The sequence below is a fragment of the Bacteroidota bacterium genome (assembly GCA_016715945.1).
In the GTDB taxonomy this organism is placed as follows: domain Bacteria; phylum Bacteroidota; class Bacteroidia; order Bacteroidales; family F082; genus JALNZU01.
Genome location: JADJXJ010000001.1, coordinates 1 through 115,343 on the forward strand (window position 1 = coordinate 1; position 115,343 = coordinate 115,343).

Genomic DNA, 115,343 nt, shown 5'->3' on the forward strand with positions numbered 1-115,343 from the left:
GTGGCCATTGCAGGTTGGCAAAGGTGATCTCCGGATCAGGCGGGGTGGTGGTGACCGTCAGCACACCCGAAGGACTGCTGTTGGCATCCCACGGCCCGTTGAGTCCGCCATAGACAAAGGGCTGGTCAAGGTATTGGTAACGTGTGGCGTAATAGTACGTGCCCTCAGGTAATTAGCGAACCAATCTCCGCCACAAAGCGGTCGTTGTTGCCCACGGCACCGTCGTAGGTAGCCGGAACCCAGTTGGTCCAGGTGTTGGGGTTGGTATTTTCGGAAGCATAGCCCACCCAGGCTTGCAGTCCGGGGGTCAGGTTGCCTGAGCCGGTGGTATTTTCTATCCACACCTGGCCAAAGACGGAGAAGTTCTGACCCGGGGTGATGGTACCTGAGGCCGGTCCCTGCAGGTTGGCCCATCCGATGGAAGGCACCGGGAGGCGTACCGCTAACGGTGAGTACCCCGGAGACATTGGTGCTGCCATCCCAGAAGCCACCACCATCGTTGGAGAAACCACCATAGACGAAGCTGCGGCCACCGATGAGGAAGCGTGAGGCGTAGTCATAGAGGCCTTCGGGCAGGTCATTGCCGATGGAGGCAGTATATTCCGGCCTGCCGGTAAAGCCCGAGATGCCGTTGTACGAAGCCGGTATCCAGTTGGTCCAGGTGGAAGGCGCCGTACCCGGAGCGCCATAGCCGATCCAGGCCGAGAGTCCCTCATAACCCGAAGTGCCCAGGTTTACGCCCGTGGCTTGCACCTGGGCATACACCGTCACACTGCCGCCAACAGGGATGGAGGCGCTGGGCGGCCATTGCAGGTTGGCAAAGGTGATCTCCGGATCAGGCGGGGTGGTGGTGACCGTCAGCACACCCGAAGGACTGCTGCCGGCATCCCACGGCCCGTTGAGTCCGCCATAGACAAATGGCTGGTCAAGGTATTGGTAACGTGTGGCATAATAATAGGTTCCAACCTCAGTATTGAGCGAACCAATCTCCGCCACAAAGCGGTCGTTGTTGCCCACGGCACCGTCGTAGGTAGCCGGAACCCAGTTGGTCCAGGTGTTGGGGTTGGTATTTTCGGAAGCATAGCCCACCCAGGCTTGCAGTCCGGGGTCGGGTTGCCTGAGCCGGTGGTGTTTTCTATCCACACCTGGCCAAAGACCGAGAAGTTCTGACCCGGGGTGATGGTTCCCGAGGCCGGTCCCTGCAGGTTGGCCCATCCGATGGAAGGTACCGGAGGCGTACCGTTTACGGTGAGTACCCCGGAGACATTGGTGCTGCCATCCCAGAATCCTCCGCCGGAAGCCGAGAAACCGCCATAGACAAAATTGCGGCCGCCGATGAGGAAGCGCGAGGCGTAGTCATAGAGGCCTTCGGGCAGTTCGCTGCCGATCGAGGCAGTATATTCCGGCCTGCCGGTAAAGCCCGAGATGCCGTTGTACGAGGCTGGTATCCAGTTGGTCCAGGTGGAAGGTGCCGTACCCGGAGCACCATAGCCTATCCAGGCCGAGAGGCCCTCATAGCCTGAGGTGCCCAGGTTGACCCCTGTGGCTTGCACCTGGGCATAAACCGTCACGCTGCCGCCGACCGGGATGGACGCGCTGGGTGGCCATTGCAGGTTGGCAAAGGTGATCTCCGGATCGGGCGGGGTGGTGGTGACGGTCAGCACACCCGAAGGACTGCTGCCGGCATCCCATGGCCCGTTGAGTCCGCCATAGACGAAAGGCTGGTCAAGGTATTGGTAACGTGTGGCATAATAATAGGTTCCAACCGAGGTAATGAGCGAACCAATCTCCGCCACAAAGCGGTCGTTGTTGCCCACGGCACCGTCGTAGGTAGCCGGAACCCAGTTGGTCCAGGTGTTGGGGTTGGTATTTTCGGAAGCATAGCCCACCCAGGCCTGCAGTCCTGGGGTCGGGTTGCCTGAGCCGGTGGTATTTTCTATCCACACCTGGCCAAAGACGGAGAAGTTCTGACCCGGGGTGATGGTACCCGAGGCCGGTCCCTGCAGGTTGGCCCATCCGATGGAAGGTACCGGAGGCGTACCGCTTACGGTGAGTACCCCGGAGACATTGGTGCTGCCATCCCAGAAGCCACCACCATCGTTGGAGAAACCACCATAGACGAAGCTGCGTCCACCGATGAGGAAGCGCGAGGCGTAGTCGTACAGGCCTTCGGGCAGTTCGCTGCCGATGGAGGCAGTATATTCCGGCCTGCCGGTAAAGCCCGAGATGCCGTTGTAGGAAGCTGGTATCCAGTTGGTCCAGGTGGAAGGCGCCGTACCCGGAGCGCCATAGCCAATCCAGGCCGAGAGGCCCTCATAGCCTGAGGTACTAAGGTTTACGCCCGTGGCTTCCAGCTGGGCATAGACCGTCACGCTGCCGCCAACAGGGATGGAGGCGCTGGGCGGCCATTGCAGGTTGGCGAAGGTAATCTCCGGATCGGGCGGGGTGGTGGTGACGGTCAGCACACCCGAAGGACTGCTGCCGGCATCCCACGGCCCGTTGAGTCCGCCATAGACAAAGGGCTGGTCAAGGTATTGGTAACGTGTGGCGTAATAATAAGTTCCAACCGAGGTAATGAGCGAACCAATCTCCGCCACAAAGCGGTCGTTGTTGCCCACGGCACCGTCGTAGGTAGCCGGAACCCAGTTGGTCCAGGTGTTGGGGTTGGTATTTTCGGAAGCATAGCCCACCCAGGCTTGCAGTCCGGGCGTCGGGTTACCAGTGCCGGTTGTGTTTTCTACCCATACCTGGCCAAAGACCGAGAAGTTCTGACCCGGGGTGATGGTACCCGAGGCCGGTCCCTGCAGGTTGGCCCATCCGATGGAAGGCACCGGAGGCGTGCCACCCACGGTGAGTACCCCGGAGACATTGGTGCTGCCATCCCAGAATCCACCGCCGGAAGCCGAGAAACCGCCATAGACAAAATTGCGGCCGCCGATGAGGAAGCGAGAGGCGTAGTCATAGAGGCCTTCGGGCAGGTCGCTGCCGATGGAGGCAGTATATTCCGGCCTGCCGGTAAAGCCCGAGATGCCGTTGTACGAGGCTGGTATCCAGTTGGTCCAGGTGGAAGGCGCCGTACCCGGAGCGCCATAGCCTATCCAGGCCGAGAGGCCCTCATAGCCCGAGGTGCCGAGATTCACCCCTGTGGCTTGTACCTGGGCATAAACCGTCACGCTGCCGCCGACCGGGATGGACGCGCTGGGCGGCCATTGCAGGTTGGCAAAGGTGATCTCCGGATCGGGCGGGGTGGTGGTGACCGTCAGCACACCCGAAGGACTGCTGTTGGCATCCCACGGCCCGTTGAGTCCGCCATAGACAAAGGGCTGGTCAAGGTATTGGTAACGTGTGGCGTAGTAGTACGTGCCCTCATTATTGATTAGCGAACCAATCTCCGCCACAAAGCGGTCGTTGTTGCCCACGGCACCGTCGTAGGTAGCCGGAACCCAGTTGGTCCAGGTGTTGGGGTTGGTATTTTCGGAAGCATAGCCCACCCAGGCTTGCAGTCCGGGGGTCGGGTTGCCTGAGCCGGTGGTATTTTCTATCCACACCTGGCCAAAGACGGAGAAGTTCTGACCCGGGGTGATGGTACCCGAGGCCGGTCCCTGCAGGTTGGCCCATCCGATGGAAGGCACCGGAGGCGTACCGCTAACGGTGAGTACCCCGGAGACATTGGTGGTGCCATCCCAGAAGCCACCACCATCGTTGGAGAAACCACCATAGACGAAGCTGCGTCCACCGATGAGGAAGCGCGAGGCGTAGTCATAGAGGCCTTCGGGCAGGTCATTGCCGATGGAGGCGGTATATTCCGGACGCCCGGTAAAGCCCGAGATGCCGTTGTACGAAGCTGGTATCCAGTTGGTCCAGGTGGAAGGCGCCGTACCCGGAGCGCCATAGCCGATCCAGGCCGAGAGGCCCTCGTAGCCCGAGGTGCCTAAATTCACGCCCGTGGCCTCCACCTGTGCATAGACCGTCACACTGCCGCCAACAGGGATGGAGGCGCTGGGCGGCCATTGCAGGTTGGCGAATGTGATCTCCGGATCGGGCGGGGTGGTGGTGACCGTCAGCACACCCGAAGGACTGCTGCCGGCATCCCAAGGCCCGTTGAGTCCGCCATAGACAAATGGCTGGTCAAGGTATTGGTAACGTGTGGCGTAGTAGTACGTGCCCTCATTATTGATTAGCGAACCAATCTCCGCCACAAAGCGGTCGTTGTTGCCCACGGCACCGTCGTAGGTAGCCGGAACCCAGTTGGTCCAGGTGTTGGGGTTGGTATTTTCGGAAGCATAGCCCACCCAGGCTTGCAGTCCGGGGGTCGGGTTGCCTGAGCCGGTGGTGTTTTCTATCCACACCTGGCCAAAGACCGAGAAGTTCTGACCCGGGGTGATGGTTCCCGAGGCCGGTCCCTGCAGGTTGGCCCATCCGATGGAAGGTACCGGAGGCGTACCGTTTACGGTGAGTACCCCGGAGACATTGGTGCTGCCATCCCAGAATCCTCCGCCGGAAGCCGAGAAACCGCCATAGACAAAATTGCGGCCGCCGATGAGGAAGCGCGAGGCGTAGTCATAGAGGCCTTCGGGCAGTTCGCTGCCGATCGAGGCAGTATATTCCGGCCTGCCGGTAAAGCCCGAGATGCCGTTGTACGAAGCCGGTATCCAGTTGGTCCAGGTGGAAGGTGCCGTACCCGGAGCACCATAGCCTATCCAGGCCGAGAGGCCCTCATAGCCTGAGGTGCCCAGGTTGACCCCTGTGGCTTGCACCTGGGCATAAACCGTCACGCTGCCGCCGACCGGGATGGACGCACTGGGCGGCCATTGCAGGTTGGCAAAGGTGATGCCCGGCGGTGGAGGGGTGCTGATGGTGAGTACACCACTGATGTTGGTAGTGCCATCCCAGAAGCCTCCGCCATCGGCCGACCATCCGCCATAGATAAATGGCTGGTCAGGCAGTTGGAAGCGGCTGGCATAGTAATAAGTTCCGGCAGGCAGGTTGCTGCCAATGGCAGCTGTGTATTCCGGTCGCCCGGTAAAGCTGCTGATGCCATTGTAAGTAGCTGGTATCCAGTTAGTCCATGTGTTTGGATGGGTATTGCTGCTGTGGTATCCTATCCACACCAGCATTTCTTCGTAGCCATCCGGGCCTGGCGTCAGGTCCTGCACCTGCACCTGGGCATAAACGTTTACCGACTCACCTTCGATGAGTTCGGCGCTGGGTGGCCATTGCAGGTTGGCAAAGTTGTTGGCCGGGTCCCAGCCGGGATTGAGCAGGATGGTTATTTCGGTGGGCGAGTTGACGACGAAGCTTTGGTTTCCGGTGAGGTAACCGAATTTCGAGGCTGTGATGCTGTTGTTGCCGGGCAGCGCGAGGAATTGCGCCTGGCCATTGGTTCCGGTGAGGCGCGATCCGGCATTTGCCAGCTGCACGAGGGCGTTGGCAATGGGTTGGTTGTTGGTGGCATCGCGCACGTTCACAATCAGGTTGTGCCAGGGTTTGGGAAGCGGGACGCTGGTAAACACCCGGTAATCGCCCGGCCCAAAGAAGAAGGAGTGGGTGGCCGGATTGCTTACATTGATTACTTCGCCGCTGAAGTAGTCGTACCAGGTGCCGGGTTTGGTGAAATTGGGTATCATATCGAACCCGAATACCCCCATGTTGACGCAGATGACCACATCCATGCTCGGGTGGGTGATCCACATGCGTTTGCCCAATCCGCCCAGGTCATGGGCAAAATTGCCAAAGCGGAAGGCGTCGCTTCTGCGCAGGTCGGCCATACCGCGGATGACCCTGGCCACACGCTCACGTACTGGATTGTCGAGGTAGTCCCAGCGGGGAGGTTTGGGTGCCGTGCGGTCGCCGCCATAAAAGATGCTGTAATCGTAACCCATCTCCTGGAACTGCCAGATCATCTTCGGGCCGGGTATGCCCATGAAGAGCACCAGGGCCTGTTCCTGATGGCGGACGGCAGTGAGGCTGTCGCGCAGGTTGTACCATTGCGACTGGTTGCCGTAGGCCAAAGCCTCATACACCATGCGCTCCTCGTCGTGACTTTCCATGTAGTCGATCAGGTTGGGGAAATTCCAGCCACGTGTGCCATGGTAGGCCCAGGCCACATTGCTGTTGTTCTCCCAACCCATGGCCACCTGCTTGTAGTTGTAATGCATGGCGCTCCAGAGCATCATGCCGGCATTGGCCAGCACAGTTTCCTCGTCGTTGTTGGCAAAGTGCTCCAGAATCACATACGCATTGGGGTTCACCCATTTAATGTGGCCATAGTAATCCATCAGGATGTTGATGCGGCTCTGGTCGTATGCGTTCCATGCGCCCAGGTCGCCCCCGCTGAAATTCTGTGTAAGTCCTTTCGAGAGGTCGATGCGGAAGCCATCGACTTTGAATTCGGTGAGCCAGTATTGCAGAAAATCCTTGAAGAACTGACGGGTATGCGGGCTTTCGTGGTTGAAATCGTATCCCACACTGTAGGGGTGGGGCGACTGCTGGTTGAGCCATGGATTGTTGGCTGCCGGGGCGCCGTAACCGCCATAGTTGGGGTCGAAATACATTTTTACAAACGGATTGAGCCCAAAGGCGTGGTTCATCACCACGTCCAGAATGACAGCCATGCCCCTTTGATGGGCCGCATCGATGAACTGCTTGTACGCATCGCGGGTACCGTAATACTTGTCGGTCGCGAAGAAGAAATTGGTCGAATAGCCCCAGCTGTTGTTGCCATCGAACTCCATGATGGGCATCAGCTGTATGGCATTGACGCCTATACTTTTAAGATAGTCGAGTTTTTCGATGGCCTCGATAATGGAACGGTTATCATTGAAATCGCGCACAAGCAGCTCGTAAATAAGCAGATCCGACTGGGTGTTGTTCAGGGCCGGTGGCACGAAGTTGGGCACCTGCCAGTTGTAAGGCGTACGACCTGGTTGGATGAGGGTCACTATACCTTCCGTTTTCCCAGTGGGATAGGGCTTCAGGTTGGGATATTTATTCGGCGAGATCCAGGGGTCGTTCCATGGGTCGAGGATAAGTTCGGAATAAGGATCGGCCAGTCGCAGGGTGCCATCAATAAGGTACTGAAAACCATATTCTTCGCCTGGTGTCAGTCCGCTGATGGTGATCCAGTAATGTGTGCCGTCGGGGGTACGTTTCATGTATCCCTCATCGCTGATGGTCCAGTTGTTGAAGTCACCGATCACATAGCTAAACTGCTTTTGCGCAATGGGGTCGTGAAGCACCAGGGTTACGGTGCTGTTGTCCACGTAGTTGATGCCTTTCTTTACGCCCGGCGGCAGATGTGCGATGCTGACAGCTCCCCTGACGTACACCTCCACGGAGTCGCGTACCGTGAGGCTGCCATTGCTGGCCACGGCTTTGATCCAGTTGGTGCCGGCGGGCATCTGCTGGTACGAAACCTGGTAGGTCAGGTTGCCGGCAGTGGTCTGGCGAACCAGGGTGCTGTTGATGTAAAAACTCAGCTGGCTGTGGCCGTTGGCTTCGATGCAAACCGGCAAGGTGGCCGAACTGCTAAGTAAGGTCTGCCGGGAAAGCGGATTGTTAAATTTGACGTTAAGTCCTGGTTGATAGAGTTTTACGTAGATATCGCTTCCGTCGCTCTGCTTGTGTACCAGCCAGTTGCCCTGGGCATCGGCAGCTGCTGAACGAAAGACGAAGACCATCTTGAGGATTTGTTCATTAGCTGGCACCCCATAATAGGTGCGGGGGTTGGGGATGGTCAGGCTGTAGAGGTTGTCGCTCAGTCGCGAAAGCAAGGTCGAGGGACTGTTTTCACCCCAGCCGGTTTTGGTGTAGCGCCAGTCGGCATCGCTGCTGCTCAGGTTGGTGATGACAGCGGTATGCGCATACACATCACCGGTATAGTTCAGCAAGGCGCCATTGCCCTTTGTGGCGTCAAAATAAATGGTAACAGTCTGGTTTTGAACAGGGAACGAAGGAAGGGTGTAAACGACTCCCCTGAAGTCATCACAGTTGATGTTCACGCCTACGGTGAGCACCCCGCTGAGGTTGGTGGTGCCGTTCCAGAATCCGCCTCCGCCACTGCTGTAGCCTCCATACACAAAGTCCTGATCCTGATATTTAAAGCGGGTGGCGTAATAATAGGTGCCGTTGGCGGGTATCAGCGAGCCGATGTCGGCCCTGAATTCGCTGTCGTTGCCCGAGGGACCGTTGAATGCCGCCGGAACCCAGTTGGTCCAGGTGTTGGGGTTGGTGTTGGCGCTGCTGTAACCCACCCAGGCCTGCAATCCGGCAGGCGCCACCGGCAGTCCGGTTACGCCGGGGATGAAGACCTTGCCATACACATTCAAGGTTTGCGAAGGCTCGATGGTGGCACTGGGCGGCCACTGCAGGTTGGCCCATGCGATGCTCGACTGCGGAGGTGCAGGTATGTTGTAAGTTGTTGTTCCTGAGATGTTTCCGTCAGCAGCTACATTCACCACCAGGTTAGGTCCCTGAATCAGCCAGACGCCATCGGGACTCCCGTCGTGCTGAATGGCGCCCCATTCGTAGCTTCCGGGGTTCAGGTTGAGGGTCAATGTCCACGTGTGGGCAGGTCCCTGCACCATGGGCACAGGATTCCAGCTGGTCATCTGACCCTTCAGGCGGATGTCGGTGTACGACTGTGTGCCATCCACCACAGTAAAAGTTACCGGATAGGTCAGCGGCGCAGAAGCCACCACAAGCGTGCCACTCACGTTGGTGTTTCCATTCCAGAATCCGCCCCCGCCGCTGCTGTAACCTCCGTACACAAAGGGTTGATTGTTCAGACTAAAGCGGGAAGCGTAGTAGTAAATTCCGTCAGTGTTGATCACCCCGCCAAGGTTGAAGCTGTATTCGTCATTGTTCCCCACATCACCGAGGTAAGCAGCCGGAACCCAGTTGGTCCAGCCGGATGGGTCGGTATTGGTGGAGCTGTAACCTATCCAGGCCTGCATGCCACTTGCCTGACCGGGCTGGTTGGTGATGCCGTCGGCATACACCTGGGCGTAAACGATAAATTCCTGACCGGGCTGGATGTTTCCATTGGGTGGCCATTGCAGGTTGGCCCAGGCGATGGGGGTGGGCGCCGCCACGCTCACGCTCACCGTCCAGTTTTTGGTGGTGGTGCCATCCTGAGCTGTCACAGTATAGACCACCGGACTGCTGAAGTTCTGACTCACCCCGCTGGCCGGGCTGATGGTGGCGCCTGTGGAGACGGTGATGGTGGGCGTGAGGCTGGTCACATTGGTGCCATGGGCCACCTCGATGCTCACGGTGGCCGCGCTGCTGTTGATGGTGGCCGGTGCGGTCTGTTCGGGCAGGCTGAAGCTGAGGATTTCGGCGGCATTGCTCAGCACCACAAAGGTAAACTGTGCACTGAACGGCCCGTTTTCAGTCATGCCCGGAATACCGGTACCGGTGATGGAGAAGAGGATCTTCACGTTGTAGGTACCCGGACTGAGGCCAGCTCCCAGGTCGATGGGGTCGCCGAAGCTGGCCCAGGTCTGGTCGCCGCCTCCGTCGTCGCTGGTCCAGCCCACATTGCGCACGGTATAGCTGGCCGGCTCAGGGTCGGAGGTGCTCCAAACCTTATAGTTGAACTGCGCGCCGGTGACATCGCCTCCGGCAGCTTTCCAGGTCTTGATGCTGGCGCCTTTGAAGAGGAAGGCACTGATTGATCCGAAGTTCTGGCTGTGGAAGGCGCTGCCCTGCTGGGTGATGTCTGAGGTCTGTCCTGAATACCAGTAAGTTAAGGTTGGCAGGTTGACGCCCCCGTCGTCGCGCAGGCCATAGTTGGGCGGAGGAGGGGCCGCCACGCTCACGCTCACCGTCCAGTTTTTGGTGGTGGTGCCGTCCTGAGCTGTCACAGTATAGACCACCGGACTGCTGAAGTTTTGGGTCACACCGCTGGCCGGGCTGATGGTGGCGCCGTTGGAAACGGTGATGATGGGCGTGAGGCTGGTCACATCGGTGCCATGGGCTACTTCGATGCTCACGGTGGCCGCGCTGCTGTTGATGGTGGCCGGTGCGGTTTGTTCGGGCAGGCTGAAGCTGAGGATTTCGGCGGCATTGCTCAGCACCACAAAGGTAAACTGTGCACTGAATGGCCCGTTTTCAGTCATGCCCGGAATACCGGTACCGGTGATGGAAAAGAGGATCTTCACGTTGTAGGTACCCGGACTGAGGCCAGCTCCCAGGTCGATGGGGTCGCCGAAGCTGGCCCAGGTCTGGTCGCCGCCTCCGTCGTCGCTGGTCCAGCCCACGTTGCGCACAGTATAGCTGGCCGGCTCAGGGTCGGAGGTGTTCCAAACCTTATAGTTGAACTGCGCGCCGGTGACATCGCCTCCGGCGGCTTTCCAGGTCTTGATGCTGGCGCCTTTGAAGAGGAAGGCGCTGATTGATCCGAAGTTCTGGCTGTGGAAGGCGTTGCCCTGCTGGGTGATGTCCGAAGCCTGTCCTGAATACCAGTAAGTTAAGGTTGGCAGGTTGACGCCCCCGTCGTCGCGCAGGCCATAGTTGGGTGGAGGAGGGGCCGCCACGCTCACGTTTACGGTCCAGTTTTTGGTGGTGGTGCCATCCTGAGCTGTCACAGTATAGACCACCGGACTGCTGAAGTTCTGACTCACCCCGCTGGCCGGGCTGATGGTGGCGCCTGTGGAGACGGTGATGGTGGGCGTGAGGCTGGTTACATTGGTGCCATGGGCCACCTCGATGCTCACGGTGGCCGCGCTGCTGTTGATGGTGGCCGGTGCGGTCTGTTCGGGCAGACTAAAGCTGAGGATTTCGGCGGCATTGCTCAGCACCACAAAGGTAAACTGTGCACTGAACGGCCCGTTTTCAGTCATGCCCGGAATACCGGTACCGGTGATGGAAAAGAGGATCTTCACGTTGTAGGTACCCGGACTGAGGCCAGCTCCCAGGTCGATGGGGTCGCCAAAGTTGGCCCAGGTCTGGTCGCCGCCACCGTCGTCGCTGGTCCAGCCCACATTGCGCACGGTATAGCTTGCCGGCTCAGGGTCGGAGGTGTTCCATACCTTGTAGTTGAACTGCGCGCCGGTGACATCGCCTCCGGCGGCTTTCCAGGTCTTGATGCTGGCGCCTTTGAAGAGGAAGGCGCTGATTGATCCGAAGTTCTGGCTGTGGAAGGCGCTGCCCTGCTGGGTGATGTCTGAGGTCTGTCCTGAATACCAATATGTTAAGGTGGGCAGGTTGACGCCCCCGTCGTCGCGCAGGCCATAATTGGGTGGAGGAGGCGCCGCCACGCTCACGTTTACGGTCCAGTTTTTGGTGGTGGTGCCGTCCTGAGCTGTCACAGTATAGGCCACCGGACTGCTGAAGTTCTGACTCACCCCGCTGGCCGGGCTGATGGTGGCGCCTGTGGATACGGTGATGGTGGGCGTGAGGCTGGTCACATCGGTGCCATGGGCCACCTCGATGCTCACGGTGGCCGCGCTGCTGTTGATGGTGGCCGGTGCGGTTTGTTCGGGCAGGCTGAAGCTGAGGATTTCGGCTTGCGTACTCAGGCCACTGACTGTGTAAGAATAATTGCTTCCACCATTATTGTTGAGCTTCAACGTCAGCATGTCGTAGTCGGAGGAAATGCCGCTCACGGTCGAGCTGAAAGCGTAATATTCCACCTCAGCGCCCGCACTCTGGCCCGGAATGGTGGCAGTACCGCTCAGACCCGACATGCTGAAAGTGACCACCGATGAACTGTTCCATGCATTGGTGGTATATCGCAGGTAAAAAATTTCCTCAGGCGAAGGGGTGGCATCCACCGTCAGCGTGATGGTGGCCTGCTGACCTGCCAGTATGCCGGTTGGCTCAGAAAGGCTTATCAGGTTCACCGGAGCAGCGCTGGTCTCCATAAAAATGGCCTGCGTGCCGGCATAGCCGTTGTCGCGCCAGTTGACGGTGTAAAACCTGCCGTTGGTTAGGGTGATGCTGTTATCTGCCCCGCTGTTGTAGGTGTAGCTTTGAAGGGTATTCATGCTCACATTTACGCCTGCCCATTTGTTGGCCCAGGGGTTTCCGGCCGGGCCGCTGGTGAACAACCAGGTATGGTTGCCACCCACGAGGTCGGCTCCGCTGGCCGCCACACTGAACCAGGTCTGGTAACGAGGTGTTCCTGTGGTGATTTTTGTCACGCGGCCACCACTGACCTGGGTCGAACTGGCCAGCGCCATATTGTTGGTTGGTGGGTTGGTCCATCCGTTCCAGGTGCCCGGTATGTTGAGCCCCTCAGGTGCAAATATCTGAGCCCGCAAACCATACGGCCGACCCATAAACAAGCCTGCCGTGAGGAACAAAATCAGCAGGAAAATCTTCAGACCAATAGAGGTATAATTCTTCGACTGTGTAAAGAGAGCTCCGTACGTAAAGTGCAACATATCAGAATATTTGTGTTGGTTTGAGTTAAGAAAAACTGACAGTTAACAAATATATATACAGCCATAGATTTCACTGAGCTGAAACCTAAAAATCAACATCTCAAAAATTGCAAACGGTTTCGGCCCCGAAAAGGTTTTTTAATGAATTCTTAAAGTTGGAAGATGTGCCGGACAGCAAAGCGAAATACCTCAAACTTAATAGTTTGCCGGAACTGACTGAGTGCATTCAGCCACTGCCTTCAAACCTTGAAAAATATCCGTTTGCGGTATAAAAAATAAAGGAGAAGCCAACAGGTGAGGATATAACCAACGGATTGCATCACCGGCTGCCACGTTTCGCCAACCCGGGAGACTACGCCACCAAAAAGAAAATCGCTGGTATGCCCAAGCTGGAAAATGCGCTGTCCCATGTAGATGGCGATGGCATTCATGCCGATCACCCGAAAGGGAAAGGCCCACGAGTTCAGGTTTTTTACATCGATGATCCAGAAAAACAGGGCAAACAATGCCATGCTCAACCCTCCGGCTACGAGGACGAAAGAGCTGGTCCATAAATTTTTGTTTACCGGCATCGCCAGGTGCCACAGCCAGCCACCGGCAAAAAGGAAGCTCCCAATGGCGAATAACTTCAGGCTGAGTGTTTGATAGTCAGATCTTTGTGTCTGTCTTACGGCTTCGCCCGTGAGCATGCCCAGCAGGGCGGTGGCTGTGGCCGGAATCAGGCCGGCCAATCCTTCAGGGTCGTGGATGCCCAGGTAAAGTTTTCCTGGAACAAGCGTGCGATCCACCAATCCGACCAGGCTGCCCTCCATACTATAGGAGTCGAGACCGGGCACATGAAAGGCTTCGAGCAGGCCCCAATAGGCAAGCAGAATGGAGGTCAAAGCGGGAATGCGCCACTTTACGGGCAGGTAAACCCATAGCAGGCCGGCAAACATCCATGCCAGGCCAATGCGACCCAACACGCTCGGAAAACGCAGCTCGCCAAAATTGAAACGGATGGCATTGTTGTAGATAAATCCGAGCAAGACGAGCATCAATCCCCTGCGGACAAGGTGGAGCACTACCTTGTTTGAGGTTGCTTTGCGTTGGCTGAGCGAAAACGGAAAGGCAATACCCGCAATGAACAAAAAAAGCGGAAAAACCATGTCGTAAAAATGAAAACCATGCCATTCCGCATGTTCCACCTGTGTGGCCCACCATTTCAGCACTGGCCAGCCCGTGGCAGCCGCCAGGGCTACCGACAAGCCGTCGCCACCCATAATCCAGAACATATCGAATCCGCGCAGGGCGTCCAATGAGGCCAAACGTCGGGTTTTGGTTTCTATTTCCATGTTGCAGGTATTTCTTTCGTCACAAAATTGCAAAAACCAACCCTGGAAAACACTTGATTCCAGACATGAAATTTGGCATTTTTTTCCGGGCCAGATCAATCATCTGTATTTTTCTTATCACGTGGCAATGCCCATCCGGCCGCCCTGGCAGAAAGGTATTTTCTCATATACTTCTTGCATGTCCATTTTAAAATACTGAACTTTGACCTGACCAAAAACCTAATGGACATGAGCAATTCATTATCGAGGCGCGAAATGATCCGCCTGCTCGGATTGGCCGCTGCCGGAGCTATGATTCCTTCGAAGCTGGTGCCCAATCCATTTGGCATCGAACCGCTGATCATGCCGGATGACCCGCCTTTTGTGCCTGATAAACCTGTGACTGCCATTACCCTTGGAGCTGGCGCCAGGGGGAATACCTACGGCAATTATGCCATTCAGTTCCCCGATCAGCTGAAAATCGTCGGCGTGGCCGAACCCAACCCGATCCGCAACGAAAGGTATGCCCGAAAGCACGACATCAGCCCCGGCAATCGTTTCAACTCCTGGGAAGAGGTGTTCGAAAGGTCAAAGTTTGCCGATGCCATTATCATCACCACCCCCGACGACCTGCACTATGGTCCGGCAATGGCTGCGCTGGCCATGGGTTATGACCTGCTGCTCGAAAAACCCATAGCGCCCACCGAAAAAGAGTGCCGCGATATTCTGGCGCAGGCGCAAAAAACCGGACGCATTGTGGCCGTGTGCCATGTGTTGCGTTATGCGCCCTATTTCATCCGTTTGCGCAACCTCATCCAATCGGGCGCCATCGGCAGGCTGGTGAGCATACAACACATGGAACCCATCGAGCACGTGCATATGAGCCATTCCTTTGTGCGTGGCAATTGGCACAATTCCCGCCAGACGGCGCCCATCATTCTAGCCAAATCGTGCCACGACCTCGACATCCTGCGCTGGCTGGTCGATAAATCCTCAAAACGCGTACAGGCATTCGGGCAGCTGAGCTGGTTCAGGGAAGAAAACGCTCCGCAAGGCGCGCCGGCACGCTGCACCGACGGCTGTCCCGCCGAAGCCAACTGCCCCTATTCCGCCCTGCGCATCTATTACCGCAACCGCACCTGGCTGTATGTGTTCGACCTGCCCGACGAAAAGGAAAAACACGGCGAAGCGATACTGAACTACCTGAAAACGACCAACTACGGCCGTTGTGTGTACCGCATGGACAACGACCAGTGCGATCACTATGTGAGCAACATCGAGTTCGAAACAGGCATCACGGCCAGCTTCAGCATGGATGCCTTTACACCCTGGGGTGGCCGGCGAACCCGTGTAATGGGCAGCATGGGATTCATTGAGGGCGATATGGACCAATACACTTTTTATGATTTCCGTACGGGCGAAAAACTGAGCGTCGAAAGCAAAGCTATTGAAATAGAGGAATATAAACATTCCGGCCATGGAGGGGGCGACTGGCGGCTGGTGGCCGACTTTGTGAAGGCGGTTGCAAAACAAGACCCCAACCTGCTCACCAGTACCATTGCGCAAAGCATCGAGAGCCACATCATGGCCTTTGCAGCCGAGAAAAGCCGGCTTGGCGGACAAGTGGAACCCATCACCCTATGAAATAAAAAAACCGGTCCGGGTGACCGGTTTTTATTTATTGATCCTCATTACGTTGGATTCTGACTTTCAGGAGTTTCCCTCTTGTTTTTCATTATTTGGTAGAGTTTCTGTCCGCCCCATGCGGCAGCCAGGCCGAGCAGGAAGCCGATGCCGCCATCGATGGGTGCCCCGCCACCCACGGGCGGGCCGCCGGAGCCGGGGTCGCCGGGCGGGTTAGGCGGTCCCTGGCTGAGGGCACCCTTTCTTTTAAGGTGTACATACGTTTTCTTTATTCCGGTCTTGACATTTTAAATTGGATGCCTTATCGAAAAATTGAAATTCCGACTCGCGAGATGAAATGATCAGTTCTGCAGCATATCCACTCTATTGCAATGATCCAAAAACGTCAGTCCGGGATCGGGGAACGAAATTTCATATGATTTTTTGCTTGCAAACCTTTAAACATTTTGAGGTTGTTGAAAAGAGGGTATGCTGACAGCGCCGGAACTTTTAAAACGTAAAGAGAATCATCGTAACTTTGTTTTGTAGCGCAATCAGACAAACCATCATGCCAACTGTTCTGAAAGTTGCAGGGTATCGTTTTTTCTTTTACGTAAATGACCATCATCCCATGCATATTCACGTTTAGCGGGGAGACGGTACAGCCAAATTTCTGCGTGACCCCGTCATGCTGGTAAGGTCTAAGCGGTTTAAAGTCTCGGAGATCGTTGAAATACGCATGATCATCCACCAAAATATTGACTTATTCAAAATGAAATGGTATGAGTACTTTGGCAATCAATAAATCGAAAAGCCCTCAGGAGCTTTGGTTTGAACAGGATAGGATGTTCCTCCTTTTGGTAGATGGCAGGGAGTTGGCGATTCCGATTGACTGGTTTCCTCAACTTCGCGATGCCACGCAAGAACAGAGAAACAACTGGCGCTTTATCGGCGACGGTGAAGGAATTCACTGGGAAGCCCTCGATCTTGACATACTCGTTGAAGGGTTGCTATGAGTTTTTTAACCGTTTTACGTGGTTGAAAGGGGTTGCCCTACTTTGGATGCGCGAGATTTTCAAAAAATTGTGAGCGCAAGAATTTGCAATCCAATCCCATCCTATAATTATGCTTATGGCCGAAGGGTTACCCTTATTCTGGTTTTGATTGTGTTATAAAAAGCAAAGACCCGGCCGGGAGGCCGGGGTCTTTCGGGCTGTTTAAAGAATAAAGGGTTGTTATGCAGGTTCCTTGTCTTGTTTCTTGATTTTCCTTATTTGGTAGAGTTTCTGTCCGCCCCAAGCGGCAGCCAGGCCGAGCAGGAAGCCGATGCCGCCATCGATGGGTGCCCCGCCGCCCACTGGCGGGCCGCCGGAGCCGGGGTCGCCGGGCGGGTCGGGCGGTCCCTGGCTGAGGGCCACCTGTGCAACAAAGAGGAGAACCAAAGTAAGCAGGAGGGTGATATGCTGTTTTTTCATGGCTTGAAGTTGTTTAGCGGGTGAATACTTTGGACGAATAGACCTTGTTGCCTGTGGTGGCACGGATGATCACCGCAGCTGCCTTTGGGGCAGGGATGCGGATGAGCGGAGCGGCATCGCGGCGATAGCTGCCCAGGTGGCGACCTAAGGCATCGAACAGCTCGAAGGTGACAGGCTGCTGCACATCGGGCAGGGCAATGCAGATGTCGTTGCCATGCATCCAGAAGCGAGCCTGTGCCAAAGCAGGGGCATCAGGTGCGGCAGTGACGGAAGTCAGGTGGAGCACAAAACGCTGGGCATTGTTGGCGGGGTTGTGCACAAAGGCGTAAGTGGGGTTTTCGCGCAGGTTGACCAGGCTGCCGGTGAGCAGGTCTTCGAGCACAAAGTGCAGTTCGTTGCCGAAGGTTTCGAGGCCTTCGAAGCTGAGGTTCACCTGTGCTTCGGCCTGCAGTTTGAAGCCCACGGGCAGCGAGATGGGCGGGGCATCGGGGGGGATGTTGTTGATGGCCAGCTCACGCCCGTCGGGCAGGATGAAGTAGAGCTGAGGTGCGACGGGTGCACCGTAGAGCTTGTCGCCGTCGAATTCGTCTTTGGTGGTCAGGCTGCCCTGGCGCAGGTGCAGGACAATCTCGTCCTGGCGGTTGTTGCCCTGGGCATGGATGCGCAGCAGGTTGGGCAGCTGGCCGGAGTGCTTAAAGAACGGGCTGTTGTTGTGCACGCGCACGCCGTTGTTCATGCCCAGCACGGGCGAGGCAGCATTGCTTTTCACAAAGAAGGCCTGACCCACGGGGATGTATTGCGTGCCTCCGTTGGCGCCCACCCCGCCTATGTAGCTGGCATACTGGTCCATTACAGGATTCCAGATCCAGATGGCATTTTGCAGGTTGGTTTTGGTCCATCCGCTGCTGGCATCCCAGTCGAGGGCCGAGGGGTAGGGGTTGGGCACTAAGGCAAACTGGTCGGCTGCGGTGAGGGGGGTGGAAGCGGTGAAACTGCCGTTGTTGAGCTGCCCGGTGAAAGTATAGGTGGTGCTGGTGTTGGGGTAGAAGATCATATATCCTCTGTCGTTGGGCAGGGGTGTGCTGGTCGAGCTGCCCAGCCCGGCCCAGCTTTGGGTGCTGGTGTTGAACTCGTAGAGGTAGGAGCCGAGGAACTGGGCGGCGGTGACACCCGCATTGAGGGGCACCGACACCAGGTGGTAGTCGTAGGTGCCTGTGAGCATCGTGTTGCCGGTGATATAGCGCTCAATCTTGGCGGGTACATTGTTGGTGTTGTGCAGGAGCGAGCCCGTGCCGGCCGAGGTGGATCTGATGAGCACACCAGCGCTGCCGGCATTGTTGACCAGGTGGTTGGTGGTCAGGCTTTGGGTGGGATTGATCTGCAGGCTGTGACCCGAAGGAATCAGCACATTGCCATAGGTGGTCGGGCTTTCGATAAGCACCTTGCCGCGGATGTCGGCAGTTTTGGTTGCAGGTGTGGACAAGGTGGTGACAATCTTGAAGTTGTTGAAGTAGGGTTCGCGGTTGGCATTGTTATCGTTGAGTCCACTGGCATAGAAGCGGATGGCATCCACGCGCCCGGCAACAGTGAGCGTCTGGTCAAAGGTTTGTACCCCATCACGTCCGGTAGCATACACCCTCAGCTGGGTTGCAGAAATTTGCTCGAAGTTGAAGGTGATTTTGTTGGTGCCATAGGCTGTGAACATGTCGTTGCTGTTGATGGTGATGGTGGCCGAGTTCGACTGGTTGATGTTGATGATCTGGGTGCCCGAGATGCCTCCGGTGTAGAGGTTGAAGCCTTTGTTGCCTGAAGGTGTGTCGGTATCCCAGTTGGTGCCGTAGTCGAAGCTCAGGGTGGCGCCGTCGGGCAGGGGAATGATGAGGCTGCGGTCGGCGTTGACGAAGGCGCCGCTGCCGCCCGGGTTTGCAAAGAGGGCAAAAGAGGGGTTGCTCATGCCGCTGATGCCTGCATTTGCAAAGGGATCACCCAGGAAAGCGCCTGCAGATCCTCCTCCGCCGGTGGTGATGCTCCATGCGCCGAAACCATCGCCCTGGTTGGAGCCGTGGGTCCATGTGCTGTAGTTCGAAGCATTGTCGGCTGCGCCATACACAATCCACTTGCCGGTGTTGCCGTTTTCGAGTTCGTAGGCGCCTATGGAGGGGTTGGTGCTGCTGCGCTCTACCCCATCAATATCGGTGGTGATGCCGGTGATGGGTGTTCCGGCAAAGAGCACCGGCGAGCCGGCCTGAGGCGCCAGATTGGTAGCCGAAGCAAAGAGCGGATCAGTCGAAATGGAATTGGCATCCTGGCTTGTAGCTGTCTGCCAGGCGGAAAGGGTGGTTTGATTTGAGGACAGGTATCCTAATACGTATTGCGACCCTGAACCGTAGTAGTCATTATAGTTAATTGTTGAGATGCTTGTTGGCACAGAATAAATCGAATAAGAAGTATTGGTGTAACTTGTTTTATTTATTGTATTTACAAATATATTATTACGAATATCCAGGTTAGCAACACCGCTGGAAATATACAAAGCTGCATTGAGTGATGTATAGATTCCAACAGTTACCGTTCCGTACATATTGACAGAGTTATAGTACAAATTATATCCACCTCCACTTTGTAGCCATATACCTGCTGGTAGGTAGGTTTCTAATGAATTGTCGCCGTCAGCAAGAATATTGTATATGACATTGTTCACTATCGTATTGTTACTTGATGAATTAGCAGTGGCAAACACCATTCCTCTGGCACCATATCCTCCACTTCCAATATATTGAATTGAATTGATATTATTTCTACTGAATAGTGAATTTATTACTCCAGATCCTACCTGAATACCTACAGGATTACTAGTTGCGCCAATGATGTTGAAAACTGTATTCTGAGATACATCTGCATTAGATACATTACCTAATTCAATTCCATAAAACCCTATTTGATCAGCAGTAACATTTGAGCCAACAGAGTTACCAATAATATTAAGATTGTCAATTAATCCCGGATTGGATGTTGCACTACCTTGTACCCAAATACCAATTCTTGCTTTAGATATGTTATTTTCTCTGATAGTGTTATCATCATTGTCTGCACCGCCAGTTCCTAGAGTATTTGAACCAATGTGAATACCGTATGTTGTAGCTGAGTTACTTCCAGCAATGATATTACAATTCCTTATTGTGTTATTGGTAGCACCCTGCCCAGTGCCTAAGCTCATCAGCATAAATACAGCCGAAGAACTCGTGGAGGTATTCTGGAAAGTCAGCCAGGTGCCACTGCCGCTGAATCGTCCATCAAAGGTTACCCTGTCGGCGCCGTTGAGACGGATAAGCCCACCGGCATAAGAACCGGAGATGGTTTTGGTGCTGGCATCGGCAGGGCGTATGGTCAGCGTCCAGGGGCCGCCTGATTCATTAAACTGATTCAGGGCATTTGTGCCATCTTCCGTCAGATTATCGAGAATTTCGGCGATGATATTTCCTGAAACCACTTTGGCATTTATGTCGGCAAACAATCCTCCAGCTCCGGTGAGCGACGGGTAAGTACCGCCGGTGCCCACAGTGACCGTACCGGAGATGCTGGCCACAATATTGAACGAATTGATGGTTCCCCCAATCGGGAAGTTTCCGGAAACCAGCGCTACAGAGGAGGGGGCAGTGGCAAAAGTACCGGTATTAATCCCCACATTGGGCGTAGGCGCCATATCCTGTGCCACCACAAAGTATTGAATTATGTCACCCACAGAGACCGAACCGCCGTTCAGAATGGTATAATCGATAGTGAAGTTAAAGGGGGAAGAGGTATTGGAGGCTTCTACAAACTTCCAGCCGTTGTCGGATGAGGTGTTGCCCACATAGTCATTGGCATCGGTGCTTTTCTTTGTAATAGAGCCGGGGTCTTAGGCCAGCGGAAGTCTCCACACCACTGGCATCGGTGATGGTGGCAAAGCCGGTCAGCACTTTGGAGGTGGCCACGATGCCATTGCCCAGTGTGGTGTAAGAAATCGAAGGAGCTAACAAATCCAAGAGTGTCATAGCTCCTTCAAAAGCGCCAATATCGGGTGTAGTGGCATTACGGGTGGTGCCGTAGTAGTCATCCGTAATACCTGAAATCGGTGTACCACCGCTTTCAATCTGAGTGGGTGTGGTCAGGTCAATTTTCAAAAAGTCGGATGAGCTGCCCGATGTGCTTTGGAATGTTGGGTTTTCGGTTACTGAAGCCGCATCGCGGAGAGCTATGGTTCCAGCAGTAAATACCCCTGATTTGTATGCACTTATTGTTTGGGCAGTGCTTGTACCATCAGAGTAAATAAGATTTGTTGTACTTGGAGTGCCTGCATAAAACAGGTTGTTGTTCGATGCGCTTGCATAATTGTTCAACATATTAGCTGTACCCGCACTTCTTCTGTACGCTACCGTCCTACCTGTGCCATTCGGTGTGGAGAGGTTCACAATGATATTGTTTCGCAGGTTCAATGCTGCGGTTGTGGCAGTTGTACTGGCTGTATGGAAAATACCTGTGGTACCGAAGTTTGTACCTGTTGAAGTGGCATTGAGGTAAACGGTGTTGTAGGAAGCATTTATTGTTGAGTTTGCAGTAGTTGATGTAATATTGATACCGCGTATTACATCCGTTCCACTCGCACTGGGTGCAGTTAAATTTCCTATCAGGTTGTTGTACACATTAATCTGGAAACCGGAAGAAACTGTGATTCCAAAAACCGACCCCCCTGCGTTTGTATTCTGTAAGTCATAGATTTTGTTTTTGAAAATGTTTCTTGTAGCTGGAGATGTTCCTGATGCACCTACTGCCAAACCTGTAACAGCTCCTGTACCTGAACCTGTCAATCCATAAACAGTATTACCCGATACGTTTGTAGTTCCTGTTCCTGATGTACCAAAGGAAATACCTGTGATCGTACCGCCTCCCGTAATATTACTTACCTGGTTGTTTGAGACAGTAGTCGTACCACCATCATAATTTATATTAATAGCAGTTATGGCAGATGTTCCCCCTGTCCAGTTACTTAGAACATTGTTACTGACACTTTTAGTCGGGAAGCCACCATTTGTGTTGCTGATTCCGGCAATTGTAGTGGAACCTGTTACAGTTATATTAGAGAAATCATTATTATTTGTATTGTTTACTGCACCCGACGGATCACCGCCATTGTCATTGAACAATGTAACCGTACCTCCTGCTCCGGTTTTATTAAAAGCAGTTACAATGGAGTTGTTGTTTACGTTTTTGGTGCCACTTGCGGCTGCGTTGTAGTTGTTGGAAATAAAGTTAACACTCCCTGTTGTATTTACGGTAATATTAGTAAAGGTATTATTAGAGATACTGCAATGTTGATGTGTGCTTGCATTAGTTATGAAAGTTATCGTACCTGAAGCTGTTACAGTATGGCTAAAATTGTAGAAATTATTGTTATTGATATTCATAGTCGAGGTTGTTGATGCAGAACCAATTGGACAGTTAATTCCATTTACTGCGCCAGAAGCTACACCCGACCTGAGAGAAATGCCGTTGTTGTTAATGGAATTTGTAAAAGTACCCGTAGGGACATTACTGAATTGTGGTTGGTGAATTCCGTTCAATATTCCGGATGTTACACCACCAGCAGAGCTTTCAACTGTGTTGCGAGAAACAGAATAATTTATTGAATTTCTCATCAATATGCCATTGACAGTACCGGAAACATTTGCATAGCCTGAAAATGTACGGGTTGTACCAAAGTTTGTTATAGTATTCCCATCCGAAGCCGTTGAGCCGCCAATGGTCACTCCATTATTCATATCGGCAGCAGCCGTTGGTCCTACAACAACAATACCTTGGTTGACGTCAGTTATATTGTTAGATTTTATAACCAGATTGTGATTTCCACCATTCGTACCTGTTGCAGTTGCACTAGTAGTGGGTGCAGTATTTGAATGAGTAGCATTTACATAAATGCCAAAAGTATTTTGGTATGTACGGTTCAAGTCAATTGTATTGTTCGAAATGGTGATATTTTGACAATTATCTGTGGTGGAGACATAAAGAACAGCAACACCCCATTCTGTCATATTATTAGAACTTGCAGTTGTTGTAGTATTGGCAGAATTCTCTTCCATCACAAATCCGGTTATTGTTATCCAGTCAGCGCCGATGATTTTGAAAATCGCGTCATTTAACTGACCTGTCACCAGACTGGAAGTAGCGGTGATGGTGTTTCCATTACCTTGTATAATAACCTGTTTGTCTGAAGCAGTTGTAGTTAATAATGCTGAACCTGTTCCCCCAATGATATAACCACCACCAGTTGTACCAGAACCGGCAGGTGCTGTTTGCGGGTTGCCGGCTAGAAGGTTTAGGGTTACACCACCGGTGCCTACGCCATTGGCGTTAAGGTCAGCAATTGCGGCAGCGAGTGTCGCATAATCCCCCGGGATGTTTTTCGTACCCGTCAGGGGTTGGGCGTTCAGAGCTGCGGTTATCCACAGCCACAACATCAGAAAGAGTAGTGTTTTTTTCATGGTTGGAGGGTTATTTGTTGTTTCACATTTGCCTGCACCAGCGGGGTGTCATCTCCTGCCACGCAGAAAATGATGACGAGCCGGCGCCACAGGCGATATCGGACAGCCTCGTCATTCCGACCCGCCAAGGGGCAGAAACGCTGTTTTTAGCGGCTATTGACCTGTGATTCACCATGATTAAGCTCGTCTCAATTGTTGGCAAAAAAAGCTACACCCACGGTAAAGCCCAAAAATATTTTCCTCGATTCAAATAAGCAAGAAGTTTAGCAGAAAAATTTTTTTGATTTTCGGTTTTGCGCCTGAGCCTGGTGCGGATTTTTAGGCAACATCCAGAAAAACAACAATTTAAACAAATACACAAATTGTTGCGAAACGTTTAGGAGCTTGTTTCCGTGGGGGAAGCACAGGCTTTCAGGCATGGAATCGGATCGGCAGCGCAGTCATGTCGAAACAAATCAGCAGCATGCCTGCACCTGCATGAAATAGTTGTTTTGCCAGGAACAACCGCAGTTTACCAAAGCAGAAGGCTGATTTTTTTTTCAGGAGGTAAGCGCCGCAAGGTCCAGGTGTGCCTTACTTTCTCAAGGAAGGTTGTGTCCAATACCTTTTATGTATTTAAAGAAAGCTTTGCAACCTTCCTTTTAGCTAAATAGCATGAAGGCTGCATGAAACAGCCGTCATGCCCCGATGCCCATGGTTTGTGCTATTCGTTAGCCGAAGAATCTTCGGCTTTTGCCGGTTGCTTCTTGAGCTGGTAGAGTTTCTGTCCGCCCCAAGCGGCAGCCAGGCCGAGCAGGAAGCCGATGCCGCCATCAATGGGTGCCCCGCCGCCCACTGGCGGGCCGCCGGAGCCGGGGTCGCCGGGCGGGTCGGGCGGTCCCTGGCTGAGGGCCACCTGTGCAACAAAGAGGAGAACCAAAGTAAGCAGGAGGGTGATATGCTGTTTTTTCATGGCTTGAAGTTGTTTAGCGGGTGAATACTTTGGACGAATAGACCTTGTTGCCTGTGGTGGCACGGATGATCACCGCAGCTGCCTTTGGGGCAGGGATGCGGATGAGCGGAGCGGCATCGCGGCGATAGCTGCCCAGGTGGCGACCTAAGGCATCGAACAGCTCGAAGTTGACAGGCTGCTGCACATCGGGCAGGGCAATGCAGATGTCGTTGCCATGCATCCAGAAGCGAGCCTGTGCCAAAGCAGGGGCATCAGGTGTGGCGGTGATGGAAGTCAGGTGGAGCACAAAACGCTGGGCATTGTTGGCGGGGTTGTGCACAAAGGCGTAGGTGGGGTTTTCGCGCAGGTTGACCAGGCTGCCGGTGAGCAGGTCTTCGAGCACAAAGTGCAGTTCGTTGCCAAAGGTTTCGAGGCCTTCGAAGCTGAGGTTCACCTGTGCTTCGGCCTGTAGTTTGAAGCCCACGGGCAGCGAGATGGGCGGGGCATCGGGGGGGATGTTGTTGATAGCCAGCTCACGCCCGTCGGGCAGGATGAAGTAGAGCTGAGGTGCGATGGGTGCACCGTAGAGCTTGTCGCCGTCGAATTCGTCTTTGGTAGTCAGGCTGCCCTGGCGCAGGTGCAGGACAATCTCGTCCTGGCGGTTGTTGCCCTGGGCATGGATGCGCAGCAGGTTGGGCAGCTGGCCGGAGTTTTTAAAGAACGGGCTGTTGTTGTGCACGCGCACGTCGTTGTTCATGCCCAGCACGGGCGAGGCAGCATTGCTTTTCACAAAGAAGGCCTGTCCCACGGGGATGTATTGCGTGCCTCCGTTGGCGCCCACCCCGCCTATGTAGCTGGCATACTGGTCGAGCACAGGATTCCAGATCCAGATGGCATTTTGCAGGTTGGTTTTGGTCCATCCGCTGGGGGTATCCCAGTCGATGGCCGAGGGGTAGGGGTTGGGCACTAAGGCAAACTGGTCGGCCGCGGTGAGGGGCGTGGCGGCGGTGAAGCTGCCGTTGTTGAGCTGCCCGGTGAAAGTATAAGTGGTGCTGGTGTTGGGGTAGAAGATCATATATCCTCTGTCGTTGGGCAGGGGTGCGCTGGTCGAGCTGCCCAGACCGGCCCAGCTTTGGGTGCTGGTGTTGAACTCGTAGAGGTAGGAGCCGAGGAACTGGGCGGCGGTGACACCCGCATTGAGGGGCACCGACACCAGGTGGTAGTCGTAGGTGCCTGTGAGCACCGTGTTGCCGGTGATATAGCGCTCGATGGTGGCGGGTACGTTATTCGTATTATGGATGAGCGAGGCGGTACCGCTGGCGTTGGATTTCAGGGTGAGGGTGCCGTTGTTGGTGAGGGTGCCGGTGACGGTGAGTCGTTTGCCGGGATTCAGGGTGAATGTTGCTCCGGCCTGAACCTGAAGATTGCCAGCCAGGGTGGCATCATTGTCCAGCACTACACCGGCAAGGTTGGTCATGTTGATGCTTGAGTTCGTGCCTGAATTGAGCGTGCCTCCGCCCGTAATGGTTTGCTGCTGCGTGCCATTGAGGTTGACTATGCCTGCACTGGTAGGTGCGAAACTGAGTGTGGCAGTAGGCAGAATCTGGATGTTGCCTTTGATGGAATGTCCCGGATTGCCCGTCATATTGAAATTGAAGGTGCCTTGTTTGATGGTCAGGTTATTGATGCTTACCGGATTTCCTCCGGAAGGTGATACTGAACCGTTGTGGTCGAATTCAAAATCGGCATAGGTCCGGTTCGAAAAAGCAGGCGCCTGATTGACCTTCAGCCGGTACAGGCTGCCCGTCTGAAAAACGACCACAGCGTTGGGGGCGGCGGCGCCGAAAGGGTTGCTCCCTGCCAGCTGTTCATATACCGAACCGCTGGCAAAGACCACAGAATTCAGATTGGTGGTGCCAAAAGCACTGCCCGTAAACCCTGTGCCTGCCGTAAATTGCGATCCATTTTCAAAGGTGATGCTTCCTGCATCGGCCCCTGTAAACCGGTGTCCGCCTCCGGCAAAAGTCATCTTTCCCTGAATGCTGGCAGTGGTTCCGGTGAGTAGATTGATTGTCAAGGCGTTACTTCCCGATATGTTTAGTTCTGTGCCACTGTCGAGCGCCAGGTCGGCGCCGGTGTCACCGGCAATGGTTAGTGTCTGATTAGCCGATGCGGCCTGAAGGGTGATTTTGGTATTGTTGCTCACGGTGATTTTGGCTACGGTCTGGTTGCTCAGCCCGGTAATGGTATAGGTGCCCCCGTCGTTGAATTGCAGGATATCGGAGGCCTGGGCCGAGTTTCGGGCCGGGGTCCAGTGCGATGCCGTGTTCCAGCTGCCGTTGGTGGGACCCGACCAGGTGTAGGTGGTTTGCGCCGGACTCAGGGTGGATGAGGTGGTTTGCGGGATACTTCCGTCGGTTTTATAATTGATGGAGGCGCCGCTGCCGTTGTATGGAAAGAGCTTGAAATAGTGGGTGGTTCCCGGTGTGAGACCTGTAAACTGATGGCTTTGAATGCCTGCACTCACATTGTGCCTCAGGCTGGCATTGGCTTCAGGTATTCCGTCGGTGGGATTGGTGATGTCGGCAAACGAACTGGCGCTTCCTTTGATCAGATAGGCATCAGCGGGAGGGTTGGCATCACTCCAGGCAAGTGTCACGCTTGTGGTGGTATTGGTGGTGGCCACAAACGTGGCAGGGTGTTCGCTGGGTTCGTTCACCACCTGATTGACCGCCCCGTTCAGGGTGATGCTCGCATTAGCCGCACCCGGCGAACTTGCCACCACCTGCTCGTTGTTGTAGCTCCCGGCTTCCAGTCCTGACTCCAACCTCACGTACACGGTAGTGGACGCAACGGTGCCGCTCACGGGTGTAAGCACCAGAGATTTTGAATAACTATTGCTTTCGCTGAGTGAGATCTCATAATGCACAGGTGCAGACAGGCTGATATTTCCTGTCAGGTTGTTTCCGCTCACAGTGAAGCTCTGGGCTGCCGAAGGTCCGCCGCCCACGGTATAATTAAAATTGCTCAGGCTGGTTGGCGAAACAGCGATAACAGGCGAAGCGCCTCCGCTAAGCTGAACGGCGACATTGTCAAAAAAGGCTGTTTGCGAGGCGGAAGTTGCGGCATTCCAGAAAGCGCCAAAATATGCCATGCTGGTGGAAGTATAGGCGCTGTTCGTTACCGTTCCCTGGCTGGTCAGCGTGCCGGTTTGCGGATCGGCAAATGCCGAGCTTCCGTCGTTTCGCACAAAAAGCTCCCACTGGTGGTTGGCAGGATTGTAGGTTACCTTGATGCTGAGGTAATCGTTGCCGAAATCAGTGAGGCCTGTGGTGTTTGAAGTAATCAGGTTGGTGAGTGTGCCGGCAAGACCGTTGTCGAATGAGGCCAGCCTCACAGGGTCGGTACTCCCGCTTTGTCCAAGCACCACGGCATACCCGCTTCCGCTGGTGGACGGATTGTCAGCCGTTGAGCCAAGCACAAGTGCTACACCGTAATTTCCGGTTGAAAAACCCGAGGGATCAGTGCGGATTTGACGCATGTTGAACCACCAGGTGATTATTCCGCTATTGCTTGCAAATGTGGTGTTGTATGGGCTTGTAAAATTCGCGGTATTCACGTAGGCAAACACCCAGCCGTTGGCGTTGGCTGTTGCGCTTGCGTCGTTGGTGAGCTCTAAGATTTGCCCGCTCACCTGGCGCCTGGATCCCAAGTCTGCACCCGACCTGTTCACACTCCAGGCACTTGAGCCAATGGCTCCGGAGGTGGTCCAGCTATCGGATGTGTGGGTCGAAAAATTATCTTCAAACACCGTGGTCTGGCTCAGCAACGAATGGTACAAGCCAATGGCAATAAGGAAAATAATATGCTTTCTCATCAGATGTTCGCGGAATTACTGTGCAACAATGCTTACCTGCCTAACGGCGCCATCAGTCTTGTAATCAATCTGGCTGCCCGAGCCTGCGTAAGGAAAAATTTTGAAATAATAGGTCTGGCCGGATGTCAAGCCACCAAAAACTGCCTGGCCCACCCCATAACTCACGTTCTTATTGCTGAAATCGTTAGTCACCGGCACACCGTCGGTTGGGGCAGCAATCTGGTCAAAACCTGTGCTGCTCATGCGGATGAGGTAGCCGTCGGGCAGGTAGGTGCCTGCAGATTCTGTCCACTGCAGGCTGATGGTTGAGCCAGAAAAATCAGTGGCATGTGCCTGGGGTTCATCGGCCAGACTCGCGCCGCTGCCCCAGATCATGAGCGCATAATTCGGATTATCGATAAAGGGATTGCGGTTGCCCTGAAGCGCATAGATGGCATTGTTGCGATCAATTTCTTTCTGGCTTACAGGGTCCTGCTGATGCCATTGGAGCAGGAGCGACAGCGCCCAGTTGGAAAAAGAGGGATAGGTCGTTTTGTTAAGCATCGGACTGTTCCAGTTGGTCACTACATTTTCATAACGTGTCACCATATAAAAGTAAGTTCTGGCCAGGTCGCCTTTGAAATCGTTGCGGGGTTCAAAGACTACGCCACTGTAACCAGGATAGTTCGAAAGCCCCAGTTTGCTGCTGTTGGTGGATGTCCAGGTGGCCGTCCCCACCTGCCCGTAAGGATAATTGCTTCGCCTGTTGTTCACATATCCATCTGTGGGGTACACGTGAAAAAGGTCGGAATACATGGGGCTGGCATCGTTAAACCAGCTGGCCGGAAAGCTGTGTTCCCGGTTGTAGCAGTCGCCTTCGCTGTTGTAGTTGCCGCATCGGTTGGTCAGAAAGTTATACTCGTAAGCCGGAGTGCCTGAGGGGATGTCGCTGTAAATATCCCACACCTTGCCGTTCGACTTGGCGTCAGTGCTCTGAAAATCAGTCCACAACTGGTCGTAGGAGCGCACGCTGTGGTTTTTGATGATATGATACAACTGGGTCTTGAGCGTGACGCCGGTACCTGTGGCACTGTCGTAATAACCTGCCGGGGGTTGGGCCGACAGTTGCATGGCCAGCGCCAGCAACATCCATATGAAAGGCAACAAGGATTTGCCTTTCAGCAAAGCGGAGAACATCATGGTGTTATGTGATTTGAAATCAGGGCAAATGTAGGCAATGGTCTGTTGCGTAGGCTTTCGATGTGATGAATTTTTTATGAAGCATGCAAAAGGTTGGCTCCGGCTGGCAATTTCCGGAAAATCTGGCAACACATCAAACAAAGTATTTGATAAGATGTTGTTTGATGACTTTACGATTATGCCACGCATACACTACAAAGGACGAACCATTACCTGCCCTGAGGGCGCCAACCTGCGCCAGGTGCTCATCGAACACGGGCTTTACCCGCACAACGGGGGCTCGAAATACCTCAACTGCTTCGGGCTGGGAACCTGCGGCACCTGTGCGGTCGTGATCAGGGGCGAAGCAAGCGAGATGAACCAAACCGAACGCATCCGGCTGTCCGTGCCGCCACATCGCATCGAAAACGGCCTGCGCCTAGCCTGCCAGGTGAGGGTGCTCGGCGAAATTTGGGTGGAAAAAGGGGAAGGATTCTGGGGCCAACACCTGCCCGAAAGTCAATCAGATGAAGGCTGAGATTTGTCTTTACCAGGTTTGCCGGAAGGCCTAAACGTATTTTACTATTTTTTGGTTGGGGCTAAAAACCAAAACGGCTCAAAGGTCGCTGTCCGTTTCCTGACCATTTACCAAAGCCAGGATTTCGCTGGCTATTTCTTCAATGGGTTTGTTGGTCACGCGCACAACCCGCCAGCCCGGGTTCTGCCTGAAGATATGTTCGGCATAGTTGAGTTCGCGCTCCACGAACACCGGGGTGGAATAATCCATCATGCCCATGCCGAAGCGCTCCTGGCGCGAATGGCGGAGCCTGGCCAGGTTGTGCGGGTTGTTGGTCAGGCCGATAACCCTGGAAGGGGATATTTGAAAAAGCTCCTCCGGAGGATCAATCCCCAGTACGATGGGCACGTTGGCCACCAGCCAGCCCTTGAAAGCCAGATAGATACTCAAAGGCGTCTTGAACGTGCGCGACACGCCCACCAGCACAATCTCGGCCTTGTGCAGGCCTTCCGGCCGCTGGCCGTCGTCGTGCTGAAAGGCAAACTGCATGGCATCAATGCGTTTGAAGTATTCTTTGTTGAGCTCGCTGAACAGGCCGGGTTTTTCGGCCGGACTGCTGAACAGCACATCCGACAGGCGTGCAAGCAACGGCCCCATCAGGTCGATGGTCTCCACGTTAAAGTCCCGGCTGCAGGTGATCATATACTCCCGTAACTGATTCGATACCAGCGTGTGAACGATGAACGCCTCTTTGGCGGCTGCTTCCTTCACAAGATCCCGAATCCGTTGCCTGGACCGAATCTCCTTATGCACCTCTATGTGCACCTGCTGAGCCGGAAACTGTGTCAATGCTGCACTGAGCGCCTGGCTGGCAGTGCGTCCTGTGCCGTCGGAGATCACAAAAATGACTGCCATGCCTGCGCCAAACAATTAAAAACCATACTCATAGTAGAACTTCGACATCTCGGTGCTTACGTCCCGAAACTCGATGTGGTGATTGGTGCATCCGTTCCGCGAACAAATCAGCACCACGCCTCCGGCGCGGATGACAAATTCAACCATGGGGGCCTCACAAAAACGGCATACCTCCACAGTGGACAATTCCTTGTTGCAGGAAGGGCAAAACATGCCGACTACCTCGCCCTCATCCACATTGATGCTCATCTTCTTGTCGTAATCGCCGTAGATGCTGCTCATCCACAATACCCCGCGGTCGTGTTCGGTTTCGATGTTCACCTTCACCGATGGATGACCCGCAAACTGCACCCTGTCGTCCATGAGCGAGGCATCGCAATGAATGCATTTGACCGAAAGTGCAATCTGTTTGCTCATGTCCGTAAGTTTTGATGGTTCAATTACTTAACGGAATAAATATACGAAATAAAATGCTGAAAATCAAATTTTTTAAGTGTTAATAATTTAACAGCGTCTGCCTGCCCGATTGTGGTGCTCTCCATGACAAGTTCGTCTGAAAGTTCATCGAACAGCACGTTGACCTCTGCCGAAACCTTTGTACTGTGCTCAACAATGGAACACAGGTGACACTGATCTGGCTGATTTACGCTGTTTATTATCTGTGACCATCTGCTCAATCTGCGTCATCAGTGTTCTATCATTAATGGAACGCAGATAACACTGATCTGGCTGATTTTCGCTGTTTCGTATCTGTGACCATCTGCTCAATCTGCGTCACCAGTTTGCTATCAACAATGGAACGCAGATCCCGTCTAAGGCCGGGACACGGTGACACTGATCAGGCTGATTTTCGCTGTTTCTAATCTTTGACCATCTGCTCAATCTGCGTTATCTGTGTTCTATCCTCTACTAATGGAACGCTGATCCCGTCTAAGGCCGGGACACGGTGACACTGATCAGGCTGATTTTCAGGGATAAAACCACTACAACCACCGACAACACCAACAACCACGACAACAACGACAACCACCGTCAACCTCCCGTAACCCGTAACTCGCTTCCCGCAACCCGCTTCCCGCAACCCACTCCCGCTCCCGCCCCCGATTCCCAATAAATTACTACTTTTGCGCCCCTGAAACACAATCACCTGTTGCATGGAACTCAGCAGCAAATACAACCCCGCCGAGCTCGAAGAGCGTTGGTATGCCCACTGGATGTCGCGTGGATATTTTCATTCCGAACCCGACCACCGTCCGCCTTATACCATAGTCATTCCCCCGCCAAACGTTACCGGGGTGCTTCACATGGGGCACATGCTCAACAATACCATTCAGGATGTGCTCGTCAGGCGTGCGCGCATGCGTGGCTTCAATGCCTGCTGGGTTCCGGGAACCGACCACGCCAGCATCGCCACCGAGGCTAAAGTGGTCAACAAGCTCAAAAACGAGGGCATCGACAAGTCGCAGATCACCCGCGAGCAGTTTCTCGAACATGCCTGGGAATGGACCCACAAACACGGAGGCATCATCCTCGAACAACTCAAAAAACTCGGTGCTTCGTGCGACTGGAACCGGACGGCCTTCACCATGGACGAAAGCCTATATGAATCGGTGATTGATGTTTTCATTGATCTTTACAACAAAGGCCTGATATACCGGGGAGTACGCATGGTCAACTGGGACCCCCAGGCGCTGACCGCCGTCTCGGACGAGGAGGTGTTCTATAAAGAAGTCCAGTCGAAGCTCTACTACGTGAAATATAAGGTGGAAGGCGAAGACGACTACATCACCATCGCCACCACCCGCCCCGAGACCATCCTGGGCGATACCGCTGTGTGCGTGCATCCTGAAGATGAGCGCTTTGATCGTTTTCATGGAAAAAAAGTCCTCGTCCCCCTCGTCAACCGGCCGGTACCCATCATCCTCGATGAATATGTGGACCGCGAATTTGGTACTGGCGCCCTGAAGATCACCCCCGCCCACGACATCAACGACTACCACCTTGGCCTGAAACATAACCTGCCTTCTATCGATATCTTCAACGACAACGGTACCCTCAGCCAGGCCGCCGGTCTTCTGGTTGGTATAGACAGGTTCGAAGCGCGCAAGGCCATCGTGCCTTTGCTTGAGCAGGCCGGCCTTCTGGCCAAAGTGGAAGATTACGTGAACAAGGTCGGATTTTCCGAACGCACCGATGCCGTCATCGAACCGCGCATCTCCCTGCAGTGGTTCCTTCGCATGCAGGCCTTTGCGCAAAAGGCGCTCGAAGTGGTCGAAAATGATACCATCCAGTTTCATCCGGCCAAATTCAAGAACATCTACCGCCACTGGATGGAAAACGTCAAGGACTGGTGCATCTCGCGCCAGCTCTGGTGGGGACAGCGCATCCCGGTTTATTACCTGCCCAATGGCGAGATGGTGGTGGCCAGAAATGCCGCTGAAGCACTCGAAGAAGCCCATAAACGCTGGCCCGGGGCCGGCTTCACTGCCAACGACCTGAAACAGGACGAAGATGTGGTGGACACCTGGTTCTCCTCCTGGCTCTGGCCCATCTCGGTCTTCGACGGCATCCGCCATCCCGGAAATCCTGACATGCGGTACTATTACCCCACCAACGACCTGGTTACTGCACCCGATATCATCTTTTTCTGGGTGGCCCGCATGATCATGGCCGGGCTGGAATATGCCGGCGATATCCCGTTCCGCAACGTATATTTTACCGGCATCGTGCGCGACAAGCATGGCCGCAAGATGTCGAAAACCCTCGGCAACTCGCCCGACCCCCTCGACCTGATTGCCAAATACGGCGCCGATGGCGTGCGCATGGGCATGCTGCTTACTGCCCCGGCCGGCAACGACCTGCCTTTCGATGAAGCACTGTGCGAACAAGGCCGCAACTTCAGCAATAAGATCTGGAATGCCCTCAGACTGGTTAAAGGCTGGTCCGTCGATCCGGAAGCCTCACCTTCGCCCGCAGCTCAGGCCGCCGCCCGCTGGTTCGAAGCGCGTTTCCAGCAAGTGCTCCGCCAAACTACCGACGACTTCGACAAATTCAGGCTCTCCGATGCCCTCATGTCCATCTACAAACTCATCTGGGACGACTTCTGCTCCTGGTACCTCGAGATGGTCAAGCCTGAATATGGCAAACCAATTGACAAACAAACACTTGAGCTGACCTCCGGATTCTTCCGCAGGCTGATGCAGCTGCTGCACCCCTTCATGCCCTTCATCACCGAAGAGGTGTGGAGCCACCTCAAAACCTCATCGGAAGAGGTGGATATCATTATCTCTCAACTGCCTGAAGCACAGGAATATAACGCTGAAGTACTGAAGCAGTTCGACTTTACTGCCGAGCTGGTCAATGCCATCCGCAAGTTCCGGGCAGAGAAAAACATCGCAATGCGCGACAAGCTGCAGCTGATGATCAAAAATTTGCCACAGGAATACTCCCCGGCTTTTGATGCGGTGGTTGCCAAACTCGGTAACCTCGAAAGCCTGACCAAGGTGGACGAAACGCCCGCCGAAGCCCTGGGTTTTGTGGTACGTAGCACAGAGTGCTTTGTGCCTGTGAGCGCCTCGGTGAACACCGAAGAAGAGCGCAGGAAGCTGATGGCCGAGCTGGAATACACCCGCGGTTTCCTCAGATCGGTCGAAGCCAAACTGAGCAACGAACGCTTCGTGGCCAATGCCCCCGCCAAGGTGATCGAGATCGAGCGCAAAAAAAAATCCGACGCCCTGGCGCGCATCGAAGTGCTCGAAAAACAACTTGCACTCCTGGGTTAGCATCCCGTCCACCTCAGCCACAACAGGCAAACGACTGTAAATGAACATAATACTGTTACAGGCCACAAACATGCAGCTTTGCTGTATGGCCAGCAGTACATTTTGGCGCACCAAAGCCATTTTTCCCGACTTTTGCCGTTAAGCTTCAGAAACCAAACTTGTGCGCATGCGTTTTGGCCTCCTGGTCAACGGTCTTTTTCTTCAGCAATGGCAATACCATGCAGTGCAACAGTTGATTGCCGACGGCCATCAGCTTGTGCTGCTGGTGGTCAGGCAGGATGATGCACAGCCGGCAGGATTGTTCCAGAAGCTTTCAGCCTATCCTTATCGGCATTTCCTTTATCGTTTCTGGCAGCGTTATTTTTTCCGGCCGGATGCCAAAAAGCAGCGCCACATCCAGGACTTGCTTCATGGAGTTGAGGTTATTGGCTGCAAACCACAGGTCAGCGGGCCGGTAGAGTATATCCCCGAAGAGGTGGTTAAAAGGGTAGGGGAGCTTGCCCCGGATTTTCTGCTTCGCTTCGGATTCAACATTCTCAGGGGAGGCATACTCGATGCAGCGCGTTTCGGGCTGTGGTCGTTTCATCACGACGACGAACAGCTGATCAGGGGCGGACCGCCCGGCTTCTGGGAGGTTTTCCATAAGCATGAGGTCAACGGGGTGATGCTGCAGCGGCTCACCGACAAGCTGGATGCAGGCCTGATACTCGCCAAAATATGGCTGCCCGTGACCGGGCATTCCTACAAGGCACACCTCGACAGCCTTTTAAAAGAAAGCGCCTTCATGCCGGCTCAGGTCTGCCGGCGGATAGCCCTGAACGGCTTCAGTGCGGCGCCTCCGGCCAAAACGGGCAAGCTGTTCCGCAACCCGTCCAACCTGCGCATGCTGCAATTTTTTCTTCGCATGCCCTTCCGCAGGCTGATGTTTCACCTCAGGCAGCTTTGGCGGCACGAAAGCTGGTGCATCGGACTGAGCCGCATTCCTGCCGGTAATCCGGCCGGGCTGCAAATGGCCGCACCGACACCAGTACAATGGCTGGTACATCCCGACAAAGCACAGTATTATGCGGATCCTTTTGTAGTTGAATATCATGGGGAAACCATCGTGCTTGCCGAGCATTTCGATTACCGGTCGGGCAGAGGCAGCCTGGTCAGCATAAAGGTGAACGACAATTTTGAAGTGCAGGAGGTAAAGGCGCCCGACGGGATGCACCGTTCGTTCCCGTATTTGTTTGTGCACCAAGGAAAGCTTTACTGCCTGCCGGAATGTTACCAATCGGGCAGGATCACGCTGTTTGAATTCGACACTGAACGCAATTGCCTGCAGCATCCTGTGAAGTTGTTGAGCGGTGTCGAAGCCCTCGACCCTGTCTTGTTCCCGCACCGGGGTTTGTGGTGGCTGATGTTCAGCCGGAAAAATCTGCCCGGAGTTCAGCTTTTTGCCTGGTATGCCGACAGCCCTTTTGGGCCATTCAGTCCCCATCCGCTCAATCCCGTAAAGACCGACCCCCGTTCGGCACGCAATGCGGGCGCGCCTTTTGTGCACAACGGACAGCTCTACCGGCCTGCCCAGGATGTGGCTGGAAGCTATGGCAAGGCGGTGCTGCTGCAAAGGGTTGACTGCCTAAGCCCGCATGACTATTCCGAGACGGAAGCCGGGCGCATCGAAGCTTTGCCACAGTGGCGTTTCAATCGCGGACTTCATACCTTTAACCGCGCCGGTACGATAGCCGTATTCGATGCCAAACGTTTCATTTTCAGCCTGGCTGGCCTGAGACATGTGTGGAAATTAAAAACACGTAAACTGCGATGATGCTTCGGAGAATACTTTCTACGGGCGCCGTCAGGATGCTGAATGCCCTCTCGGGTTTTGTGCTGTTGTGGCTGGCCACCAACGGCATGGGGGCAGCCGCCTGGGGGGTGTCGGGCCTCATCCTTCTGAATGTAACCCTGCTCGTCATGCTGGCCGAGATGGTCTCGAACGCCGTGGTTTACTACAGCTCGCGCCGCAATGTGATGAGCCTGATGCGGCTTTCGGCAGGGTTCACCGCCGCACTCACCTTGTTTTTTGCACTGGCTTTTTTTGGCCTGAGCTACGTGCCGGATCTTTTCCATGTGCTTGTGCCCGAAGGGTATGCCCTGCACATCCTGATCCTTGTGTTGCTGGGCAGCCTCCACAATGTAAACCTTTATCTGCTGCTTGGGCGCGAACGCATCGGGGCATTCAACCTCCTGTTTTTGCTGCAGTTTCTCTCGCAGCTGGCTGCCATGGCTGTTGCCTTGCACCTGCTCGGCATCCGCAACGAACTGGCCTATGTGATCTCGCTCTACGCTTCCTACACCGTGCCCCTGCTGGCAGCCTATCCTGCCTATGTGCTGCCCCTGCTTAGGCAAAGCGCCTCCCTACCGGAAGCAAACCTACGCGAACTGCTGGCTTTTGGCAGCCTGACGCAGACCTCAAGCTTCGTGCATATGCTCAACCGCCGGCTCAGTTTTTATGTGATCCGCTATTTTACCGGCAATGCCGCACTCGGGGTATTCAACTCGGGTGTGCAACTCACCGAAGGATTCCGGCTCATCGGCCACAGCATCGCACTGGTACAGTTTTCGAGCATCAGCAACAGCAACGACCCCGAATTTGCCCGCCGGCTAAGCATCCGGCTGATGAAGCTGTCGCTCGTGCTCACCTTCCTTGCTTTGGTCGTTTTGCTTCTGGTGCCCTCACGGGTGTTCGGGTGGATCTTCAGCCGCGAGTTTGGCGACATCCGCATCGTGGTGGCAGGTCTGGCCCCGGGCGTGCTGGCCCTCTCGGCCAATGCCATCTTCAGCCACTATTTCTCCGGAACCGGCCGCCCAAAATATAACCTCTATGCCTCTCTCACAGGTTTTGTCGTGGTCATCCCGGCTTTGCTCCTCCTGATTCCCGCACTCGGCATCTTTGGTGCGGCCCTGGCAGCTTCTCTGGCCTATATGGCCTCGGCTGGTTATCAGGCAGTTATATTCAGCAGGATGAACAAGACAGCATGGAAGGAATGGCTGCCGGATAAAGACGACCTCAAGCAGGTGCAGCAAATTACAGGCAAGTTTTTTCCGGGCCGCCGCCAACCTCAGTAAGCTTGCGGCTGGTCAGCACAACCTGTGCTTCCGGATGGATTACTCTAAGCCTCGTCCAATGGCTGTCCAGCCCAGTGGTTCCACCAACGATATTCATCATATCTAAAAACTTAAATACTTGACAAGCTGGTATGACTGGTTTACCTTTGCGGGTCTTCATTCCAAAAAAATCAAAATCTAAACCACTATGAAAAAGAACGTAGGAAACACCGACAAGGTCATTCGCATCATTCTCGGTCTTGCCATTGGCGGACTGGGTATTGCAAATCAGAGCTGGTGGGGACTTGTGGGCCTGCTGCCCATAGCCACGGCTTTGATGGGCACTTGTTTCGCATATACGCTATTCGGAATCAGTACCTGTAAGAAGGAGTCCTGATTCCTTCAACCAAACAAAAAAACCCGGCCATTTCTGGTCGGGCTTTTTTTTTGTTTGAAGCGTATGCCTCAGAAGGTCAGGTCGAGGCCGAGGGCAAACACCAGAGCTTTGCGGCTGTAGGTCTCACCAAACTGGGGCTGATTCTGCGGAGCGAAGTTCTTTACGTAGGTGTTGTAATAGGTACGCATCACCCCTGCATTGGCGGCAATCTTTTCAGTGAAGTTGTATTTGGCGCCGGCGCCAAAGCTGAAGGTGCTCAGGCTGTGGCTCAGGTCGCTCTGATATTCAGGCTTTACACCGCTGTTGGTTACCAGATAACCTGCGCTTAGCATGAGCTTGTCGGTGGCCATGTAGTGTGTGCCAAAGGCAAACTCCCACAGGTTGCGGTCCATCAGCTGGTCGTTTTTCACATACTGTCCGTTGAGCATCTTGCCATATTCGGCGCCTTTGTCAAAGTAGGTGTGGTAAGTAGCAGCCAGGCCAACCCGCTTCGAGGGTTCGTAACCAATGCCGATGGAGATCATCGAAGGCATATCGCTGGGCACTTCTGCGCCGTCGGGAAACATGCCCACATCGTCTTTGGTGGTTTCGTTCTTCACCTTGATGGCGGCATGGTGTTCGTATTTGAAGCCGATATTCACCTTGTCGATATTGAAGTTCAGCCCGACGACCGGCACAATGCCCGAGCCTTTCTGAATGGCATCCACGTATTTGTCGCCTGTGGCAGTCTTGTTGGCATTCATGGCTGCAGCCTGAGCGGTAAAGGTAGGCGTGGCAGCTACATATCCCTGGTGAATGGCCGCAATCGGTATGGTGTTGGCATCCACATTGGGGTTAATGAAAGCGAAGCCGCCGGCAATGCTGGCAGCCTGTGCCTGTGTGAGCAAGCCTGCGCCAACCAGCTGAGGCAGGGTAAGTCCTTGTGTTTGCGCATTTCCCGCCAGTGGCGCAATGCTGCCGGCCACACCAGCAAGATTGGTAAACAATCCGGCCATGGCTTCAAAGAATACGGGCGCTTTCACCATGCTGCCGTTGAAGTTCAGGGCAGGAAACACCGGGTTGATGCTGATGTCTTTCAGGTGTCCGTGATAGCTGTTGTCGATGGTTACATAACGCACTCCCAGGCTTGCCGAAAACATCTCGTTGAACTGGTATGCCACATTGGCCTGATAGCCAAAGTAAACCGATTTGCCTTCGAACTCGGTGTCGTAGCTGTACTGGGTTGTTGGGATGCCGGAGGCGTTGAGCGAGGATTTCAGGCCGGCTACCTGATATTCGAACGAGGGCAGGCCGTCGGGATAAAATGCTCCTCCGCCTCCACCAATCGGATTAAAACCGAACGACACAGCAAATTTGTTTTTCTTGAACACAGCATAGGCCGAAGGGAAGAGCGGGGCTTTTACCTCGCCGATGAACTCCGACTGATTCAAGCCTGCACGTGAGGTCTTGATGTTGCGTTCCTGGGTGATGAACTGGTTGCTGAGCGAAAGGTGAAACCCGTCGTTGAGCTTGGTCAATCCCCCCGGATTGTAGTAAGCAGCTTCGATGCCGAGCAAACCGCCCCGCGCAGGATTGCGGATAAAGCTGGCACTCTGGTTGGTGTTGGTCACAATGCCGCCAGCCAGTACTGCACCGGCCATGGCGCTCAGAACAAATGTGGTAATTGTTTTTTTCATAGGGCTGGATAAGATTTTGCGAGGTAAAAGTATGACAAGATTTAAATATTTCAAAATTTTGATGTGTTGGATAAAGAAATGATAGTCATGAGCCCCTTCATATGATAACCTGATCCGCCTTGCCGGACGGCAGGCATTTGCACAGGCCCTGCACCCTGGTTTCATCAAACAAAAAACCAGAGGAATTATCTCTTAAATCCCTGTCATCCAGCGCTAAAGAAAGTTGCGTTCCAGAAAATTCCTACACCTGGCCTCTGACCAGCAGTGCGACATTTTCCACATGGTGTGTTTGCGGAAACATGTCCACAGGCTGAACGGCGGTTACGGCATATTTTTCGGTGAGCAGGGCAATATCGCGGGCCTGTGTGGCCGGGTTGCAGCTCACATAAACAATCTTTTCCGGTTCAAGATCAAGCAGTTGTGCGACTACTTTGGGGTGCATGCCGGCCCGGGGTGGGTCGGTAATCACCACATCCGGCCTGCCATGGGTGGCCACAAAATGCGCGTCGAACATCTTGCCGAGGTCGCCGGCAACAAATTCGGTGTTGTTCAGGCCGTTGAGCCGGGCATTGACGCGGGCATCGGCCACGGCTTCTTCCACATATTCCACACCCACCACCTTTTTGCAATGGCGTGCCATATAGCAGCTGATGGTGCCGGTTCCGCTGTAGAGGTCATAAACCACCTCGTCGCCTTTGAGGCCGGCCAGCTCGAAGGCGGTGCCATAAAGCACTGCCGCCTGCCTGGGGTTGGTCTGGAAAAATGAAGCCGGGGCAATGCGGAATACCAGGGGCGCCTCGTTTCCGGGAGCTTCCATCAGCTCGGTGAGCCATGCCTCGCCGTGCATTACCCTCACCTCGAGTCCGGCAATGTTTTCGTTCACCCGGGGATTGACCACCCAAAGCAGGGAGGTGATCTGCGGAAAAGCCCCGATGAGTGCAGGAAAGAGCCGGTGTTCGATGGCTTTGTCTTCCTGCGAGCTTACCAGGATAACCATGAGTCCGCCGGCAGTGCTGTTGCGGATAAGCAGGTTGCGTAGCAAACCCTCGTGCCGGCGGTTGTTGTAGTAGCTCAGGTTGAGCTCCATGGCCTTCTGGTGCACAAAAAGGCGGATGGCATTGGAAGGCTCGGCCTGCAGATGACATTCTTCGAGGTGGATCACCCGGTCGAACATGCCCGGCAGGTGAAATCCGAGTCCGCGGGGGTCTTCAACCACGCCCTCACGGGGTGGATGGGTGAACCACTTGCGGTCGGCAAAGGTAAACTCCAGCTTGTTGCGGTAATAGTAAATGTCGGGTGCCGCCTTGATGGGTCTCAGTGGCGGAAAGCTGAACTTTCCGATGCGGGCAAAGGCGTCGTGCACCTGTTGCTGCTTCTGGGCGAGCTGTGTTTCGTAGCTCAGATGCTGCCAACGGCACCCGCCACACAGGGTAAAGTGCCGGCACAAGGCCTGGGTGCGAAGCGGGGAGGCTTCGGCAAGCCGGACAATTTTTCCTTCGAGGTATTGTTTTTTTCGCGCAGTTAGCTGTATGTCAGCTACATCTCCCGGAGCAGCATAGGGCACAAACAGCACCTGACCCTCAACCCTGGCAATGGCTTTGCCCTCGGCTCCGGCATCGGTGATGTGCACATTTGTAAGAATTTCGGGCTGAAATTGTCGTTGTTTTCGGGCCATGCGGAATGTATTAATCGTGACGTAGCGATTCAACCGGGTCCTGTGTGGCTGCTTTCCGGGCAGGGAGATAGCCAAAGATAATGCCTACGCTTGCAGCCACACCAAAGGAGATGAGGATCGACCAGGGATTGACAATGGTCAGGATGCCGGTGGTTTTGGTGATCAGAGCCGACATGCCGAAACCGAGCATAATGCCTGCCATTCCACCTGTGATGCTGATCAGGGTGGCTTCGCTCAGAAACTGAAAGACGATATCGCGGCGTGTGGCGCCCACAGCGCGGCGCACCCCGATCTCGCGGATGCGTTCCATCACCGAGGCCAGCATGATGTTCATGATGCCGATGCCACCCACCAGCAGCGAGATGCCTGCAATGGCTCCCAGCACGATGTTAAAAATGTCGCGGGTGCGCTGTTCCTGCTTGAGCAGAAGCTCGGGCACACTTACCTCATAATCTTCAACTCCCAGGTGCCGGCGGGCAAGCAGTCGGCCAATCACCTCCGAGGCTGCCGCGAGCTGATTGCTGTTGCTCATCTGAACCACGATGCGGTCGAGCTGATGGATGTTTTGCGGGCCTTCGGCTGCTTCTTCTTCGCCCGAGGAAAAGATGACCACATCGCCTCCCGAAAAAAAGATGTCGCCCGAGCCTCCGGGCCTCATGTTGGCCAGAGAGCGGTCGCGAAACCGCAGCAGCACCGTTTGCAGGGGCGCATATACTTCGTTGTTCGGATCTCCGGCATTGCCCTGCAGGGCGGGACGTTTTTCGAGCACCCCGACGACCCGCAGCCAGACGTTACCACATTTGATATATTGCCCCAGCGGATCCTGCAACGGAAACAGGCGGCTGCCCACACCATGTCCGACCACACAGACCGGCTCGCCCGAGGCAAGCTGACGGTCGTTGAAAAAGCTGCCTTTCTGCAGGGCGATCCCAAACACTTCGAAATAATCCGGGGTGACGCCAGTGAGCCTTGCCGGCATGCTGTTGCCCTGGCTGATGAGCATGGTCTCGTAACTCACCTCTGGGCTCACGCGCTGCACGCCAGGCACCACCTGCCGTATGGCTTGCGCGTCGAGCAGGGTGAGGCCGGGCGAAAAGGGCTTGCGCTCCTGCTTGCCCGATTCTTCGTTCGAAGGGCCTTTGCGCTCGGTTTTCGATTTGATGACGATGTTGTTCACCCCCACCACCTTCATCTGGTCGAGGATCTCCTGGCGGGCGCCCCTGCCAATGGCAAGCATGGCAATCACCGCAGCCACACCAAAGATGATACCCAGCGCCGTGAGTATCGAACGGGCTTTGTTGGCAAACACGGCCTGGAGCGCCTCCCTGAGCAACTGGGCGTATCGTTCCATGAGGGTCAGTTGGTTCCGGCTTTCGCTTTGGCAACAGCTTCCGGGCTGAGGGTAACAAGCTTCCACGACTCAGGCCGGGCAGGCGGGTTGAGCCTTACCTTCTCGCCTTCGTTGAGTCCTGCCAGAATGATGATCTCGTTTTCGTTGGCTTTGCCCGGCACCACCTGCTGCCGCCTGCCCGAAGTATATACAAACTGTATGCTGTCGGCAGTAAAGAGGGCTTCGAGCGGGATGAATACCACATCGGGAATCTCCTCGGTGATGATGATGTTTTTGGTGGTCATGGCCGGCCGGAGGATGCTGTCGAACTCGTTGACAATGATCTTCACCTCGAACACCTTGGCATTCGAGTTTTTGAGTTGCTCGCCAATATTGGCCACCTCGGTCACCGTGCCTGTAAATTGCTTATCCGGAAAGGCATCCACGCTCACGCGGGCCGGCTGGCCTACCCTTATCTTGCTGATGTCCACTTCGTTGACATAGGTCTTGCTGATCATTTCGCGCAGGTTGGGCAGTGTGGCTACTACATTTTCCCAGGTGCTGAAGGTGCTTCCGGCTCCGCGCCGCTTGCCTTCCCAGTCGCGCTGATACACCACCATGCCTGCCTTGGGCGCCCGCACGGTAAACTCGGCACTGAGGGCCAACAGCTTGTCCAGATCGGCCCGCCGCTTGCGCAGCGCATTGCTCACCTCGGTCATATTGGCAACTGCCTTCTCGTGGCGCAGCCGGTAATTCTTTACTGCCTGGTTGTATGCCCTCTCGGCCCGTTCGAGCTCAATGCGCACCTGCCGTTGGGTGGCCGGTGGCTCATAAATGGACTGATCCACAGCTATCTGGGCTTCCTCCAGGGCATATTTCAGGTTGGCCAGCTCGTTGCGGGCCGCCATGAGGTCCATGGTAGTGTCGAGCTGGGTTTTGACAAAATTGTTTTCGTATTGGTCAATCTCGAGCTGTTGGTCTTTGATCTTATTGGTCAGCTCGGTGCGGTCGAGCTGGGCCACATAGTCGCCCGAATCCACCACCGTGCCGTCGGGGATGATGTCGTCGATCTTGATCTGCCAGATGCGGGCATCGCGCAGGGCGGTCTGTGAGGGGCCGTAGATCTTTTCGGAGCTTTTGGCTTCGAGTTCGCCGGTGGTTGTCACACTGATCACAAAATTGCCCCGGCTTGCCACCGCCTCCATAGCCGCATCTTCGGGCGCTCCGGGCCTGAGCATCAACCAGCCGGCCAGCACCAGCAGGCCTGTGGCTGCAACGGCAACCAGTCGTCCGGGTTTCTTTTTCATAGCCTCAGAGCAGCTGTTTGATGATATGGTCCACTGAGTAGCCTTCGGCCTCGGCCGAATAGTTGCGTACGATGCGGTGCCTCAGGATGGGCAGGGCCACCGCACGCACATCCTCGATATCGGGCGAAAACTTGCCGCTGAGCAGGGCATGGCATTTAGCCCCGATGATAAGGTATTGCGAAGCCCTCGGGCCGGCTCCCCAGCTGATGTAGCGTTGGGTCATTTCGTGGGCTGCAGGGGTGTTGGGCCTGGTGCGTGTCACCAGCTTCACTGCATACTCATACACATTGTCGGGCACGGGCACACGGCGTACAAGTTGCTGAAAGTAAAGTATTTCTTCTGCTGTCATCACCACTTTGGGTTCCTGTGTAAGGCCTGTGGTGGTATTTTTCACCACACGCACCTCCTCCTCAAAGCTGGGATAATCGAGCCAGAGGTTGAACATAAACCTGTCGAGCTGGGCTTCGGGCAGGGGATAGGTGCCTTCCTGTTCGATGGGGTTTTGTGTGGCAAGCACAAAAAACGGTTCCTGCAGGCGGTAGCTCTGTCCGGCCACGGTCACGCTGCGCTCCTGCATGGCCTCGAGCAGGGCGCTCTGGGTTTTGGGCGGGGTGCGGTTGATCTCGTCGGCCAGAATGATGTGGGCAAACACAGGGCCTTTGATAAACCTGAACTTGCGGTTTTCGTCGAGTATCTCGGTTCCCACAATGTCCGAAGGCATCAGGTCGGGGGTAAACTGAATGAGCGAGTAGCTGAGCCCCAATACCTTGCTTATGGTATTCACCAGCAGTGTTTTGGCCAGCCCGGGCACCCCGACCAGCAAAACGTGTCCGCGGCTGAAGATGGCCATGAGGGTCTGGTGGACGATTTCGTCCTGGCCCACAATCACTTTGGCTACCTCTGTACGGAGTGCGGTATATTTTTCCACCAGTGCCCTGGCGGCTTCGGCATCGTTGTTGAACATGCTCATGAGTGTTTTCCTGGTTAGTCGGTTTAGTTTTTTCCGTTGAGCCATCCAAACTCAAACTCGCAGCTGCGGAATTGCGGATGGATGTCGATATAGGCATTTTTCAGTTTGTTGGCCACCCATTGCTGCAGCACTTTTTGCTGCTTTTCCTGCAGTGCCCATTGCTGGATGCGGTTGTAGTCGTCGCGCAGGTTGGCTTTGTGGGGCGGAATGCGCTCCACCAGCTTAAGAAGCCGGTAGGCATCCTTGTTGTCCTCTGTCTTCATGGGCACAGGATTGCTGATTTCGCCGGGTTGCAGCCTGTCGATCACAAACGACAGCTGCTGGTCGATGGTTTCGGCGTCGAAGCGGGTGCCACCGGTAGCAGGATTGATGAGTTTGCCACCCGGACTCTTTTTGGGGTCTTCCGAAAACTTTTCGACGGCCTCGTCCCAGCTGATGTTGCCGGCATGGAGTTCGGCGGCGAGCGAGTCGAGCTCGTTTTTAGCACGTTCGAGGGCTTCCGCCGATACCTTGTTCATCAGCAGGATATGGCGAACGTTCACATAATCGCCGCGGCGTTCGATGAGCTGCAGGATATGGAATCCGGCTTCGGTTTCCACAATTTCGGAGATCTCGCCTTCGCGCAGCCGGAAAGCCACGGCCTCGAACTCGGGATAGAGCTCACCCCTGCCGTAAAAGCCCAGCTCACCGCCTTTGCGGGCCGATCCGGGGTCTTCGCTGTAGAGCAACGCCAGCGTGCTGAAACGCTCGCCATTGAGGATGCGCCGGCGGTACTCGTTCAACCTCTCCTTCACAGCCATCTTTTCCTCTACCGTGATGGGGGGCTTTTTCACAATCTGGGCAATCTCAAACTCGGCCGGCACCATAGGAATGCTGTCCTTGGGGATGTTGTTGAAAAAGCGGCGCACCTCCTGGGGCGTAACCACCACCTTGCGCATGATCTCGGCCTGCACTTTCTCCACAATCATCTGATCTTTAACCAGCCTGCGCAGCTCATTCTTAATCTCGACAACTGTCTTGTTGTAAAAAGCCTCTAGCTTCTCCTGCGAACCCAGTTCGCTGATAAAATAACGCAGCCTGCGTTCCATCTCCTGCTCCACCTGCTCATCGGTTACGGTGATGCTGTCGAGCTCGGCCTGATTCAGCATCAGTTTCTGAAAGAGCAGGTCTTCCAGAATCTGGCAACGCACACCCTCGGCCGAACCCGTGATGCCGCGCGACATGCGCATCTGCAGGTATTGGTTTTCGATGTCGGACTGCAGCACCACATTGCGGCCCACCACAGCCACCACCTGATCAATCACCGCAGGTTCCTGGGCCTTCAGGGCCGGCGCAAGGAACAGGAGGTACACTAAAATTTTGACAGCCTTGGTCATTATACTTTTGTTTCTGTTTTTAAACGTAATCTCTGTTGCTTATTGCCCGCCATTTCAATAAACTTCGAACGCACGGTCGCGAAGGGCCTGGTCGTAAATCTGCTGGTGCATGCTCCGGATGAGGTCTTGCCGCCGCTTGTTGAGGATGATGTTGCGGATGTTGTCGTATTCCACCTCCAGGGGCGGGATGCTTTCGGTAATCAGAAAGTCCTTGAAACGAATCAGATAGATGAAAGGATCGTCTTTGATCTCGATAAACCTGTTGTTTCGCAGAAACAGCTCCTGATTGTAGGTCTCTATGGGCAGCTGGGCCAGCAGGTCGTCGAAACGTACCCAGGTTTCATCGCCAACAAAATAGGAGTAGGCATGTTGCCTGGCCAGCAGCTCAACCTGTGCGCTGAGTATGGTGTCCCTGTCCGAAAGCAGTTTCCTGAAACGGGTGATTTCTTCCGAATCAACGGGCAACACCACATAAACAACCTTGACGATGTTGTACTTCAGCTCGAAGCTGCGTTTGTTCAGGTTGTAGTATTCTTCGATTTCCCTGTCGGTGACCACCGTATCGAGTTTCTGGTTGATCAGGGCCGATTCGTAGGCAAAGATGAGCAGAGAGTTGCGGTATTCTTCGAGCTGTTTGCTGAAGTCCTGTTCCTTCGGGCTCAGGTTGCGCTCAGCCTGGCGGATGAGCAGTTGCTTGCGCACCCAGCTGTCGATGTAATTCTGCACCAGCACCACACTGTCCTTGCGTGAGGTACCCGCGGGCACCACGCCCTGAATGTCAGCCTCATACAGATACTTGTTGTGCACCCTGGCAACCACCATCCCTCTCTTGGGGTCGGCCGCAGGACCGCAGGCGGTGGCAATTAGCAAAGCCGCCAGGGCAAAAGCAACAAGCCGTAGATTCATCAATAGCGGGCTTTGAGCTGGTTGAGCACTTTGCGGTTCACCTTCACGGGATATCTGGCCCGCAGCTCGTCCACCCAGAGTTTTTCCAGATGGTTCTGGTAGTCGGCGGTAACAAGGCCACGGGCTTCGTCGAGGGCTTTGGGCTGCGCCGGGAGCAGGTCGTTGATGCGCACAAGGATGCTGTGTTTGTCGGCTTCGCTTTCGAAGCGTTTTGTGGCGCCCGCCTTCCATTCGGTTTGATCTACATAGCGGTTGTCGCCCTGCTCAAACTTTCCGGGCTGAATGCGCAGGCTCTTGAGTTCGCTCTCCTGCAATGCCAAACGCAAGGCCTCCTCGCTTTCGGCCTGCTGCACAATCTGCCAGGCTGCATCGGCTTCGTCGGCCGAGGTTACGGTGACCAGCGTTGCCGCCACACGGTCTTTCCACATGTAGTTGTGTTTGTTCTCATCGTAAAATGCCTGCAGGCCAAGGGTGTCCTTGACAGCTTTCGACCATACCATCTGGTCCATCAGCTCAAAGAGCAGGATGCCGTCGTGGTATTCTTTCATCAGGGCAGCAAACTCGGGATAGCGTTTTTCGAGGCGGGCATCTTCGTAATCGAGCACAGTTTTGGTCACGTAATCGTTGAACAGCCTGGTGCCGTACACCTCCGGACGCACGTCCTGCTGTGGCACCTGCGACTTCTCTATGTAGGCGGCAAAATCGGCTACGGTGTACTGGCTTTTGCCAAGTTTGAACAGGGGCGACTTGTTGACTTCATGCGGTTTGGCCAGAAAACTGCCCATGGTCAGGGTGGTGTCGAGGCTGCTGATGAAGTTGTTGAGGTTTTTGTCGAACAGCCTGAAGCCTGCTTCGTTTTTGATTCGCCTGATCACTGCTTCTTCGCTCAGCTGGGCACGGTTGTCGCGGCTCACACGTTCGCGCAGGCGGGGAGCTTCGTCTTCAAAGCTGCCAGGCTTTTCCATGCCGTGCAGCTTGATGATGTGCCAGCCGTAGATGGTGCGCACTGGTGCCGAGATGTCGCCCGGGTTCATGTTTTTGACGGCGGCAACAAACTCAGGCACGATGCGGTTCACGGTAAACTTCGACAACATGCCGTCGCGCATGGCCGAGCCGCGGTCCTCGCTGTATTCTTTCACCGCCTCCTCGAAGCTCATCCCTTCTCTGATTTTGTTGTAAACAAATTCGGCCTTCTGTTTCTTTTCTTCCACTTCTTCTTCCGATGCATCCGGTGTCACACTGAAGTAGATGTGTGCCGCTTCTATCTGACCGCTGGCGGGGGTTCGGCTGTTTACCTTGATGAGGTGGTAGCCGAAATCGCTGCGCAGGGGCATGGATACCTGTCCCACGGGTGTGTTGTAAGCGCCTGATTCGAAGGGATATACCATGTCGAACACATTGAAATAGCCCAGGTCGCCTTTGTTGCCCGGCCTGAAGCTGCGCTGGTTGGGGATAGCTTCACGGTCGCGTGCCGAGGGGTCGTCGGAGTATTCTGCGGCCAGCTGACCAAAGTCGGCTCCGGCAAGGGCTTTGGCCCGAATGTCCATGATTTTATTCCATGCCTTCAGGGTGTCGTCTGCAGGGGCGTTCTTGTCCACCATAATCAGGATATGGCTGGCACGAATGTCCCACAACATGCGGTCGTAGGCCTCGCGTACCAGCTGCTCGGTCACCTCTGGGTCAGTAAAATAGGGTTTGGCCAGCTGCTTGCGGTATCCTGCCAGCTCGTTGATGAACGACGAGGCAGTGTCGAGCTTCCGGTTGCGTGCTTCCTGCACCTTGAGCTTGTAGTTGATAAACAGCTCCAGGTATTCGTCAATCGATTTCTTGTCGATCAGTTCGTTTTGTACGTTGTTTTTGGTGAACACGTCCATAAATTCTTTTACGGTCACCTTTTCGTTGCCCACCTGCAGGAGCACTTTTTTGTCGAGCGACTGCTGTGCAATGCCTGTGGCGGACAGTACTAAAAAGCAAAGCAAAAGAACAAGGCTGGATGGTTTCTTCATATCACTTATTGGTTTTCAGGATTTTCTGCTGTAGTTGGGGGCTTCGCTGGTGATGGTAATATCGTGCGGGTGGCTTTCGTACACCCCGGCCGGGGTGATGCGGATAAATTTTGCATTCCAGAGGTCGGTGATGGTGGCCGATCCGGTGTAACCCATTCCGGCGCGCAAGCCGCCGATCATCTGGTGGATCACTTCCGACAGGGTGCCTTTGTAGGGTACGCGACCCACTATACCTTCAGGCACCAGTTTTTTCACATCGTCTTCGGCGTCCTGGAAATAACGGTCTTTCGAGCCTTCCTGCATGGCTTCGAGCGAGCCCATGCCACGGTAGGTCTTGTATTTGCGGCCGTCGAAGATGATGGTCTCGCCAGGGGCTTCTTCCACTCCGGCAAAGAGCGAGCCGGCCATGATGGACGAGGCGCCTGCCGCAAGGGCTTTTACGATATCGCCGGTGTAGCGGATGCCGCCGTCGGCTATGACCGGGATGTCGAGGTGTTTCACTGCCCGGGCCACATCGTACACTGCCGTGAGCTGAGGCACACCAACGCCGGCAATCACACGCGTGGTGCAGATCGATCCCGGCCCGATGCCCACCTTGATGGCGTCGGCTCCTGCCTCGGCCAGTGCCAGCGCAGCTTCGGCTGTGGCAATATTACCTATAACAAGTTCAATATCAGGATATTGCTGTTTGATGCGTTTCGACATGTCGATCACCCCCTGCGAATGGCCATGTGCCGTATCCACGACAATGGCATCCACGCCGGCCTCAACCAAGGCGGCCACCCGCTCCAGGGTGTTGGAGGCAATGCCCACAGCTGCGGCCACACGCAGCCTGCCAAGCTCGTCCTTGCAGGCATTGGGACGTTCTTTGATCTTGATAATGTCTTTGTAAGTGATCAGGCCCACCAGCCGGAAGTCTTTATCCACCACGGGCAGCTTCTCAATGCGGTGTTCCTGCAGGATGTCGGCCGCCTTTTCAAAATCGGTGAATTCGGTAGTGGTGATCAGGTTGTCTTTGGTCATCACCTCCGAGATCGGTCGGTTCACCTGGCGTTCGAAGCGCAGGTCGCGGTTGGTTACAATGCCCACCAGCCGCTGGTTCTGATCCACCACCGGAATGCCGCCGATGTGGTATTCGTTCATGATTTTCAGCACATCGCGCACGGTGGCGTCCACCTGCACGGTGATGGGATTGATGATCATGCCGTTTTCGGCTCGCTTCACCCTTCTCACCTCAGCAGCCTGCTTCTCGATGCTCATGTTTTTGTGGAGCACCCCTATGCCGCCTTCCTGCGCAATGGCAATGGCCATGGTGCTGTCGGTCACGGTGTCCATGGCAGCAGTGACGATGGGTATCTTCAGCCTGATGCGGCGCGAGAAACGGGTGCTGGTATCCACCTCGCGCGGAAGTACGGTGCTGTGGGCGGGCACAAGCAAGACATCGTCGTAGGTGAGCCCGTCGCTGATGAGTTTTTCAGGGTCGAAAGCCATGACTTCATTCGTTTAAAGGTGCGCAAATGTACGAATTTATCCCCTGTAGCTTTTTAAAGCCATACACACCTTAGCCATTTGATTTTAAAACGATTAACAAAAATTAACGGGCTGATAATTAACCTTCAGCCTCATTTTGTTGAATAATTTTGGGGTACTGATTAGCTTGAATTGCGCTTCCAACAAAGTGAGCCTTACCCTGCAAAAAGTCAATGCTTGTTTCCGTCAAGCAGATGTTACTGGCCAGTTTTTATGCTAACCAGTATCCCGGCCGATTTTGGTCAGTTATACTTGAACGTTGCCTCGCTGCAAGCCAGTTTTCTGACGTTCTGGAGCACTTTAAGCATATATTTTTTCCAAAATACATGCGCAAATAACCAGCAGAGCGGATAAAGCAAAAATCCACGGGCATGTAGAGTGTAAGTGTAGATAATTCTGGTTTGATCTGGCTTGAGGGGTATGGTTTCCCATTCACCGGTAAACTTGTAGAATCCCAGCATCCACGACTGAAAATCGTAAACTTCGATTTTCCAATATTTGTTTTCTATTCTTTCGAGCAACCTGTCCATCGAAACAAAACCACCTTTTTGCGTGAGCGAAGGGGCAGCATACACTTTTTTGGTGGCACCGGGCTGGCCCCAGTTTTCGTCCTCAGAGGCATGAGTGATGCGTGGCATAAGCCCAAAACCCGTATGAACCAGGGCGACGTCGCTCAACATTGGTGCCTTAAAAGCCCTTTCGGTAGGGCAGGGATAAATCGTTTCAACTACAACGCGGAATTTCATTTTGATTTAATTCGCAAATTTTAACAATTAAGATTAGTTCGTCCATGTGTAGGCAATTCAAGCAGGACATTGCCGACAGCTATTGGAAAATATTTTTAACAAAACAACATTGTTTTCCACATTCTTAGGCGATCTTCAGTTCAATCTTTTTCCTCACTGCTTCAGCCAGGGCTTCGTAGCTCATTTTTTCGGGAAATACCGGTTTCATGTATTCAACCGTGATCTTTTTCCATGGCTTAGGGAAAAACCTGCCGCGGGGCAGGGCCTCGTAAGCGCCTTTGATCGAAACCGGCACGATAGGCACATTCAGCTCGCTGCTCAGGATGGCAAAGGTCTTCTTGAACTCGCCCAGCTTTCCGTTAAAAGTACGGGTGCCCTCGGGAAAGATGATGATGTTGCGGTTGCTGCGCAACACCTCGGCCATCTTCTGTATGGACTCCTTGAGGTTGTTGTTGAGGTCCATGATGATGATGTTGTTGCGGTTGGCCAGAAACTTAAGCCAGGGCTGGCGGATGTGTTTTTCCTTGGCGTAGAAATAGGTCTTTCTGGCCTGTCCGAAACGCAGGGCTGCGGCCACAAACATGCCGTCGAAAAAGCTCTGGTGATTGGGTGCGATGATGCAGGGGCCATCCGGAATGTTTTCCACACCTCGAGCGCTGAAGCGGAAATACAAACGGAAAAAGATCTTCGAGAACCACAGTGCTATCTGGCCGGTGAACCAGGTTTTGGGCAGGCTGAGCTGCACCTTTTCGTGCAATATGGTTTTCCAGTCCACCTTGCTTTCCTCAATCCGGGTTTTGTGCTGGCCCACCCATTGCGCCAGCTCGAGCACGGTGCTGAAAGCGGCTATCTCGTGTGGTTCGGGCGACACCCCGAAGGTCTGGTTCATATAGGTCTGGAAGCTTACTTTGTCGAGCGAGTCGAGGCCGCAATCCACCTCGGGATGATAGTGTGGCTGCACCCTGATGCCTTTTTCGCGGGCAATCCATTGCGACAGCATCACGTAAACCGGGTCGTTGATTTCTTCTGCCGGCTGGTCCGTCTGCGGTTTTTGTTCAATCAGCTCTGCAAGCCTGAACCGCTGAAGCTTGCCCAGGCGGGTGCGTGGGAGGTCCTGAAAAGTCAGGTGCAGCCCCATGATCTTTTTGTAAGCCGAAACACGTTTGTTGTAAGGCTCAATCACCTCATTCATAATGCGTTGCTTTAGCGTTGCGGGATCGTCGGGCAATGCTGCGCCTTCGGGCAAAAGCATCACGTGCAGCTGGTCGTTCATGGCAAACACCCCGCAGTCTTTGACCAGTGCCGAGCTGAGCAGTTCCTCCTCAAGCTCAGCCGGGTTGATGTTTTTGCCGTTCGAGAGCACGATGATTTCTTTCTTTCGACCGGTGATGTACAGGTAGCCGTCCTCATCGAGGCGGCCCAGGTCGCCGGTGTAGAGCCATCCGTCCCTGAGCACGTCGGCCGTTTCTTCGGGACGGTTGTAGTAGCCCAGCATGATATTGTCGCCCGATGCAGTGATTTCACCGTCCACAATACGTATCGTGGTGCCCGGCATGGCTTCGCCGGGCGAACCGATGCGCACCCTTCCCGGACGGGTAAAGGTGATCATGGGGGCGGCTTCGGTCATGCCATAACCTTCGAGCACTTCAAAGCCCAGGGTCTTGAAATCGTTGCCCACTGCAGGATCGAGGGCTGCGCCACCCGAAACCAGGTGTTCGACTGCGCCCCCAAGCTTGCGATGTACTGCGCCAAACACGGTGCGCGAAAAACGTCTGGAATCCAACCTTCGGGCCAGCGCAAACAAGGTCCTGGCCACAAAACTGTTGTTCACCTTGTCCATGATGCCCTTGCGGATGGCGGCATACAACCTGGGCACCCCGATGATGATGGTCACCTTGTTTTCCTGCAGGGTGGCCATGATGTCGTCCGACAGCATCGAAGGGCTGATGGCGAGGGTGGCGCCCACATGCAAAGGGCAGATCATAGTGCCCATCAGTGGGAAGATGTGGTGCAGCGGCAAGAGCACCAGCACCCGCGAACCGGAATGGTAAATGGGGATGTGTTCCGACACAGCCCGGACGTTTTGCAGGAGGTTCTGATAGCTCAGCACCACGCCTTTCGGACTGCCGGTGGTGCCCGAAGTGTAGATGATGACCGCCGGCTGCGTTGCATCCACCCCGGGCATGGCTGCCGGGCCGGTTTCGGGAGCCAGCTGGCCCTCCAGCTCGTCGAGCACAGCCACCCTGACAATGTGCCCCGACAAGGCCAGGGCCTCCTCCACCAGGGCTTTGGTTTTCGCGCTGCAATAGATCAGCGCCGGACGGCTGTCGCCGACGATGTAAGCCAGTTCGGGAGCCGTGCTCAGGTAATCGACCGGAATAGCCACACCCTGCTGCTGCCAGATGGCGTAGAAGGCATAGATGTATTCCGGCCTGTTTTCGGAAATTATGAGCGCATGTGCCCCGCGATCAAGCGGACAGGAGGATGCATATTGCGCGATGCGCCCCAGCATTTGTGCATAGCTGATGGCCTGGCTCCTGAACCGGATGGCGGTCGCAGCGCCGTGATTTTTTAACATGTGAATGGACAAGGGAAAATAGATTTAAAAAAATGAAGATGATAGAATTGATAAATTAAGGAAGGGCAGGGGAAAGCTAAACCTGAAGCTTTGTGGGGAATATCAGAAAACATTTACAGCAATAAACCGCAAAGGTAGCTTGATTTTCGGGGTAAAGCTGCAAAGTTCCGGTTTGTTTGCAACTTATTTTTCATTATCAGCTGCATCGGACGTTTTTCCTGTTTTATCTCGATTATATTCCTGAAAATATGCGGCTTAGCTTAGTAGCTGAGTTCGATTAGCACAATTTCGGGCACGTTGCCGATGCGAACAGGGGGTCCCCAGCTACCGGCTCCGCTCGAAACATAGGCGTGCATCCGGCCGAATTGTTTGTAGCCCCAGCTCAGAGGAAACATGGCCGAGGTGATGTAGTTGAGCGGCCACATCTGCCCGTGGTGGGTGTGCCCCGAAAGGATGAGGTTCGCCCCGTTTTGTTGTGCTTCGTCGTAGGCCCGGGGCTGATGGTCGAGCACGATGGTGAAGGCATCTTCCGGAATGTGTTGTACAATTTCAGCCAGCGGCTTGCGGGTTTCGCCGGCAAACCGGTTGCTTTCGATATCGTTGCGTCCGATCACCCAAAGGCGTTCGTTGATGGCCATTGCGCTGTCGCGCAGCATGACTATGCCATGGCTGCGCAAATAATCCACAGCCTCGTCGGCCCCGCCTATGTATTCGTGGTTGCCGGTAGCGCCTATCACTCCCAGTGGCGCCCGGATGCTGCCCAGTATCTGCCCCAGGTTTTGCCTGATCACAGGCGCCAGGTCTTCGTCCACTATATCCCCGGCAAGCAACACCAGGTCGGGTTGCTGGGCATTGATGCGGTCAACAATTCGTTTTACCCTTTTCGGGCCTACGATGGTGCCCAGATGGATGTCGGTGGCAAGCACAATGCGCAGGGTATCGCTGGCTTCGCCCTCAACAATCCGGAGATGCTGCACACGCGGATAGATGGCGTTGATGTGACCGCCCAGCACCAGAAGAAACGTGGCCGCGGCTACACCTATGGTCAGATAATGGGGGCTGGTAGCGATAAAAGTGTGTTTGGTCCAGCCAAGCACCGGCACCACCAGGTTGAGCAGACGCAACAGGTCGATGACAAACACGGCCAGAAAGAGGTAAAGCATGGCCGCCAGCCAGAACGAGCCGGCCCAGGTGAAAAAATCGCTCAGGTACGAAAGATATATCCGCTCCAGGATGCGTCCGATAAAAAAGGAAGCGGCAAGCGTCCAGAAGCCGGCCACATACAACTGCCGCATCAGGCTGCCCTGCTCGAAAGTGCGCAGCCCTCGAACGAAGATGTAATAATTGACAAGCAAGTGCACCGTGAGCACGATGCTGAAAAAAATCAAAAACTGAATGATGCGCATGCGTGGCGATTAAAGCAATGTAATTAAACAACAAGCCTGGAGCAGTTTGGTTTGCCTGGTGGCAGAATGTTTTTTTTTCTCGTGACCCGGCAGGTCAGAATAAACTGAAAGTGAAATATGTAAGGCCTTTCATGCATGACAGTTTGATGAGACTGTAAAATTATTTTGACCTCGCCGGGGGTAAAAATTTTCAATTTTGCCTGAACATTTGGCTTGTAGAAACGGTTTGAAACGGACTTAAATTGCAAGAATATGAACAAAGTAGGCATAGAGGCCATTGCATTCGACCTCCCGAAAATTTACCTGCCCATCGTCGAACTGGCAAAAAACAGGAACATTGAGCCCGAAAAACTTACCGTGGGTCTGGGTCTGGAGCGGATGAGCTATCCCGATGCCCATCAGGACGTGGTGTGCATGGCTGCCAACGCGCTGCACGAGCTCTTTGTGCGCCAGAACCTCAATCCGGCTGATATTCACAGGATTTATGTGGGTACCGAATCGGGTGTGGACGCCTCGAAACCCATTGGCTCCTACCTGCTCGACATCATGGAGACTGCCCTGGCCGGGCGCCATGGCGACCATTGCCTGAGCCACTGCGATGTGGTGGACCTCACCTTTGCCTGCATCGGTGGCGTGGATGCCCTGCTCAACTGTGTTGACTTTGTAAGGCTCAACCCGGGAAAAAAGGCCATTGTAGTGACCACCGACCTGGCCAAATACGACCCTGGCTCGGGCGGCGAATACACCCAGGGGGCCGGCGCGGTGGCCATGCTGGTATCCGAAAATCCGTCCATCCTCAGCCTGGTCGGCGAGGTGGGCGTGAGCACGCGGGGCGTGTTCGACTTCTTCAAACCCCGCAGGTACGTCAACAAAGCCCAGGCTGGCATCCCGGAATCGCTGGTGGAAGAAGAGGTGCTGATGATCTACAAAGACCAGCCGGTGTTCGAAGGACAATACTCCAACCAGTGCTATGTGGACAGGATGCGCGAAGCCTACTTCAGGTTCAAACAGATCGTTGGTGTGCAGGGGCCGCTGTTCGAAAGGTGGAAAGGCATCTTCATGCACCTGCCCTATTGCTACCAGGGCCGCCGCATGTTTGTGGACATGTATGCCGAAGAAACCGTGAGCGACTTCGCCAACCTGAAAAAAGAAGACCTGAAAGCCATCAGCAAGTCGGAAGCCTACCGGGCTTTTGTGAAAGAAAAGATCTACCCCTCCGAAATCCTCTCGGCCAAGGCGGGCAACATCTACAGCGGCTCCATCTTTCTCGGGCTGATTTCGGGCCTCAACTACTGGGCCGAAACCGGCACCGAAGCCGCAGGCGAGCGCATCGGATTCATTGCCTACGGCAGCGGCAGCAAGTCGAAGGTGTTCGAAGCTACAGTGGAAAATGGCTGGAAAGATGCCATCCTGGCTGCCAAAGCCACCGAAAAAGTCAACAGGGCCGTGCCCATCACCTTTGCACAATACATGGACCTCTACAGGCTGCGGTCGGCATCCATCCTGCCACCCAGGGACGAATACATCCTCGTAAAAATTGAACAGGAAGACCCCAACCTGATTGGCGCCCGTTACTACAAACGGGTATAACGGCCGGTTACTGCTAAAAGCAGGGTGGGCGTCGGCTTGTGGTTGCAACAAAGTGTGCCACGACTTCAGCCTGTCCTGAGTATTTTTTCCATCTTTTTGCCTTTGGCCAGCTCGTCCACCAGCTTGTCGAAGTACCTTACTTTCCGGGTGAGCTCGTTGTCTATTTCCTCGATGCGGTAGCCGCAAATCACGCCTTTGATCAGGCCTGCGTTGGGGTGCAGCGTAGCTTGTGCAAAAAACTCCTCAAAAGTAACCTGCTGCGCAATCAGCTCCGAAAGCCTGGCTTCATCAAAACCGGTCAGCCATTCAATCACCTGGTGCAGCTCTTCTTTTGTCCGGCCCTTATTTTCCACCTTTTTCACATAATGCGGATAAACCGCTGCAAAGGTCATCCTTGCGATTTGCTGGTTGTGCGCTTCTGTTGTTTTCATGTTATTTCTTTCGGGAGTTGTTTTCTGCATGCGAGCAACCGTTGAGACAGACAGCCAGGCAATTGTTCATTTTTATTTTACCGGTATGCCGGTATTGCTGGACGGTCAGTAGCTTACATTCCGGGAACTTTTTCCGGCTGTCTGGACCGTCAACAATTGTTCAAAAGTAAGGTGATCTGTATTTTGTCCAACATTTTCCCGTAGAATTTTCAATGGTTCTGAACATTGATGCCCCGCCTCCATTGTCAGTCGGATCTGGTTTTCCCGCACAAATGTGTCAAAACCCAAGCAAGGTAACACCGGTCTTGTTATCCACACCTCGATGCTTTGATTTGCCATGTGTGTTTCCGCAGCCATCCGGCTGCTTTTCCGGACGTACCAGGGGTTTACCTGCTTGTCACAAAGGTTTACCGACTTGTCACGAGGTTTTACCGGGTAGTCACAAAGGTTTACCGACTTGTCACGAGGTTTTACCGACTTGTCACGAGGTTTTACCGGGTAGTCACGAAGGTTTACCGACTTGTCACGAGGTTTTACCGGGTAGTCACGAAGGTTTACCGACTTGTCACGAGGTTTTACCGAGTAGTCACGAAGGTTTACCAGGTTGTCAAATCCTCACTTCAACCCGTCAGGTTGTTTCAAAACACTGATAAACAATAAGATAAAAACGTTACAGGCTTTCAATCGAAAGTTTTCAACAATCCGCCACAAAATTTTCAACAGGGATTACTTCACAACATCCGTGATATCTGCCGCCCGACCAGCAAAGCCAGTTACAGTAGCTCATTGCATTCTGTCTTCGTAAGCTTCAACTTTCCCCTTGCCCCTTCGTCCCTTCGTCCCATCGCCCCGTCACCCCGTCTCCCAGTCTCCCCCTCGCCCAGTCTACCAGTCTCCCCCTCGCCCCTTCGCCCCATCTCCCCCTCGCCCCGTCTCCCAGTCTCCCCCTCGCCCCTTCGTCCCATCGCCCCCTCACCCCGTCTCCCAGTCTCCCCCTCGCCCGTCTCCCAGTCTCCCCCTCGCCCGTCTCCCAGTCTGGCGGATTTCGGAGCACAAAACTGTCAATATACCACAAAAGTTGATTCGAGGTAGAATGTTCAATTAACCACGTCACCCGCCATTAAGCCAAACGCCTGTTATGGGTTGTGGTTCTTTTATCCTGCATTGTTATATGCTGTTTTTATCCATTCAATTACTTCCGTGTCTATGTCTTTTAGGTCAGAAAGAATAATTTTATGTGAACACATTGAGTTTGGCTTTTCTGCTTCTAATTTTCCTTTCGGCTCTTGTCCTTTTAGATTAATACCAATTTCAAAACGTGTTTTTGTCGCAGGGTTTAATGTTGCAAATTGCTTTTTTCGTCTTAAACTTACATAAGTGTTTTTGGGTGCAATTTCAATGTCGTTTCCGAAAGTCTGGATTTCAGAAATTAGTTTTTCGTAAATGGTTTTCAAATGTTCTTTTCCTTGATACTGTTTTGTGATCAAGTCGTCTTGATTTTCTTTTGAACCAGCGTCTGTTTTATTTGCTTTGTGTGCAACAAGGTTAGCAAAACCGTGAGTAAATTCGTGTTGTTCTTTTAGGAATTTAACGATTTCTCCGTGTTTTGTAAAGTTCTGTTTCTTCACAATCTCAATCCATTGTTCCAATGTTTTACCTGTGTTCTTGTGCAGGTTTTCAATCATTGTTTGTGTTGCTTTGTCCATATTTTTAAGGTTTTGATTTCCAAATTTTGTCGGAAAAAGGCAAGTATTCTGGTAATGCAGCTGAACCGTACCAAGTAAAAATTTCGTAATCCAACAATCCGTTCTTTATGGCTGGGTCAGTTTGTAACAATTTTACTGCTTCTTCAGTTGATTTAATGTTGTTTAAAATAAAAATACCTCTGTAATTATTTTCGTTTTTGCCTAATGGTCCTGCGACAATTAATTTTCCTTCTTCAACCAAACGATTTATATTGTCAAGGTGTCCCCTAAAACTTTTACTGATGAACTCTTTATCAGTAGTGGTGTTTGTCCCTGTTTTTAGAATTACGAAAAAATAGCTTTTCATCCCGTAATCGTCTCCGCCTAATTTATCGGCTAATTCCTTGTCATAATTAGGATTTGTTGTCAAGGTGTCTTTTTCCGAATTTGATTGTCCGAAAGTCAAATTGGTTAAAACCAAAAGTGTTATTGTCAAAATATATTTCATTGTCTTACTGTGTTTGTTGTGGTGTCGCTTTACCATTACCCATAACGTTTTGCCGCTTGCCGCAGTGGGGGAATTTTAGCACAAAAGTTCAATCGAAGCACTTCACTTTGATTAACCACAAATGTGTCATAGAAGCACGAACCCCCCGCTTTTGCAAAACGGCTGTTATAGGGCATTTTTTCTTTATTTTCTTGGTTTTGCTTCACTTCCTGCTAAAATTCCACCGTCTATTGTCAATTCAATGCCTGTTACATATTTGCTTTCGTCACTTGCTAAATACAAGATTCCATATGCAACATCAATTGGTTCTCCAAAGTGTCCCATTGGAATACCGATTTCAACATCTTCAATGATTCTTTGTCTTTGTTCTCCTTCTCCTAACATAGCGTCCCACATTGGTGTCATTATAGCTGCTGGATGAACGCTGTTACATCTAATCTTATATCCTTTTTCTGCACAATATAGGGCTACACTTTTTGTGTGATTTCTAACGGATGCCTTACTTGAAGCATATGCAACAGCACCTGGAATTCCCACTACACCGCTCCTTGAAGAAATGTTTACTATACTTCCGCCTTTGTCTTTCATAAGTCTGATAGCGTATTTACAGCCAAGCATAACACCTGTTGAGTTTACTCTGTGAACTTCTTCCCAAGAATTCAAATCTGAGTTTTCAGCGTCCCAAGGTCCGGATGATTCTAAGAACCCTGTTATTCCTGCATTATTTACTAAGATGTCAAGTCGACCATAATTTTTATTAATATACTCGGTTGCTTTTAACCAATTCTCTTCACTTCCAACGTCCAAATGTAAATAGTCAGCATTTGTTTTTAATTTTTTCACAACAGCATTTCCTTCTTCGTCCCTAGTGTCAGAAACGATTACAATAGCTCCTTCTTTGTGGAAGAGTTCAGCAGTTGCCTGTCCTATTCCACGAGCCGAACCTGTTATTAATGCTATTTTATCTTTTAATCTCATTTTTGTCTTTGTGGTGTTGTCTTTTAAAATGCCCTATAACGTTTTCGGGCTTTGCGTTCGGGCGGGTTTCAGAGCGAAAAACTGTCAACCAGCATTGAACTTAAATAGAAGCACAAAGCTCCAAGTTTGCACGTCACCCCGCCTGACGCAAAACCCTTGTTATATGCCGTTTTTCTTTCTGTCGCGTTTCTTTTCACATTCTTGTTTTAAAAGATCAAGCCACTTTTGCATACCTTTTTCTAAGTTCTTATTAAATGACTTTTTCAAAAGTTTTGCAAGGAAGCCTTCCATACTTTCGTCAACTGAAACTTTGGTTTGTCCGTTAGTTTCTGCTAATGTCCAGTTGTGAATAGCAAACATACCAAAAGATTTTCCTGTCCAGCCGAAGTTTTTATACGGCTCAACGGTGTGAAGAGTTGAATGAATTTTTGCTCCACCAGTTTTCCAATCAAATGTAGTTTCTGGTTTTAATTCTCCATTCAATTTTGATTTACTGATATCAGCCTGCCAAGTTGCCCAATTGTCAATATTGGTCAATACTGCCCAAACTTTTTCACTACTTGCGTTGATAGTGATTGTCTTGCTGCACTTTACTGGTGCGTTGTCATTGATACTTTTCATTTTTGAATTGCTTTGTGCAAATGAACTCACTGAAATTATGAAGCCAATTACGGTTAGTAAATTTGATTTTGTGGACATTGATGTTAGTATTTAACGATGCAAAGGTATGCACAAAATCAAGCCTTACTCTTGATAAAAATCAAGAAGTTCTGCCAGCCGTTTTTTTTTTTCTTAGTCTGCTTAATGTTTCAGGCGCCATACCAAGCATTGAAGCTAAATATTGTAATGGCACTTGGTTAAACAATTCTTTATTGAAATTGAAAAGTTGATTGTATCTTTCCTCTGCTGTCATTGAAATGTGTTGCAAAACCCTGTCTTCTAAAACTGTAAAGCATTTACCTATGAAAAATTTTTCTAACTCAGACCAATATGGAATAATTTGTGCAATTTTTTGATGGTCATTTTTGTCAATAACATAGAGTTCACAATCGGTTAAAGCCTGAATATTCCAACGAGCTGGTTGCTCAAACATAAAACTTAATAAATCAACTACAAAATAGCCTTTTGTTGAAATCCATTTAGTTACTTCCTTGTTGTCAATAAACACAAATTCTCTTAAGATACCTGTCTGAACGAAACCAAGTCTGTCCGAATGTCTGCCCTTTTTGAGAAAATAGTCGCCCTTTTTTAAAGTCACAGGTTTGAAAAACGAACTTATCTTAGTCAAGTCGTCTTTGTTAACACCAAAATAGGTCTGTATGTATTTTTCTAATTCTGTCATTATTGTTAGGTCGTTCTAAAATGGCATATAACGTTTTGCGTGTTGCCGCAGTTGGCGATTTCGGAGAACTTCACTGTCAACCTGCACAAAAGTTTGATAGGAGCACTCAGCTTCAATTTTGCACGTCACCGCCAATTGAGGCAACACGCTGTTACCAGCTGGCGTTCTTGTCCACCGTGTCTGTAAACCATTGTCGTTGTTGAGTTTCACCGTCATTGTCTTTGTCGTGTTGGTCTGTGCGGTTGCGTATTTTTTATTTTCAGAAGGGGAGGAGATTTTTTTTAATTCAATTTTGTCTGGGTGGGAAAGGTGGAAGCTCTTTTGCAAGCTTTGGTCAGTGCTTGGGCTTGTGCGGCTTGCAAATGTGCTTACACCTGTGCGAAGGCTTTTAGAATTCTGTTTCAAGTAAGTGTCCATTATCTTTTAACCAATCTTTTGCTTTGTTGTAATGTGGTAACTGAACCGAAACTATGTTCCAAAATTCAGGTGTGTGGTTCGCTTCCAGTAGATGTGTCAGTTCGTGAACTATGATGTAGTCAATTACATAAATCGGGGCTTTGATTAGTCGCCAGTTGAAGTTGATATTGTCCTTTGGTGTGCAGGAACCCCAACGATATTTCAAGTCCAGAATTTTGATGGCTTTATAATTAACTCCAATATTCTTTGCATGAAACTTTACTTTAGGAATAATTTTTTCCTCAGCCTGTTTTACATACCATTTTCTGAAAAGTTGTTCTGCCTTGGATTGGTTTGATTTGCTGATGTAAAACTTATTATCAAACTGTATTCCTTCTATTTCATCCTGAACGATTTCCATTTTGTGGTGTTTGCCCAAAAACAATAGTGATTCACCAGAAACAAACTCCTTTCTCGGTTTTGGATTCTCGTATTTCTGCGGATGATTGATTTTCTGAAACAGTAGGAATTTTCTTTTGCTGATTTCTTTTTCAATTAACTCTTTGCTGGTATTCAGAGGGGCACGAACAACCACACGTCTGTCTCTCTCAACAATAATGCTGAGTGTCTTTCGATTGGAATATTGTATGGAATACTCTATTTGCATCGTTAGGCAGCGTATAAGATAATATCGTGATTGGATTTTGCCAGTTCCATAATTCTTGAAGCAATTTCGTTCCGTCTTCCAAAAATACCGGGGATTGCTTTTGTCAGGCCTTGTTCTTCGGATATGAGAATGTCCACAATTTCACCTTTCAGACGGTTTTGTGAAGGAATATTTCGCCAAAATCCAATGGCACCAATTTCAAGCTTTACTTTTTCAAATACCTCTTTGGTTACACCCACCAAAAGTGTGATTTCTTCTTCTGTAAGTTCCGGTTTATCTCCGTAAAATTCTTTTCTGAAAATTCGAAAAAAGGGCATTTGCTTTTTGCGATGTAAGCCATAGGTTGGCTCTTTCTCCTTGTCCAGGATTTTTCTACGCAGTTCTTCCAACCGCCTGTAAATCTCGTCCCAGTTGTTTTTGAATTCTCTTAAGATTTCTGCTAATGCTTCGGCAAATGATGCATACAGTTCAGGGTCTTCAGTGATATTAATATCAATAAAGTGGCGAATGGCATGTTCTACTTCTGCTGCTTTGGTTTTGGTGCGTTGCTTGGTTTTTACATGGTCGAAAAAGTTTTCGTCCATAATAGAAATGGGCTCAACTTTTTGCTCAATGCCTTGTGATTTCAGAAATTCATCTGTAATGCTTCGCAACTTGGCAGGAATGCCTTTCATGCTCATACGTGAATCTCTGAAATGCTGCCCTGCTAAAACATTCAATTCTGTAAAACGGAACATGTCTTTTACATAGTCCAGTGCTTCCTTTCTTGGAAACACATTATCAATGGCTCGCATAAATTTACGATATGCGTCAATGAACTTAAAACGTATGTCTTCATCATAGAACAAATCATAAAAGGCATCAGAATCAGAAAGGTCATCAATGCCGTTTTCTTTAAACAGTTTCCAAACCTCTTTGTGTGTTGTTTCCAGTTCTTTGAAAAGTTCTGTAGGGTCGGTAATGCAACTCAATACTTCCTGTTGTTCTTTTTCAAAGTAAACATCCAAAGCTCTTTTCAGGTGGTGGCCTACACCTACATAATCCACAATGAAACCGACATCTTTATCATCATTATCCACTCGATTCACCCTTGCTATGGCTTGCAATAAGTTATGAGCCACAATCACTTTGTCCAGGTACATTACCTGTTCAATTGGTGCATCAAATCCGGTTAGCAACATGTCGCAAACAATCAAAATGCCTACATCGCCCTTGACACCATCTTTTTCTTTGCCGAATGGAATTTTGAAGCTGGCTATTTTCTCTTTGTTCTTGCCGCTGTCGCTTAATGTTTTGATATGTGGCGGGTCGTTATGGCCGGACGAAAGCACAACTTCAGCTTTCATGTTTTCCAGCAATTCAATATTGATGTTGTTGGGGTTGTTTGTTTTTAGTTCCGCAACTATGTTTTTGACTTCTTCTTTTACTGCTTCATGATAGCGATGTGCCGCTTCTTTTGAACAGGTTACAATTTGAGCTTTAAAGCCATTTGGGAATACCTGCTGCACATAGTGTTGCAACATGTCTTTGGCTTTATCCCTGATGGTTTCTTTGGCTTCCAAATAAGCATCTCTCGAACCAAAGCCTAATGCCTGCAATCGTTCGTTCAGGTTGTAGTCGCTGAATACATCTGCAAATTTGGCATCAGCACCGGCTTTATCCTCTACTTCTGCATTGTGAGTTCTACCTTCATACACAATTTCCAGCGTTACACCATCTTTTATAGCTTGTCGCATGGTGTATTTGTCTATATAATCGCCAAAGGTTTCCTCTGTTTTTTCAATGGGTGTTCCTGTAAAGGCAATTCTTGTTGCATTTGGTAAAGCACGGTCAAGATTGGCTCCTAAAAGGGAATACTGTGAACGATGGGCTTCATCGGTCAATATCAATATGTTTTCACTGGTATTCAGTTCAGGAAAGGCATCAGCTAATTCCCGTTCCTGAAACTTGTGAATCATACAGGACACAATCTCGGATGAATTGGAACGCAATGCCGCTTTTACTTTGGCAATGGAACTTGGGTCGTTAATAGTATAGCCAACGCCTTGTGCCGTTTCCTTTATCTGGTCGTCAAGTTGTGTTCTATCTGTAAGCAGAATGACTTTATAGGATTGAAGTTTGGGATGCAGCCACATTTCCCGAATCAGGAAAACCATGGTCAGCGATTTGCCCGAACCTTGTGTGTGCCAAATAATACCGCCTCTTTCTTTCTTGTTTGTGCCGTTCAGTAATTGGTGAACTGTTTTCTTTACTGCCCTGAACTGCTGGTATCTACCTACGATACGAATGACATTCCCTTTACTGTCAGTGCTAAAAACCGAAAAGCTGCGAATGATGCTCAATAAGTTTTCGGGCTTCAACATACCATGCACCAACCGCTGCTGATCATTAGGTGAAGTGCGTTGTGCCTGTTCTATGTCTTCATCATTGTTTTGCTCGTCCACAAACAAGTGCTTTTGCGGATTGCAATAATCTATAAGTTCGTCAATTGTAGCAGGGAATGGGTCTGTCCAACGATAAAAATGTTTTTCTATGCTGGTAGTGATGGTTCCAAACTTTGCCCTTTGGCGACTGGTAGCTACTATAAACTGATTGAAATAAAACAGCGATTTGTTGCCTTCACGCTGGTAGTTGCGTTGCTCACAGTATCGCATCAGTTGGTCAATTGCTTCGGGAATAGGTTCTTTAGCTTTGGGGGATTTACACTCTATCACTACCACAGGCAAACCATTTAGAAAGCAAATAATATCGGGGTAAATGTGGTTATCTGTACCGGGTATGCGGACTTTAAACTGCGAAACGGCTACATAGCTGTTGTTTTCGGGATGGTCAAAGTCAACAATTGCCACATCGGGAGATTTCTCTCCGGTTCTTCTGTTTTCGTTTACGGATGTTCCTTTTAGTAAAAGCTGCAAAGCAAGTTCATTATTTTGCAGCAGGTTGTCTCCTTCAAAACGAGTAACCTTTTCAATCACTTCCTGTACCTGATCGTCTTCCAGCCAGGGATTAATTTTTTTTACCGCGGCAGCCAAATCATCTTTCATAATGACCTGAGAAAATTCAGTCCGCTGGGTTTCTTCGGGGGCCTGATAATTATCTAAACGCAGCACCTTCCAACGCAAACCGGGCATGGTTTCCAACTGGTGAAGAAACGGTTCTTCCACATGGTTCTTTTCATCCATTTTTACATGGGCCGGTGTTTTATCTGCTGCCATAATTTTTTACTTTTTCTTTCTACTATTTCTTGAAACTGCATTGGAAATTCCATGCTTCTTCTGAAAATCAACTTTCAGATTGGCAAAGGGTAAATGCAAACCCAAACTTTCCAATTCATAAAAACTTTTTCCGGTGCTTTTTTCTATGAAATACATCAGCATTTTAAATTCGGTGTCCCTTGGATTATCACATACGGCATAATACACATACAAATTGTTTAATTGTGCCAATAGTTTTATCCAATAACCGCCTGTATGTGGACCTTTCCAACCAACCTGATGTCCATAAAACTGTTTGATGCGATTGGATAGTCCATTGGTTTCTGATGATGATTCACCGATATAGAGAATATTCTGATTGGGTTTCCAATACTTATTCAATTCATGCTGTAAATGGTTAATGGAATTTTCACCGTCAACGTGTAAATCAGGGGATAACTCTTTCCATTTATTAAAAACATCCTCATCAATGTTGCAATGTGGACGGATGCCTTCATTATTTGTAGGGTTAGATGAAGTTGAAACAACATACACACCATTGCCCTGCTCCGGGATTGCCGTTCCCCAGGGGTATGGCTGGGATGGCTTAAGACCAACTTTATTAAATATGTCGTTTACAGTTATCATGCACTTGTTTCTTCTTTAACTGTTACCCTCACTTTACCCGAAAGCAAATCCTGCATCAGGCCGGTTTTTATTTGAGTAAGTTTTTTAAGTTTATTTTTTTGAAAATCAATCGTTTTGTCAATAGAATCTATTTTGCTGGAGATGTTTATTTGTTCGGTTTTAGATGGTCTAGGAATAAGGAGCTTTTTAAGTTGTTGCATGCTAATTGCGGGTTGTGCAGTTGTTGACTTAATGTCATCGAATTTTCCATTAGCATACAGATAATGGAAAAGTATCTCCAGATAACGATTGAAGTTGTTAGAATCAACAGAAATCTTCAATGAGTTGCCAGCTATAATACTTATTGGATGGTCTAATGGGAGTAATGCACAGGTGCCACAGTTTGCACCAATTTTTGCCATAATCAGGTCGCCAGGGACAGCTTTGCTTCTTATTTCCCTTTCAAACAGTTCTTTATCAACGAACAAATATTCATCTGCTTGAAAAATATTACTCGTAACAAAACCACTTTGAATAATAGGTATTCCAGAAGTTCTATAATGGATTGTTTTAAGATTACTTCCAAATGGCCCATCAACTATTGCATGTTTTGTTTTTGAAGCAAATTGTTCAACTGTCACCACCTCCCACTCCTCCGGCACTCTCAATCCGTTTTCCGTTTTGAAACGGTGGGTTTGTTCGGAGCGGATGTTGCCGTGTTCGTCAATGCCTTTGGTGAGCAGGTCTTGCATCAGCCCGGTTTTGATACGTTGGTATTTGGCCATCAGGGCTTCGGTTTGGGCTATGGCTGCATCGGCTTTACTTAGGATTTGGGCAATGCGGGTTTGTTCGGTTTTGGATTCGGGGTAATCAAATTCAAATTCCTTTATTGCTTTCTGCTGAATGTTTGGTAAACCTGAACCTACTCGCAATCCCATGATTAAACTTTCTCTTCCCTTTAGCGCTTGATAAAGAAAGTTCACATCTATGTTTTCCTTCAAATCCAGAAGGGAGTAGCAATGCCCTCCACTCCAAAAACGGGTGGTAAGGAAATTCACATAGCCACAAGAATTACCACCCTCACTAATCGTAACAGTATTAGCTTCTGTATTCCATTTATCAGTATATCCTGATGGCTCAATGCCACCATTAATACATGGATAGTCACCTGCCTTCTCTAAGTCAATTTTATTTAATTGCTGACCTTTAGATATATGGCAAGCGTTACCGAGTTTTATTTTACTCCACTTGCCCATCAATTCAAATAATTCAATTCAGTTAAAAATTCGTTCAGTTCGTTCAGCGTTTCGGTCCGTTCGTTTTCCAGTTCCTGTGATGAAACCGCATACTTGTCCCACAACTTTTCAATACCGGCAATCAGTTTACGTTTTTCAGCATTCAGGTATTTCAGTAATTCCTGTTGCACCAGGTTGTTGTGTTTTTGCAGAATCAGGGTTTTGGCTTCTTCATCGGTAATAATGCCGCCAATGCTTGCCAAAAACGCTTCCAGCCCTGCCATGCGTTGTTGTATCTGTGCAATGGTTTCGGTGCATTTTTTTATGGCGGTTTTGCGTTTGTTTTGTTCTTTCTTTTCGGTTGGGTTTTGGTTATTCAATTTGCTTAGTTCTTCCTGTTTGCCTTTCAGCATGTTTCGCAGTTCTTCTTTTTCATCTTCTATGCCGTAGCATTTGATGTTGATTTTTCGGTCAAGGTCAAGCAGTTTATCAGCCAGTTCTCTTTTCAGATCTTTAATATCCTTCTCTATGTCCTTTATGGCTTTCAGGGTGGCGGCTTCATCGGCTTCGGGGTTTTCGTCTGCTATCTTTTTCAGGTAGTCCTTTATGGTGCTTGCCGTTACTTCTTCTCCTTCTTCAGGTTCGTATTCAACTGCTTCTATGGTTTCCTGCAAAGCGGCTTCCTTGTCGGCAATGGCTTTTTCAGTATCGTTAATAGCGTTTTGTTCTGCCTGAAAATAGGTTTCTATAAAATATTCCCGTGGTATCAGAGCCGGGCTCCATCCGGTAGAAGAAATGGTTTTCAGGTCGTAGCGGATATTCGTCCACCAGTTTACAAACACTCCGGCACATTGAAATTCGTCCAGTACATTTTGGGCAATCAGTTTTTCTTTGAGTGTGGAGAGCAAATGGCTTCGCACAGCAGCCATGTTTTTACCACCTGCAACAATAAAGTCCACAATGCCTTCCTGTGCATCGCCTGTTTGGGTATTCTGCACTTGTTGCTTTTGCGGAGCCAGAGAAGCAAAATCTTCTTTAGCCATTTCCCACCAATCGTTTACCTGCTGCTGCATGTTGGCATAAGTGGCTTGCAAATTGGTGTTGGCTTCAACCGTTGTTTTGATGTGCGATTTTTCTTCTATCGCTTCTTTGAAGTCCGAATACTGTTCGTTTCGGGTTTGGAATATTTCAACAGCATCAAAACCGAATTTATCAAATTGCTTTTGTTGGGCTGAGATTTCAATAACAGGTATGCCGCCAACAAGATGTGCTTTTACATCTTCGGGTTCGGGGTCAGGTGTATTGTCCACATACCTGCGAATGTTCAGGTTGTAGTCGTTGGTTTTAATTTCTTCCAGGTCAACCAGTCTTGAATATTTTTCAATATTCAGTTTATGGGTAAAAACGTGGTCAATTTTCTCAATATCTTCGGGTCGCAAGTGGTTTTGAACCTTTCCTTCGCCATATTCTGCATCGGCATTGATGAACAGAATTTTGTTGTGCAGTGCATCGGGTTTGTTTTTGTTAATCACAATCACACAAGCCGGAATGCCGGTGCCGTAAAACAAAGCAGGCGGTAAACTGATAATGGCTTCAATGATGTTGCCGTCCACCATCTTCTGCCTGATTTCTTTTTCGCTGCCACCACGGAACAATACACCATGTGGCATAATGGTAGCCATGCGTCCTGTTGTTTTCAAACTTGCCACCATGTGCTGCACAAACATCAGGTCGGCTTTCTTGCCCGTTTCAGGTGCAAAGCCATACGAAAACCTTGTTTGGAATTTCATGGTGGCTTTGTTGTAGTTCTGCGAAAAAGGCGGATTGGCGATAACAATGTCAAACTTCTTCCATGTAGCTCCGTCCTGAATCAAAGGGTCTTGCAGCGTGTCGCCATTCTCAATAGTAGCCGAAGGGATGTTGTGCAAAATCATGTTCATTTTGCAAATAGCCCAGGTGGTACCTGATGCTTCCTGACCATATAGAGCAAGGTTGCGGAAATCTTCGCCTTGTTCTTCCACCCATTGCACCGACTGAATCAGCATGCCACCTGAACCGCAGGTAGGGTCGTAGATTTCCATACCGGCTTTGGGTTTGAGAAGTGTTACTAGCAAACGCACCACATGGCCGGGTGTATAGAATTCACCGCCTTTTTTTCCGGCACTGTCCGCAAAGTATTTTACCAGATATTCATAAGCAGCACCAAGCAAGTCGGGGAACTCAAAATTGTCGTTTACCAAAGCCGGCATGTTGGTGTTGAAATGATTGATCAGGTCAATCCAGCGTTGGTCAGGGATTTTGGTTTTACCCACCACTTTGTTGAAGTCAATGCTTTTCAACACTCCGGTTAGGATGTCGGAGTTTTGTTCTTCTACCTCAGCCAATGCTTTGTTCAGTGCTGCACCTACATTGCTTTTAATGTCTTTCAAAGCAGGATGAAACACTTCTTCCGTTTCGCCTTTGTCGTTGGTTATGGTTTCTGTCCAGCTATCATTCCACCTTGCCCTGATGGGAACAAAGAAGGTGTCTTTGTAAGTGGTTTTATCTTCCAGAAGTTCGTTGATTTCTTCGGGTGATAAGTGCTGATAACTTAGCTTAATTAGTTTTCTTTTCCCTTCAAACTCGTCTGAAAGTCGTTTCAAAAAGAGAATTCCGAAAATATATTCCTTGTATTCCGATGCATCCATTTTCCCTCTCAGGATATCGCAAGCCTTTAGCAAAAAGCTTTCTAATTGTCCGAGAGTGATTTTCGTTTGTTTCATTTATTTCTGTCGTTAATATTTTGGTTTCTAAAATACGTTTTTAATTCGGTTTACTGTCTTTGTGCGTTGGCAAAATTGGCTCTTTTGCAAGCTTGGGTTTGCGGGTCGGCTTGTGCGGCTTGCAAATATGCCAATGTGCGGCTGGTTAAAATTGAATTAAAAAAAATGTGCGGTGGGGAAAATAAAAAATACAGAACCGTAGGCAATGAGTGTCGGCTTACTCGCTGTCCGTTTGTTATATCGTTTCTATGTCCTTGGTCACCTGTCAAAATGGTTTACTTTTTTCTCGTTTATGTCAGTCGTTTCGTTGTTGTCGTGTAGTCCAATACGCTTGCTGGTAACGATAAGCATTTTATTCATCGTTTCCCTGCAAATATAATCCAAAGGGGAGAGAAGTCAAGTACTTGCTGTGGGTTAAACAGAAAAACGTGGGAAATGATGAATAAAATGAAGTTGGACTAAGCCGCCTGGCTATGGGTTTTCTATGAATGCTTTTTTCGGCCTGGCTGTTTCGGGGGTTACTTTAATTTGACTTTTTTCTTTTTCATAGATGTAAAGGATTGATAATCTTGGATTTTTTTTGTAGTCAGGGCATAGCAATCCCATGATGGCTGATGAGCCATTGAGATGATGGAAATTTGTCAATGAACGAAATGGGTAAATGCTTATCTATCCGGGTTTCAACATACCGGCAACCTCAGCAGGTACAGGTTTCATGATTCCGGTTTTACATTTTGGGCAGAGCAAGGTGTCATTACCTGTGATGTTGCGCCATACTTCCAAAGCCGTTAATCCCACAAGCGCCGGCAGGAAAGTAGCTTTATCAATAAGCTCAATACACCTGGCAAGCTTTTCTTTCATGTTGCACATGGCCATAAATCCGAAATACCTGATTTTATAGAATCCCTCTGGCAACACATGTTGCATAAAGCGGCGGATGAACTCATTTACATCAAGCGAGATTATTTTTCTCATACTTGCTGCCTTATAATCTTTGTAAGAGAAACTGACTTTTTCATTTTCACACTGTATCAGTCTTTGATTTGAGATAGCAACCCTATGGGTGTAATTGCCCAGGTATTGAATCAGGCTGTGTGGGCCTGAAAAGGGTTTTTCGCAGTACACCACCCAGTTTTTGCTGTAGCATTGGGTTTTCAATGATTTAAAATCCTCAGTTGTATCCGGTAAACGAATCTGGCTGTTAGCAATGCCATGTTCAATGAGCCTGCAAAGTATGCCACGGAATACCTGGCTAAGGGCTTTTACCGGGAGGAAGAACTTTTTACCCGATGCTTTCCATTCCATTTGATCCTCTGAAAGCCCTCCTGCCGGGACAATCATGTGTATGTGCGGATGGTACACCAGTGTTTGTCCCCAGGTATGCAAGATGGCTACCGCCCCGGCTTGTGCACCCAGAAACGCGGGGTTCAGGGCACACTGCAACAGGGCTTGTCCGGCAGCCTTGAAAAGTAAAGCGTATGCACTTTTCTGATTCAGGAAAAAGAGCTGGTGCAAACAACGTGGGATCGTAAAAACCACATGAAAATGTTTTACCGGCGGCAGGTTGGCTGCCAGTTTATCAACCCATTGCACTTTCTTAACAAACTGGCACTTGGGGCAATTGCGGTTACGGCAAGAGTTGTATGATGGACGCTGGTAGCCACAACTATCGCAGCGGTCAATGTGTCCGCCAAGTGCAGCGGTGCGGCAGCGGATGATGGCATCGAAAGCTTTTTGCTGTTGGGGGCAAAGCTGGTGATGTTGCAGGAATGATTTGGCATGGCTGCTGAAAATATCTGCAAGCTCAATGCGCTGGCGAGTATTTTGCATCGGATTCAAACCTTACACATTCATGGAATCCAATGGAGAAACAACGCTGGCGGGGTTGATGGTTACCAGGTGAAGATACCCTGCAGTGGTTTTCAGTGAAGTGTGCCCGAGAAATTGCTGGATCAGCCGGAGGTTTACGCCTTTTTCGAGCAAATGGGTAGCAAAGCAGTGCCTGAGGGTGTGAAAGGAGATTTGTTTCTTAATGCCAGCTTTCAGGGCCGATTTCTTAACAATAGTGTTCAGGGTCTGATCTGCCAGGGGCTTTCCTTTTTTCCGCGGACTTCAAAAAGATAGCATGAAGGCCTTTCGCACTTATAATAATGCCTTAAGATCTCGAGGGTTTTTGTTGCCAGGATTGTGTAGCGGTCTTTCTTTCCTTTGCCCTGAACCACATGCACCTGCATACGTGCCGAATCAATGGCTGAAGGCTTTATCAATTGTACTTCCTCACGCCTGAGGCCGGAAGAGTATGCCAGCATCAAAATGGCACGGTGTTTAATGTTTTGTGTAACAGCGATCAGTTTTTCTATTTCGGCAAGCGATAACACAACCGGAAGCTTTTTGGTGCGCCGTGGGCGTTTTATTTTTATGTCCTCCCAGTTGTGTTTAAGTACATCGGTTTGCAAGATCTTAAAAGCGCTGATGTACTGGTTAACGCAGGATGTGGAAATACCTTCCTGCGTGATACGCCGGTGAAGATAATCTTTGAATTGATTTGTTGTAATTTTGTCAATAGGCAGATGAAAGAAGTTTTCTACCTTTGACATCAGCTCGCCATAAGTATGTATGGTTCTTGGGCTGTAATTTCTGAGTTGCATCTCACGGAGAAGCCGCTCAACAAGTTGAGAATGATTCTTTTTCATTTTGGTAAGTTTTAAAGTTTGCACCCTAAAATTACCAGAATTTTACCGCCTCCGAAAGGGGGCGGTTTAGTTCAACTCGTTTATAGGTCTGACAAAATCATCCTTATACTCCCAAAAATGGGTGTATATGTATGACCGCTCCAGGTTTTCTCTTGGTGAACAGCTATAAGGCTATTTGAAGAACCTGACATGGCCTGCACTTTTAATACGATGCTCCCTGAATTCCTCATGCTGGTTTGGTGATCTACATTCTCCAAAGTTAAAATTTTCTCCATAATCCACGACAAAATGTTAACAAATCACCATAAGCTTTCGTAGTGCACTTTATGTCAATTATTTGCCAACTCCACTTTGCCCCAATCTCCCAAACATAACCTCCACCCACGACAAAATCTGTCGTAACCTAAATTTTTCCCCCTCGCCAAAGTCGCTCAAGTCGCCCCCTCGCTCAAGTCGCCCCCTCGAATCTTCAAATCATGAATCAGGAATCTTTGAATCCCCGCAACCCGCAACTCGCTAGCCGGAACTCTCGAATCTTTATCCTCAACAATGACCGCAGATGACACTGATCGGGCTGATTAACACGGATACAATCATAATAACTACCGACAACTATAACAACCACCAATAACTACGACAACTCCAATAACCATAACACTTCCTTAACCCGCCACCAGCCACCCGCAACCCCTCGAATCTTCGAATCCCCGCAGCCCGTAACCCGCTTCTCGCAACCTGTCACCCCGTCACCCCGTCACCCCCTCGCCACCCGCAACCTGCAACTCGCATCTCCCAAATCTATCTATCTCAACAATTGAACGCTGATGACACTGATCAGACTGATTTGCACTGTTTTTAATCCGTGACCATCAGTTCAATCTGCCTCATCAGTGTTCCATCCTCAAGAACAGAATACACTTTACTCTGATCAGGCTGATTTTAGCGGATACAACCATGACAACCACCAACAACTACCGACAACTACGACAACTCCCGTAACCCGCAACTCCTAACCCGTATCAAACTGCCCGCCACCCCTCGAATCTTTGAATCCTTGAATCATGAATCTTTGAATCCCCGTAACCCGCAACTCGCTACTTGTCACCCAGTCTCCCCGTCACCCCGTCACCCCGTCACCCAGTCTCCCCCTCTCCCCCTCTCCCCCTCGCCCCTTCGCCCCCTCGCCCAGTCGCCCATCTTTAGAACCATTCTAACATCGTCTGCCAACTGCCGTAATCTCTTGCAATACTGCCTTTTTTGCCTATTTTTGCCTGCCTTCGGGCTGTTTGAATCGCAAAACATATGATTATCAATAAGTAATAACCCAAAACCACACAATCACATGATGAAAGGACACCCAAAAGGATTGTTGCCGGCAGCTTTGGCCAATATGGGCGAGCGCTTCGGCTTTTACACCATGATGGCTATCCTGACGCTCTTCCTGATGTCGAAGTTCAACATCAGCGGCACAGAGGCCGGATCGCTGTACTCTATTTTCTATGGAGCCATCTACATCCTAGCCCTGGTTGGCGGTATCATCGCCGACCGTTTGCGCAACTACAAAGGCACCATCATTGCCGGCTTGCTCGTCATGACCCTGGGCTACCTGCTTTTGGCAACGCCCGCCCTCATCACCTCAAAATATATCGCACTTGCAGCCCTGCTGGTCATCGCCTTTGGCAACGGCTTATTCAAAGGCAACCTGCAGGCAGTGGTAGGTCAGATGTACGACAATGAGCAGTACCGCAGCAAACGCGATGCAGGCTTCCAGATCTTCTACATGTTCATCAACATAGGCGCCATGTTTGCCCCATTTATGGCCACCTGGGTGCGCAACACCTTTGTGAAGATGCAGGGCTACAGCTACAATGCCGAGCTGCCCGGACTCTGCCACCAGTACCTTGATGGCAAGATGGCCGAAGACGTGGTGAGCGGACGTTTTACTGAAATTGCCACTGCCGTATCTGGCGGCAACGTTCCGGCCGACCTCACTGCCTTTGCACACCAGTACCTCGATGCCTTCAACACCGGTTTCCATTATGCTTTCCTGAGTGCCGTGGGTGCTATGCTTGTTTCGCTGGCCATTTTCATGTCCACCAAGAAACAACTGCCTTCGCCGGCAGCCAAATCGAAGACCGCCGTATCGAAAGAAGAAATCATGCAGGATGCAAAAGAAATCAAGCAGCGCATCCTGGCCCTGTTTGCCGTATTTGGCGTAGTTATCTTTTTCTGGTTCTCGTTCCACCAGAACGGCCTCACCCTGACCATGTTTGCCAAAGACTATACCCTGCTCGGCGGCTTGTTCCCTTCGGTCGAAATCTTCCAGTCCATCAATCCCATTCTGGTTGTGTTGCTCACACCCATCATCATCATCTTCTTCAATTTCCTTTCGAAGCGCGGCATTGAACCCTCCACTCCCAAGAAGATTGCCATTGGTATGGGCATAGCTGCACTTGCGTTTGTGGTGATGGCCATCGGTTCGCTGGGTCTGCCTTTGTACAGGGATGTTGTCGAAATGGGCGGACTGCCTGATGCACAAAAAGTTACTCCCTGGTTGCTCTTCACCGTTTACTTCATCCTCACGGTGGCCGAGCTTTTCATCTCGCCTCTCGGACTGTCGTTTGTTTCCAAGGTAGCGCCTGCCCATATGCAGGGTCTGATGCAGGGCGGCTGGCTCACAGCCACAGCCGTGGGCAACTTCTCGCTTTTCCTGGGCGCCATGATGTACGAAAACATCTCGATTTCCGTCACCTGGACGGTCTTTGTCATCGTGTGCCTCATCTCGATGGGCGCCATGTTTGCCATGGTGAAATGGCTCGAAAGAGTTGCAAAATAATTCCATCCAGCCTGGATGCAAAGCCCGTTGCCACAGGCAGCGGGCTTTGTTTTTTATGTCGGATATTTGTAGCTTAAAAAAGGGGGAAATGCAACAGATGCCGCAGCTTGGTAACTTTCCCTGGGGCGACAGCCGCAGGTTTCACAGCTATGCCAGCTGGTTTGGGCGAATTTTTGGCGGCAGGCTGCAAAAAATCAGTGTGGATGCCGGATTCACCTGCCCCAACCGCGACGGTTTGCTTGGCGTCGGCGGCTGCACCTTTTGCAACAACGACGCATTTCACCCCTCTTACTGTCAACCACAAAAGCCCATCCGGCAACAGATTGCCGAGGGGATGGAGTTTCACCGCCGGCGATACCGGAGGGCCAGGGGCTATCTGGTTTATTTTCAGTCGTACAGCAATACCTATAAGCCAGTGGATCAGCTCCGCGATATCTACAGTGAAGCTTTATCGGTCGAAGGGGTAAAAGGACTCGTTATCGGTACCCGGCCCGATGTGGTGGATGAAGACGTGCTGGCCTTGCTGAAGGAGCTTCAGCGTACGCATTTTATTATGGTGGAATATGGGGTGGAAAGCATCTTTGACCAAACCCTGGAAAGGGTAAACCGCGGCCATACCTTTGCCGAAGCGGTGTCGGCCATCGAAGCCACAGCTGCAGCCGGTTTGCCATGCGGGGCACATTTTATGCTTGGTCTGCCCGGCGAAAACCACCAGATGCTCAGGCAGTATCCTGATGCAATTGCAAAATTGTCACTTACCACCGTGAAGTTTCATCAGTTGCAGCTTTTCCGCAATACACCCATGGCACAGGAATATGCCGTAAACCCCGGTCAATTCCATCTCTTCCGGCTCGAAGAATATATTGATCTGATGGTCTTTATCGTAGAGCGTCTGCCGCCTTCCATGGTCATCGAGCGCATAGCCGGCGAAGTGCCGCCGCGATTTCTGGTCAGTCCGCTCTGGAGCCAGCTGCGCTACGATGAGGTGTTGCGCAGGTTCGAGGACGAATTGGAAGCGCGCAATACCTGGCAGGGGAAATATTACAATCCACAATGCTGACCCTACTGTATGCGCAATGCCATGTACTGTGTTCTGACAAAAGGAAAAAACTAATCTCATTACATTTGCCTCAATGGAATCCGACCGTATCCGCTGGAACGAAAAGCATGCCGCCAGGAATGGAAAAGGTGATCCCGACAGTTTCTTTCTTACACACGCCCATCGGCTTGTGCCCGGAAAGACCCTCGACCTGGCCTGCGGCAGGGGCAGACACACCGCCTGGCTGGCTGCCCAGGGTCACCATGTTACAGCCGTGGATATATCGGATGTGGCCATAGCGCATATCCGAACGCTCAGCATGCAAACCGGCCTGCCGATCGTTCCCGTTCAGGCCGATCTCGACCTACCCCGGGGCCTCTTCGATAACGATAGTTTCGACAACATCGTCTGCATCAACTTCCGGCCAGGCTCCGACCTGCTTACCGAGCTTGTGCGATGGCTCCGACCCGGCGGCTACTTCCTTTGGTGTTCGTTCAACGACTTGCAGGCGGCCATGAGCGGTTTTCCGCCCCAGCTGGTCCTGCATCCCCATGAGTTTGTGTACTATACCGGGCTGTCCTGCCTGGTGTATGAACGCTTTGAAGACCCGACCGGACATCGCGATGGTTATCTCTTCCAGAAAATTGCTGCGCCATGAATCAGGAAGCCTTACTCATCCATGTGCGTGGCCTGGTGCAGGGCGTGGGTTTCCGGCCTTTCGTTTACCGCATTGCCAGCCTGAACCACATCAGAGGCTGGGTCGAAAACAACAACGAAGGTGTCCGCATTCATGCCGAAGGACAAGCGGCACACCTGCGCCGGTTCCTTCACGACCTCAGGCATCAGGCGCCTCCGGCATCCGACATACAGGCTGTGGACGCCAAAGCAGTCGAACCTGAAAATTTTTCTTCTTTCCACATCCGTAAAAGTGCCGACCTCTCAGATGCCATCACCGCAGTGAGCCCCGACATTGCCGTGTGCGACGAATGCCTGAACGATATGCGTACACAGCCCCACAGATTGGGCTATCCTTTCACCAACTGCACCAATTGTGGTCCGCGCTTTACCATCATCAAAGCGCTGCCCTACGACAGGCACCAGACCACCATGGCGCCTTTCAGGATGTGCCCGGAATGCGAGGCTGAATACACCAATATCCTCGACCGGCGTTTCCACGCCCAGCCGGTAGCCTGCAACAATTGCGGGCCGCAATATTGCCTTCCTGCCAAACATAACGAGCTGATAACGAACGCCGCTGCTATGGTGGCCGAAGTGGTGAACAAGGGCGGGATAGTGGCGCTCAAAGGTATGGGAGGTTACCATCTGCTGTGTGATGCACACAACGAGGAGGCAGTGCAGCGGCTGCGCATGCGCAAGCAACGCGAGGGCAAGCCTTTTGCAGTCATGGTTGCGGGTCTTGAGGCTGCCAACCGTTATTTTGAGATCAGTGCGGAAGCGCAAAACCTGCTCAGCTCATGGCGCAGGCCTGTGGTGCTGCTCCCCACACTGAAGCCTCTGGCGCCTTCGGTATCCAACGGACTGCATACCACGGGCGTTATGCTTCCCTACATGCCCGTTCATTATCAGTTGTTTGAGCTGCTAACCACCGATGTGCTCGTCTTCACGAGCGGCAATGTGTCCGACGAGCCAGTCATCATTTCCGACAGGGAAGCGGTAAGTAGGCTTGCCCCGGTGGCCGATCTGATCGTGGGTTACAACCGTGAAATCCACAACCGCGCCGACGACTCGGTGGCTTTTGTGGCCGGCGGACATTCCATGCTGCTGCGGCGCTCTCGTTCGTGGGCGCCCGAACCCTTGTCGCTGGCTTTCAGTTGCGAAGGCATCCTGGCCACAGGGGCCGAGCTCAGCAATACTTTTGCCATAGGCAGGGGAAACCAGGCCATCCTCAGCCAGCACATCGGCGACCTGAAAAATGCCCCAACCCTCGAGTTTTTCGAGCAATCGCTCAGCCGCTTCAGCAGCCTGTTTCGCTTCCGGCCTGCCCTGGTGGCCTGCGACCTCCACCCCGATTACCTCTCCACCCAATATGCACAAAAACTGCCTGTTCCTGCTGTCGGGGTGCAACACCACCACGCCCACATGGCCTCGTGCATGGCCGAACATGGCCTCAGGGATCCGGTGATCGGACTCATCTTCGATGGCACTGGCCTCGGAACCGATGGCACCATCTGGGGAGGCGAATGCCTGACAGGTGATTACCTGAATTTTGACCGCCACATCCATCTGGAGCCGCTTCCTTTGCCCGGGGGCGACCAAGTGACCCGCCAGCCCTGGCGGACGGCCTTTGCCTGGCTGTGGAAATGCTTCGGACCGGAGAAAGCAGTAGATTTTTCCCATAAGCAGGGCTGGTGCAGCATTTCGACGGCGCACAACCTGGTACGCATGCTTGAGGGCAACCTCAATTCCCCCCTCAGCTCGGGTGCCGGACGGCTGTTTGATGCCGTGGCGGCCCTGACAGGACTTTGCACCGAAGCCACCTATCATGCCGAAGCCCCCATGCGCCTCGAAGCCGCAGCAAACCTTGAGGGGCTGAAGCCTTATCCGTTCGAAATCTCCTCTGGCACGGTCAGGCTGCAACCCATGCTGGCCGCACTGCTGGGTGAGCTTGCAGGTTCAAAGCCTATCAGCCACATATCCAGCAGGTTTCACATCACCATGGCGCATATCATGCACCAGATGGCCCGGTCGGCTGCGGCGCAGATCGGCCTGCGGCAGGTGGTGCTTTCGGGTGGCATATTTCAAAACCGCAGGCTGCTGTTGCTTGTCATGCCAATGCTCAAAGCATCTGGTTTTGAGGTGTATGTACAACAGCGCGTGCCGTGCAACGACGGCGGCATTGCCCTGGGCCAGCTGGCAGTGGCCGCCGCCCGGCAAAGGAGCGCCTGAACCGGCCTATTTCGTACATTTGCCCAAAACCACAATGATATGTGTCTGAGTGTTCCGGCCCGCATCGAACGCATCGAAGGCGATACAGCCATCTGCAGCGTGGGTGGCGCCACCTGCCAGGCCAGCCTCCAGCTACTCGAAGGCCAGCTGCCCCAACCGGGCGATTATGTGCTGATTCACACCGGATTCGCCATACAGAAGATCAGCGAGGAAGAAGCTGCCGAAACCCTTCGCATCTTTGAAGCGTTCGACGAGCTTAACCAGCAACTCGACGAGGAAGAACGGCAAACCGGTCAACGCATCGTCTGAAACTGCTGCTATGAAATACATCGACGAATACCGCCGCCGCGAACATGTGCTGGCCCTGGCCGACCTCATTCGGCGCGAATCGCGCAAGCCCCTCCGCATCATGGAAGTATGCGGCGGCCACACCATGGCGCTCCGGAGGTTTGGCCTCCATAGCCTCCTGCCCGATCATATCGAACTGATTTCCGGCCCGGGCTGTCCGGTGTGTGTCACCAGCCGGCAATTTATTGACCAAGCCATCGCCTTGTCGCGCCAGCCAGAAATCATCCTCACCACCTACGGCGACCTCAACAGAGTGCCTGGCTCAAGCTCGAGCCTCGAACAGGAGAAGGCCAGGGGAGGCGATATCCGCATAGTGTACTCCATCCTGGATGCGCTCACCATTGCAGCACAAAACCCTGAAAAACAGGTGGTATTCCTCGGCATCGGCTTCGAAACCACCTCGCCTGCCACAGCCGCAGGCATACTGAAAGCCCAGATGGCAGGGCTGTTCAATTTCTCGGTGCTCAGTGCCCACAAAATCATGCCCCCTGCCATGGCTGCACTCATCGACCAGGGCGTAAACCTCCACGGCTACATCGGTCCGGGCCACGTAAGCACAATCACCGGATCGAAAATTTACGACTTCATCCCTCAAAAATACGGCCTGGGCGTGGTTATCAGCGGCTTCGAGCCGACCGACCTCATGCAGTCGGTTTATATGCTTGTCAGGCAACGCGAAACCCACCGGCCTGCAGTCGAAATACAATACAACCGCGTGGTAACTCGCGAAGGCAACCTGAAGGCACAGCAATTGCTCGAGGAGGTCTTCGAGCTACGCGACGACTGGTGGCGCGGCCTTGGGGTGCTCCCGCAAAGCGGAATGGCCATCAGAACCAGGTATGCCGACTTTGATGCCGGAAAGAGGTTTAGCGTAGAAATCGAACCCACCCGCGAAGACAAAGGCTGCCTGTGTGGCGAGGTGCTCAAAGGCCTGAAAAAACCCACCGACTGCAAACTCTTTGGCAAGGCCTGTACCCCCTCCGACCCTGTGGGCGCCTGCATGGTGAGCAGCGAAGGTACCTGTGCGGCCTATTTCAAATACGTGACAATCCAATAAAACAAACCAAGCCCGATGAAGCGGCATACCCATATCCTGCTCGGACACGGAAGCGGCGGACGCCTCACCCATGAGCTCATCAAAAGTCTGTTCCTGAAGCACTTCCGTCAGGCTGATGAACACTTTCTCACCGATTCGGCCCTCCTCGACCCGGGCAAGGGACAAATTGCCTTTACTACCGACAGCTTCGTGGTGGACCCCCTGTTTTTTCCCGGGGGCGACATCGGAAAACTTGCCGTTGCCGGCACCGTAAACGACCTGGCGGTGAGCGGCGCCAGACCACTTTTCCTCAGTGCTGCTTTTGTGATTGAGGAAGGCCTGAGCATTGATATGCTTGAAACAGTTGTGCAAAGCATGGCACGCGAAGCGGCAAATGCAGGCGTCCGCATCGTGGCCGGCGATACCAAGGTGGTCGAACGCGGCAAAGCCGACAAGCTGTTCATCACCACCAGCGGTATCGGACAGATCCTGCCGGGCGCCGGAAACATCGCACGAGCAGCAGAAGTCATGCCCGGCGATCTTATCCTGATCAACGGCAGCATTGGCGACCACGGCATGGCGGTGATGGCAGCCCGCAACCAGCTCAGCATAGGCACCGATGTGGTTTCGGACTGCGCCTGCCTGCATCAGCTCACCGAATTGGCGGTGGCGCACGGAGGATTGCATTTCATGCGCGATGCCACGCGCGGCGGACTGGCTGCAGTGCTCGCCGAGCTCTGCGAAAACCGTCCGTTCGGAATCGATCTGTTCGAAGAGAAAATCCCCGTCAGCGATGGCGTGCGCGGCATGTGCGAACTGCTTGGCTTCGACCCCCTGCACGTGGCCAACGAAGGCAAAGTGGTGATGGTGGTCAGCCGCGAAAAAGCTCCCGGACTTATGGACATGCTGCGTCAGCACCCGCTGGGTGGCCAGGCAGCTATCATAGGAACCATCACCGAAAACCACCCGGCAAAAGTGTGGCTGCACACCGCTGTGGGAGGCACCCGGCTGATCGATCTGCCGGCTGGTGAACAACTTCCGCGGATCTGTTGAATATAAACACCTGCTGTGCAGCATAATTTTGTTTTGCCTGTTCCTCAGTCTGCCTTATCTTGCACACCCAACAATTCAATACCATACCCTTATGCGTTCGCTCTTCCTCTCACTTCTGTTGTGTTTCAGCCTGGGTTCGACGGCTCAGCTAAATCAAAAATGGTACGTAACCACTGCAGGCGAGATCATCCTCTCGCATGCCAGGGTCGATTTTCTGGGTATGGAAGATGGCAGTGTGCTGCGTTTTTCGCCTGTGTTCAACAGCCAGAACCACCTCAACAAAGACCTGAGCCAGCATGCCGGATTATTCACCGGTTTCAATATCCGAAATGTGGGTTTCATCTATAAATACCCCGGTCAGACCATCAAGAAAAAGTATCGCTCCTACAACCTGGGTATTCCGCTGGGCGTCAAATTTGGCAACCTCGGGAAATCATTCATGTATATTGGTTACGAGATTGAGTTTCCCTTTCATTACAAAGAGAAAGAATTTGTGGATGGAAAAAAGACCGGGAAATACACCGCATGGTTTTCCAAAAAACAACCGGCATATTACAAAAGCCTCATGTTGGGCGTGCAGTTTGCCGGAGGGACCAACATCAAACTCAAATATTACCTTACCGGCTTCTTCAACAAAGACTATACGGTGAATGGCATTGGCGGACCTGTCAGGCCTTTTGCCGACTTCGATGCCAACTTAATTTAAATTTCGTTCAGCGCCGATATGTTCAAAACTGCCGAACGCACCCGCGAGCTTGTCAAAAACAAAGAGGGGGTTTTGTTCTAAATCTGATTTTCCCGTCCTGACGCGTATTCAGCAATTTGTGTTGCCAGGGCCTCTGCGTCAACCGACTCGCCTTTAACAATGATCTGCGCCTGGCTGTAGAAGATGTTTCTATGCCTGAGATGTTCGCGCACAAAAGCAAGCAGCTCTTCGCCTGATTTTGATTCCACGAGCGGGCGTTTCTTGCGGGCATGGGTAAGCCGGTGAACGATGCTCGACGGTTCCATCTTGAGGTAAACCGTGATGCCGTTGCTGTTCATCCATTCCATGTTGTCGTAAAAGCAGGCGGTGCCACCTCCGGTGCTGATGATGATATTGTCCGACTGTGCGGTCTCCTTCAGGAGCTGGCTTTCGAGCCTCCGGAAGAGTTGTTCGTCGTATTTTCTGAAAAAGTCGGGTATGCCAATCTTGTAACGGGCTTCGAAAATATCGTCCAGGTCGGCGCACTGCATGCCGAGCAATGTGGCCAAACGCCTTGCCAGGGTGGTTTTGCCGGCCCCCATGTAGCCCACAAGATAAACCCTCATGGCAGTTGTTTGAGTGATTATCCTTTGCGCTGGAGGGCTTTCCTGGCGGCTGCAACAATGTGGTCTGCGTCCAGTCCGTATTCCACGAGCAGTTCTTCCGGTGTGCCGCTCTGGCCAAAACGGTCGTTCACAGCTACCATTTCCATAGGTACAGGCATCTGTCTGACGAGCAGCGAGGCGATGCTTTCGCCCAGGCCACCGGCCATCTGATGTTCTTCGGCGGTAACCACACAACCGGTCTTGCGCACCGAGTTCAGCACGGCTGCTTCATCCAGGGGCTTGATGGTGTGCATGTTGATGACTTCAGCCCGGATGCCTTCCTTGTCGAGTTGTTGTGCGGCGAGCAGGGCAATCCATACCATGTGGCCCGTGGCTACGATGGTCAGGTGTTCGCCCTCGGTAAGCTGGTCGGCTTTGCCAATCACAAAGGGGGCATCTTCGGGCATAAAAATCGGCCATTTCGGGCGGCCAAAACGCAAATAAACCGGACCGTCCCATTCGGCCATCGCAATAGTGGCAGCCTTGGTCTGGTTGTAGTCGGCCGGAACCACCACCGCCATGCCGGGCAACATCTTCATCATGCCGATGTCTTCGAGAATCTGATGCGTGGCCCCGTCTTCGCCCAGGGTAACCCCCGCATGCGAAGCACAAATCTTCACATTCTTGCCGCTGTAAGCTATCGACTGCCGGATCTGATCGTACACCCTGCCGGTCGAGAAGTTGGCAAAGGTGCCTGTGAACGGGATGTAACCGCCTGTGGCCAGGCCGGCTGCAATGCCCATCATGTTTGCTTCAGCTATGCCTGTCTGAAAAAACCGTTCCGGAAACTCCTTCGCGAAGGCATCCATTTTCAGGGAGCCTGTCAGGTCGGCACACAAGGCCACAACCTTCGGGTTGCGCCTTCCAAGCTCGAGCAAGCCATCGCCAAACCCCGAACGTGTGTCTTTGTGTCCAAATATCTTTATTTCCATGCGATCAAGTATTTGCTGACTTTTTGTCTAAAGACTCTGATACTTAAATCCTAAGTAGTTGTATTAAACCATTGGCGATTACTGCTATGTGTGCCCGACTTTCTGATTGATTCTGCTGCATTCCTAATTCATTTCAAAGCTGCATCAATCAGGCAATATTACGACAGGTATGCATAACCGCCTTAATAATCCCCCAGCGTCTCGGGCAATTGCGCCAGCGCGCTGGCAGCCTGTGCATCGTTGGGAGCGCTTCCGTGCCATTTGTGGGTGCCCATCATAAAATCGACGCCCATACCCATCTCGGTTTTCATGAGCAACAACTGAGGTTGTCCACCGCAAGCCTTGTTTCGGGCCTGGTTCAGTGTGTCAACTGTCTGTGCTATGTCGTTGCCGTCGAAGCTGATCACCTTCCAGCCAAAGGCTTCGTATTTAGCCTTCAGGTCGCCCAGCGGCATCACCTCGTCCACAGGGCCGTCAATTTGTTTGCCGTTATAGTCGATCACGCCGATCAGGTTGTCCACTTTACGGGCGCCGGCAAACATGGCTGCCTCCCAGATCTGGCCTTCCTGCTGTTCACCATCGCCCATGAGCACCCAGACCAGTTTGTCGTCTCCGGCCAGTTTTTTCGCCAGTGCGGCACCCACAGCCACCGAGAGTCCCTGGCCGAGCGATCCGCTCGCCACCCTGATGCCGGGCAGTCCTTCGAGCGTGGCCGGATGCCCCTGCAGGCGCGAATGCAGCCGCCGGAAGGTGGCCAGCTCGCTCACCGGGAAATAGCCGCGGCGGGCAAGCACACTGTAAAAAACCGGACTGATGTGACCGTTCGACAGAAAGAACATGTCCTCGCCCTTTCCGTCCATGCTGAACTTTGCCGGATCGATGCGAAGTTGATTAAAAAACAGCGCTGTCATGAAATCGGCACAGCCCAGCGAACCGCCGGGATGCCCCGACTGGCAGGCATGTACCATGCGTATGATATCGCGCCTCACCTGGGTGGCAATGGATTTCAGCTCTTCTAGCGTATGCATAAGATACAGTGATTCAAGTGTTTCAATCAAAAGCCAGCAGGGCTGGCAGGCTGCAAAGGTAAGGAAATGCCACGGATTGACTCTCAGAGCGGCTCAACCAAAAAGAATGCCCTTGAGGACAGTGCCGGAAAAAACAACAAAACCGGCAAACCTCAAGGGCACAAGTTCGAACTTTACAAAAAACAACCAACCAATTGAGGCCACGAATTTCTTAAGGTGTTGTTAACAAAATAACAGTAATAAAGTTTTCGGATGCGAGTGCAAAGTTATCGGCATAAGGTTCTTCCTGCAGGGCTGGGATCGTTACGAAAAATGCAAAAAAAATGCCCTTGAGTTACGTTGATTCTTAGGACTGGGGGTCCCGATCACGGCTCAAGGGCACAAGTTCGAACTTATAAAACAACCAACCAATTGAGACGACAAAAGTATATCTAACTTTTGTGCTGCAGATCAAAAGGGTTAGTATTCGGCCTGAGTGAAAAAGTTTTCGGTAAGCATGAAAAATATCTGGCTGATTTTCAAATAATTTTTCTTCTTCAACAATTAAACCATTCATTATCAGAGACAAGCGCAGTTGGCCTTTGAGGCGTTCTTTATTATTGCTGGCAATTGATCTGATGGGAGCGTGCGTTTTGACTGTATTCCGTCCTGACAGGTGTAAAGTCCTTACGCTCCGACGGCGCCAGTCCATTCATGTGTGAATGATGTTTTCATACGGAGAGCAAAAAAATACCCCTGAAAACAAGTGGATGCGGACTGGGAATCCTCACACAGGTTTCAGGGGCACAAGTTCGAACTTATAAAACAACCAACCAATTAGGACCTCAAATATACAAATATTTTTGACCGGTATGAAACAAACTTTAGGATTTTTTAAAAAATTTTAATTCGGCTCGCTGCTCAGCGCCTGATTGAGGAAGCGAACCAGGGGTGCAAGTATGCTGAAAGTTTCGAGGCTTTGCTGGATGATCTCTCCGGGCTTCAGATTGTCGGCATCTATTGGCCTGCCCACGGCATATGAGGTGTATTTGAGCAGTTCGATGTGCGGAAAATCGGCAGGAAATCCCATGGGCGGGCGTTTGAGTCGCTCGTCCATGAGTTGTCCGAATGCAGCACGGAATTTTTCGTCATTTACGATCTGCAGAAAGTCCTGTGCATTGAAATAGATTTCTTGTCTTACTTTCTGAAGTTGTTCTTTCTCAGGATGGTACAGTCCTCCGCCAACAAAGGATGCCCCGGGTTCGAGGTGGAGGTAGTAGCCGGCGGCAGGGAGGTTTTTGCCACCTGGCGCAAAGTAGGCGCCCATATTGGTTTTGTACGGATCCTTGTTGGGCGAGAAACGAATATCGCGGTTGATTCTGAACTGGCACTTTTTTGGGTCGGGCGAGCCTATCGAAGGATCGATGGCGGCCAGTCCGTGGATGAGGCCTGCAACAATGCCGGTCATCTCGGCCCGTGCTTCCTGATACCATGGCCGGTGCGCGTCGAACCAGGCTTTGTTGTTGTTTGCTGCGAGCTCGCTCAAAAAGGGAATGACTTGGTTGAAAGAATTCATGTCGTATATTTGAAATTAAATTACCCGGGCTTGCACCGGCAGATCAAACGATCAGATGAACAAAGGTATTTGCTTTTTGTTTGCCGCCCTGCTTTGGCTATGGCACACTCCTTTGAAAGCGTTCGAGGCACATGGTCGTGCAGGTGCCCGTCATGCTGCATTGGGCGGGGCCTCGGTTACGCTGGCAGACGTATGGGCCATTGTCAACAATCCTGCCGGGGCGGCCGATCTCCGCAATGTTGCGGCCGGGGTTGGATTTCAAAACAGGTTTCTGATGAAAGAGCTCAGCCAGCGTTCCGGGGTTGTGGCCATGCCCACCAGTTATGGGGTGTTCGGCCTCGGATTTACGCAGTTTGGCTACAGGCTCTACAACGAGAACTTCGTCCGGCTGGCCTATGCCCGGCAGTTGCATCCCAACTTCAGAGCGGGTGTGGGTTTCAACTACATCTACCTCAAGGCTGGAAATGAATACCCCGCCCAACAGGCGGTGGCTTTCGAGCTTGGGGTGCAGCAGCGCATCAACAGGCAGCTCAGCATGGGCGCTTATCTGTTCAATCCGGGGCGGGCAGGCTTATCGGAAATCACCAACGACCGCCTGCCTATGGTGATGCGATTCGGGCTGGGGTTTCAGTTCACCGATCAGTTGTATGGCCTGGCTGAGGTGGAAAAACAATCCGACCGCAAACCCGATGTAAGGGCAGGTCTGGAGTATCATTATCAGCAGTTTTTTCTCAGGACCGGCGTGTCCGTAGATCCCGGCCTGTTCACCTTCGGCCTGGGCATGCACATGTCGGGCTGGAGTTTCGACCTTTCGGCCGGATTGCACCAGCAACTGGGGAGTACCCTTCAGGCCGGACTGCAGTTTCATTTGCCCCAAAAACCCTGAACATGCTTGTTGTGGCACGTTTACGGAGTATCTTCCTAATCGGCAGCCTGCTGTTGCTTGGCCAAACACTTAACGCACAGGTAGCCGACAGCCTCTCGCGCCTGCTTGGCGAATACCTGGCACGGCAGCTCGAAGAACTGGCCGAAAACGCTGACGAAACAGCCGACTTCACCGACCTGCTCGACGCTTATTTGTTTTACAGCGAGCAAAAAATTGACCTCAACAGCCCCCAGATCAGCGAGCTGGAAGCCCTGCGGCTGCTCAACAGTTTTCAGATTGAAAAACTCACTGAATACCGCAGGCGATATGGCCCGCTGCTATCGGTTTATGAGCTGGGACTTATTGAAGGTTTCGACGACATGGTGCTTGAGGTGCTGCTGCCCGTTGTGCGGGTGGGCGATGGCACTGCAAAGCAAAAGTTACCCCATCCGCTTACCATCCTACGGCGAGGTCGCAACCAGGTGATCAGCCGCTACGAACAGGTGCTCGAAAAACGCGAGGGCTACCTGCCCATCAGCGATTCGGCTTTTGCTGCCAAACCCAACTCGCGCTACCTCGGTGGGCCGGAAAAGTTCTTCATCAGGCACCAGTTCAACTACCGCAACCGCGTGAGGGCCGGGCTTGTGATGGAAAAAGACCCCGGAGAGCCATTTTTTATATCCCGCATTCCCGATACCATCAGAAGCCTGTTAACCAGCAAACAGCGCAACGGTTTTGATTTTTATTCCGCACATTTTTTTATACGCGATGTAGGCATGGTCAAGGCTTTGGCGCTGGGCGACTATCACCTCAACTTTGGGCAGGGGCTGACGCTTTGGTCTGGCTTGTCGTTTGGCAAATCCACCGAGCCTTCGTCTATCATGCGTTATGGCCAGGGCATCCGGCCCAGCGCTTCGCTCAACGAAGCGCTCTTTATGCGTGGGGCGGCTGCAACGGTGGGCGTCCGCAACTTCGACCTTACCTTATTTTATTCGCACAGGCCGGTTGATGCCAGCCTGACCATGCTCACCGACAGCCTTGCAGGCGAAGAATTCCTGATCACAAGCATACAGGAAACCGGTTTGCACCGCACGGTGACCGAGCTCAACCGCAAGCATGCCACCACCCTCACGGCCTATGGGGGTAGGCTAGCCTACCGCTCGCGCCGCCTCGAACTGGGTTTCACCGCCCATGCCTCGGCTACTGGCGTAAATTTTATGCCAAGGGAGTATCCTTATAACAAGTTCAGAATCAACAACGGACAAAACAGCGTTCAGGGTGCCGATTTCAGGCTGGTTTTCCCGCACATCATCGGTTTTGGCGAGCTCAGCAGGAGCCAGAACGGCGGGATGGCCGGACTGGCCGGCATCCTTGCCCAGCCAGCGGGTTTTGTGACCCTCAGCCTGGCCTACCGAAATTACGACAAACATTATCAAAACGATTTCAGCGCCGCCTTTGCCGAGAACACTTACACCAACAACGAAAAAGGAATCTACGGAGGTGTCGTGGCTGCTCTGGCGCCAGGCTGGAAGCTCACCGCCTTTGCCGATCATTTCACCTTCCCCTGGCTGCGCTACCTGACCGATGGCCCGAGCTTCGGACAGGATTATTACGTGCAGCTCGACCACAGGTTCAGCCGCCGGGCAGATGCCTATGTGCGCTACCGCACCAAGACGCGCATGAAAGACTTCAATGACCCATGGAACTACATTGATTTCCAGGTGCCTTATACCCGGCAAAGCCTGCGTTTTCACCTCAACACCCAGCCCATGCGCGGCATAACGCTCCGCAACCGCTTTGAGCTGGTGCACTACCGCGAGCACCTCTCCGAAGCCACAGTGGGCTACCTGATCTACCAGGATGTGTTGTACAGACCCTCCGGCTCCAGGCTTGAGCTCACTTTCAGATATATGCTTTTCGATGCGCCCGATTACAACAGCCGCCTTTATGTGTACGAAAATGATGTGCTGTATGCTTTTTCCATTCCGATGTTTTACGACCGGGGCACACGCACCTACCTGATGCTGCGCTACAGGGCCTCGCAAAAGCTCGACTTCTGGGCGCGTATCGGGCAAACCTGGTATGCCGACCGCGCAAGCATTGGCAGCGGCCTCGAAACCATCGAGGGCAACCGCCGCACCGACCTTAAGTTTCAGCTTCGATACAAGTTCTGACCCGGCCCGCAGGCAGCACTCGGCAGCTTATTGCTATCTTTGCCGCATGTCGGAAATGGCCATGTATGTGCAGGAGCCACTATTCGGGGCAATATCCGAGGTGGCCGGCCAAACCCCTGTATATGTCATCGGGGGGTATGTGAGGGATTGCCTGCTCGGCAGACCTTCGAAAGATGTGGATATTGTGGTGGTTGGCGATGGCCTGGAGTTTGCCCGCAAAGTAGCCTCCCGCCTGGGCAACACTACAGATGCCAGGTTCTACGGACAGTTTGGCACAGCCATGGTCCGCTGGGGCGACTGGGTGGTCGAATTCGTAGGTGCCCGCAAGGAGTCGTATAAGCTTTACAGCCGCAAGCCCGATGTGCGTCCGGGAAGCCTCATGGACGATCTGAAGCGGCGCGACTTTACCATCAATGCCCTGGGAATCAGCCTGAACAGTTTCACCTACGGGCAGTTGCTCGATGCGTTCAACGGACTGGACGATCTGAATAAAGGTCTGATCCGTACGCCCCTCGACCCGGACATCACTTTCTCGGATGACCCGCTGCGGATGATGCGGGCAGTGCGCTTCGCTTCCCAGCTGGGCTTCCGCATCGACCAGGGCGCCCTGGATGCCATTGCGCGCAACAAGAACAGAATCCGGATCATCTCGCCCGAACGCATCACTGATGAGCTGAATAAGATTATCCTCAGCCCCAAACCCTCGGTCGGTTTTAAGCTGCTGTTCAAAACAGGCCTACTGCATGTGTTTTTTCCCCAGCTGGCTGCCCTGCAGGGTGTCGAAACGGTCAACGGCAAGAGTCATAAAGACAATTTTTACCATACCCTCGAGGTGCTCGACAACCTTTCCGCCACATCGGATGACCTCTGGCTGAGGTGGGCAGCCCTGTTGCACGACATCGCCAAACCCGCAACAAAGAAATTCGATCCGCAAACGGGCTGGACCTTTCACGGGCACGAATTCAAAGGGGCAAAAATGGTACCGGGCATCTTCAAGGCTTTCAGGCTGCCGCTGGGCGACCCAATGAAATTTGTGCAAAAGATGGTGCTGCTGCACCTGCGACCCATAGTGCTGGCGCAGGAAACGGTGACCGACAGCGCAGTACGCAGGCTGCTCTTCGATGCAGGCGACGACATCGACAAGCTTATGCTGCTTTGCCAGGCCGACATCACCACCAAAAACGAATTTAAGATACGCAAATACCGCGAAAACTTCGAGCTCGTCAAACAAAAGCTGGTCGAGATTGAAGCGCGCGACAGGATACGCAACTGGCAGCCACCGGTAAGCGGCGAGGTCATTATGCAGGCTTTCGGCCTCGGCCCGGGCAAGAAAATCGGCATCATCAAAAATGCCATTCGCGAGGCCATCCTCGATGGCATCATCGGCAATACTTTCGAGGAGGCAGTGGCGCTGATGAAGGAGGAAGGCAAAAAACTTGGCCTGAAGCTGGTGGCCGAACCCCAGCCCACCGAAGTAAAAAACAACGGGCCTGTACCCTTGCAGGGTAGTCCAGCAACGCCATGAATACCTCACCATTGCTGATCGTGTTGGCCGGACCGACGGCCTCGGGCAAAACAGAGCTGGCCATTCAGCTGGCAAAGCATTATGGCACCGAGATTGTTTCGGCCGACAGCCGCCAGTTTTACCGCGAGATGAAGATTGGCACGGCAGCGCCCGACGCCAGGCAGTTGCAACAGGTCGAACACCACCTGGTGGGGCACCTGAGCATTACCGACAGCTACGATGTGGCAGCCTATGAGCGCGATGCACTGCTTGTGCTGTCGCAACTCTTCGCGAAACACCGGGTTGTCATTCTGACAGGCGGCTCCGGACTTTTCATTGACGCAGTGTGCATGGGGCTGGACAACATGCCGGACGTTGCGCCCCAGATTCGTGCACGGGTAAGTCAGATGCTTGCCGATCAGGGTATTGCAGCCTTGCAGACAGAGCTTCAGGCTGTGGATCCGGAATATTATGCGCAGGTGGACCTTCAAAATCCGCGGCGGCTGCAGCGTGCACTCGAGGTGTATTACCAGACCGGCCGCCCATACAGCTTTTACAGAAAACGGCAAACCTTGCCCAGGCCTTTCACGTTCATTCGTTTCATCCTGAAGCCCGACCGCCTCGCGCTCATCAACCGCATTAACCTGAGGGTGGAGCACATGCTCGAACAAGGCCTGCTCGACGAAGTGCGGAAGCTCTATCCGTTCCGCCACCTCAACGCCCTCAATACGGTAGGATACAAGGAGCTGTTTGAATACCTGGATGGAAAAGTGAGCCTCGAAACTGCCGTCAACAACATCAAGACCCATACCCGGCAATATGCCAAACGCCAGATGACCTGGTTCAGACGAAACAAGGATGCCATCTGGCTCGAACAGGCCGACGCCATAACCATCATTAAAAAGGTGAACGAACAGTTGCTTCAGCCTTAATCTCAGAATATCAGCTTCTTGCGGGTAATGCCCTTTTTGCCTGCAACTTCCACAATCAGCAAACCTTTGGGCGCTTTAGGCTCTAAGCTCAGCGTCGGGCTGTTCGATTGTTGTTCCAGCAATATCCGGCCACCCGCATCCAGGAGACGGATTCTGAGGGTTTCGCCAGGCTTTGCATGATGGATATAAATGCGCTGGCCATAGTTCCATATTCTGGTTTCGGCATTTGCCGGCTCATCCAGATGTGTGATGCCGGTGAGATGCAGCATGAAGCGAAGGGCGGGATTTCCGGCATCGTGCGTAAAACTGTACGCAGCAGCCGAATCGGAAAGCTGATGTAAGCTGCCCGTGTGCAGGTCTTCCAGCAAAACCACATATTTATTCAACAAATCGCCTGATAGAAAAGAACTTAGCTCGTATTCGCCCGTGGTTTGTGATGCAAAGCTCACAGGTATCGCAAGCTGTTTGAAGCCGTCGTCAAAGGTGTTGATGCTCATCATCTGTCCGCTTTCGATCAGGCTGGCCAACTGGGGTGCAACAGCCTGCCCGGCAAGTTTTTCAGCATCATAATCAAAGTCGAAGCCGTCGGTGGCCCCGGCTAGGAACCTGATGATGGTTTCATCGCTGCCCTCACTGTTGGCTGTGCTCAGCCGGATTGTTTTGCCCGGCTGAGGGGGCTGCAGAAAAGGCGTGCTGTGGTGCAGGCGCACATCGTCGTTCATCTGCAGGCCTGCCGATGCGGCGGAGCTGCGCACAAAAAACGATTGTCCGGGAGCGATGTACTGCGTGCCGCCATTGGTACCTACACCTGAAATGTAGGTGGCATAGTTGCCTGTGTTCCTGTTCCAGATGTAGATGGCATTGTGCAGGTTGGTTTTTGTCCAGCCAGTGGCTGCATCCCAGTCAATGGCCGAAGGGTAGGGGTTGGGCACCAGGTTGTAGCGGTCGGCTGAGGTGGAGGCAACCAGGGTGCTGAAACTGCCGTTGTTCAACAGTCCGGCAAAGTTGAAGGTGATATTGCTGCCGGTGTACCAGATCATATACCCCCGGCTCACATCGAGGGGTGTGGTGGTGGAAGCTCCCAGACCAACCCAGCTGCCCGGATCGGCATCGAAGCGGAACAGATAGGAACCTGTGAAAAGGCCCGAAAGCGGATTGTTCGAAGTTGCCAGGGGCACCGACACGAGGTGGTATCGCGTGGCTGTGGCCAGGCTGCTGCCCGGCACATAGCGTTGTATAGTGGCATTCAGCGGATTATAGTGCAACAACGACCCGCTGCCGCTTGCGTTCGACTCAATTGTCAGCCCGCCGTTACCTGCACTGTTGTAAATGTGGGTCGTAGCGGTCAATGTACGTCCCTGTGGTACAATGAGTTTGTTGTTTCCTTCGATAATTATGTTTTTTACGCTGAGATTGTCAGCCAGAATCACCTTTCCTGCTACATGGACTGTTTCGGTGCTGCTGTATGTGGTGGGGTCGCTGCTGATGCTCAGTTGATCGAAATAGGGTTGGCGCTGATCGCCGCTTTTTAGGGCGGAGGCATAAAGCCTGACAGCATCCGGTGCACCTGAAACTGCGTGTACTACGTTATACGACTCACTCCCATCGCGGCCTGTACCCCATACCCTTAATTGTGTGGCGCTTTCCATCTTGAAGTTGAGGGTCATGGCGTTGGTGCCATAATAGTTGAACATCGGCGAGCCGTTGATGGTGATCAGGGCACTTCCACCCATGTTGATGTTGATAATTTCGGTGCCATTGCTAAACAGGCTGAGGCCTTTGTTGCCAATGCCCTCGCTGTCCCAGTTTACGCCCCATTTCAGGCTGAAGGTGGCGCCCACTGGAAGCGGACTGGCAAATTTGCGGTCGGCACGGGCATAATTGCCCGGATTGTCCGGATTGGCATATAGCCCGAAAGCGGTGCTGCTCATGCCCGAGATGCCGGCATCGGCGGGATTGCCGATATAAAATCCGGAGTATCCGCCCGGTGCATTCGCGTTCTCAAATTCCCATGCGCCAAAACCATCGCCCTGGTTGGAGCCATGTGTCCATGAGGTATAGTTGGAGGCCTGATCGGCGGCGCCCAGGATGGTTTTTTCATCAAGTGCCTGGTTGCCGCTTATGATGAGCGAAAATGCCTGGCTGCCACCGGTAAGTGTGCCTTTGTGACTCACTGTGAGCATGTAAATGGTGCCCGCAGGGGGCGAGCTCAGGTGGATCATTTCCACGTTGTCGCGGCTGTTGTCGCCTGTGGTAGCTGCCGCAGCCGGGCTGGCCGGGTTCAGGATGTAGGGAAAGTGCTGATTGCCAAATGCATCAGTTAACCTGATGTCCAGATCGTTCACCAGCATGGAGGTCGTGGGGTTAAGCGAGGCTGCAGGCGGGTTGCCCGGAAGGTCGGTCCAGCTGCAGGTGATGCGAAGCGGCTCGCTGCCGGTGGCCTGAAGGGGGATGCGGATGGTCTGGCTGTTGTTGAGCGTCAGCTCGCGGATGTGGGCGTTGTTGCCCGCATTGGCCTGCATGAGCTCGGCAGCTTTTTTCACATCGAGCATGCCCCAGCCAAAGCGGTAATCCGGACCTGGGGCGCCGCTTACCATATCGTCGGCCGTGTGAATGAGCAGTCCTTTGAGGGTTGCAGCGCGCAGGGGCGTACCGGGATGAAGGTTTTCCTGATGCTGCAGCAGCAAACCCACCGCACCGGATACCACCGGGCCGGCCATGGAGGTACCGTTGTAATACGCATAGGATGTATTGGAGGATGCCGTTGAAGAATAAACATTTACCCCTTTGGCCACGATATCGGGTTTGATCCGGCCGTCGTCCGTCGGCCCCCAGCCACTGAACGTACTCATCGCGCCTGCACTTGTTACCGCGCCCACAGTCAGCAAGTTTTTGGCCACAGCCGAATGCGAGATGCAATCGTATCCGCTCGTGCCTCCATCCAGGCTGCGGGTGGCAGTGCTCGATTGCCAGGTGTAACCCATTGAGGGGTCCATAAAATAGTGTGGAGCAGCAGGGGCGGGGCCTTCGCCACGGTCGTTGCCGGCCGATTTCACGATCAGGTAATAGGGTGCATTGTGGGCAATCTGGTCCCAGTCGTGGGCCTGATCGCTATAAAAACCCCAATAATAATCCTCCGAAGCACTCACAACGGCATCGCCAAACCAATGCCAGCCTGAGTTGCCCGAAAAGGTACCTTGCGCCCAGCCGGTAACATAGCCGTAAGAGTGTTGCGACACACGCAGTCCGCCGGCAGCCGCCGTAGCCATTTCGGTTTCATCGCTGTTCCAGTCGTAGGCTTTCAGCTGTGCTGCAAACGACATTCCTTTGGCATTGGCGTCGGTTCCGGCAGCAGCCAGGGTGCCCGCCACGTGGGTGGCATGGTTGCTGAGTGAAGTTGCTCCATCCACCTGGGTGACCCTCGAAGAGCTGCCATCAAAAAATTCCTGATGGGTATGGCGCACTTTGCCTTCATCCCAGATGCCCAGGTTCACACCGCTGCCGTTCAGGTTAAATCCGGTAGAGCCGCCGGGCCAAACCTGATTGGCCTTGTGTGCCGTGGCTGCACCCAGGTTGTGGGTGATGAAGTAGAACGGCTTTCCATCCTGCACTTCCACCAGCTGCCACACACGGCCAGCCTCCTCCTGCCGGAGATTCAGTCCGGTGGCCTGCAGGTATGCATCCACACGGGTTTTTCTGGCCATATCTTTTACATTCAGTTGTTCGATGAGCACCTGGAGCTTGTCGCTGTCGGGCTGCTGGGCAGAAGCCGGAACATATCCGAGTGCCCATAGCAGTATGATGAAGATGAGAGTTCTACGCATGGCTCTGTTGTTTTATCCAAAAATAATACAATACCAGCGCCTTGGCTGCCGAAAGCCCGCAGATTAATACTTTGTTTACACTTTTCAGTCGAATTTCAGGTAGGGCTGCAAACGCGCAATATCTTCAGATTCGAATTGCGGCATCCCGCGCAGTTCTTCGGTGTTTCGGATGAATCCGCGGCGGTCGCGGTGGTTTACGATGGCTTTCACCTGTTCAAAATTCAGGTAAGGATGCCGGATCAATTCCCTGAAATCGAGGTAATTGATGCGCAGAGGTCGGATGTTGTTGCTGTTGAGGGTGAGCCAGGGGCGCATGGCTGCAAATTTCAGGCTGTCGATGCCTTTGACTTCCAGCAATTGTTCAAATTCCACATAGCCACCCAATGATTGTCTGTAGCGCACAATGCGATGGGCTGTCCATGGCCCTGAGCCGGGAAGTGCAGCCAGGGCGACAGAGTCGGCTTCGTTGAGCTCCACAATTGTGAGCGATGGTTTGACGGGTGCCGGGTCTGTTATTACGCTGGCCTGATCTTTTTCCCTGGTCTGAGGTGTCATACCACCAGATATCCTGATGTAGGGCGCCAGCTGTGCAAATTCTTGCTCACTGATGCTGAACAGTTTGCCAAAATCTTCCGCCGTTCTGAATCGTCCGCCCCTGGCACGGTAGTTCAGGACGTTTCTGACTTGCCCGGGTTTCAGGCCAAGCGCACTCAGGCTGTCCGCACCTGCAGTATTGGGGTCGAAAGGAAAAGGGGTAAGTGCGGCTCTATGGTCAGATACCTGATTTTCAATTTCATTCCGAAAGTTTCCGGTCGTATCTACCGGTTCGTTTGGCAGTGTTTTTGAAGCCAGCAGCAGGGCTTTGCTCAGGTCGGAAGGCGGTGGCGCAACAAATTGCGATGCAAAAAACCGGATGCTAACCACCACGAGGATAATTGCCGACAGTATCAGGATGGCCAATTGTTCGCGGCGGGTAAAACTCAACCAGAATTTCACAATGTTGTGCCACATGGTGTCCTGTCAGCTTATACCGGATAACTGCCGGAAGTCCGCTCAGAGGTCGCCTCCGCCAATGAATCCAAACAATCCTAATCCGTTGAGGAAAACCAATGCGATGGCAACAGGCGCGATAAACTTCACGATGAAAATGAACACCGGGAGGAACTTTGCTTTGATTTCGCCCTGGTTGTTCAGCTCGGAGGCTACCTCTTCAGGCCGGAGCTTCCAGCCCACAAAAACAACGATGAACAATCCGCCGAGGGGCAGCAGGATGTTGGCCGAGGTTTTGTCGAGCAGATCGAACAGACTCAGCCCGGCTATACTTATCTCGGGCAGGGGTCCCATGCTGAGTGTGGTGAATATGCCGAGGATGGTGATGGCAATGGTGGACACCACGGTAGCTTTTTTGCGTCCGAGCGCGAGTTCCTCTCCAAAATAGGCCACGGCCACCTCGAGCACAGAGATGGTTGAGGTCAGGGCTGCAATTGCCAGCAGCACGAAGAACACCAGCTCGAAAAATGTGCCTCCGGCCATCTGATCGAAAATCATCGGGAGGGTGATGAACACCAGGCTGGGGCCAGCCTCGGGGGTGATGTTGAAAGCAAAGACGGCTGGAAAAATGGCCAGACCAGCCAGCACGGCAATAGCGGTGTCGGCCAGGGATACCGAAATGGCAGTTTTTCCCAGGTGATCTGTTTTGCGGATGTAAGAACCATAGGTGATCAGTGTGCCCATACCAATGCTCAGCGAGAAAAAGGCTTGTCCGAGCGCCTGCAGCATCACCCCGGCGTTGATCTTGCTGAAATCGGGACGGAACAGGAAGCGCAGGCCTTCGGTAGCTCCGGGTAGGGTCATGCTGCGGATGCCCAGTCCGATGATGATGAGCAGCAGCAGGGGCATCATGATTTTGGTGGAGCGTTCGATGCCGTTTTTTACGCCTTTGAACACAATCCAGCCCGTTAAAAACATAAAGACTACCTGCCACATCACCGGTCGCCAGCCGCTGGCCACGAATGTGGAGAAGGTGTTTTCGAGGTCTTTTTTTTGCAGGTGGTCGAGTTTGTCGAAGATGGTCAGATAGAGGTATTCGAGCGTCCAGCCTGCTACGGTGGTGTAAAATGCCAGGATGGTAAAAGCAGCAGCCACGCCTATGAAACCCACTGCCGGCCAGGCCGAGTTCGGGGCCAGCTTGCGGAACGCACCCACCGGATTGGCCAGGGCTTTGCGCCCCACCACAAACTCCGAAAGCATGGCAGGCACACCAATCAGCAGCACAAAAGCCAGATAGGTAAGCAGAAAAGCTCCACCTCCGTTTTCACCGGCCACATAAGGGAACCTCCAAATGTTGCCCAGGCCCACTGCCGATCCTGCCGCAGCAGCTATTACGCCTATTTGCGAACCAAAGCTCTCGCGTGGACTGTTGTTGTCAAATCCTTGCATAGTGTTGCGTTTGGGTTTAATTACTTACTCGTATCTGAGCGACTCGATCGGATCAACAGCGGCGGCTTTGTTGGCCGGAATGGAACCTGATGCAAGCGCCACACCAAAGCAAAGCACGATAGCCAGCCCGATCCATACCCAGGGAATGATAAACGACGATCCGATGATGTACGATAAAATATTGCCGACAAGGATACCGGAGATGATGCCGACCAAACCTCCAATTTGTGCTATGATGATGGCTTCGATGAGAAATTGTTCGCGTATGGCCCTTCGGGTGGCGCCAATGGCTTTGCGAATGCCTATTTCCTGGGTGCGTTCGGTAACCGACACCAACATGATGTTCATCAGACCGATGGCTGCCCCAAACAGGGTGATCAGGCCGATAAAGGTAGCGCCAAGCCGCACGGTGCCGGTGAGGTTGAGCAGCATATTGGCAATGTTGTCGCTTTTTACAATGGTAAAGCTTTCTGGTTTGCCGGGGGGATCGTTGCGGATGATGCGAAACAGGCCTGTGGCTTCACCCAGGGCGGTTTCCATCTCGTCGGCCGTGCGCGCCCGCACGCTGATGGTGTGGTTCATGTTGGGCCGTGAAAAATACTGCCTCACATTGTTGATGGGCAGCAGGCAGTTGCGGTCGCCACTGAAACCGATGCTCGAGCCTTTCTCTTTCAGCACACCTACTACACGGTATTTTCCCGGCCCTACAGAAATAATCTGTCCGATGGGGTCTTCGTTGTTTTTGAAAAGGTCTTTGGCAATGGCGCTGCCGATTACTGCCACATGCGCCCCCTGAAATACCTCGCTTGCGGTGATGTTGCGTCCTTTTTCTATTTCGAAGCCTGAGTTATAAATATAGTTCTCGTCCACGCCCACAATCTGAATGTTGGGATTGGTCTTGTTTGCACCAAAACGCAGGGTGGCTGTACTGCTTCCGAAGGTAAACATGCTCACCGAAGCTGGCAGGCTGAACTCTTCCTTGAACCTGAGCGCCTCGCGGAAGGTGATGTTTTTGAACGACCTGGCATCGCTTCGTCTGCCTCCGATGTGCACATTCAGGTCGCGGTTGCGGATGTTGAAGGTGTTGGCCCCCATCATGGCAAAGTTTTCGTTCAGGTAAAACTTGATGGCATCGATGGCAGTGAGTATGCCCACAAGCGCCATGATGCCGAAGGCGATGATGGCTATGGTGAGCGTGGTTCGAAGCATATGGCTCCGGATCGACTCGATGGAGATGCGGATGTTTTCGGCCAGGTTCCTCTTCATGCTCAGGTGGTTAATCGCTTTTTTTGCCAAAGGCCAGATCACCAGCATCGCCCAGGCCGGGAACGATATATGCCTGGGCCGTGAGTTCGTCGTCAATGCCACCCACCCAGATGGTTAGGCTGGCAAGCGAAAAATGCCGCTTGATGTATTCGAGGCCTTCCACACTGGCGAGTGCCGAAACGATGTGGATGTGTCGGGGCGTCCCGATGGCAAGCATGCTTTTGAGTGTTTTGACCACCGAGGCCCCGGTGGCTAGCATGGGGTCGCTCAGGATGAGCACTTTGCCGGTAATGTCGGGCGAGGAAATGTATTCGACACGGATGTCGAAAGCTTCGTTTTTGTCGTACTTCCGGTATGCAGTGATGAAGGCATTGTCGGCCTTGTCGAAAAAGTTGAGCAAACCCTGGTGCAAAGGCAGGCCCGCCCGCAATATGGTGGCCAGAACGGGTTGATCTTTCATCAGTTGCATTTCGGCTACCCCAAGTGGCGTGGTCACTTCCACATGCTCGTATTCAAAGGTCTTGCTGATTTCGTATGCAAAAATCTCTCCTATGCGCTCCAGGTTGCGCCTGAACCGCATACGGTCGCTCTGGATTTCTGCATCGCGAAGCTCAGCAATAAACTGGTTGAAAACCGAATTGACTGCCCCAAGGTTTTTAATCATGGCTGTTTGATTAGGCGTGTGGGCAAATGTACGTTAATTTTAAAATGTGCACCCTCAGCAGGATGCTTATCAAGATTCGTTTTGGGGAATACCAATGTCCTGTCATAAACGCATTGTTTGCGCCCGGAATAACGATACACATTGCTGGTTGCGGATGACTTGTCATTCACGCTTGTCAGCCAACACATGCGCACAGCCCAGGTTCAACGGATGATTTCTCTGAATCTTTTAACGGCCTTCACCGGCCAGCGCAGGTACCAGGGCAGCCTGTTGAGGTGGATGCCCGGATAGGTGGTTGTCTGACCCCCGAAGCCAAGATAAAAACGCGCCAGCCCGGGCTGGTCGCTTCCTTCAAAATCGAGAATAAACTGACCGGGAGCGTGCTCGCGTATCACGCTGTCAATCAAATAGGTAAGTGCGTTCACCTCTTTACCGGCCAGGCTGGTGCCCGAAAACAAAAAGACGATCTTGCCATTGCTTTTCACAAACAGGGCGCCACTGAGCAACTGGTTGGTTTTGTCGTACACCCCAACCGAAATGGCTTGCCCGCGGTGCATGGCGGTGTAGGCCAATTGCAAAAAACGCCGGTACTCCCTGTCGTTCCAATGGCTGATGGTGCGTCCGCGGTTTTCCCGAAAGAGTGCGACAATCTGCTCAGGACGAACATTTTTGCTGATGCTGAGCCCTGCCTCAATGGCCTTCTTCAGGTTGCGTTTTGTGTTTGTTGAGTAGTTGCGGTAGATCCTGTCGTAGGTGTGAATCAGGTCGAGCTCAATGTTGGTATGTGTGCTGAGTCCATAGCCTTCGGCCGGCACCTTGTTGTGCTTGTTGAGCCTGATTTCGACCAGTTTGTAATGCGGCGGAATGGCATGCAGGAACCGCACAACTACTTCCTGGGTGAGGATGTGCCGCGAATAGATGCCCAGCTGTTGGGCAAAAAAGGGTTGAAAAAGATAGCTTACGCCCAGACGGGTGTTGCCGGTGAGCGGGAACACGCGTTCATAGTCACCTTCAACGAGGGCTTCCCAGTTTTTGTGCACAATATCAAGATACCACGACCAGCCGTACAGGTTGCCATTGAATGCTTCGCGCAGGCACTGGTCCCATTTGAGCTTGTCGATTTCGTCGTGTCTGAGGTAACGGATGGGCCTGATAGCTGTCATTGTGTAGCTTCTTCAATAATTTTTTCGTACACCATGCGCCAGCCTTTCCAGCGTTTCTGGTCGCTCAGGCTTTCGTTGTGCCACAGGGTAATGAGCTGGCCGCCATATGCCTTTACGGCACGCACAATCGGCAAGGCTTTGTCGAGGGCTGCTTCAGGGTCCAGGTTCAGATAGTCGCGCAGGGTGCCATCCATCATCATAAACGGATGGATCATCAGGTTAGTGGGCACGTCATGGTCGAGGTCGTAATAGGGAAACGGGATGCTGATGCCGGCCCTGAATCCGGGAGCTGAGGCATATCCCATGGTGTAATCGTCGGTGATGTCGAGGTCGATCAGGTTGTGGTAGGTCACAGGTAGCCTGAGACGGAGGTAATGCTGCCGGCTGAGCCGGACGGGTTGATGCAGCACAGCCGCAAGTCCGTTGATCTCGCTTTGCAGGCGCGCTTTGTCGTCGAAGGTGTGGTACGACGGATGGATGCCTGTTCGGGCATAGTCGGCCAGGCGCCGGATGAGCGAGGCGAAATTCCGGCTGGAAGTGGGGTTGTTTTTATCGTACCGCCCATAGGCAGCAAAAAGGAAAAAATAGATCGGCTGCAGGTCGAAGCGCTTTTGCAATTCCAACTGGTAATCGTAGGTGTCGTATGGGTCAGGTTCCTTGCCGCTCAGCACCCTGAGCCTCTGGCCGAAGTTTGCCACATCGCCTTTACCCAGGTCGGCAAGCGACGAAAACAGGGTTCTGTAGAATCCTTTATGCTTAAAAGCCCAGGCCACATCGATGTCGTAGGTGGGAACAAAACGGTAAGTAGGTTTTGCGGTACGAAGTCCCGGATAGCAGGTCTCAAGTCTGGATGCCAGCATATTAGCCCAGATATTGACCACCGGTTTGTCGAGCAGTCCCAGCTGATAAAGCACTGACGACCTGGCTTCGAACCTCCCGTGGGCATCGGCTGCAAAGGGCAGGTATTCTTCAAAACGGCTTACGATATAAAATGCGGCTGCAAAGGGGTCGAAAGGCAGGGCCGAGCCGGGGTGAAACACGGGAAATACCCCCTTAACATCCTCAAGCGCAAATGGTTGCAGGTCCTGCATGTGAATCTCCCTGCTGAAAAGCAAAGGAGCCGCTTTCTGAAAGAGGTGGTTGCCCAGTGGCTTATCGCCGTAAACCAGCACCGGCTGAGCGCTTTGTTCCGCAATGCCCGCATCGGTCACCAGGTTGTGCTTCAATCCGAGCAGCCTGCCAAGCACAAGATCGAAGGCGTAGATCAGCCTTTGGGTGATGCGCGGCACATGGACAATCAGCTCTGTCATGGAGCCCAAAGGTAAGCAAATTGGTTGTGAGGAAGTCAGCTGTGTGGCATCAGTTTGCAAGCTGTTGAATTGCAGCCCGAAATAGGTATTTTGTTGCTGCGACGGCCGCAACCAAGGGGGCATTTTACTACTTTTACCGTCCGCTTTAAGCTTAGCCTGATGGATCAATACATTGTTTCTGCGCGAAAATACCGGCCTGCCACTTTCGACATGGTTGTGGGGCAGGCTTCGATCACCTCTACCCTGAAAAATGCCATTCGTAACAATACCTTAGCCCAGGCATTTTTGTTCACGGGGCCAAGGGGTGTGGGCAAGACAACCTGCGCCCGCATCCTGGCTAAAACCATCAACTGTCTCAACCCCACGCCCAACCAGGAGCCCTGCGACCAGTGCGAATCGTGCATCTCGTTCCGCCAGTCGGCTTCGTTCAATATCCATGAGCTCGATGCTGCATCGAACAATTTGGTGGACGACATTCGCACCCTTGTGGAGCAGGTGCGCATTCCCCCGCAGGTGGGCAAATACAAGATTTACATCATCGACGAGGTGCACATGCTCACCCAGGCCGCCTTCAATGCGTTTCTTAAAACCCTGGAAGAACCGCCCTCATATGCCAAATTCATCCTGGCCACCACCGAAAAACACAAGATTATTCCCACCATCCTCTCGCGCTGTCAGATCTACGACTTCAAGCGCATCACCGTGGACGACATCTCTCGGCATCTGGCATATGTGGCTGAAAAAGAGGGTGTAAACATCGACGAGGATGCGCGCAACATCATTGCCCTCAAAGCCGATGGCGCCCTGCGTGATGCCCTCTCCATTTTCGACCAGATGGTGAGCTTCTCTGGTCGCAACATCACCTACCACGATGTGATCAGCAACCTGAACGTGCTCGACTTTGAGTACTATTTCCGTATGGTGGATTACCTGCTTCGGGCAGAGGTAAGCGGCATTCTGCTGATGCTCAACGAGGTCATTTTCAATGGCTTCGATCCCCAGCACTTTATGAACGGACTGGCATCGCATATGCGCAACCTGCTGGTGGCCTCGCGGCCCGAAACGGCTGCCTTGCTCGAGGTGTCGGAAACCTTGCGCGAACGTTACCGGCAGCAAGCCGCAGGATGTGATCCGAAGTTTCTGCTCAATGCCCTGGAAATCAGCAACGAGTGCGATGTAAACTATAGCAAGAGTTCCAACAAACGCCTGCTGGTCGAGCTCTCGCTGCTCAGAATGGCCTCAGCGGCAGGCAGAGAAAACGTTGTACCACCGCAAAAGATAAGTATTCCCGTACAACAGACTCCGCCCAGCCCGCGACCTGCGCCCTCGCCCCAGACTGCAACAACAAAAAAACCGGAGACCGCTGCACAATCAGGTCCGGCCTCCGCTCAGGCCGCCACCCCGGTGATTCCTCCCGCTGCTTCGGCCGCATCGCCTGCCGCTCCGTCCGTAGCTCCGCCCAAACCTGAATCAGGTTCCACCAGCGGCTACCAGTCGGCCACTGCCACACGCACAGTCAACGAACCCAAGCCATCCATCCCCTCGGGCATTCGTACCATGTCCATTTCCAGGCCTGCCAGCCAGTCGGTGAACCAAAAAGCAGAGCAACCCATTCGCAATGCCCCTTTCACCCAGGACGACCTGACAAATGCCTGGAAAAGCTTTTTGCGATTATTATTCCTCTGTTTCGCAGGCTTTTACGAATGCCGTCAGCGGACTCAAGCCCGAACTTGGTGAGGATTGGACAGTAAGGGTGAAAGTAAACAGCAAATACACCATTTCGGACAAACTCAACTGGAACGCTTTGCAGGAATACCTCTTCGATCGCCTCAACAACAACCAGTTTAAGCTGGTGCCCGAAGTTACCGATACGCCTGTAAGCCCGCCACAGCCCTTTACCGACAGGGAAAAATTTGAAAAAATGAAAGAAGACTATCCCTTCCTCACACAGCTGAGCTTCGACCTCGAGCTGGAGCCGGAGGCTTAGTTTCTCATCAAAAATATTCCGACACCAATGAAGATTCCTGAGGAAGTTCTCGATTACATCGCGCAGGCCCCTGAGCAGCAACAGCAAATCATGAAACAACTGATTGATTTGATTGACCGGGAAATACCGGAGGCCAGCGTGAGTTTCAAATGGAGCCAGCCTGTTTTTGCCTGCGGAAAAGACTTTGCTTATTTCAAAACAGGAAAAAAGGAATTCACCCTGGGCTTTTCCGACAGATCGAAGCTCACCGATACCCGGCAACAGCTCCAGGGCACCGGCAAAGCTTTATGCCATGTGAAAATAAAAAGCCCGGATGAGCTGGCGGATTTTCCCTCAGCCTGTGGCTCCGGCAGGCTGCCGGAATTGATCGCTGACCGAAACCTGAAAGATTTTGAACCTCAACTTGATTTCAGGTGTTTTTACTGCTTAGTTATTGCACTTTCAACCAATGAATATTCAATCCTGCACCATGAAAAAAATCCTCCTTTCGCTTTTCAGTTTGTTGCTGATTGCAACGGCTGTGTCGCAGCCTTTGTTGCAAAAGCCCGTTCAGCTCGACCCGAACGTGAAAACAGGTCAGCTCAAAAACGGACTCACCTATTACATACAGCGCAATACCACACCTCCCGGTAGGGTGGAGCTCCGGCTGGCTGTGAATGCCGGCTCGATTCTGGAAGACGATGACCAGCAGGGACTGGCGCATTTTGTGGAGCACATGGCGTTCAATGGCACCAGGCGTTTCAGTAAGAATGCGTTGGTCAACTTCCTGGAGCGTTCGGGTGTACGTTTCGGCCCCGACCTGAATGCCTATACCAGTTTCGACGAAACGGTTTACATGCTTCAGATGCCTACCGACCGGCCAGGGCTGGTTGATTCGGCCTTTATGGTGCTCGAAGAATGGGCAGCCTGGGTAGCCATGGAAGGGGAGGAGATCGACAAAGAGCGTGGTGTGATTCGCGAAGAGTGGCGCCTGGGCCTGGGTGCCGAAGACCGCATGCGGAAAAATACTTCCCGGTCATCTTCAACGGCTCACGATATGCCGACCGCCTTCCGATCGGTACACTGGGAGTGATCGACACAGCCAGCCACGAAACCCTGAGGCGTTTCTACCGCGACTGGTACCGTCCGAACCTTCAGGCCGTGGTCGTGGTGGGCGACATTGATCCGGCCTACGCAGAAGCCAAAATCAAAAAACACTTTGGCCACCTCAAAAACCCCAAAAGGCAACGCGAACGCACGGTGTTCGGGGTGCCCGACAACATCGAACCCCTGGTAGCGATGGCCACCGATCCCGAGGCTACCAGCAGCGTTTTCAGGCTGATGTACAAGCATCCCCGCAAAACTGTGCACACCTGGGCCGATTACCGCGAAGTGCTGATGCAGCGCCTCTACAGCAGCATGATGGCTGCCCGCTTTGCCGAACTCAACCAGAAACCCGAATCTCCCTTTTATCACCGCTTCATCGTTTTACGGGGGCTTTATGGGGCGGGCCATCAACGCACTTACCTCGTTTGCAGCCATCAAGGAAAACCGCATCGAAGATGCCATCACGCGCCTGGTGATGGAAAACGAGCGGGTGCGTCGCCATGGATTTACCCTCGGCGAACTCGAACGTCAGAAAACCGAACTCCTTGCCTCGGCCGAACGCCGCTTCCGCGAGCGCGACAAAACCAACTCGGCATCGCTGGTCATGCGGCCTACACCGCACACTTCCTCCAGCGGTCGCCGGTGCCTGGACCTGAGCTCGAACTCCAGATGATCCGCGAATTGCTGCCTACAATCACCCTGCAGGATATGAACGCCCTTGCCCCGGCATGGATTACCGAACATAACATGGTGGCCGTGCTCACCGCACCCCAGCGCGACGATCTCCCGGTGCCCGACGAAACACGCGTATTGGAACTCATCCAGGAGGCCAGGAAGCTCGGGGTGGAAACCTTATGAAGATACATTTACCGATGCGCCTCTGATGAGTAACAAGCCTGAGCCTCTGGCGGTTATGCCGCAGGCTGAAGACAAAGGCCAGGGGTGCGCGAATATGTGCTGAACAACAACATCAGGCTTGTTGTAAAGCCCACCGACTTTAAAAACGACGAAATCCTGATCAATGCCTTTCTGCCCGGCGGCATCTCGCTGGCTCCGGATGAGGCTGTGTTTGCGGCAAGCGTGATGCCCCGCATGATCCAGGGCAGCGGCATAGGCGAATTCAGCGCCGTTGACCTACAGAAGAAGCTGGCCGGACAACAGCTTAACCTGCAGCCTTTGCCGAAGAGTTCCGCCATGGATTCCGTGGCAACGCCAGTCCGAAAGACTTCGAAACCCTGCTCCAGCTGCTGTATCTGCATATGCAGGGTGCCCGCCGCGATGCTGATGCATTTGAAGCCCTGCGCTCGCAGCTGATGAGTCAGATGCGGTTTGTGCGCGCCAACCCCCGAGTGGTGTTCAGCGACACCCTCACCAGACTGCTCGCCAACAACCACCCCCGCGCATTTGCCGTGCCCGATGCCAGCCAGATGGAAAACCTCAGGCCGGAAGTGGTTTATTCCTTGTACGACAAAATGTTCACCGATGCCAATGGCCTCACCGTGATTGTGGTGGGCAACATCAGCGAGGCGCAGTTGCCCATGCTGGCCGCCTACCTCAATGCTTTGCCGGCCGGCCGCCTGCAATTGCAATGGAAAGACCATGGCATGCGTTTTCCGCCGCAAACTATTGATGCCAAAGTGTTTGCAGGCACTGAGAACCAAAGCCAGGTGGCTGTCAACTTCAACAGTCCGTTCGACTGGAACGACCGCAACCGCCTGCTGATGAACCTGGCAACCAGGGCCTACAACATCAAGCTGCGCGAAAACATGCGCGAAGAACTGGGGTGGGGTGTATGGCGTCAGCGCCCGCGGCAACGCAAACAGGCTGCCAGCTCCCACCCTGACCATCAGCGTAGGCTGGGGTACCAATCCATCACTGGTGGATACACTCTCCTCCGTGGTGTTCGAACAGATGCGCCAGATCATGCAGCATGGCCCCACGCCCGAAGACCTTGCCAAGGTGAAAGAAACCGCAATCCGCGAACGCGAAACCAACGAAAAACAAAACAACTTCTGGAGCAGCTACCTCGATTTCAGCTACTTCAACAACACCCCCCTGGCAGACTTCGACGAATTCAGGGCTGCAGTGGAATCGGTGAGCATAGCCGAAATCCGCGAATTTGCATCCAGATATTTCAAACCTGAGCACTACCTGCGCGTTACCCTTTATCCGGAGAACATGCGGGAATAAAACATTAAGTTTCTTCTCATAGCCACACGGAAAATCCCCTGGCCGATTGATGTTGACCTGTCGTCCGGCAATCCTGCAAGGGGTTTTCCGTATTTTTATGTGAATTTTGGTGCGTTGCTGTAACTTTCAACAGGCACAGGCGTCTATAATTGCATCGAACAACATCGGATGACCCGGAAGGAATACAATCAGGCGGTGCAGCTTTATGCCGACAACATCTATAGATTTGTCCTGAAAAATCTTCGGGATGCCGAACAAGCCCGCGATGTGGTGCAGGATACCTATGCCAAGGTGTGGCTCAAAGTGGACGATATCGAGTTCAGCAAAGCCAAGTCTTATCTTTTACCACAGCCTACAACACCATGATCGACCTGATCAGGCGCGAAGAACGTCGCAGGGCCAATATGCCGCTGCAACAGGCCGGAGTTGCCTACAACCAGTTCAGCGACCTGCAGGAGGTGCTCAGCCAGGCCCTGGCCACCCTGCCCCAGCAGCAGCAATCGCTTGTGCTGCTGCGCGATTACGAAGGCTACAGCTACGAAGAGATAGGTCAGATCACAGGCCTGAGCGAGTCGCAGGTGAAAGTCTATATCTTTCGCGCCCGCCAGGCCATGCGCAATTATATCAGAAGTCTGGATTACGTTTTGGAGGAAAAACCATGAGCATCAAGCTGGAAAATTACGAGGCCTTGCTGCTCGACTACATTGAGGGCAGGCTCGACGCGCAAACCGCCCTTGCATTGCAGCGGTTCATCCAACAGCATCCCGAGCTCGGCAGCTGGGAAGAGCTCACCGGGGAGCTTCCGGAACTTGAAGCCGAACGTGTACTATTTGACCAAAAAGAGGCGCTGAAAAAACCTGAGATCATCGCTTGCGAAGGTATCGACGAGTCGAATTTCGGAGAAATGTTTTCCGCCTGGCACGAAGGCGAGCTGACAGAATCCCAACGGCAGGCAGTTGCCAAATTCCTGTCGCTCAATCCCTCTCTCGAGGATGATTTTCGTCTGGCCGGTATGGTGTACCTCAGGCCGGATGAGAAGATTGTCTTTGCCGGCAAAAGCGAGCTGATGCGCAAAGCTGTTGTTGTTAAGCTACTCACTGCCAGATATATAAGCGCAGCAGCAAGTATTGTCTTAATGTTCACCCTCGGGTGGTGGTGGATGGGCCGGACGCCTACGGACAAGCAATCCCTGCAGGCTGTGGCGGCTGTTGAATTACCCACGGAAAACGACAGCCCTGCGACGCCAGCCTATGTTCAGGCCGGAGAAACTTTTGGCAACCCATTGCAATCACAAGTTGAGAAAACTAATGTGATCCGGTATGCAGAAGCCGGATTCCCTGCCGGGAATGAGGAACGGCAATTCAGGGAGTATCTTCCTGAATTGCCTAAAAAACAGGCGGTTAACATTGAGTTTGCCCGTGGAGTACAGCCGTTGCGCATTACCGACGACCTCGAAACACGCCTGATGATCGCCATGTTGTTCGAAAGTGAGCCTCAGATGGGAAGTGTTTCCACCGGGTCAAGGTTCAGTAATCTTATCTCTGGACTCGGTCGTGCAATCAACAAGGTGCAGCTGCCCGAGCAAATCCGGCCGGACAACCTGCTTGCAATCGGGATAGGTGTGTACAATACGCTCACTGACAATAATGTAGCTCTTGTGAAGGAATACGAGTCAGGGCAGTTGCAGGCCTTGATGATCGAATCCGACAGGATGGCAATTCGCAGAACAGTCCCATAAAGGACGCCTCTCAGGTAATTTTTTTGGTCAAATAAGTGTTGAAAACGGATTAACTTTCCGGAAAATTTCTTTTACTTTTGCCCGTAGCTAATTTGAAACCCGAATTATTAACCCAAAATCCGTTGTATGATGAAAAAATCTCTACTCCTTTCAGCCTTTGTGCTTTTGACAGGTGGAGCCTTGCTTGCCCAGAAAGCCTACACCTTTAAACAGCCCTTTCCGGAGCACAAGGCAGTGCAGAAAATGATGGTCGGCATTGAGCCTGTGAAAGAAGGCAATATGGCGCAGCCAAGGCCTGTTGACCTCACACCTTTTATGCCCCAGTACAAAAACACCAATGTGGTTACCGTGATCGACCTTGGTACTTCGGCAAATGCGCAAACGCTCAATCCCACAGTGACCGGCGAAAATATGCTGTGTCCTGAGGGCACGGGTGTGGTAAGTACACAGGTTTTCGACACGTATCAGTGGCACCGGCGATATTTAGGCAGTTCTCAGACACAGTCCTTGCCCGGGCAGGTGTTTCAGCAACTGGTGATGGATTACCACAATTTTGCTGCCTCCTATGTGTCGGTCACTGTGACGCAGGGCGGACAAACCGCTACCTCGCCGGAGTTTTTTGTGGACGGGTATGTTTTTTTGCCCCCTTTTGTCATCATCGATGGCACGTTTTCCATTGGCCCCGAAGGCGAGATTGTCTGGTGCCCTGGCGATAGCCTGAGCTTCGAGCTGGGAATGCCCTACAACACCAATATCACCTGGTATCGCAACGGGCAGCCCATTCCCGGAGCAGTTTCGGAATGTGCTCAAAGTGACTCAGGACGGTTCGTACAGCGTCAGCGCAGCCCCTGAGGTCTGTCCGGATTATATCCAATGGCTTGGGGTGCCACTTGAGGTGATTTACTGTACAACAGGGATCGGCGGAAAGCTTGTTTCAGGCATACGGCTTGTAGACAAGGGTGATGCGGTGTATCTCATGCAAGATGGCGATGCACTATGTGATCAGAGGCCTTATCGCATTTTCGATGGCATGGGCAGGTTGCTTGGCGCAGGGCTTGTGGATGCCGGCCGGATTCCGGTTGCCGGTTTGCCCCCGGGTTTGTTGATTATTCACACTGATGGTTTTCCGGCGTTTCGATTCATAAAAAACAGGTGAGTTATGGCGGTCAAGGGCAGGTATTCTTCAAAACGGCTTACGATATAAAATGCGGCTGCAAAGGGGTCGAAAGGCAGGGCCGAGCCGGGGTGAAACACGGGAAATACCCCTTAACCTCCTCAAGCGCAAATGGTTGCAGGTCCTGCATGTGAATCTCCCTGCTGAAAAGCAAAGGAGCCGCTTTCTGAAAGAGGTGGTTGCCCAGTGGCTTATCGCCGTAAACCAGCACCGGCTGAGCGCTTTGTTCCGCAATGCCCGCATCGGTCACCAGGTTGTGCTTCAATCCGAGCAGCCTGCCAAGCACAAGATCGAAGGCGTAGATCAGCCTTTGGGTGATGCGCGGCACATGGACAATCAGCTCTGTCATGGAGCCCAAAGGTAAGCAAATTGGTTGTGAGGAAGTCAGCTGTGTGGCATCAGTTTGCAAGCTGTTGAATTGCAGCCCGAAATAGGTATTTTGTTGCTGCGACGGCCGCAACCAAGGGGGCATTTTACTACTTTTACCGTCCGCTTTAAGCTTAGCCTGATGGATCAATACATTGTTTCTGCGCGAAAATACCGGCCTGCCACTTTCGACATGGTTGTGGGGCAGGCTTCGATCACCTCTACCCTGAAAAATGCCATTCGTAACAATACCTTAGCCCAGGCATTTTTTGTTCACGGGGCCAAGGGGTGTGGGCAAGACAACCTGCGCCCGCATCCTGGCTAAAACCATCAACTGTCTCAACCCCACGCCCAACCAGGAGCCCTGCGACCAGTGCGAATCGTGCATCTCGTTCCGCCAGTCGGCTTCGTTCAATATCCATGAGCTCGATGCTGCATCGAACAATTTGGTGGACGACATTCGCACCCTTGTGGAGCAGGTGCGCATTCCCCCGCAGGTGGGCAAATACAAGATTTACATCATCGACGAGGTGCACATGCTCACCCAGGCCGCCTTCAATGCGTTTCTTAAAACCCTGGAAGAACCGCCCTCATATGCCAAATTCATCCTGGCCACCACCGAAAAACACAAGATTATTCCCACCATCCTCTCGCGCTGTCAGATCTACGACTTCAAGCGCATCACCGTGGACGACATCTCTCGGCATCTGGCATATGTGGCTGAAAAAGAGGGTGTAAACATCGACGAGGATGCGCGCAACATCATTGCCCTCAAAGCCGATGGCGCCCTGCGTGATGCCCTCTCCATTTTCGACCAGATGGTGAGCTTCTCTGGTCGCAACATCACCTACCACGATGTGATCAGCAACCTGAACGTGCTCGACTTTGAGTACTATTTCCGTATGGTGGATTACCTGCTTCGGGCAGAGGTAAGCGGCATTCTGCTGATGCTCAACGAGGTCATTTTCAATGGCTTCGATCCCCAGCACTTTATGAACGGACTGGCATCGCATATGCGCAACCTGCTGGTGGCCTCGCGGCCCGAAACGGCTGCCTTGCTCGAGGTGTCGGAAACCTTGCGCGAACGTTACCGGCAGCAAGCCGCAGGATGTGATCCGAAGTTTCTGCTCAATGCCCTGGAAATCAGCAACGAGTGCGATGTAAACTATAGCAAGAGTTCCAACAAACGCCTGCTGGTCGAGCTCTCGCTGCTCAGAATGGCCTCAGCGGCAGGCAGAGAAAACGTTGTACCACCGCAAAAGATAAGTATTCCCGTACAACAGACTCCGCCCAGCCCGCGACCTGCGCCCTCGCCCCAGACTGCAACAACAAAAAACCGGAGACCGCTGCACAATCAGGTCCGGCCTCCGCTCAGGCCGCCACCCCGGTGATTCCTCCCGCTGCTTCGGCCGCATCGCCTGCCGCTCCGTCCGTAGCTCCGCCCAAACCTGAATCAGGTTCCACCAGCGGCTACCAGTCGGCCACTGCCACACGCACAGTCAACGAACCCAAGCCATCCATCCCCTCGGGCATTCGTACCATGTCCATTTCCAGGCCTGCCAGCCAGTCGGTGAACCAAAAAGCAGAGCAACCCATTCGCAATGCCCCTTTCACCCAGGACGACCTGACAAATGCCTGGAAAAGCTTTTGCGATTATTATTCCTCTGTTTCGCAGGCTTTTACGAATGCCGTCAGCGGACTCAAGCCCGAACTTGGTGAGGATTGGACAGTAAGGGTGAAAGTAAACAGCAAATACACCATTTCGGACAAACTCAACTGGAACGCTTTGCAGGAATACCTCTTCGATCGCCTCAACAACAACCAGTTTAAGCTGGTGCCCGAAGTTACCGATACGCCTGTAAGCCCGCCACAGCCCTTTACCGACAGGGAAAAATTTGAAAAAATGAAAGAAGACTATCCCTTCCTCACACAGCTGAGCTTCGACCTCGAGCTGGAGCCGGAGGCTTAGTTTCTCATCAAAAATATTCCGACACCAATGAAGATTCCTGAGGAAGTTCTCGATTACATCGCGCAGGCCCCTGAGCAGCAACAGCAAATCATGAAACAACTGATTGATTTGATTGACCGGGAAATACCGGAGGCCAGCGTGAGTTTCAAATGGAGCCAGCCTGTTTTTGCCTGCGGAAAAGACTTTGCTTATTTCAAAACAGGAAAAAAGGAATTCACCCTGGGCTTTTCCGACAGATCGAAGCTCACCGATACCCGGCAACAGCTCCAGGGCACCGGCAAAGCTTTATGCCATGTGAAAATAAAAAGCCCGGATGAGCTGGCGGATTTTCCCCTCAGCCTGTGGCTCCGGCAGGCTGCCGGAATTGATCGCTGACCGAAACCTGAAAGATTTTGAACCTCAACTTGATTTCAGGTGTTTTTACTGCTTAGTTATTGCACTTTCAACCAATGAATATTCAATCCTGCACCATGAAAAAAATCCTCCTTTCGCTTTTCAGTTTGTTGCTGATTGCAACGGCTGTGTCGCAGCCTTTGTTGCAAAAGCCCGTTCAGCTCGACCCGAACGTGAAAACAGGTCAGCTCAAAAACGGACTCACCTATTACATACAGCGCAATACCACACCTCCCGGTAGGGTGGAGCTCCGGCTGGCTGTGAATGCCGGCTCGATTCTGGAAGACGATGACCAGCAGGGACTGGCGCATTTTGTGGAGCACATGGCGTTCAATGGCACCAGGCGTTTCAGTAAGAATGCGTTGGTCAACTTCCTGGAGCGTTCGGGTGTACGTTTCGGCCCCGACCTGAATGCCTATACCAGTTTCGACGAAACGGTTTACATGCTTCAGATGCCTACCGACCGGCCAGGGCTGGTTGATTCGGCCTTTATGGTGCTCGAAGAATGGGCAGCCTGGGTAGCCATGGAAGGGGAGGAGATCGACAAAGAGCGTGGTGTGATTCGCGAAGAGTGGCGCCTGGGCCTGGGTGCCGAAGACCGCATGCGGGAAAA

Annotated in this window: 83 protein-coding genes and 2 pseudogenes (1 of these 85 running past the window's edge); 36 read left to right on the plus strand and 49 right to left on the minus strand. The window is 52.5% G+C overall.

All coding sequences use genetic code 11. The annotated features are described in order from the left end of the window. Positions 1-857 precede the first annotated feature (857 nt). Positions 858-12,389 carry a DUF5018 domain-containing protein gene (locus IPM52_00005; GenBank protein ID MBK9290010.1) on the minus strand — a complete coding sequence of 3,844 codons (11,532 nt, stop codon included), beginning with the start codon at positions 12,387-12,389 and terminating at the stop codon, positions 858-860. A 239-nt stretch (positions 12,390-12,628) separates the two neighbouring features. After that, on the minus strand, positions 12,629-13,723 hold the full coding sequence (locus tag IPM52_00010; protein ID MBK9290011.1) for a DUF5009 domain-containing protein: 1,095 nt from the start codon (positions 13,721-13,723) through the stop codon (positions 12,629-12,631). Between the two features lie 228 nt (positions 13,724-13,951). On the opposite strand from IPM52_00010, the gene IPM52_00015 reads away from it, so the two are divergent. Together IPM52_00015 and IPM52_00020 are read left to right on the plus strand one after the other, a co-directional pair. Continuing rightward, a complete protein-coding gene (locus IPM52_00015; protein MBK9290012.1) occupies positions 13,952-15,346 on the plus strand; it encodes a Gfo/Idh/MocA family oxidoreductase in 1,395 nt (464 codons plus the stop codon). A gap of 761 nt (positions 15,347-16,107) precedes the next feature. After that, positions 16,108-16,341: a DUF2442 domain-containing protein gene (locus IPM52_00020; protein MBK9290013.1), complete on the plus strand. Its 234-nt coding sequence runs from the start codon at positions 16,108-16,110 to the stop codon at positions 16,339-16,341. Positions 16,342-16,560: 219 nt separating this feature from the next. On the opposite strand, the gene IPM52_00025 is transcribed toward IPM52_00020, so the two are convergent. The 6 genes from IPM52_00025 to IPM52_00050 form a co-directional block, all read right to left on the minus strand. After that, positions 16,561-16,800, minus strand: a complete 240-nt coding sequence (locus IPM52_00025) for a hypothetical protein (protein MBK9290014.1) — start codon at positions 16,798-16,800, stop codon at positions 16,561-16,563. Between the two features lie 13 nt (positions 16,801-16,813). Further along, positions 16,814-20,653, minus strand: coding sequence for a hypothetical protein (locus tag IPM52_00030; GenBank protein MBK9290015.1), 3,840 nt, complete (start codon positions 20,651-20,653; stop codon positions 16,814-16,816). A 4-nt stretch (positions 20,654-20,657) separates the two neighbouring features. After that, positions 20,658-23,318, minus strand: a complete 2,661-nt coding sequence (locus IPM52_00035; protein ID MBK9290016.1) for a hypothetical protein — start codon at positions 23,316-23,318, stop codon at positions 20,658-20,660. Positions 23,319-24,021: 703 nt separating this feature from the next. Then, positions 24,022-24,270, minus strand: coding sequence for a hypothetical protein (locus IPM52_00040; protein MBK9290017.1), 249 nt, complete (start codon positions 24,268-24,270; stop codon positions 24,022-24,024). Positions 24,271-24,283: 13 nt separating this feature from the next. Continuing rightward, positions 24,284-28,126, minus strand: a complete 3,843-nt coding sequence (locus IPM52_00045) for a hypothetical protein (GenBank protein MBK9290018.1) — start codon at positions 28,124-28,126, stop codon at positions 24,284-24,286. Positions 28,127-28,141: 15 nt separating this feature from the next. After that, entirely contained in the window at positions 28,142-29,302 is a 1,161-nt protein-coding gene (locus tag IPM52_00050; GenBank protein ID MBK9290019.1) for an endonuclease, read from the minus strand. A gap of 181 nt (positions 29,303-29,483) precedes the next feature. Between IPM52_00050 and IPM52_00055 the strand changes: the two genes are divergently transcribed. Continuing rightward, positions 29,484-29,822, plus strand: coding sequence for a 2Fe-2S iron-sulfur cluster binding domain-containing protein (locus IPM52_00055; GenBank protein ID MBK9290020.1), 339 nt, complete (start codon positions 29,484-29,486; stop codon positions 29,820-29,822). A 78-nt stretch (positions 29,823-29,900) separates the two neighbouring features. Here the strand turns inward: IPM52_00055 and IPM52_00060 are convergent, their stop codons facing one another. After that, positions 29,901-30,716, minus strand: coding sequence for a kinase/pyrophosphorylase (locus tag IPM52_00060; protein MBK9290021.1), 816 nt, complete (start codon positions 30,714-30,716; stop codon positions 29,901-29,903). 15 nt (positions 30,717-30,731) lie between these two features. Beyond that, entirely contained in the window at positions 30,732-31,133 is a 402-nt protein-coding gene (locus IPM52_00065) for a hypothetical protein (GenBank protein ID MBK9290022.1), read from the minus strand. A 529-nt stretch (positions 31,134-31,662) separates the two neighbouring features. On the opposite strand from IPM52_00065, the gene IPM52_00070 reads away from it, so the two are divergent. The 5 genes from IPM52_00070 (at position 31,663) to IPM52_00090 (ending at position 37,988) form a co-directional block, all read left to right on the plus strand. Beyond that, complete coding sequence (locus IPM52_00070; GenBank protein ID MBK9290023.1) at positions 31,663-31,830, plus strand: hypothetical protein; 168 nt, start codon at positions 31,663-31,665, stop codon at positions 31,828-31,830. A gap of 40 nt (positions 31,831-31,870) precedes the next feature. Further along, the gene (locus IPM52_00075) at positions 31,871-34,498 is read left to right on the plus strand and encodes a valine--tRNA ligase (GenBank protein MBK9290024.1); all 2,628 of its coding nucleotides are present in this window, start codon (positions 31,871-31,873) and stop codon (positions 34,496-34,498) included. A gap of 166 nt (positions 34,499-34,664) precedes the next feature. Then, positions 34,665-36,311, plus strand: coding sequence for a hypothetical protein (locus tag IPM52_00080; protein ID MBK9290025.1), 1,647 nt, complete (start codon positions 34,665-34,667; stop codon positions 36,309-36,311). Then, on the plus strand, positions 36,308-37,612 hold the full coding sequence (locus tag IPM52_00085) for a lipopolysaccharide biosynthesis protein (protein ID MBK9290026.1): 1,305 nt from the start codon (positions 36,308-36,310) through the stop codon (positions 37,610-37,612). Before IPM52_00080 ends, IPM52_00085 begins: the two co-directional genes overlap by 4 nt. A gap of 187 nt (positions 37,613-37,799) precedes the next feature. After that, positions 37,800-37,988 (plus strand): DUF2892 domain-containing protein, encoded by a 189-nt coding sequence (locus IPM52_00090; protein MBK9290027.1) that lies wholly within the window; start codon positions 37,800-37,802, stop codon positions 37,986-37,988. 68 nt (positions 37,989-38,056) lie between these two features. Here the strand turns inward: IPM52_00090 and IPM52_00095 are convergent, their stop codons facing one another. The 12 genes from IPM52_00095 to IPM52_00150 all read right to left on the minus strand — a co-directional run bounded on the left by IPM52_00095 (position 38,057) and on the right by IPM52_00150 (position 55,494). Further along, on the minus strand, positions 38,057-39,664 hold the full coding sequence (locus IPM52_00095) for a hypothetical protein (protein ID MBK9290028.1): 1,608 nt from the start codon (positions 39,662-39,664) through the stop codon (positions 38,057-38,059). 241 nt (positions 39,665-39,905) lie between these two features. Beyond that, positions 39,906-41,339, minus strand: a complete 1,434-nt coding sequence (rlmD, locus tag IPM52_00100) for a 23S rRNA (uracil(1939)-C(5))-methyltransferase RlmD (protein ID MBK9290029.1) — start codon at positions 41,337-41,339, stop codon at positions 39,906-39,908. Positions 41,340-41,349: 10 nt separating this feature from the next. Beyond that, entirely contained in the window at positions 41,350-42,690 is a 1,341-nt protein-coding gene (locus tag IPM52_00105) for an ABC transporter permease (protein MBK9290030.1), read from the minus strand. Between the two features lie 5 nt (positions 42,691-42,695). Further along, positions 42,696-43,976, minus strand: coding sequence for an HlyD family secretion protein (locus IPM52_00110; GenBank protein ID MBK9290031.1), 1,281 nt, complete (start codon positions 43,974-43,976; stop codon positions 42,696-42,698). 4 nt (positions 43,977-43,980) lie between these two features. Beyond that, on the minus strand, positions 43,981-44,946 hold the full coding sequence (locus IPM52_00115) for a MoxR family ATPase (protein ID MBK9290032.1): 966 nt from the start codon (positions 44,944-44,946) through the stop codon (positions 43,981-43,983). Positions 44,947-44,969: 23 nt separating this feature from the next. Beyond that, positions 44,970-46,322, minus strand: a complete 1,353-nt coding sequence (locus tag IPM52_00120; protein ID MBK9290033.1) for a peptidylprolyl isomerase — start codon at positions 46,320-46,322, stop codon at positions 44,970-44,972. Positions 46,323-46,376: 54 nt separating this feature from the next. Next, positions 46,377-47,228, minus strand: coding sequence for a hypothetical protein (locus tag IPM52_00125; GenBank protein MBK9290034.1), 852 nt, complete (start codon positions 47,226-47,228; stop codon positions 46,377-46,379). Next, entirely contained in the window at positions 47,228-49,234 is a 2,007-nt protein-coding gene (locus tag IPM52_00130) for a peptidylprolyl isomerase (protein ID MBK9290035.1), read from the minus strand. Before IPM52_00130 ends, IPM52_00125 begins: the two co-directional genes overlap by 1 nt. Before the next feature lie 15 nt (positions 49,235-49,249). After that, complete coding sequence (gene guaB / locus IPM52_00135; protein ID MBK9290036.1) at positions 49,250-50,725, minus strand: IMP dehydrogenase; 1,476 nt, start codon at positions 50,723-50,725, stop codon at positions 49,250-49,252. Positions 50,726-51,006: 281 nt separating this feature from the next. Continuing rightward, positions 51,007-51,402, minus strand: coding sequence for a hypothetical protein (locus tag IPM52_00140; GenBank protein MBK9290037.1), 396 nt, complete (start codon positions 51,400-51,402; stop codon positions 51,007-51,009). A gap of 232 nt (positions 51,403-51,634) precedes the next feature. Next, complete coding sequence (locus IPM52_00145; protein ID MBK9290038.1) at positions 51,635-54,088, minus strand: AMP-binding protein; 2,454 nt, start codon at positions 54,086-54,088, stop codon at positions 51,635-51,637. 260 nt (positions 54,089-54,348) lie between these two features. Beyond that, positions 54,349-55,494, minus strand: coding sequence for a metallophosphoesterase (locus IPM52_00150; GenBank protein ID MBK9290039.1), 1,146 nt, complete (start codon positions 55,492-55,494; stop codon positions 54,349-54,351). Between the two features lie 252 nt (positions 55,495-55,746). Between IPM52_00150 and IPM52_00155 the strand changes: the two genes are divergently transcribed. After that, positions 55,747-57,084: a hydroxymethylglutaryl-CoA synthase family protein gene (locus tag IPM52_00155; GenBank protein ID MBK9290040.1), complete on the plus strand. Its 1,338-nt coding sequence runs from the start codon at positions 55,747-55,749 to the stop codon at positions 57,082-57,084. A gap of 65 nt (positions 57,085-57,149) precedes the next feature. Here IPM52_00155 and IPM52_00160 read toward each other — a convergent pair whose 3' ends face one another. The 15 genes from IPM52_00160 to IPM52_00230 form a co-directional block, all read right to left on the minus strand. Next, positions 57,150-57,515 carry a DUF2200 domain-containing protein gene (locus IPM52_00160; protein ID MBK9290041.1) on the minus strand — a complete coding sequence of 122 codons (366 nt, stop codon included), beginning with the start codon at positions 57,513-57,515 and terminating at the stop codon, positions 57,150-57,152. Between the two features lie 1,154 nt (positions 57,516-58,669). Further along, positions 58,670-59,221 (minus strand): DUF4287 domain-containing protein, encoded by a 552-nt coding sequence (locus IPM52_00165; GenBank protein ID MBK9290042.1) that lies wholly within the window; start codon positions 59,219-59,221, stop codon positions 58,670-58,672. A gap of 4 nt (positions 59,222-59,225) precedes the next feature. Further along, positions 59,226-59,708: a hypothetical protein gene (locus tag IPM52_00170; GenBank protein ID MBK9290043.1), complete on the minus strand. Its 483-nt coding sequence runs from the start codon at positions 59,706-59,708 to the stop codon at positions 59,226-59,228. A gap of 183 nt (positions 59,709-59,891) precedes the next feature. Next, on the minus strand, positions 59,892-60,686 hold the full coding sequence (locus IPM52_00175; protein ID MBK9290044.1) for an SDR family oxidoreductase: 795 nt from the start codon (positions 60,684-60,686) through the stop codon (positions 59,892-59,894). 159 nt (positions 60,687-60,845) lie between these two features. Next, complete coding sequence (locus IPM52_00180; protein ID MBK9290045.1) at positions 60,846-61,307, minus strand: SRPBCC family protein; 462 nt, start codon at positions 61,305-61,307, stop codon at positions 60,846-60,848. A 139-nt stretch (positions 61,308-61,446) separates the two neighbouring features. Then, positions 61,447-62,028 (minus strand): Crp/Fnr family transcriptional regulator, encoded by a 582-nt coding sequence (locus tag IPM52_00185; protein ID MBK9290046.1) that lies wholly within the window; start codon positions 62,026-62,028, stop codon positions 61,447-61,449. A gap of 15 nt (positions 62,029-62,043) precedes the next feature. Further along, positions 62,044-62,244, minus strand: a complete 201-nt coding sequence (locus tag IPM52_00190) for a hypothetical protein (GenBank protein ID MBK9290047.1) — start codon at positions 62,242-62,244, stop codon at positions 62,044-62,046. Positions 62,245-62,416: 172 nt separating this feature from the next. Then, positions 62,417-63,091 carry a M48 family metallopeptidase gene (locus IPM52_00195; protein ID MBK9290048.1) on the minus strand — a complete coding sequence of 225 codons (675 nt, stop codon included), beginning with the start codon at positions 63,089-63,091 and terminating at the stop codon, positions 62,417-62,419. Between the two features lie 2 nt (positions 63,092-63,093). Next, positions 63,094-66,306, minus strand: coding sequence for a type I restriction endonuclease subunit R (locus IPM52_00200; protein ID MBK9290049.1), 3,213 nt, complete (start codon positions 66,304-66,306; stop codon positions 63,094-63,096). Between the two features lie 6 nt (positions 66,307-66,312). Further along, positions 66,313-66,933: a hypothetical protein gene (locus tag IPM52_00205; GenBank protein MBK9290050.1), complete on the minus strand. Its 621-nt coding sequence runs from the start codon at positions 66,931-66,933 to the stop codon at positions 66,313-66,315. Continuing rightward, entirely contained in the window at positions 66,930-68,168 is a 1,239-nt protein-coding gene (locus tag IPM52_00210) for a restriction endonuclease subunit S (protein MBK9290051.1), read from the minus strand. The genes IPM52_00205 and IPM52_00210 overlap by 4 nt, the downstream gene beginning before the upstream one ends. Further along, on the minus strand, positions 68,168-70,909 hold the full coding sequence (locus tag IPM52_00215) for a type I restriction-modification system subunit M (protein MBK9290052.1): 2,742 nt from the start codon (positions 70,907-70,909) through the stop codon (positions 68,168-68,170). Before IPM52_00215 ends, IPM52_00210 begins: the two co-directional genes overlap by 1 nt. A 669-nt stretch (positions 70,910-71,578) precedes the next feature. Continuing rightward, positions 71,579-72,739 carry an IS91 family transposase gene (locus tag IPM52_00220; GenBank protein ID MBK9290053.1) on the minus strand — a complete coding sequence of 387 codons (1,161 nt, stop codon included), beginning with the start codon at positions 72,737-72,739 and terminating at the stop codon, positions 71,579-71,581. 12 nt (positions 72,740-72,751) lie between these two features. Beyond that, entirely contained in the window at positions 72,752-72,997 is a 246-nt protein-coding gene (locus IPM52_00225; GenBank protein ID MBK9290054.1) for a tyrosine-type recombinase/integrase, read from the minus strand. Further along, on the minus strand, positions 72,979-73,602 hold the full coding sequence (locus tag IPM52_00230; protein MBK9290055.1) for a phage integrase N-terminal SAM-like domain-containing protein: 624 nt from the start codon (positions 73,600-73,602) through the stop codon (positions 72,979-72,981). The genes IPM52_00225 and IPM52_00230 overlap by 19 nt, the downstream gene beginning before the upstream one ends. Before the next feature lie 1,342 nt (positions 73,603-74,944). Here IPM52_00230 and IPM52_00235 point away from each other — a divergent pair. The 8 genes from IPM52_00235 to IPM52_00270 all read left to right on the plus strand — a co-directional run bounded on the left by IPM52_00235 (position 74,945) and on the right by IPM52_00270 (position 83,527). After that, positions 74,945-76,438, plus strand: a complete 1,494-nt coding sequence (locus IPM52_00235; GenBank protein ID MBK9290056.1) for a peptide MFS transporter — start codon at positions 74,945-74,947, stop codon at positions 76,436-76,438. A 97-nt stretch (positions 76,439-76,535) separates the two neighbouring features. Beyond that, the gene (locus IPM52_00240; protein ID MBK9290057.1) at positions 76,536-77,498 is read left to right on the plus strand and encodes a TIGR01212 family radical SAM protein; all 963 of its coding nucleotides are present in this window, start codon (positions 76,536-76,538) and stop codon (positions 77,496-77,498) included. A gap of 73 nt (positions 77,499-77,571) precedes the next feature. Continuing rightward, positions 77,572-78,135, plus strand: a complete 564-nt coding sequence (locus tag IPM52_00245; protein ID MBK9290058.1) for a class I SAM-dependent methyltransferase — start codon at positions 77,572-77,574, stop codon at positions 78,133-78,135. Continuing rightward, on the plus strand, positions 78,132-80,384 hold the full coding sequence (gene hypF / locus IPM52_00250) for a carbamoyltransferase HypF (protein ID MBK9290059.1): 2,253 nt from the start codon (positions 78,132-78,134) through the stop codon (positions 80,382-80,384). Before IPM52_00245 ends, hypF begins: the two co-directional genes overlap by 4 nt. Positions 80,385-80,423: 39 nt before the next feature. Then, positions 80,424-80,693: a HypC/HybG/HupF family hydrogenase formation chaperone gene (locus IPM52_00255; protein ID MBK9290060.1), complete on the plus strand. Its 270-nt coding sequence runs from the start codon at positions 80,424-80,426 to the stop codon at positions 80,691-80,693. 10 nt (positions 80,694-80,703) lie between these two features. Further along, positions 80,704-81,789 carry a hydrogenase formation protein HypD gene (gene hypD / locus IPM52_00260; GenBank protein ID MBK9290061.1) on the plus strand — a complete coding sequence of 362 codons (1,086 nt, stop codon included), beginning with the start codon at positions 80,704-80,706 and terminating at the stop codon, positions 81,787-81,789. 15 nt (positions 81,790-81,804) lie between these two features. Then, the gene (gene hypE / locus IPM52_00265; GenBank protein MBK9290062.1) at positions 81,805-82,821 is read left to right on the plus strand and encodes a hydrogenase expression/formation protein HypE; all 1,017 of its coding nucleotides are present in this window, start codon (positions 81,805-81,807) and stop codon (positions 82,819-82,821) included. Between the two features lie 91 nt (positions 82,822-82,912). Further along, a complete protein-coding gene (locus IPM52_00270) occupies positions 82,913-83,527 on the plus strand; it encodes a hypothetical protein (GenBank protein ID MBK9290063.1) in 615 nt (204 codons plus the stop codon). A gap of 77 nt (positions 83,528-83,604) precedes the next feature. Here the strand turns inward: IPM52_00270 and IPM52_00275 are convergent, their stop codons facing one another. From IPM52_00275 to IPM52_00290, 4 genes are all read right to left on the minus strand, one after another. Beyond that, positions 83,605-84,132, minus strand: a complete 528-nt coding sequence (locus IPM52_00275) for a shikimate kinase (GenBank protein ID MBK9290064.1) — start codon at positions 84,130-84,132, stop codon at positions 83,605-83,607. A 17-nt stretch (positions 84,133-84,149) separates the two neighbouring features. Further along, complete coding sequence (locus IPM52_00280; GenBank protein ID MBK9290065.1) at positions 84,150-85,103, minus strand: transketolase family protein; 954 nt, start codon at positions 85,101-85,103, stop codon at positions 84,150-84,152. 182 nt (positions 85,104-85,285) lie between these two features. Continuing rightward, entirely contained in the window at positions 85,286-86,131 is an 846-nt protein-coding gene (locus IPM52_00285) for a transketolase (protein MBK9290066.1), read from the minus strand. Positions 86,132-87,014: 883 nt separating this feature from the next. After that, positions 87,015-87,686, minus strand: a complete 672-nt coding sequence (locus IPM52_00290) for a DUF2461 domain-containing protein (GenBank protein MBK9290067.1) — start codon at positions 87,684-87,686, stop codon at positions 87,015-87,017. Positions 87,687-87,741: 55 nt separating this feature from the next. On the opposite strand from IPM52_00290, the gene IPM52_00295 reads away from it, so the two are divergent. From IPM52_00295 to miaA, 4 genes are read left to right on the plus strand one after another with little or no spacing between them, the layout of a single operon-like run. Beyond that, complete coding sequence (locus IPM52_00295) at positions 87,742-88,572, plus strand: hypothetical protein (GenBank protein MBK9290068.1); 831 nt, start codon at positions 87,742-87,744, stop codon at positions 88,570-88,572. A gap of 2 nt (positions 88,573-88,574) precedes the next feature. Continuing rightward, on the plus strand, positions 88,575-90,725 hold the full coding sequence (locus IPM52_00300; protein ID MBK9290069.1) for a helix-hairpin-helix domain-containing protein: 2,151 nt from the start codon (positions 88,575-88,577) through the stop codon (positions 90,723-90,725). Between the two features lie 55 nt (positions 90,726-90,780). Then, complete coding sequence (locus tag IPM52_00305; GenBank protein ID MBK9290070.1) at positions 90,781-92,250, plus strand: HD domain-containing protein; 1,470 nt, start codon at positions 90,781-90,783, stop codon at positions 92,248-92,250. After that, a complete protein-coding gene (miaA, locus tag IPM52_00310) occupies positions 92,247-93,161 on the plus strand; it encodes a tRNA (adenosine(37)-N6)-dimethylallyltransferase MiaA (GenBank protein MBK9290071.1) in 915 nt (304 codons plus the stop codon). Before IPM52_00305 ends, miaA begins: the two co-directional genes overlap by 4 nt. 2 nt (positions 93,162-93,163) lie before the next feature. Here the strand turns inward: miaA and IPM52_00315 are convergent, their stop codons facing one another. The 7 genes from IPM52_00315 to IPM52_00345 all read right to left on the minus strand — a co-directional run bounded on the left by IPM52_00315 (position 93,164) and on the right by IPM52_00345 (position 103,950). Beyond that, positions 93,164-96,985, minus strand: a complete 3,822-nt coding sequence (locus IPM52_00315) for a S8 family serine peptidase (protein ID MBK9290072.1) — start codon at positions 96,983-96,985, stop codon at positions 93,164-93,166. A gap of 84 nt (positions 96,986-97,069) precedes the next feature. Further along, on the minus strand, positions 97,070-97,996 hold the full coding sequence (locus IPM52_00320) for a helix-hairpin-helix domain-containing protein (protein ID MBK9290073.1): 927 nt from the start codon (positions 97,994-97,996) through the stop codon (positions 97,070-97,072). Positions 97,997-98,038: 42 nt separating this feature from the next. After that, complete coding sequence (locus IPM52_00325; GenBank protein ID MBK9290074.1) at positions 98,039-99,424, minus strand: sodium-dependent transporter; 1,386 nt, start codon at positions 99,422-99,424, stop codon at positions 98,039-98,041. Between the two features lie 24 nt (positions 99,425-99,448). Next, on the minus strand, positions 99,449-100,690 hold the full coding sequence (locus tag IPM52_00330) for an ABC transporter permease (GenBank protein MBK9290075.1): 1,242 nt from the start codon (positions 100,688-100,690) through the stop codon (positions 99,449-99,451). A gap of 10 nt (positions 100,691-100,700) precedes the next feature. Continuing rightward, the gene (gene upp, locus IPM52_00335) at positions 100,701-101,354 is read right to left on the minus strand and encodes a uracil phosphoribosyltransferase (protein ID MBK9290076.1); all 654 of its coding nucleotides are present in this window, start codon (positions 101,352-101,354) and stop codon (positions 100,701-100,703) included. A 203-nt stretch (positions 101,355-101,557) separates the two neighbouring features. Next, complete coding sequence (locus IPM52_00340; protein ID MBK9290077.1) at positions 101,558-102,517, minus strand: GNAT family N-acetyltransferase; 960 nt, start codon at positions 102,515-102,517, stop codon at positions 101,558-101,560. Further along, positions 102,514-103,950, minus strand: a complete 1,437-nt coding sequence (locus IPM52_00345) for a polysaccharide deacetylase family protein (protein MBK9290078.1) — start codon at positions 103,948-103,950, stop codon at positions 102,514-102,516. The genes IPM52_00340 and IPM52_00345 overlap by 4 nt, the downstream gene beginning before the upstream one ends. A gap of 36 nt (positions 103,951-103,986) precedes the next feature. Here IPM52_00345 and IPM52_00350 point away from each other — a divergent pair, with 36 nt between their 5' ends. The 11 genes and pseudogenes from IPM52_00350 to IPM52_00400 all read left to right on the plus strand — a co-directional run bounded on the left by IPM52_00350 (position 103,987) and on the right by IPM52_00400 (position 111,984). Beyond that, positions 103,987-105,564 carry a DNA polymerase III subunit gamma/tau gene (locus IPM52_00350; GenBank protein ID MBK9290079.1) on the plus strand — a complete coding sequence of 526 codons (1,578 nt, stop codon included), beginning with the start codon at positions 103,987-103,989 and terminating at the stop codon, positions 105,562-105,564. Continuing rightward, positions 105,476-105,814 carry a hypothetical protein gene (locus tag IPM52_00355; protein MBK9290080.1) on the plus strand — a complete coding sequence of 113 codons (339 nt, stop codon included), beginning with the start codon at positions 105,476-105,478 and terminating at the stop codon, positions 105,812-105,814. Before IPM52_00350 ends, IPM52_00355 begins: the two co-directional genes overlap by 89 nt. A gap of 27 nt (positions 105,815-105,841) precedes the next feature. Next, the gene (locus tag IPM52_00360; GenBank protein MBK9290081.1) at positions 105,842-106,447 is read left to right on the plus strand and encodes a DUF1801 domain-containing protein; all 606 of its coding nucleotides are present in this window, start codon (positions 105,842-105,844) and stop codon (positions 106,445-106,447) included. Next, positions 106,380-106,886, plus strand: a complete 507-nt coding sequence (locus tag IPM52_00365) for an insulinase family protein (GenBank protein ID MBK9290082.1) — start codon at positions 106,380-106,382, stop codon at positions 106,884-106,886. The genes IPM52_00360 and IPM52_00365 overlap by 68 nt, the downstream gene beginning before the upstream one ends. Further along, on the plus strand, positions 106,883-107,758 hold the full coding sequence (locus tag IPM52_00370) for an insulinase family protein (protein MBK9290083.1): 876 nt from the start codon (positions 106,883-106,885) through the stop codon (positions 107,756-107,758). The genes IPM52_00365 and IPM52_00370 overlap by 4 nt, the downstream gene beginning before the upstream one ends. Before the next feature lie 84 nt (positions 107,759-107,842). After that, positions 107,843-108,214, plus strand: coding sequence for a hypothetical protein (locus IPM52_00375; protein ID MBK9290084.1), 372 nt, complete (start codon positions 107,843-107,845; stop codon positions 108,212-108,214). Beyond that, on the plus strand, positions 108,160-109,044 hold the full coding sequence (locus tag IPM52_00380; GenBank protein MBK9290085.1) for a hypothetical protein: 885 nt from the start codon (positions 108,160-108,162) through the stop codon (positions 109,042-109,044). The genes IPM52_00375 and IPM52_00380 overlap by 55 nt, the downstream gene beginning before the upstream one ends. 214 nt (positions 109,045-109,258) lie before the next feature. Continuing rightward, positions 109,259-109,752: pseudogene (locus IPM52_00385) on the plus strand (RNA polymerase sigma factor). Continuing rightward, positions 109,749-110,828 carry a hypothetical protein gene (locus tag IPM52_00390; protein MBK9290086.1) on the plus strand — a complete coding sequence of 360 codons (1,080 nt, stop codon included), beginning with the start codon at positions 109,749-109,751 and terminating at the stop codon, positions 110,826-110,828. Before IPM52_00385 ends, IPM52_00390 begins: the two are co-directional and overlap by 4 nt. Before the next feature lie 126 nt (positions 110,829-110,954). After that, the gene (locus IPM52_00395; GenBank protein MBK9290087.1) at positions 110,955-111,680 is read left to right on the plus strand and encodes a hypothetical protein; all 726 of its coding nucleotides are present in this window, start codon (positions 110,955-110,957) and stop codon (positions 111,678-111,680) included. Continuing rightward, a complete protein-coding gene (locus IPM52_00400; protein MBK9290088.1) occupies positions 111,640-111,984 on the plus strand; it encodes a hypothetical protein in 345 nt (114 codons plus the stop codon). Before IPM52_00395 ends, IPM52_00400 begins: the two co-directional genes overlap by 41 nt. A 37-nt stretch (positions 111,985-112,021) precedes the next feature. Here IPM52_00400 and IPM52_00405 read toward each other — a convergent pair whose 3' ends face one another. Next, positions 112,022-112,474 carry a hypothetical protein gene (locus IPM52_00405; GenBank protein ID MBK9290089.1) on the minus strand — a complete coding sequence of 151 codons (453 nt, stop codon included), beginning with the start codon at positions 112,472-112,474 and terminating at the stop codon, positions 112,022-112,024. Between the two features lie 36 nt (positions 112,475-112,510). Here IPM52_00405 and IPM52_00410 point away from each other — a divergent pair. The 4 genes and pseudogenes from IPM52_00410 to IPM52_00425 form a co-directional block, all read left to right on the plus strand. Further along, positions 112,511-113,759 (plus strand): annotated as a pseudogene (locus tag IPM52_00410) (DNA polymerase III subunit gamma/tau). Continuing rightward, positions 113,756-114,337 (plus strand): hypothetical protein, encoded by a 582-nt coding sequence (locus IPM52_00415; protein ID MBK9290090.1) that lies wholly within the window; start codon positions 113,756-113,758, stop codon positions 114,335-114,337. The pseudogene IPM52_00410 and the gene IPM52_00415 overlap by 4 nt, the downstream one beginning before the upstream one ends. Before the next feature lie 27 nt (positions 114,338-114,364). Continuing rightward, positions 114,365-114,712, plus strand: coding sequence for a DUF1801 domain-containing protein (locus IPM52_00420; GenBank protein MBK9290091.1), 348 nt, complete (start codon positions 114,365-114,367; stop codon positions 114,710-114,712). A gap of 95 nt (positions 114,713-114,807) precedes the next feature. Then, on the plus strand, positions 114,808-115,343 hold the 5' end (the start) of the coding sequence (locus IPM52_00425; GenBank protein MBK9290092.1) for an insulinase family protein. 736 nt of this gene lie beyond the right edge of the window; only the first 536 of its 1,272 coding nucleotides appear in the window; the start codon lies at positions 114,808-114,810; the stop codon falls past the right edge of the window.

Bases quoted from the DNA above. Each gene is read 5' to 3' on its own strand.
- IPM52_00355 (MBK9290080.1), top strand. From the start codon at position 105,476: ATGCCTGGAAAAGCTTTTTGCGATTATTATTCCTCTGTTTCGCAGGCT.
- IPM52_00155 (MBK9290040.1), top strand. From the start codon at position 55,747: ATGAACAAAGTAGGCATAGAGGCCATTGCATTCGACCTCCCGAAAATT.
- IPM52_00330 (MBK9290075.1), bottom strand. From the start codon at position 100,690: ATGAAGAGGAACCTGGCCGAAAACATCCGCATCTCCATCGAGTCGATC.
- upp (MBK9290076.1), bottom strand. From the start codon at position 101,354: ATGATTAAAAACCTTGGGGCAGTCAATTCGGTTTTCAACCAGTTTATT.
- IPM52_00255 (MBK9290060.1), top strand. From the start codon at position 80,424: ATGTGTCTGAGTGTTCCGGCCCGCATCGAACGCATCGAAGGCGATACA.
- IPM52_00180 (MBK9290045.1), bottom strand. From the start codon at position 61,307: ATGAAAAGTATCAATGACAACGCACCAGTAAAGTGCAGCAAGACAATC.
- IPM52_00085 (MBK9290026.1), top strand. From the start codon at position 36,308: ATGATGCTTCGGAGAATACTTTCTACGGGCGCCGTCAGGATGCTGAAT.
- IPM52_00295 (MBK9290068.1), top strand. From the start codon at position 87,742: ATGAACAAAGGTATTTGCTTTTTGTTTGCCGCCCTGCTTTGGCTATGG.
- guaB (MBK9290036.1), bottom strand. From the start codon at position 50,725: ATGGCTTTCGACCCTGAAAAACTCATCAGCGACGGGCTCACCTACGAC.
- IPM52_00050 (MBK9290019.1), bottom strand. From the start codon at position 29,302: ATGTTCTCCGCTTTGCTGAAAGGCAAATCCTTGTTGCCTTTCATATGG.
- IPM52_00055 (MBK9290020.1), top strand. From the start codon at position 29,484: ATGCCACGCATACACTACAAAGGACGAACCATTACCTGCCCTGAGGGC.
- IPM52_00175 (MBK9290044.1), bottom strand. From the start codon at position 60,686: ATGAGATTAAAAGATAAAATAGCATTAATAACAGGTTCGGCTCGTGGA.
- IPM52_00130 (MBK9290035.1), bottom strand. From the start codon at position 49,234: ATGAAGAAACCATCCAGCCTTGTTCTTTTGCTTTGCTTTTTAGTACTG.
- IPM52_00205 (MBK9290050.1), bottom strand. From the start codon at position 66,933: ATGATAACTGTAAACGACATATTTAATAAAGTTGGTCTTAAGCCATCC.
- IPM52_00305 (MBK9290070.1), top strand. From the start codon at position 90,781: ATGGCCATGTATGTGCAGGAGCCACTATTCGGGGCAATATCCGAGGTG.
- IPM52_00145 (MBK9290038.1), bottom strand. From the start codon at position 54,088: ATGTTAAAAAATCACGGCGCTGCGACCGCCATCCGGTTCAGGAGCCAG.
- IPM52_00190 (MBK9290047.1), bottom strand. From the start codon at position 62,244: ATGACGGTGAAACTCAACAACGACAATGGTTTACAGACACGGTGGACA.
- IPM52_00240 (MBK9290057.1), top strand. From the start codon at position 76,536: ATGCCGCAGCTTGGTAACTTTCCCTGGGGCGACAGCCGCAGGTTTCAC.
- hypD (MBK9290061.1), top strand. From the start codon at position 80,704: ATGAAATACATCGACGAATACCGCCGCCGCGAACATGTGCTGGCCCTG.
- IPM52_00340 (MBK9290077.1), bottom strand. From the start codon at position 102,517: ATGACAGCTATCAGGCCCATCCGTTACCTCAGACACGACGAAATCGAC.
- IPM52_00020 (MBK9290013.1), top strand. From the start codon at position 16,108: ATGAGTACTTTGGCAATCAATAAATCGAAAAGCCCTCAGGAGCTTTGG.
- IPM52_00350 (MBK9290079.1), top strand. From the start codon at position 103,987: ATGGATCAATACATTGTTTCTGCGCGAAAATACCGGCCTGCCACTTTC.
- IPM52_00210 (MBK9290051.1), bottom strand. From the start codon at position 68,168: ATGGGCAAGTGGAGTAAAATAAAACTCGGTAACGCTTGCCATATATCT.
- IPM52_00395 (MBK9290087.1), top strand. From the start codon at position 110,955: ATGATGAAAAAATCTCTACTCCTTTCAGCCTTTGTGCTTTTGACAGGT.
- IPM52_00345 (MBK9290078.1), bottom strand. From the start codon at position 103,950: ATGCCCCCTTGGTTGCGGCCGTCGCAGCAACAAAATACCTATTTCGGG.
- IPM52_00360 (MBK9290081.1), top strand. From the start codon at position 105,842: ATGAAGATTCCTGAGGAAGTTCTCGATTACATCGCGCAGGCCCCTGAG.
- IPM52_00270 (MBK9290063.1), top strand. From the start codon at position 82,913: ATGCGTTCGCTCTTCCTCTCACTTCTGTTGTGTTTCAGCCTGGGTTCG.
- IPM52_00235 (MBK9290056.1), top strand. From the start codon at position 74,945: ATGATGAAAGGACACCCAAAAGGATTGTTGCCGGCAGCTTTGGCCAAT.
- IPM52_00220 (MBK9290053.1), bottom strand. From the start codon at position 72,739: ATGCAAAATACTCGCCAGCGCATTGAGCTTGCAGATATTTTCAGCAGC.
- IPM52_00105 (MBK9290030.1), bottom strand. From the start codon at position 42,690: ATGGAACGATACGCCCAGTTGCTCAGGGAGGCGCTCCAGGCCGTGTTT.
- IPM52_00150 (MBK9290039.1), bottom strand. From the start codon at position 55,494: ATGCGCATCATTCAGTTTTTGATTTTTTTCAGCATCGTGCTCACGGTG.
- IPM52_00080 (MBK9290025.1), top strand. From the start codon at position 34,665: ATGCGTTTTGGCCTCCTGGTCAACGGTCTTTTTCTTCAGCAATGGCAA.
- IPM52_00420 (MBK9290091.1), top strand. From the start codon at position 114,365: ATGAAGATTCCTGAGGAAGTTCTCGATTACATCGCGCAGGCCCCTGAG.
- hypE (MBK9290062.1), top strand. From the start codon at position 81,805: ATGAAGCGGCATACCCATATCCTGCTCGGACACGGAAGCGGCGGACGC.
- IPM52_00325 (MBK9290074.1), bottom strand. From the start codon at position 99,424: ATGCAAGGATTTGACAACAACAGTCCACGCGAGAGCTTTGGTTCGCAA.
- IPM52_00015 (MBK9290012.1), top strand. From the start codon at position 13,952: ATGAGCAATTCATTATCGAGGCGCGAAATGATCCGCCTGCTCGGATTG.
- IPM52_00090 (MBK9290027.1), top strand. From the start codon at position 37,800: ATGAAAAAGAACGTAGGAAACACCGACAAGGTCATTCGCATCATTCTC.
- IPM52_00215 (MBK9290052.1), bottom strand. From the start codon at position 70,909: ATGAAACAAACGAAAATCACTCTCGGACAATTAGAAAGCTTTTTGCTA.
- IPM52_00165 (MBK9290042.1), bottom strand. From the start codon at position 59,221: ATGGACAAAGCAACACAAACAATGATTGAAAACCTGCACAAGAACACA.
- IPM52_00010 (MBK9290011.1), bottom strand. From the start codon at position 13,723: ATGGAAATAGAAACCAAAACCCGACGTTTGGCCTCATTGGACGCCCTG.
- IPM52_00040 (MBK9290017.1), bottom strand. From the start codon at position 24,270: ATGAAAAAACAGCATATCACCCTCCTGCTTACTTTGGTTCTCCTCTTT.
- IPM52_00025 (MBK9290014.1), bottom strand. From the start codon at position 16,800: ATGAAAAAACAGCATATCACCCTCCTGCTTACTTTGGTTCTCCTCTTT.
- IPM52_00285 (MBK9290066.1), bottom strand. From the start codon at position 86,131: ATGCATACGCTAGAAGAGCTGAAATCCATTGCCACCCAGGTGAGGCGC.
- IPM52_00275 (MBK9290064.1), bottom strand. From the start codon at position 84,132: ATGAGGGTTTATCTTGTGGGCTACATGGGGGCCGGCAAAACCACCCTG.
- IPM52_00120 (MBK9290033.1), bottom strand. From the start codon at position 46,322: ATGACCAAGGCTGTCAAAATTTTAGTGTACCTCCTGTTCCTTGCGCCG.
- IPM52_00075 (MBK9290024.1), top strand. From the start codon at position 31,871: ATGGAACTCAGCAGCAAATACAACCCCGCCGAGCTCGAAGAGCGTTGG.
- IPM52_00115 (MBK9290032.1), bottom strand. From the start codon at position 44,946: ATGAGCATGTTCAACAACGATGCCGAAGCCGCCAGGGCACTGGTGGAA.
- IPM52_00060 (MBK9290021.1), bottom strand. From the start codon at position 30,716: ATGGCAGTCATTTTTGTGATCTCCGACGGCACAGGACGCACTGCCAGC.
- IPM52_00170 (MBK9290043.1), bottom strand. From the start codon at position 59,708: ATGAAATATATTTTGACAATAACACTTTTGGTTTTAACCAATTTGACT.
- IPM52_00045 (MBK9290018.1), bottom strand. From the start codon at position 28,126: ATGAGAAAGCATATTATTTTCCTTATTGCCATTGGCTTGTACCATTCG.
- IPM52_00380 (MBK9290085.1), top strand. From the start codon at position 108,160: ATGCAGGGTGCCCGCCGCGATGCTGATGCATTTGAAGCCCTGCGCTCG.
- IPM52_00140 (MBK9290037.1), bottom strand. From the start codon at position 51,402: ATGCCACGCATCACTCATGCCTCTGAGGACGAAAACTGGGGCCAGCCC.
- IPM52_00320 (MBK9290073.1), bottom strand. From the start codon at position 97,996: ATGTGGCACAACATTGTGAAATTCTGGTTGAGTTTTACCCGCCGCGAA.
- IPM52_00035 (MBK9290016.1), bottom strand. From the start codon at position 23,318: ATGAAAAAAACACTACTCTTTCTGATGTTGTGGCTGTGGATAACCGCA.
- IPM52_00095 (MBK9290028.1), bottom strand. From the start codon at position 39,664: ATGAAAAAAACAATTACCACATTTGTTCTGAGCGCCATGGCCGGTGCA.
- IPM52_00245 (MBK9290058.1), top strand. From the start codon at position 77,572: ATGGAATCCGACCGTATCCGCTGGAACGAAAAGCATGCCGCCAGGAAT.
- IPM52_00290 (MBK9290067.1), bottom strand. From the start codon at position 87,686: ATGAATTCTTTCAACCAAGTCATTCCCTTTTTGAGCGAGCTCGCAGCA.
- IPM52_00005 (MBK9290010.1), bottom strand. From the start codon at position 12,389: ATGTTGCACTTTACGTACGGAGCTCTCTTTACACAGTCGAAGAATTAT.
- IPM52_00405 (MBK9290089.1), bottom strand. From the start codon at position 112,474: ATGCCCCCTTGGTTGCGGCCGTCGCAGCAACAAAATACCTATTTCGGG.
- IPM52_00125 (MBK9290034.1), bottom strand. From the start codon at position 47,228: ATGAATCTACGGCTTGTTGCTTTTGCCCTGGCGGCTTTGCTAATTGCC.
- miaA (MBK9290071.1), top strand. From the start codon at position 92,247: ATGAATACCTCACCATTGCTGATCGTGTTGGCCGGACCGACGGCCTCG.
- IPM52_00110 (MBK9290031.1), bottom strand. From the start codon at position 43,976: ATGAAAAAGAAACCCGGACGACTGGTTGCCGTTGCAGCCACAGGCCTG.
- hypF (MBK9290059.1), top strand. From the start codon at position 78,132: ATGAATCAGGAAGCCTTACTCATCCATGTGCGTGGCCTGGTGCAGGGC.
- rlmD (MBK9290029.1), bottom strand. From the start codon at position 41,339: ATGGCCCGAAAACAACGACAATTTCAGCCCGAAATTCTTACAAATGTG.
- IPM52_00230 (MBK9290055.1), bottom strand. From the start codon at position 73,602: ATGAAAAAGAATCATTCTCAACTTGTTGAGCGGCTTCTCCGTGAGATG.
- IPM52_00160 (MBK9290041.1), bottom strand. From the start codon at position 57,515: ATGAAAACAACAGAAGCGCACAACCAGCAAATCGCAAGGATGACCTTT.
- IPM52_00200 (MBK9290049.1), bottom strand. From the start codon at position 66,306: ATGGCAGCAGATAAAACACCGGCCCATGTAAAAATGGATGAAAAGAAC.
- IPM52_00315 (MBK9290072.1), bottom strand. From the start codon at position 96,985: ATGCGTAGAACTCTCATCTTCATCATACTGCTATGGGCACTCGGATAT.
- IPM52_00280 (MBK9290065.1), bottom strand. From the start codon at position 85,103: ATGGAAATAAAGATATTTGGACACAAAGACACACGTTCGGGGTTTGGC.
- IPM52_00390 (MBK9290086.1), top strand. From the start codon at position 109,749: ATGAGCATCAAGCTGGAAAATTACGAGGCCTTGCTGCTCGACTACATT.
- IPM52_00065 (MBK9290022.1), bottom strand. From the start codon at position 31,133: ATGAGCAAACAGATTGCACTTTCGGTCAAATGCATTCATTGCGATGCC.
- IPM52_00185 (MBK9290046.1), bottom strand. From the start codon at position 62,028: ATGACAGAATTAGAAAAATACATACAGACCTATTTTGGTGTTAACAAA.
- IPM52_00195 (MBK9290048.1), bottom strand. From the start codon at position 63,091: ATGCAAATAGAGTATTCCATACAATATTCCAATCGAAAGACACTCAGC.
- IPM52_00300 (MBK9290069.1), top strand. From the start codon at position 88,575: ATGCTTGTTGTGGCACGTTTACGGAGTATCTTCCTAATCGGCAGCCTG.